The sequence below is a fragment of the Vibrio sp. 10N.261.52.C11 genome (assembly GCF_041471405.1).
Lineage (GTDB): Bacteria > Pseudomonadota > Gammaproteobacteria > Enterobacterales > Vibrionaceae > Vibrio > Vibrio crassostreae_C.
In genome coordinates this window covers 1-81161 of sequence record NZ_JBFROI010000015.1, presented here as the reverse complement: position 1 = coordinate 81161, position 81161 = coordinate 1, and the positions used below count along the sequence as shown (strand labels likewise).

The window sequence follows — 81161 nt, the reverse complement described above, 5'->3', positions numbered from 1 at the left end:
CTTTAACTGATCGGCATTAGCGCCTAAGGCGCTTTTTTTGTGCCTGTGGTTTTAGATCTTCTTTCTTCTTTCTTCTTTGTTCTCTCTTCTATACAGGTATATACAGTACTTTTCTGCAAAAACCAGTGTATACACCTGTATAAAGCTCACATTTATTCAACTTATGATACAAAACAGCAGATTCATTCAAATTTAATTTATCGAATACTTTCAATGATTTAATCATTTACCATCCATAACCTCAGACGAAATCGTCCAATAATCCCGCAAAAAACGCTTGATCTTATAAGCAACTAAAACTACTGTATACACATACAGCATGTATATAAGGACAGCAAAATGATTCAAGCACACGTTAAAGCACAACACTCTAGCCCGCTAGTTCACTGCGCATTTACATCAGTTTCTCGTAAAAGCAAAAATTCAAACGAGGAAGCGTTGTTTGCAAGAATGGCGTTGCTGTCCAATCAACATCAGTGGTTACTGTTTACGGCTCAAACACCAAGACCATCGGCTAAGCAGCTTAAGCAACATAATGTTTGCTGCGACCGCGTTATTCATATGAAAGCCTCTCATCAAATGACTGAGGTAGAGACTGTCGAGAAAGCAATCCGCTCTAAGAATGCGAGCGCGATTGTTGCAAGTGCATCGATTGATCAGTTCAGCCAACAGTACCTAAGAACATTAGGGTTACGCTTTCAATGTGAAGTCTTCTTTATGGATGCAAATTCAGAGCGTATTCACTAAGCCACCTTGCTTAATAACATGTTGGCTTAATAACATTTTGGCTCAAAAACATGGTCCACAAACATAGCTTAATCTTTTAGCTAACAAACTTAATTTAACTTAAGAAACAATTCGCCAAAACACAGTCCAAACATACTGCCTTCCCCTGCCCTACAATTCGCCCATTTTTTAGCGGATTGTTAGGCGGGGGTTTTTATTTAAACAACAGATTTAGCAATCGTTTGCTTTTTCTCTGGAAGCAAATAGTAGATTGGGTATAATGCCCGTCTAATCATGTGCACACCGCACTTCTCTGTATGACGTTTGATAAAAGATAGGAATGTCTAAATGAGCCTTGCTGATCAAGTTCTTGCCGTAAATGATGACCTACCAATCCGTACTGATAAACCTGTCCACAGTGGCAAGGTTCGTTCGGTCTACTGGTTAACTGAAGAAGATAGCCAACGACTAATTAAAGAGAAAGGCTACGATGTAGCACCCGATGCGCCTTTAGCAATCATGGTGATCAGTGACCGTATCTCTGCATTTGATTGTATCTGGCGTGGTGAAGGGAATCTTAAAGGTGTTCCAGGTAAGGGAGCGGCTCTGAATGCTATCTCTAACCACTGGTTCAAATTGTTTAAAGACAACGGACTTGCTGACAGTCATATTCTTGATATCCCTCACCCGTTCGTATGGATTGTACAAAAAGCTCGCCCAGTCATGATCGAAGCGATTTGTCGTCAATACATCACTGGTTCAATGTGGCGTGCATACGCAAACGGCGAACGTGAATTCTGTGGTATCGAGATGCCTGAAGGCCTTGAGAAAGACAAGAAGTTGCCTGAGCTACTGATCACGCCTTCAACAAAAGGGATTCTGAAAGGTATTCCTGGCGTTCCAGAAGCTGACGATGTGAACATCACACGCAACAACATCGAAGATAACTTCGCAGCATTCAACTTTACTCAAGCAAGCGACATCGCGCATTACGAAAAACTTCTTAAAGAAGGCTTCAACGTAATCAGCCAAGCGCTAGCAAAAGTAGACCAAACCTTTGTTGATACCAAATTTGAGTTTGGCTACGTCAACGATGCTCAAGGCAAAGAAAAGCTTATCTACATGGACGAAGTCGGTACTCCAGATTCATCTCGCATTTGGGATACTCAGGAATATAACAACGGCAACATCGTTGAGAATTCAAAAGAAGGCTTCCGTCAGTTCTTGCTTAACTACTTCCCTGATGCCGACATTCTTTTGAATAAAGAGCGTATGCCAGAACGTGAAGCATTGGCTCGTGACAATGAACTTCCACTGGATTCTCTAATGTCTCTGTCTCGCACTTACCTTGATATCGCAGCGAAAATCACAGGTGCGGAGATCGTACTGAGCGAAAATCCTAAGCAAGAGATCATCGATGTACTGCGCGCTGACTATGGTCTAATCGACTAGTCGCTTAATTGCTAATTGCTAATTGCTTAATTGCTTAATTGCTTAATCGCTTAATCTCAAAATAAAAAGCTCGAAAGCTAATAAGCTCGTAGACTCAAGTTTTAGATACTAAAAGGGCCTCAATATTTGAGGCCCTTTTTACGTGTACGTTTTTACTATTCCTCGAGAGAGATTATAGGCGAGCTGAAGTTACAGCTTAATCGTGAACTCTTCTCCAGAATTACCCGCAATCACTAAATGACTGCGCGATTCAATATACTCGATCTGCTCTTCTTCAAGTGAATATGGCATCACCACTTTGAGCTCATTGATCCCTTCCAGCTTAGCGAGCTTGAGTAAGGTAACAATGTTCGACTCATCACTTTTACGCGTCGACATTGATTTCAATGCCATCTGCCATAAACGATCCTCTGGGGTGCCCAACTCTTTAATGCTATCTCGCCAGACGGTACTGAACACTGGCGCAATTGTGGTGAGTGCTTCCAGAAAAGTCCATTTTTTACTGCATGAGGCGCCAAGAAATGTTGTGTAATCGAACTCTACACGCGTCTCTTCCTGTTTATCCATGATGTCCCCCGACACTTTGGCAACACAATATACTCAATATCTATCAACTCTTTCTTTATAGCAATAGGATATAGAAGAATAGTCTTTTATGACCTTTTGATTGGTTAAAAAGGAATATAAAAATCAAACTTGTAACAAAATAAGCACTGAAAAATCATATATGCATCTATTTGATTAATATTTTAGAGATAAAACTTATCCATCTATTTGATATCAATTATTCGACTCGCTTTTTTGAACTGAATACGCCAACCAGACCATGTCGGTAGCTCCCAACGTTTTGGCGATAACTTTCGGCTACCCGACTGATAATGGACGTAAATCAGCTTTCTTGCGGGCAAGTATTCAACATCGAGTTGCAAGTCGGCAAGGCTCAATGCAAACGGGTATTTTTCCGAAAATTCTGAGTAGAGCCAAGTTGGAATGCCATCGAACGGTATGTCTGCATGATCGAACATTTCCAATTCGCTGACATCAGTAACACCTAGTACTTCAAGCTGCTCTATAAACCATAGCTCAAAGTTAATGTTCTCAATTTCTGGTGTGTATTTAGTTTGTTCATCGAGACCAAGTTTCACATACAACTGCCAGTGTTTGATTTCTTGAGTGCGAGCCTTTGCAAAACCGGGAAGCTGCTCTCCATTTAACACAAGGTCGACGATAGGTTTTAACGATAGTTGCCCTTCAGCGGCGACGAGTTTGGTTGTAATCGTGCGGCCTGCGTACACCAATGCCATCTCGGTAAAAACACCATCATCATTCACAACGGTTTCGCCTTGCTCCCACTCTCCTAGTTCAGCATCAATGAGAAGCTCAAGAGGAATGGGTGTCGTGACCGTCGCTAAGGTCAGTGTTTGCTTAACGCCTCTTCCCGGCAAGCTGTGAGTATCCAACACCAACATCGCTTGTGCATTATCAGGGAAACGGTTCTGACGACCGAGCACCACTTCTAAAACACCATTGGCAAAGGCTTCTTTCCTTTTCAGTCGGCGCACAAACACCAGTTCAGGATGCAGATTCACAATGGTCTTGAGCAATTCAATGCGTTGGAAACGTGACGCGACTTCTAGCTGAGGAAGTTCAAATACCTCCCGCATTTGCTTCGCCAATCCTTGAGCTTCATTCAGAGCCTGTTGGTCGATGTCTAAATGCGGATATTCTCGACCGCGCACAATCTGAATCAACAGGCTTAAATCACACCCTTCCTTCTCTTGTTGCGCGAGCGCTTCAAGATGTTCTGCATTGTTTGGTAACTGATACAAGCGAGCAGGAACGGACAGCGCCGCAGTGAGATCAACCATCGCCTCTTTTAATGCTTTGGTTTTGATTCGAGTAACGATATCGGCATACAAAGCATCAATCGGCAACGGATACAGCTTTTTACCATGCTCGGTAACTTGATGGTCGGCGTTAATCGCTTCCATCGTCAGCAAGGTTTGAGTTGCACTGTTGAGTGATTTCTCTGGAATAGGGTCAAGGAAGGACAAGCTCTCAAGCGGAGATCCACAACATGCTGCGGCCAACATAGGTTCAGTCAGCTCTTCACGCTGCAATTCAGGCGGTGTGACTAACTCTAACGCCGCATGCTCACCATATAGACGCACGCAAACGCCATCCATTACCCTACCCGCGCGGCCAGCTCGCTGTTTGGCACTCGCTCGTGATATGGATTTAAGCATCAGTGTGGTTCTGCCATTACGCTGAACGGTGCGTCTCTCTAATCCTGAATCTATCACCACGCCAATGTCAGGAATGGTTAATGAGGTTTCTGCAACGTTGGTCGCAAGGATGACCTTTCTCAAACCATTACCTTCAGTATTGATATTACGACCCGATAACGCTGAATCTCGCTCTTTATCACTGACCGACGCATGCAATTTAACAACTTGGATATCTGGATTTTTCGCTAAGGCTTGTTCGCATTGCACGATCTCTTTTTTACCCGGTAGAAAAACCAACATATCGCCAGAAGAAGCGATCAACTGATGATTCACTTCTTCCACGATGCGCTGCCCTAGATGTCGACTATCAGGCAGTGTTCTGGATTCATTCGCTCTGTGCTCAATCTCAACTTGATAGGTTCGCCCTTCACAGCTTATGCGATTCGCATCCAAATAATGAGCAAGGCGTTCACCCTCAATGGTTGCTGAAGTGATCACCAAACGATGACTCGCTTTTTGTTTCAGAATCGCCACCAGCAGATCAATGTCCCAGCGCCTCTCGTGAAACTCATCCACCACGATCACATCAAAACTAGCTAATCCATCTTCTGATAACCAACGCAGCGCGATACCGGGCGTCACAAAAACAACGTTAGTTTGCTCGTTGTATTCCGACTCAAGCTTAATCGCATAGCCCACTTTGCTACCCAACTTCTCGCCTGATCGCTGCGCGAGATATTTAGCCAGTGATGTACACGCGATGCGTCTTGGCTCCACCACTAACACTCGTCCATGTTGAGAGGCCCAAAGTGGCAGGCGCGTTGATTTACCTGATCCGGTTTCCGCCTCTACGACAAGGTGAGAATTAGCGATTTGTTCGTGGAATACGTTTTGATAAGCATCGATGGGAAGTAATGACATAAAATGGCGAGTAGCGAAAAAGTGTGAGCAAAGTATAACGAATTATCGTGTTGAAATTCGATAAGTGTGGGACAGAGGTAAGAATATCATTTTGTTTGCTCAGATCGCGGAGAAACTATTTACAATTGAATAACTAAACCGTTATCATTTTTTAGTTACCCTTTCTCCCATATTAGGCATCCAATGAACAACGATAAACGCCCTCTATATATCCCTTATGCTGGTCCTGCTCTACTAAGTACACCTCTTCTAAACAAAGGCAGCGCATTCTCTGCTGAAGAGCGCAGTTCTTTCAACCTTGAAGGTTTGTTACCGGAAACAACCGAAACAATCCAAGAGCAAGTAGGACGTGCATACAAACAATATTGTAACTTCGAAAGTGATATGGATAAGCATATCTACCTTCGTAACATCCAAGACACTAATGAAACGCTTTTTTATCGTTTAGTTCAAAACCACATCTCTGAAATGATGCCTATCATTTATACGCCAACAGTTGGCGCAGCATGTGAGAACTTCTCAAATATTTACCGTCGTGGCCGTGGTCTGTTTATCTCATACCCGAACCGCGATCGTATCGATGACCTACTGAATAATGCGACAAACCACAACGTTAAAGTTATCGTGGTTACGGATGGTGAGCGTATTCTTGGTTTGGGAGACCAAGGCATCGGTGGTATGGGTATTCCAATTGGTAAGCTAGCACTTTATACAGCTTGTGGCGGTATCAGCCCAGCTTACATGCTACCAATCGTGCTCGATGTGGGTACTAACAACCCTCAACGTCTTGCTGACCCAATGTACATGGGCTGGCGTCATCCTCGTATTACGGGTGCTGACTACGATGCATTCGTTGAAGAGTTCATCCAAGCGGTTCAACGCCGTTGGCCTGATGCATTAGTTCAGTTCGAAGATTTCGCACAAAAGAACGCAATGCCACTGCTTGAGCGCTACAAAGATCGCATCTGTTGTTTCAACGATGATATCCAAGGCACAGCAGCCGTAACGGTTGGTTCTCTACTTGCAGCATGTAAAGCAGCAAACAGCAAACTTTCAGATCAACGCATCACCTTCTTAGGTGCGGGTTCTGCAGGTTGTGGTATTGCTGAAGCTATCATTGCCCAAATGGTGTCTGAAGGTATCAGCGATGCACAAGCTCGCTCTCAAGTTTACATGGTTGACCGTTGGGGTCTGCTACAAGAAGGCATGCAAAACCTGCTTGATTTCCAACAGCGTCTGGTTCAAACCAACGAAAACACCAAAGACTGGGAAAGCGATGGCACTGGTTTCTCTCTACTAGACGTAGTTCGCCACGCGAAACCAACCGTATTGGTTGGTGTGTCTGGTGCTCCAGGTCTATTCAGCAAAGAAGTCATCAAAGAGATGAACCTACACAGTGAACGCCCTATCGTGTTCCCACTGTCGAACCCAACAAGCCGTGTTGAAGCGACGCCAAACGACATTATTCGTTGGACTGATGGCCAAGCACTTGTTGCGACAGGTAGCCCATTTGAGCCAGTCGTTCACAACGGCACAACTTACCCAATCGCTCAGTGTAACAACAGCTACATCTTCCCAGGTATTGGCCTTGGTGTATTGGCTGTGAATGCTTCACGCATCACTGACGAAATGCTAATGGAATCAAGCCGTGCACTTGCTACGTGTTCTCCACTAGCAATCAATGGCACAGGTGCTCTACTTCCACCATTGGAAGAGATCCACACGGTATCTAAGAAAATTGCTCTTGCGGTAGGTAAAAAGGCGATTGAACAGGGCGTTGCTCTAGAGATCACTGAAGAAGCACTGCAACAAGCGATTGACCAGCACTTCTGGCAGCCAGTTTACCGTCGCTACAAGCGCACGGCATTCTAATAAAGCGTACTGCGCTTGGAATAAAGAGCGTTAACGACTCTTATATTAGCCTCTGCAATTGCAGGGGCTTTTTTCTTTAAACTGTCTTGTCTTTTTAACTGATTTTTCTCATTTTTATTTGGTATTATCGAGCACTCAAAAATTAATGCTCAGTGAAAGGACCATACCGAGAGTGAAATTTGATTCTCACATTATCCGTAGCTACATAAAAAAAGCTTACAAAAAACTGCAAGGTTTTCTGTTTGGCGCTTTCCTCGTGTTCTTAGTAGGCAGCGCTGCGGTTATTGCGATCGATTATTGGGTTTCATGGCAAGCGGAAGATCGCATCATCTACGATATAGATGAAGTGCCCGAGCTTGAGGTCGCCGTTGTGCTTGGCACGAGCAAATATTTGGGTCGAACACTCAACGACTATTATAAGCACCGAATCGAAGCCGCGATTGAGCTGTTCGACCGTGAAAAAGTCGACCAGTTTCTGTTAAGTGGTGATAACGCTCATCGCTCTTACAATGAGCCGTGGACGATGAAACGCGACTTGCTGAAAGCGGGTGTACCCGATGAACGCATTAACCTCGATTACGCAGGCTTTAGAACCTTAGACTCGATTGTTCGCGCTAAAAAGATCTTCGACACCGACAACTTCCTGATCATTACTCAGAAATTCCACTGTGAAAGAGCACTATTTATCGCTAATTCTTACGATATTCATGCACAATGTTTAGCGGTTTCAGGCCCTACTCATCATTCAGGCACCTCTATCCGTTTGCGTGAAGTTTTTGCGCGTACCAAAGCCTTCTTAGATTTGTATATTATGGGGACAACGCCAAAGTTCCTTGGACCTAAAGAGCCCATTCAATCGAGTCCAAAACCGGAATCATTTCCGATTCCAAACCCTATGACTGACCCCTCTGTAAACCCTGTTGTAGATCCTACAACAAACCCTATTGCAGACCCAGCAGAGACAGATGTGTAGAAAACTACACATTTTGAATTTGTTGCCTCACATTTCCCCACTGTTACACAAAAACACACCAACACGCCTTTATTAACTTAAGTAACATTCTCCCAACAAAGTCTGACCCTACATCAAGCTATATACCTCGAAAATAATAAGCACGACTCAATGAAGTCGTGCACCAATAAAACGAGGATAACAAAAGGAGCGTCTTATGACGGCACTTGTTACTACACTGAAACACTGGTTGTTTACCCGCAACAGCATGATATTAATTGGTAATTTCACGCTATTTGCAGTTTTGCTCAATACCCTGCCATTCGAAGCGCAAGTGAATACAGGTTTAAGTATTCTCGTGTTCGTTGCCATTCTATGGTTAACAGAAGCTATTCACGTCAGCATCACCGCTTTGCTCGTTCCCCTATTGGCTGTCTTGTTTGGTGTATTCAACACGCCCGCAGCGCTGGCTAACTTTTCAAACCCAATCATCTTCTTATTCATGGGTGGCTTCGCATTGGCAGCCGCACTGAACAAGCAAGAGCTAGATAAAGCGATAGCTGACAAAGTACTGCTGATAGCAAAAGGCAGAATGTCGGTCGCTGTGTTCATGTTGTTCGGTGTGAGTGCAGGTCTATCAATGTGGATCTCAAACACAGCTACCACAGCAATGATGCTTCCTCTTGTTCTTGGCATCATGAACAAGGTTGACCAAAGTGAAGACCGCAACACCTACGTGTTCGTACTACTGGGTATTGCTTACTGTGCTTCAATCGGTGGTATCGCAACCTTGGTTGGTAGCCCACCAAACGCAATTGCGGCGGCAGAAGTTGGCTTGAGCTTCACAGAGTGGATGGCACTTGGCCTACCAATCTCAATGATCTTACTGCCAATCGCGATGATTATTCTTTACGTGATGACTAAGCCGAAGCTTGACCACAAATTCGAGCTAGACCATGCCCCAGTTGAATGGACAAACAGCAAGAAAATCACACTGTCTATCTTCCTTCTAACCGTAACGCTTTGGATATTCGGTAAACCAATCAACGCAATGATTGGCGGATTCTCTAAATTTGATAGCTTGGTAGCGATTGGCGCAATTGTACTGCTTGGCGCTTCTAGAGCGGTGGAATGGAAAGACGTCGAGAAGACAACGGACTGGGGTGTTCTTATCCTGTTCGGTGGCGGTATCTGTTTAAGTAACATTCTGAAAGCGACAGGAACCAGCGTATTCCTAGCACACTCACTAAGCGGATTTTTAGAAACAGCTGGCGTACTGCTTACGATTCTAGCCGTGGTAGCGTTCGTGGTATTCCTAACGGAATTTGCGAGTAACACAGCGAGTGCAGCACTTCTGGTGCCAGTATTCGCAACCATCGCTGAAGCACTTGGTATGTCGCCAGTTATCTTGTCTGCTCTGATCGCTGTCGCTGCATCTTGTGCCTTCATGCTACCAGTAGCGACACCTCCTAACGCAATCGTGTTTGGCTCGGGTCACATCAAGCAGAAAGAGATGATGCGAATCGGTATGGTGTTGAACCTAGTTTGTATCCTAGTTCTGACTCTGTTCGCTTGGATCTTCTGGTAAACACTAACGTTCTATAAGCGCATGCTTACAGGAATGCTCCCCTAAACTGGTTGAACTTCCCCCGGTTCAACCAAGACAAAAATGCCCGTTCAGCGTAAGCAAGCACTGAACGGGCATATAAAAACAAGAAACGCTTTCCCTTTTGGTGGCCCCGCGCCACCTTTTTTGTTTTGGCTTTTGGGAGAAGAACCATAAAAACGCCACACGTCACATATGCACGTGTGGCTTATAAACTCATCAAAACAATTTTCAGATTAGTGACTCAAGATCACCTGGTTTCGACCTGAATGCTTTGCTTGATATAAAGCTTCATCAGCGCGAGCAATGGTCTCTGTCACTCGCTCTTGCTTCATCTCGGCAACACCGATACTGCATGTCAGCGGATCGCCATGAACCCAAAGGTGCTGGCTAACCAATAATCGAATGCGTTCAGCTTTTATCTGCGCCTCTCCGGCTTCGGTCTCAGGGCAAAAAACAATGAACTCTTCACCACCCCATCTCACCAACTTGTCGGTAGCGCTGATCGAACTGCCCACCACCATGCTGAACTCGCGTAAAATATGGTCACCCATTTGATGTCCGTACTTGTCATTGACACTCTTGAAGTAGTCGATATCGAGATACAACATACCCAGCTTGCCATGTCCTTGCTTCACATGTTGTGACTGCATTTTCAACCAATCACGAATCGCGTGGCGGTTTAGTATTCCGGTTAACTCATCACGATGGGCCATCTCTGAAAATTCAAAATTCTGTTCTCTCAGTGCGCGATTGACGTTCTTTAAGTGGTGATGTCTTTTCTCTGCGATCACCATGCGTTTTCTTGAACGGTTTAACTCTGACAGCAAGAATACGGTGCCCGTCCCCACCCACACAAACAGTAGGATCATGAACAAGCTTTCTGCGGTGATATACGAACCTTCGAACTCAATACTGCGGATGACGATTCTGTGGTGACCGAGTTTCGCTCCAGACGCAGTAGCAAACTCAACCATATTCACATTCGAAAATTCAGGGGCCGAATGCTCTAACGCAATGTCGTTGTCAGCCAGCCACCATGTCATCACTTGCAGATTTTTGATCGGGATTTCAATCACACCACCATCGATTCCTGGAGAAAACTCCATCCCATTGTACTTGTGCGTGTACTCGTCATCAGGAACTGAATAAGCAGGGTTGTAGTTACGTAGATAGGTTCTCAAACGGCCACTAGAGTCAGCCTCCGCATGGTAATCAATGTTGACTCTAAAGGTGTGGTACTGAGAAAGGTCAAGGCCCGAGGTGATGTCAGGGTTGATACGAATCGACAGCCCACAGTAAGGCCACGGATACTCAGATTCTTTAAGTTCACAATCGAGAGTGTACTGTCCATTTTCATAGGATAACTGGGACGTACTGACTCCCCTATCAACTTGATCACTGGTCGCGATAAATTCATATTTATCAGGGGTAATTGCCGTTATCACACGATTTCCGCTCACACGGTAATACTGCACAATGGCAAGCGTTGCGATAACTAGAAAGATAACAATCTTATGGATCCACTTCACGTCTAAGCTTCCTGCTTAATATCCCTATAGTTGGGATTTCACGATAAAAAACAAGTTAGATAAATTAGTGATCTTAATACCAATAAATCACTAAAAAACGTTATATCACGCCCGAACAAAATGTCATACTATATTTTTATGCATGTATTTGCCGTTAATTATTCACGGCGAGAATCAAGTAATATTGCGTATAAAAACAGGCTCTATTTGTTATACTCATCGCATAATCATCGTTAACCGTACTGCCTGCTCACAGCGCAATCGAGTCGACGAAATAATAATCAAAATACAACGAGTAATGTCATGTCTTTATTAGCAAAAGGAACACTCAAAAAGATGAGTGCTTCCCTTGATGGCGCGGTTACCTACCGTTTGCCTGTAGGCGAAGAGTTTGTAGAGCTAAACCCTCTGATTGGTAAAACCATCAACCTCACTCACACTGGCAACATTTTTTGCTGCTCATGTGGGAAGAAAACCAAAAAGAGCTACTCTCAAGGCCACTGTTTTGTGTGCATGAAAAAGCTAGCAAGCTGCGATATGTGCATCATGAAACCAGAGACTTGTCACTACGATGAAGGCACGTGTCGCGAGCCTCAATGGGGTGAAGAGAACTGCATGGTTGATCACTTCGTTTACCTATCGAACACATCTAGCCTTAAGGTTGGTATCACGCGTCATACTCAAATCCCTACCCGTTGGATTGATCAAGGTGCGACTCAAGGCCTACCTATCTTGAAGGTAAAAACTCGTCAGATTTCTGGCCTGATTGAAGTTGAATTGGCAAAACACATCGCCGACAAAACCAACTGGCGCACGCTGCTAAAAGGCGATGGCGACGATATGGAATTGGTCGAGAAAGCCAAAGAACTGTTGCCATTGGTTGAGGATAAAATCCAAGAGATCCGAGCTAAATTTGGTGACGATGCGATCGAAATTCTGAGTGAGAACATCACTTCATTGAGCTACCCAGTTGAACAGCACCCAGTGAAGATTGTGTCGCACAACTTCGATAAGAACCCTGAAGTATCTGGTGTGCTGCAAGGTATTAAAGGCCAATACCTAATCTTAGATACGGGCGTGATTAACATCCGTAAATTTGGCTCTTACGAAGTGGAAGTGTCTGCATAACTTGTAGAACTTAAACGTTTCTTATAGTTAGAAGCGCTTAGTGAATAGCCAAAAAATAAAATGCCCTCAAGTGATGACTTGAGGGCATTTTTCGTTGTCGATCCTATTCGCTTTCGATGACGATTTTAGGCGTTAGAGCGCAACCACATCTCCGTCTACACAATTCTTGCCGTTGGCTTTCGCGCGATAGAGAGATTGATCGGTTAAATTCACGAGTGCATCAATCGTGACACCGTCTTCACAGGCTTGGCTATCACTGATTCCGATACTGACACTCGAATTAAATCGTAACTGTTCATCGATTCTGAATTCAACTTGATTGAACTGTTGGCGAATCTCTTCTGACACTTCGTGTGCTGTTTCAAGAGACGTGTTTGGGATAAATATAATGAACTCTTCGCCACCCCAACGGCCTGCGACTCCGCCGGCTTTCTCGGCACTGCGCTTGGTAATATTAGCCAAAGCACAAATGACCTCATCACCGACCATATGACCGTAAGTGTCATTAATCGACTTAAAATCATCGATATCTAGCAGCATACAAACAAGGTAGTTTTTAGAGGACATGTGCTCTCTCAACCACTCATAAATCGCTCTGCGGTTAAGTAAGTCGGTCATTTCATCGAAGTTCGCTTGGTGTACCAACTGCTTTTCCAGCATCACCTTTTGAGTCACATCTTCGAGCACAACCTGAACGGCTGGCTGACCTTTCCAAGTAATCGCATTGTCGTAAATATTGAAGAACCGATGAACGCCGTCAAAGCCAATGTTTTCAACCACGGTACTAGTACCTGACAACTCCCCTGATACGATCGCGTGATAGTGCTTGCTGATACCATCGGCATTCTGTTTTGGTACCAGTTCAAGGATAGAGTCCAGCTCTAATACTTGCTCGATGGAAGCCGCGCCTTGCATGTTGACCCAAGATTGATTAACCATCAGCGGCTTGAAATCTCGGTGAACCAAGATGCCCTGCCCGGATTGCATGATCATGTCGTGATACATCTTATCTTGCTCAAGCACCGCATTTTGCAGCTGAATCGCTGGGGAAAGATCGATAACCGTGACTTGCAGTGCAGGTCTTCCCTGCCACTCCGTCACATGGTCGATAGAAAACACGGTGAACTCTCTGCCATTACGATCAACATTGGTATAGGTGTGAACCTGAGGGTCGCGTTGACCACTGACCGTTTCAAGGTAATTTTGATAAGCTAAAACATGGTAATCTTCTGAGATTAAATCTAGAAAGCTATCGATATTAGAAACTAGTTCTTCGGGCGATTGGTATCCATAGATGCGAGCATAGTTAGCGTCAACACTCACTACATTCATATCTTGAATAGTTATTACACCGTACGTGGATTCGAAATTTATTGAAGACATTGCCAACTCCGCACTCTAGCTACACTTCATGAACTGGAGCATAACAACAAATCCTGCCAACGCTTCCACAGAATCTATCACGCGTTAGGGACATTAATATGGTATCTAGTATATCGTACTGTTGCGAGCTTCTCTACAATTCAATCGCTAACACCAGTTATCAAAAGTAGACAAGTCTCTCATTCCTATTACTCGCGTCAAAAAACAAAAAAAGATAACGTATATCTATGTAAGAATTAGCTTTTCTGTTTTCGACCTTAAAGTAGGTAGCTAGCGCTAATCACGACTCTTTTCAATTCCGTTCATTATTCACTTCTAGCATTTTGGCTGTTTGCTTAAAACCTCGTCGGTTATTCATTCCAATCGGAAAAATAAGACACTAAGAAGTCGATAGCCAGCCTTGCTCTCTGTGGAACAAAGCGACGGTTTTGATATACGATCCAACTGCTTGTACCTGCTCCCCAATATTCTTCTAGCACTGGAACGAGCTTTCCATTAGTCAGGCCGCCATTGAAACTGCTTTTGGGAAGGTAGACAACACCAAGCCCCTCTTCACAAGCTTTCAGTACTGCACTCGAATTGTTACTGCGCCAGCGCCCATGCACTCGCACTGCATTTAACGGTTTGCCCTCTTTCTCAAATAGCCACTGATCACTGTTGGCGATAATGCAGCTGTGCATTTTCAACTGCTCAGGGTGATTGGGCGTACCAAATTGCTCTATATAGTCTTTACTGGCTGCGGCCGCCATTGGGCGATCGACGAGCTTTCTTGCCACCAAACCTGAATCGTCCAATCGGCCGTAACGAATAGCGAAGTCGATACCATCTTCGATGAAGTTAACCATCTTGGTATTGAAATTCATTTCTATGGTGAGCTCAGGATGCTCTTTAGCAAACTCCATCAGCGCCGCCGCGACATGATTTTCTGCAAACGCGCCTGCCGCACTCACACGCAAAGTACCGCTAAGCTGAGTCTGCTGAGAAGTCACTTGCTCGTTCGCTTGCTGAAGCCCAATGACCAAATCTCTACACTGCTGATAATAGGTGTGACCCGATTCAGTCAGGCTAACCATCCGTGTTGAACGCGCAAGCAGGGCCACTCCCACTCTCTCTTCCAACCTTGAAACCTGCCGACTCACATGGCTGGTACTGCAACCTAGCTGTTTAGCGGCTGCTGAAAAGCCGTGGCATTCGGCGACCGCAACAAATTCATTAATCCCTTCAAAGCTATCCATACTTAATCTACTCGCATTCTATCTTTGCTATATAGCAACAATGTTTTGCCTGTTTCGTATATTATCACCTAATCAGTTTAGAACTAGTATTAGATACAACAAGGCGGCGATAGCTAAGTAACAACGCGATACCTAGCGCCTAACGAAAAGCTTCAGTGCTTAACGAAAAGCGTCAGCACCTAAATAAAAAAAACAGCAGCTCAAAGGGACGAATCATGAAAAAAATACTAATACCTGTAACTAACCACGCAACACTAGGCGATACAGATCAAGCGAATGGTACTTATGCGCCTGAACTGACTCATGCTCTCAAAGAGATCATTGCTGCGGGTTTTGAGTACGACATCGCTTCTATCAAGGGTGGTAAAGGCCCATTGTACGGAACCGATATTGAAGGGGATTCAGTAAACGCTGAGATCTTGGCTGATGATGACTTCCAAAACCGCATCAACAATACGATTCCTGTAAACCAAATTAATGCAGAAAGCTACGATGCTATCTTCTACCCAGGTGGTTTCGGTTTGCTTTCAGACCTAGCAACCAACGAGCAATTCGCTGCTATTGCGGCTAAGCATTACGAAGATGGTGGTGTGATTGCGTCAGTATGTCACGGCCCTGCGGCGCTGCTTCCGATTGTTTTAAGCAACGGCGAGAAGCTACTAAGCTCTAAATCGGTGACTGGCTTTACACGTGAAGAAGAGATCGACTTTGGCACCATCAACGACATTCCGTTCCTACTGGAAGAGTCTCTTGCTCGCAGCGCAGCGCGTTTCAACAAGGTTCAACCTTGGCAAGAGCTTGTGATTGTTGATGAGCGAGTGATTACTGGCCAAAACCCAACCAGCGCGCACGCTGTAGGTGCAACTCTGGTTAAGCACCTGTCTTAGTTAAATCAAGGGCTTATTCGAATAACTGGCGTTGATCAAATAAGCTCAATCAAATAAAAAGAGCATGCTTCCTACTCAATACTCTTGAGAGAAGCATGCTCTTTTTTCGATCTAAAGGCACAAACAGCAAAGGCAAGTGACTTCTTATTAATTACTTCTTGCTAATGGCTTCTCGCTAATTACTTCGCAAGATCCCTTCAAGCACATTGAACAGCAAGTCGATCTCTTCAATCGAGTTGTAATGCATACAACCAATACGCACCACGCCCTGCTCTTCAATACCCAACTGTTTCACCAAACCTAATGCGTAGAAATGTCCGTTCCACACACAGATATTATGTTCACCCAGCTTCTTGGCGATGAACTCTGGAGAATGGTTTTCAAAGGTAACCGCAAAGGTTGGCGTTCTTAGGTTCGAATCAAACTCTGTTTTCCCGTAAAGCTTTGCCCCTTCAAGATCAGACAAGCGTTTAAGGAAGTACTCACTGAGCTGGCTTTCATGCTTATTATAAAGCGCGTAGCTTTGCTCTAAACGAGAACGCAATGAGTCGGTTGGCTCACCGAATTGCGCCAAGTAATCTACCGCCGCAATCACACCTGCAAGGCCTTCAAAGCTTTGCGTACCTGTTTCAAAACGGCCTGGGCCAATATTGGTTGCAGGCTCAACCTTGTAAGGCTTTAACGTGTGTAGCCATTGAGGTGCAACATAAGCAATGCCCACATGCGGGCCGAAGAATTTATACGCTGAACACGCTAAGAAATCACAATTCAGCTGCTGAACATCGATCAAGTGATGTGGCGCGTAATGAACGGCATCGACATAAACCTGCGCACCATGCTGATGTGCAAGCTCAATAACTTTTGCCATGTCGACAATAGAGCCAGTCGTGTTCGAAGCAAACGTCACCGCGACAAGCTTGGTTTTCTCGTTAAGCAGCGATTCAAAATGCGCCATATCCAAACTGCAATCCGACTCGTCTACACGAACTTGGCGAACAATCGCGCCTTTGTCGTCTGCCGCTTGCTGCCAGCTCGATACATTTGAGTAATGGTCTAACGCCGTGACGATAACTTCATCGCCCTCTTTCCAATCGCGGCTGATCGCTCGGCTAAGTTGGAAGGTCAGAGATGTCATGTTCGCGCCGAACACAACGTTGCCAGAAGACTCCGCATTAAGCAGTGCTTGCGCCGCTTCTCGCGCTTGCTGCATTAAGCTTGTGGTCTTTTGGCTAGAAAAATAGTGGCCGCCTAGGTTTGAATTAAAATGCCCTAGGTATTCGGTCATTGAAGCTAAAACATTCTCAGGTACCTGAGAGCCACCCGGCCCATCAAAAAAGGTCACCGGCTTACCGTTATGGTATTGGCCTAGCGCGCTAAACTGCTGGCGCACATCATTAAGAGTGAAGGACATTGCGCGCATCCTTAGCCGTTAGAACAAACACATCCATGTAGCCCATCTCGCCGTGGTCTATGGTACGAATCGGTTGTGCATTGTGCCAAAGCTTACTATCAGCAAGCATTGCCACTTCACCATCGCCTAACACTTTTCTGAAGAACGGTGCTTCGTGGCTATCTTGATAAAGCATCACTTCACCACCCACAATGTTGTGGCGAGTAACACCAATGATCGCGATATGGTCAAAACCGTCCTGGTGAACACCTTCTGGTGCAACTTGAGTTTCTTCAAAAATAGCGGCAATGCGGATTTGATGGATTTCGATTTCTTGTCCGTCTTCAAGCCCGTTGGTTTCAATAAACAATTCACACATCTCTTGCATGCCTTCGCTGCTTAGAATTTGTGCTTCAATCGGCTCGAATTGACGAACAACGTCACCTTGAAAGTGATTAATGTCTTCAGACTGAACAAAGTTATGTTTGTCTAGCTCAACGACTTGTCCATTACTGAATTCAACCACTGAGTACCTTCTCAATCGGAACTGTCCATCCGCATGCTCTGTGCTTGGTAGCTTAGAGAATGAAGGTGACAACTCCTTAACCGCGTGGTTACTGAGGTGGGTAATATGTAGGGTATTTTCGTGAGCATGTAACATCATCGACTCCTTAATGATTGTTAATTAACTTTCGATATTTAACGTTTTATTTACATAAAGGATACTTGAAGATATTGCCAAATCAACATTAAACAATCATTTATCCCGTCAAATTTAATAATTCAGACGCTAAACCCAATCGAGAAATAAAAAGCAGTGTATAACACCAGAATAAAAGATGACCAACTCTTAAAACTAGCACACTCTACTAGCTAGTTATAAATCCCTGAAAATTTAAATTTAACGATATTATTAACTAGCAGGCCAGGTTTCATATTGTATAAGCCCTTACCCTTTAATACGCCAGCCTTCTTGCCTGAGTTCAGGCATCACACTCGCCATCATTCATTTCTATGCTTTTGCACCGCGAAATACGACCTACCTATCAATTGCCAAACTATTGATTATTTACACAACAAACTGAAATTGGTTAATTTATGAGTACGCCAGAAACCAAACGCCTTTGCTTGCGCGTCTGGAACAGGTCGAGTTCGGGGGGAACTCGGCCGCCCTCAAATAGAGTGCTTTCTAATAAAACCTACAATTATAAATGATGCGTTTATTTGGAATATGATGGTCTGCCTTTATGTCCTAACTTAGAATTCGTTAAAAATAGGCGACTATAAAGATTGGGAATGTTCTACACAAAACAGATGAGAGGGTAAGCAAGCTTGAAAGGTTGGTTGCTAAAAGAGCCACCGTTGGTGACATTTACACCAAAAGTCAAAACGAAAATAAGTTAACTAGACTTAAAACGATTCACTTAGAAAATAGGGAATTTAGCTAACACTCAATTTCACTGGACTGATTTTTAAAACCGTTCTTCGAGCGCTTCTGCTGGTACATTCGCTGGTCAGCTAAGCTCAAACACTCAGAAAAATTGACACTTTCAAAACTAGATGCGCTTCCAAAACTGAGGCCAGACTGAGGCCAATCAGCACTGCGAATTTGCTCTTCCACCTGAGTCACTCTAAGCTCAATCTGAGAATAGAGAGCCTCAACTTGTTTCTCTTTATCCACTTTCAACAACCAGATAAATTCGTCGCCACCAGCTCGATAAACCATTCCAAGGTCTGTAAATTTTTCTCGCATCATGCGGCTGGTGTATTCTAAAAAGCGATCCCCTTCATCATGACCATAAGTATCATTAATCGATTTAAGGCCATCACAATCGATGAAGACGATACAATAGGAATGATGTACTAATTGTTTACTCGCATCATTAAAATCCAGCCGGTTTCCAAGCCCCGTTAAACTATCCACCCTCGACTGGATATAGGTTTTCTGATGTTGATGTTGTTGAATCCGCAACCATTCAGTCAGTGACAATAAAATGCAGGTACAATCTATTGCTAATGCAACAACAACGATGACTTCTGTCGATCTCTGAGTCGGCAATGGTGCAAAATGCGCAAAAATGTAATATACCAAAGCCGTGCCATAACAAAGACCACCGATCAAATAATATTTAGCGACAAAGTTTCGTTGATAAACCATCAATACGCCAGTCACTATCATTGTCGGCACCCAGATTGCCGCAATTAAATGGGACATAACAAAAGTCAACGAAAACGGGGCAAAGACATTAATAAACCCGATAATGACACACAGCCAACTAAAGGCCTGAAAGGTAAGATTAATACGAATAAAATGCTGCGGAAATCCAAACAATAATCTTGTGTAATAGCAAGAAAAAGCAACCGCAAACGGAAACAATACCATTCCAAAATAAACTGGGTTCCAGCTTTGGCTTGATAATAAGTACCCCCAAGCGCCTGAAGCGGCGAACCATCCCAGGCCATGTAGCCCAACATAACCAGCACAAGCCAGTGTGACTGGATGTTTAGTTTGAAAGTAACAAAAAAGAGCGAAAACTCCCAACGTTAGCATGACAGTAATAGAAGCTAATGTGAGCGTATTGTTGCGGAAAACGTGAATATAAAATGGATATTCAGGTTGAAGAGTGAAGTTAACTGCCTTTGGAAATTTCTTTGCTTCCAAGTAGAGCCAAAGTGTTCCAGATTCCTCCGCATTCAATATTAACGGGAAGCTTTGCCTATGCAGATGCAAGATACTCTTGTTACTTAATTGGCCAAAATCAAGTATTCGCCTTACTTGACCATTTGTTGATTGCCAGTACCCCCAACCTTGATCCAAATAGTTTGCACGGAGTGTAACTATTTGTTGTGACGACTTGATATCGGAGTTGGCCAAATCAACTCTCAACCCAAACGCCCCTTCACCACCAAATATCGTTTCAATCCTTGGAGAGGATTCAATGTGTTTTTTTAATATGGGAAAATCGACTGGATCAGATAACAAAGGCATTTCATACCATCTTACAGCTTCATTAGCTAACACAGATTGTTCCCCGCTGACCTGCAGCGGAGAAGCAAAAACCGAATTCAGGCACACAATAAACACATTGATAAAAAGGATTAGAATCTGCATAGAGTTCAAATGATTCCGCGCAATATATAAATATCAATAATAACACATACAAAAAAATAACAACTGAGAAACACTCAACAGTTCAAGTATTAACCAACATTACACCTGTTTGTAATCATGCCGTTCATACTAAAAGTGCGTCTTGTGGTCGCTTATCTGCACGCTAATTTTGATGAATTCTTGCAGCGTCTTTTAACGCAAACTTTTTAAAATAAAACATAGGATTCAGGTTCTCTTGTTTTTCTACTCATCAATGTATACGCAAAAAAGTAAATACTGCTATAGAAACACCATGATCAAGAAGGCCCTAAAAGTGAGCAATATGCATAGCTGTTTGCAAGAGCACTTTCCTTGACTTATCGCTATTGATCTAAGACACAGGATTACAAGACCATCATTTAGTTCGGTTATGTTCTAACGTATAACGATTAATTACACTTCTGCCCTTGTTTAACCTTTTATTGCCTCCATATTTTCCATACAATCCTAAGCGATTATAAATTAAAACAAATTCAATTTCGGAGTCCTCATGAGCGACGTAAAGCACTGTAATTTATTGATTCTTGGTTCTGGCCCTGCTGGCTATACAGCTGCAGTTTACGCTGCTCGTGCAAACCTAAACCCAGTACTTGTTACCGGTATGCAGCAAGGTGGTCAGCTTACAACCACAACAGAAGTGGAAAATTGGCCGGGTGATCCTGAAGGTTTAACGGGTCCAGCTTTAATGGATCGCATGAAAGAGCACGCAGAGCGCTTTGAAACAGAGATCCTGTTCGACCACATTAACGAAGTCGACCTTTCAAACCGCCCTTTCCGTCTTAAAGGCGATTCTGGCGAGTACACGTGTGATGCGTTGATCATCTCAACGGGTGCATCAGCTAAGTACCTAGGTTTAGATTCTGAAGAAGCATTCAAAGGCCGTGGCGTTTCTGCTTGTGCAACGTGTGATGGTTTCTTCTACCGCAACCAGAAAGTGGCGGTTGTGGGTGGTGGTAACACCGCTGTTGAAGAAGCACTTTACCTATCTAACATCGCATCTGAAGTTCACCTAGTTCACCGCCGTGACACGTTCCGCGCTGAAAAAATCCTAGTGAAACGTTTAATGGACAAAGTAGAGAACGGCAACATTGTTCTTCACACTGATCGCACGCTAGACGAAGTTCTAGGCGACGACATGGGTGTAACGGGCGTTCGTATTAAAGATACTCAGTCTGACAAAACGGAAGACATCGAAGTAATGGGCGCATTCATTGCTATCGGTCACCAACCAAACACTGAAATCTTCAAAGGCCAAGTAGACATGAAAGATGACTACATCATCGTTCAGTCTGGTCTTGAAGGTAACGCAACACAAACCAGCATCCCAGGCGTGTTCGCTGCAGGTGATGTAATGGACCACAACTACCGCCAAGCAATCACTTCTGCTGGTACAGGTTGTATGGCTGCACTGGATGCTGAACGCTTCCTAGATGGCCTTAACGATAAGTAAATCTGAGATTGCAGATTTGATTATCGGTGCTCTCGCCTCAGTAGATGCAGGGCGTCATCACATTTTGTTGTAAATCCCTAGAGCCCAGTGGTATATCCACTGGGCTTTCTTTTGTATACTAGCCGCCCTCAACAAATAATAATTATCATTAAGCCTTCATAATGGATAAGAAAAAACAACGCAGCTTGAATAAGTGGCTTAAGCAACAGAGTAAGTTAGCGAAACGCTGGCTTATGATTGCGATTAGCCTTGGCGTACTTTCAAGCGTGTTCTTAATTGCTCAAGCAGCTCTTCTCGCCTCTATTCTTCACCAGCTGATCATCGAGAATGTCGATAAATCTGAACTGGTTGGTCATTTTGCAGGCTTGGCATTATCGGTCGTTGGCCGTGCTGGCTGTACATGGGGACGTGAAATCGCAGGTTATCGCTGCGGTGAACAAATCCGTGTCTACATCAGGCAACTCATCCTAGATAAATTACGTGAGTTAGGCCCTGCTTACATTAAAGGTAAACCTGCCGGTACGTGGGCAACGCTGTTGCTAGAACAAGTAGAAGACATGCAAGACTTCTTCTCTCGTTACTTACCTCAGATGTCTTTATCGGTAATGATTCCATTCATTATTTTGGTTGTGGTGTTCCCAGTAAACTGGGCAGCAGGACTGATCTTCTTGATTACTGCTCCACTGGTACCGATGTTCATGGCACTTGTTGGTATGAAAGCGGCCGATGCAAACCGTAAAAACTTCAAAGCGCTGCAGCGTCTTTCAGGTCACTTTTACGACCGTTTGCAGTCAATGACAACCATTCGTCTATTTGATCGCACCAACGCTGAAACAGAGGTACTTAAAGGTGCATCTGAAGTGTTCAGAACGCGTACCATGGATGTGTTGAAAATCGCTTTCTTGTCTTCTGCGGTACTTGAGTTCTTCACGTCGATCTCTATCGCGATGACGGCGGTTTACTTTGGTTTCACCTACATTGGTGAGCTTAACTTCGGCCACTACGGCGCGGGCATTACGCTATTCGCAGGTTTGTTTATCCTTATCTTGGCGCCAGAGTTTTACCAACCTCTGCGTGATTTAGGTACTTTCTACCACGCGAAGCAACAAGCGGTTGGCGCAGCCGAAAGTATTGTCGAGTTCTTAGAAACCGACATCACTAAGGTTAAATCAGGCGACGCTCAGCTCGATTCGGCTCAAGGCATCAATATTGAAGCTAACGACCTAAAAGTGTTAAGCCCTGAAGGTGTTCAATTGGTTGGTCCTATCTCGTTCGCACTTAACACTCGCCAATCGACTGCGTTAGTTGGCCCAAGTGGTGCGGGTAAAACAAGTTTGATCAATGCCATCCTTGGTTTCATGCCTTATGAAGGAAGCTTGAAAATCAATGGTATTGAATTGCGTGACCTCGACTTAGCCTCTTGGCGTAAAACCATTAGCTGGGTGGGTCAAAACCCATTGTTGTTGCACGGTAGTATTCGTGACAACGTCACTCTAGGTAAGCACGATATCGCTGACCAAGTTGTCGAGAATGCACTTGAGCAATCATTTGCTAGCGAATTTGTAAACGAGCACGGCTTGGATTACATGATTTCTGATCGCTCTGGCGGCCTTTCTGTTGGTCAATCTCAGCGTTTGGCTCTGGCTCGCGCAATGATTCAAGACGGTCAGTTCTGGTTGCTCGATGAACCAACTGCCAGCCTAGATACTCGTAGCGAACAGTTAGTGATGAAAGGCATCAATAGCAACATTGAAAGCCGCACTGCCCTACTTGTGACGCACCAACTCGCTCCTCTTAAATCAGTCGATAATATTCTGGTGATGCGCGATGGTGGTCTGGTTGAACAAGGTCATTACTCTCAGCTTTCGACTGCGGGTGGTTTGTTTGAAGAGATGCTGAACGCGAACTTAGCTCAACAAGATAATAAGGGTAATTTAGATGCGTGATTTACTGCCTTACCTGAAACTCTATAAAAAGCATTGGTTTGGCCTATCGCTAGGCATGCTATTGGCTTTCGCTACTCTGTCGGCTTCTATCGGCTTGTTAACGCTATCGGGTTGGTTCATTTCAGCTTCTGCGGTTGCAGGCCTTACGATTGCGCGTGAAACCTTCAACTATATGCTACCGGGTGGTGGTGTGCGTGGTTTGGCAATGAGCCGTACTGCCGGTCGTTGGGGTGAACGTGTTGTCAGCCATAATGCAACATTCAAACTGTTAACTGATCTGCGTATCTTCTTCTTCAAGAAGCTGGCTCCGCTGATCCCAGGTCGTATTTCAAACCTTCGTGATGCTGATCTTCTCAACCGCTTGGTTGCTGATGTAGACGCCATGGATCACGTGTACTTACGTTTAGTAAGCCCAGTGACGGTGGGTGTGTTCGGGATCTTCTTCCTGACTCTGTTCTTAATGTGGTTCGATAGCTCACTAGGTTTAATCTTGGGTTCTATCCTTCTGATCATGCTGTTGGTTTGGCCAATCTTGTTCTACAAATTGGGTAAACGTAACGGTGGTGAACTGACGCAAAACAAAGCAGATCTTCGTGTGACAACGCTAGATTGGATTGAAGGCTACAGCGAACTGACTCTGTTCGGTGCAGAAGAACGTTACCGTAATGCAATTCTAGAGACTCAACGCAAGCTGATGGCGAATCAGTTTGTGAATGCTAACCTAACCGGTATGGCTTCAGCTGCGCTAATGCTGTTCAACGGTTTAACGTTGGTTCTTATGCTTTGGCTTGCGGCTGACGGTGTGGGTGGTAATGCACCAGACCCGTTCATCGCGCTAATGGCATTCGCAACCATGGCAAGTTTTGAACTGCTGATGCCTATCGCAGGCGCGTTCCAGCATTTAGGTCAAACTCTGTCTTCTGCTCGTCGCTTGAATGAAGTTATTCTGTCAGAGCCTGAAGTTCAGTTTGCTGAAGAGAAACTCGACATCAACAAGCCGCTTGATATTACGTTCTCAAACGTGACGTTCAACTACCCTGACTCTGAGCGCAGTGTTCTGAACGCTGTTGACCTAACGATCCCTGCCACGCACAAGGTTGCGATTGTTGGTCAAACGGGTTCTGGTAAATCGACACTGATTCAGCTTCTGACTCGCTACTGGGATCCTAAAAAGGGTTACATCTCAATCGCGGGCATTGAACTGACTCAGTGGAACGAATCACAGCTTCGTGAATCAATCAGTGTGGTAAGCCAACGTGTCGACATTCTAAATGGTACTTTGCGTGACAACTTGTTGATTGCAAGACCAGAAGCGACCGATGATCACTTAGCGAATATCCTAAAAGATGTTGGTCTAGAAAAGCTGCTGGAGAATAACGCGCTTGATAGCTGGTTGGGTGACGGTGGTCGTCAACTGTCTGGTGGTGAGAAGCGCCGTATTGGTATTGCACGTGCAATCCTTCATGATGCCCCTATCCTGCTTCTTGATGAGCCAACAGAAGGCTTAGATAAGCAAACAGAGCAAAGCATCATGACGCTGTTCGAGAAGCACTTCGAAGGCAAGACGGTTATTTTCATTACGCACCGTTTGATTGGTCTAGAGTCGATGGATTCTATCGTTCTGATTGAACAAGGCGAGATTGTTGAAAACGGCTCTCACGAGAAGCTGTTAAACGAAGAAGGACGTTATTTCCAACTTCGTCAGGCAATCTAGCTTCCCCTTAAGCTATAAAGAAAACTATTCAAGGCCCGAGTTTATGCTCGGGCTTTTTGTTGTCTGCGATTCTAGTCTCGAGCAACCATTCCCCCCTAAACGGTTGTTCATGCGCTGATTAGTTTTGCCCTTTCCTACAAAAACTTACCATTTACAAAGCAACGAGTTGCACACAATTCAAGTCGTAGCACATTACTATGATCATCTTTCTAGGATAATACGTATCAATCAACCTCATGGAATAACCTCCCCCTAAAATAATGGAGAACAGTGTATGTCTTTACGATTAATCGCAACAACGATAGCGCTTGTAGGTGCTAGCTTTACCGCTCAAGCGAGCTCGGAATGTGAAGTATCGATTGATGCTAGTGATCAAATGAAATTTTCAACTGACACATTAAGCGTTCCAGCGAGCTGTAAAGAAGTGAAGCTGACGCTAAACCATACTGGTTCTATGCCAGCCCAATCAATGGGTCACAACGTCGTTATAACAGACACTGCGTCGCTACAAGCAGTAGGTATCGATGGTATGTCGGCAGGTATCGACAATAACTACGTAAAACCTGACGACAGCCGCGTTTACGCCTTCACTCGTGTTATCGGTGGTGGCGAGTCAACCTCAATCACTTTCAGCACAGAGAAAATGACAGCCGGTGGCGACTACTCTTTCCTATGTTCATTCCCGGGCCACTGGGCAATCATGAAGGGCAAGTTTGAGTTTAAATAACTCGTTAGTCTAGATGGTACAGATACATCAAAGCCCCAACCTAAGTCGGGGCTTTGTTATATTGGCTTCGATTACAGCTTGAAGCGGCTGATTTCGCTTTCTAGCTCGTGAGACAGTTCAGAAAGCTGCGCAGCTTGCTCTGCAGCTTGGTGTGCTTCGTCTGCTAGCTCGTTAGATACGTCACGGATTCCTTCAGTGTTACGAGTAATCTCAGACGTTACTGACGCTTGCTCTTCTGCAGCAGAAGCAATCTGTGTTGCCATGTCACTGATGCGTTCAACAGCAGCATGGATTTGCGTTAGGCTTGCAGCCGCTGAGTTCGCGTCATCAACACTGGTTTCAGCAAGTGTACGGCTATCGTTCATGATGTTAACCGCTTTGCCTGTTGTACCTTGCAGCAACTCAATCGTTTGTTGAATTTCTTGCGTTGAACCGTGTGTACGTTGGCTCAGAACTCGAACTTCATCCGCTACTACTGCGAAACCACGACCTTGCTCACCGGCACGTGCTGCTTCAATAGCGGCGTTAAGTGCAAGTAGGTTCGTTTGTTCTGCAATACCTTGAATGTTAGACAAGATAGCGTTGATGCTGTTGCCGTGCTCTTCAAGCTCGAGAATCACGTTAGTTGCGATTTGAACTTCTTGAGCAAGGTTTTGGATAGAGCTTTGAGTCTGTGTCACTTGACCAGTACCGTGCTCACACGCGCCAACCGCTTCAGATGAGTTCTGTGCAGTGTGGTCTGCATTACCTGCGATCTCTTGTGTTGCTGCAGCCATTTCGTTAACGGCTGTTGCTACCATGTTGATCTCGTCTTGTTGCATTTGGATACGAGCACTACGTTCTTCAGCTTGAGAAGCCGTTTGACGTGCTTGGTTGCCTAGCGCAGCAGATACTTCGCTTAGCTTGATCACCATGGTGTGCATGTTACCCACAAAGCGGTTGAAGTTTGCTGCAAGCTGACCAATTTCGTCGTCGCTCTTAGGCTCAAGGCGTTGAGTAAGATCGCCCTCACCTGAAGCAATTTCTTCAAGTGCTGCTGAAACGCGGTTTAGGTCGCGGAATAGGAAGCTTACTAACCAAGACACGAGTACGATTACGATGAGCGTAATAACGACAGCAGTGATGATCAGCTGAGTAAGTAGCGTTGAGTGGTTCGCTTCTTCTGTTGCTTTGTCCATCTGAACCGCGAAGATCCAGTTAGTGTTAGGCACCTTCGTGAAGTAAAGCAGCTTGTCTGCGCCGCGCTCTTTGATGATCTCGATGCTACCCGTACGCACTGCGTTTTCGATGATAGGCATAGAGATATCGTTTGAAAGCTGGCTTACCGGCTTCAAGCTTAGTGCTGAATCTGGGTGTGCTAGGAATGTGCCGTCAGAGGCATCAATTAGCATTGCGTAAGCGTTGTCACCAACATCAAGGCTGATTACATCGTTAACCAACTGGTCGATCAGTACGTCTGCACCAACAACACCAACAAGTTGGCCATTGTGGCGAACAGGTTCTGCGATCGTTACTAGAAGTGCTTTGGTGATTGCATCTTGGTAAGCCGTAGTAATGATTTGCTTACCTGCAGCGTTTGCTTCTTGGTACCAAGGACGTTGACGAGGATCGTAATCTGCACGATTACGTTCAGGATGTGAACGGTACATTCCACCTTCTGGAGTACCTAAAAAGATATCGTCAAAGCCACCCGCTACACGAGCTTGTCTAAGGAAAGGAACAACATCATCCTCTCGTGAAAAGTCATTAAATGCTGATGCGATATCAGTACGGATATCAATCCAGTTTTTAATACCTTCAGATGCTGCTTCAGATACGCTTTCAGCTCGTAGGTATACGCCATTACGAGTCTGTTCAAATAATTGGTTTGCTGACAACCAAGTCAACGCTGTAGCCATAACGACAACAGCAGATAGGCTAGCGCCTATCAACTTCTGCTTTAGTGTTAGTTTCATGTCAAAGTTTCACGAGTGGTGGGAAATCTCGCGCATACTACCCAATATTAGTATTAAATTCGAGCGATTTCACAATTTAATATTGGAATATAATTTTAAGCAAACCATAAGCTTAAGTAATGTCAAATCCTTGGCTTATCGCCAAATTTAAGGCGGTGTTGTCTCTACGGTTATTAACATTTTTATCGCACTTCACATGCTTAAAAGAGACAAGAAAACACGGTAAAGAGGAAACAAAAAAGGCAGAAGAGTTTCCTCTTCTGCCTTCATATTGTTTACCGTTCTACTGCGTATAAATTGCAGTAGATTTCAGCTTAAAAAGCCTAGCGTTTTTCTGTACGCATACCCATTAGCAAGCTCACACACATCAGTAATAGAATGATGGTAAATGGTAATGCCGTCGAGATTGCACCCGCTTGTAGAGCTTGTACTGCTTCAGTACCACCAACCCACAATAGAGCCACAGCAATCGCACCTTCAAGGAACGCCCAGAACACACGTTGAGGCACAGGCGTATCAACTTTACCACCCGCGGTGATGCTGTCGATTACTAGAGAGCCTGAGTCAGACGATGTAATGAAGAATACTAGAACCAATACAACCGCAATGATTGAAAGCAGAGTCCCGAACGGCAGTGCATCAAACATTTGGAACATTGCTAGTGATACATCTGTTAGGCCGTCTTGACCAAGAATACCAACGTTATTCACGATTTGGTCAATCGCCATGCCACCGAATACTGACATCCAAATGATAGTCACTGTAGTCGGTACAATCAGTACTGCTGTGATGAACTCACGAACGGTACGACCTTTAGAAACACGTGCGATAAACATACCTACGAATGGAGACCATGAGATCCACCAAGCCCAGTAGAATACAGTCCAACCGTGCATCCACGTTTCATCTTCACGACCGTGAGGGTTACTCAACGGAATGATGTTTTCAATGTATGCCATCAATGTCGTTGGGATAGAACCTAAAGTCACCGCGTAGCCGATTAGAGCCACTAAGATAAGCAGTAGGAAAGCCACCAACATGTTGATGTTACTGATAACTTTAACGCCACCATCAATACCACGAAGTACTGATACTACCGCCAATAAAGTCACCGCTGTAATCACAATAACTTGCAGACCTAAGCCCGCTTCAATGCCGAATACATGCTGAATACCACTTGCCGCTTGTTGTGCACCAAGACCTAACGATGTCGCCAGACCAAATAGCGTTGCAAGTACAGCAAGAATATCAACAATGTGACCTGCCCAGCCCCAAGCTCTATCACCTAAAATTGGGTAAAAGATAGAACGGATAGAAAGAGGCAATCCCTTGTTGTAAGAGAAAAACGCAAGTGACAGTGCTACTACGCCATAAATCGCCCAAGGGTGTAGACCCCAGTGATACATGGTTGCGCCCAATGCCAGTTTTGCAGCTTCTGGTGTGTTTGGTTCAACACCTAACGGAGTTTCAAACCAACCCGTGAAGTAAGCCGCTGGCTCTGCCACACTCCAGAACATCAAGCCGATACCCATACCTGCGGCAAACAGCATCGATAGCCAAGAGAAGAATGAGTAATCTGCCGTCGCATCAACACCACCAAGGCGGATTTTGCCGTACGGAGAAACAATCAAACCTAAGCAGAAAATTACGAAAATATTACCCGACCAGATGAAAAGCCAATCAAACGAATTGATAATCTGGCCTTTAACGCCATCTAGCGCAGCCTTTGCTGAAGCGGTATCTGTAATAAGAACACCGATCAGGAACAAAGCGATAAGTCCCGCACTAATACCAAATACTGGGTTATGAACATCAAAACCCCATTTTTGGACGTTATCTTGACCGACAGTGTAATCCGTACTGTCGATACTGTATTTATCTATACCTTTAGTCATCATCCCTCTCTACGGAATTCTATTAGGGTCTATTGACCTCGTATTCCTTACTTACCTGCGACTTAATTACAAACTCGAACCTACGATCCAAGTAGTACAAGCTGTTGTCACAATAATTCAAATACTTGGATGTCTGAAGTTTAGCAGGTTAACTTGTTGTTTTCAGTAAACTAGAATCGGTTCGATGGAATTTCAAACAATATTCACGTAATTACTCAAGTTTATGACGAAAAAAAGGTCGACCCTGTCGACCTTTTTATCAAAAATACTTTTAACTCAAAGCATTTTGGTGCTTAACCAATTGATTTTCAGTTCGTAAACCTAGCAATAAGCTTAGGCACATAAGCAATAATATGAAGGCAAATGGTAGCGCCATCGATACCGTTCCAGCTTGCAGTGCTTGAATAGATTCCGTACCACCAACCCATAGTAGAACCGCTGCAATCGCGCCGCCCATCAACGCCCAAAATACACGTTGTGGAACCGGTGCATCCACTTTACCGCCAGAGGTAATGCTATCGATAACCAATGAGCCTGAATCAGAAGAGGTGATAAAGAACACCATAATCAAACCAATCGATACCACTGAAAGCACAGAGCTCATTGGCAGAGCATCGTAAGTATGGAAAAGAGAAAGTGTAATATCTTGCAGACCATTCACACCAATCTCGCCCACCTTGTTCGCCACTTGATCAATCGCGATGCCACCGAAAATAGCCATCCAGATGATGATTACTGTCGTTGGGATGAACAATACAGCAACGATGAATTCACGAATCGTTCGACCTTTAGAGATACGAGCGATGAACATGCCTACGAATGGTGACCAAGACATCCACCACGCCCAGTAGAATACCGTCCAACCTTGCATCCACGTTTCGTCATCACGACCGTGAGGATTGCTTAAGGGAATGAAGTTTTCAATGTAGCCCATTAGCGCGGTTGGGATTGCTTTAATACCCGCCATGCCACCAGCGATGGTAACGAAGATAAGTAAGCCCAAAGCAACCAGCATGTTCACATTACTCAGAAGCTTTACACCACCGTTGATGCCACGAACCACGGACATTGTCGCTAAGAAAGTAACCACTGCGATAACAATCAGCTGCATGCCAATACCGCCATCGGTACCAAATACATGGTTAATACCACTGGTCGCTTGTTGAGCACCTAAGCCCAATGAAGTTGCAAGGCCAAATAGCGTTGCAAGCACAGCGACGATATCAACAATATGACCAAACCAACCCCAAGTTCTATCACCCAAGATAGGGTAGAAAATAGAGCGGATTGATAGAGGTAAACCTTTATTGAAGGTGAAGAAGGCAAGCGCTAGAGCAACAACCGCGTAAATCGCCCAACCGTGCAGACCCCAGTTGTAGATGGTTGCACCAAGAGCCAACTTCGCCGCTTCAGGAGAGTAAGCTTCAACACCTAGTGGTGTTTCATACCAGCCAGTGAAATAAGCTACTGGCTCAGCAACACCCCAGAACATTAAGCCAATACCCATTCCTGCGGCGAATAACATCGACATCCAAGATAGGTTTGAGTGCTCTGCTTTGGCATCATTGCCACCAATACGTATCTTGCCATACGGGGAGACAATGAGGGCAAAACAGAAAATTACGAAGATGTTTGCTGCCCACATGAAGAAACCATCGAAGTTACCAATGACTTTCCATTTGATTCCATCAAGCGCCGCTTTTGCGGTTTCAGGGTCTGCGACTAGAAGTGCCAACAGGAAGATAATGATCGCCCCTGCACTGATTCCAAATACTGGGTTATGAACATCAAAACCCCATTTCTGAACGTTATCTTGTCCTACTGTATAATCGGTATTTTCAATACTATACCTATCTTTTACAGGCTCCATGCTTCCTCTCTAATTTGCAGCGCACAGTTTGCAACATTGCATTCGGCGCTTAAATTTCGAAAAGAAGAATATCAACCTGTCGCAAAAATACTAAAAAAACCTCCATAAAGGAGGCGTAAATTACACATTTAGTAATTAAATTACACATTTAACGTTATTTAGCGTAAGATCAGTCCACAAGCCCGGAGCTGACCGCATATTTAGCAAGCTCTGCCGTAGAGTGAATATCGAGCTTATGCTTAATATTTTGCCTATGGGTTTCTACCGTTCGATAGCTGATATTCAGCGCCTTTGCGACCTCTTTACTGCTCTCCCCTTTTGCGACTAATTTCAGCACAGCCTCTTCACGTCTGCTCAATGGATTCTTGACAGATGGCGTGGGAGTAATCGGCTGAGTAAACAAATTCTGCGTGACTTTTTCACAGAAATAGGTCGATCCTTGATTGACCGTTTTGATTGCCTGTACCATTTTTTCAGCCGAAATCTCTTTCAACATGTAACCGACAGCACCCGACTGCATCACCTTCATGATGTATTCACGGTTGTTATGCATGGTCAGCATCAGGACCTTGGCTTCTGGGTCTTCTTCTTTAATCAGATGGGTGGCATCAATGCCATTCATGATAGGCATGCTGATATCCATCAACACCACATCAGGGCGCAGAGACTTAACGACCTCTACCGCTTCTAGTCCATTGCTGGCCGTACCTATCACGCTAATATCTGGCTCGAGTTCCAATCTCGCCATAAAGCCATCCAGTACCACTTGGTGATCATCAGCAATCACAACTCGAATAACTTCACTCATTCATTAATCCCTCTAGTGTCAGTAACACTGTAATTTCCGTTCCGAGGCCAATCTCACTCATCAATTCAAAGTCACCACCGATGAACTCCACTCGCTCTCTCATGTTACGCAGCCCGATCCCTCGTTTTTCCATCGCTTTATAGGTGTTGAAACCGACACCGTTATCTTGAATCAGTAGTTGCAACACATTACCAATTTGCTGAGCGATAACCGTTACTTTGGTCGCTTGTGCATGTTTTTCTATATTATTCAGCGACTCTTGCACGACTCGATATAGGGTCGTCGCCGCCTCTGATTTTAACTTACCAGGTTGAGTAGCAAACATGGTCTCGACTTCTATGCCCGAGTGCGCCTGAAAATCTAACAGTAATGAAGACAATGCCGCTTCTAAGCCTATGTCATCCAATGAACTTGGACGAAGTTGATGCGAGATGTGCCTCACTTCTTCGATCGCTCGCATCAGTGAATGCTGCGACTTATTCAAATGTGCTTTAAGGTCTTCATTTTGTAGCTTATTACCGAGCAGTTCCAAATGGCAACGACTCGACACTAATAATTGGTTAATACCATCATGCAACTCACGCGCTAGATGCTTCTTCTCGTCTTCTTGGAACATCACCGTCTTATGCGCCAGCTCCTTTAAGTTGTTATCAGCAATCCGATGTTCATGCATGTTAATAGCCAAGGTCAGCACGATGATGACCGCGACCGTTACGCTCAAAATCACCACAATCGAAAAGAACGTGGTTTCAATATTCTTATTTATCGCAGCCTGCATCGAAGCCACTTCTTGGTGTACGTCTTCAATATACAAGCCGGTGCCAATCATCCAGTCCCAACGCTCTAACCAAGCGGCGTAGCTCAGCTTAGACACCACCTCACCCGTCGACGGTTTTTGCCACAAATACTGGTGAAACCCGCCTCCGGTTTGCGCTTCTCTTAACAGAGCCTCTATCAGAAAATCGCCATCTTCATCTTGCAGTTGGAGTAGGTTTTGGCCTATCAATTCTGGCTGAATTGGATGAACCAAGTTGGTCCCGAGGCGATCGTATGCGAAGAAGTACCCATCAGAGCCATATCTAAGTTTAGACAATATGGTTCGAACTTTTTTTTTGGCTTGGGCTTCTTGGATATTTGGATCGTTATAGACGTGTTCTATGGCGTCGAACGCGAGATCAACCGTGTCTTTGAGGGCGTTTTCACGCGACTTGATTAGGCTGTCTCTAAAGATCTCGACTTCTTTAGCGCCTAACGTCTTAGTCTGGTGCAGCGAGATCCAACTAATACTCGCCGTTACCAGCAGCAACGGGAGCAACGTCAGCAAAATCAGCTTGGCTTTTAGAGGCATTCCTTTCCCTCACAAAAAACGGCTTACTGAACATCAATAAGCCGTTTTACTTTAGCAATTTATAGATAGCCGTCGAAACATATCATTCACATTCTTGGCTTCGCTCACATTCCATAGAAAGATGGGAAAGCGAGAAGTGATCCAAGTACGAGGATTTGAATCAGAATGAACGGCATCACACCTCGGTAGATGTCCTTAGTCGTCACGCCTTTCGGTGCTACGCCTTTTAAATAGAACAAACTAAAACCAAATGGCGGCGTTAAGAAGGAAGTTTGTAGGTTCATCGCAATAAGGATAGCGAACCATGTCATGTTGATGCCCATCAGTTCAGCAACTGGCGCAATGATCGGCACGATGATGAAACAGATCTCTACGAAGTCGATGAAGAAACCCAGAATCAGAATCACCAGCATGGTAATGATCAGGAAGCCCCATTTTTCACCTGGCAGTTGTAGCATCCACTCTTCAACCAGATAGTCGCCACCAGTGTAGGTAAACGCCATTGAGAATGCCGTTGCACCCAACAAGATAGCAAATACCATCGCCGTTACTTTCACCGTCTCTTTCGACGCCTCGTACACCATCGACCAACTAAATTGACCGTAAAGCAGTGCAAGTATCATCGCACCCGCGCCACCTAATGCGGCTGACTCTGTTGGCGTAGCAACACCTGCGAAGATAGAGCCCAGTACAACAATGATTAACGCTAGAGGCGGAAGAATCGCTTTCAGTGCATTAAACACTTCCTGCTTACGGCTGATGGAGTCATCACGTTCAATAGGTTGAGCCGCTTCAGGGTGTAGCTTTGCGTATATCAAGATATAAACGATGTACGCGCCGACCAGCATCACGCCCGGCCAAATCGCCGCTTGGAACAAGTCGCCTACAGGAACACCTAGAACATCACCCAATAGAATCAATACGATGGAGGGTGGAATGATCTGCCCTAGCGTACCAGACGCACAAATAGTGCCGCAGGCTAAGCCTTTGTCGTAATTGTACTTGAGCATTACAGGTAGGGAGATAAGTCCCATAGCAACAACAGAAGCACCAACCACGCCAGTAGAAGCCGCAAGTAGTGAACCTACTAATACGGTTGAAATCGCGATACCACCACGAACGCCGCCAAACAGTCGCCCCATAGACTCAAGCAACTGCTCAGCAAGCTTGGTCTTTTGTAGAACGAGCCCCATAAAAACAAACAATGGAACGGCCATCAGAACCGTGTTTTCCATAATGGATTGAATTCGATATGGCATGAAGGCAAACATTTCAATGCCCTCAGCCCAAACACCAAAGATTAACGCGATACCACCAAAGGTAAATGCCACTGGGAAGCCAAGTAAAAGCGCAAACAAGGCTACGAAAAACATTACTATTCCAATCATGTTCAGCCTCTACTTGTTTTTTGTATGAATATTGTTTGCATGGATAAGATGCGGATTAAAAATCTTATTCAGTGAATGCAGGATCAAACCTACGCCACTGAGTGCCATCAAAAAGAATGACAGCGGGATCATAGCTTTGATGATCCAGCGATACGGCAGGCCACCGGGATCGCCTGAGGTTTCACCCAGTTCATAACTCTCTTTGGCAACATCGATACCAAACCAAGCCACCAGCAGGCAAAACGGAAGTAGAAAGATAAGCGTGCCAAGCAGGTCAATAATCGCTTGTGCTTTAAAGCTCAATTGCTCATAGAACACGTCAACTCGAACATGGCCACCAGCCTTGATGGCATAAGGAACACCGAGTAGGAAAACGGCGGAGAAAAGGTGCCATTCCATCTCTTGGAAGGCGATAGAGACATCGTTGAAGGCATATCTCATGACAACGTCATACACGACGTTGGCGATAAGTAAAATAAACAACATACTGGAAAGCCATCCCAGTGCGTCACCGATACGATTAAACAGGCGTTCAATATAAATTAGACTTCGCATTCCCGACTCCATGGAATTTGAAAAGACATCGCGCAGCTGAGGTAACGAGCTGTAGGACGTAGAAAAGGTTCTTGAGCGTAATACAGGATTTATCCTGCTTAGTTATTATGTTTTAAATGAACCCTCGGCTTATTCACTCTTAAATACTCAATAAGAAAAGCTTCGGGTTCATTTAGATTCAGTTCAACAACTGTCGATTATTTCGCTTGGCTATTTAGATAAGCTCTATGTGAAATATCCGTCCATGAACGTACTTGCTCTAGGTAGCTTGCTTGTGAAGCTTGAATCTCTTTTGCTAGCTCATCTTTCTCAGCATGTGCAGCCAGTAGGCGATCGTTCGCTTCTTTCAGAGCAGACATAACCTCTGGTGGGAAATCTTTCACTTGTACATCTGGGTATTCTGTCTTCATTGAAACCCAGTTCTTACCACTTTCGTGCGTTGCTTGTGTGTACATGTCGTAAGCCGCAGTACGCATTGCAACACGTAAGATTTCTTGTAGGTCTTCAGGCAGCTTGTTCCATGTACGCTTGTTCACTAGGAATTGAAGCTCTGAACCCGGCTCGTGCCAACCTGTGTAGTAGTAAGGCGCGATTTTGTGGAAGCCCATTCGTAAATCCAGCGATGGACCTACCCACTCTAGTGCATCAATCGTGCGACGCTCTAGAGACGTGTAAAGTTCACCTGGGGCAATGTTCGTCGGTTTAGCACCTAGCTCAGCAAGAATCTCGCCTGCAAAGCCCGGGATTCGCATTTTCAGACCTTGTAGATCTTCAACGCTGTTGATCTCTTTTTGAAACCAACCCCCCATCTGGATATCCGTGTTACCACCAGGGAACGACATTAGGTTGTGTGGAGAGTAAACCTGCTCCATCAACTCCATACCGCCACCGTGATAGAACCACGCATATTGTTCAGCTGGCGTCATACCGAAAGGCATAGAAGTGAAGTAAAGAGTGTTTGGAACTTTACCTTTCCAGTAGTAAGAGCCTGAGTGACCCATGTCGTATTGACCAGACTTAACCATGTCAAAAACGCCAAGAGGTGCTTTGTGTTTGTTTGCTGAATCGATTCTGATTTGCAGTCGACCATTCGACATCTTCTCAGCCATCGCCGCCATGTTTTTGGTTGCATCACCGAAAACTGGGAAGTTTGGTCCCCAAGTTTCCGCAAGTTTTAAACGGTAAACCTTATCAGCGGCTGTAGCACCAGTAGCGACCAAAGCTAAACAAGCCGCAGCAGTTACTGCAACGTTTTTAAAAACTCGTGTGAGGGAGTTAGAAATGAGACTCATGTTCACGTCCTTTGTTGGGTTAACACTCTTTCTATGAGCATTTTTTATGATTCAACATAAGAGTGCACCGTGATGAGGCAACAAGATATCAGGGAGAGCACGCACGCATGGCGTTAACAAAGTTACGTATTAGACCAAAGGATTAAGTAGAACTACGTAGGAGATGATTGAATAGTGTCGATTTCAAAGGAGTTTGGATATTCACCAAGGCAATGCGTATTGATAAATACCTAAGTATTAATAATTAAATACTCTTAACAATTGATTGCCATTTCGTGATGAAGCTCTATTCATTGCTGTATTTTAGGGAAAAAAATCAAGGCTTTGCTCTCTTGATCTACCTAGCTAACGCCCTAATTTAGTGCTTGCTGATTCGAAGCTCTGACACGAGACAACACTAATCAGTTAAGCCGTATATCGAATTGGAATTGAGATTATAGAGCCTAGGTTTAGGCTTGGATTTGGGCTCGGACTTGGCATAATGTGCCAGATACAAAAAAGCCTCGAAAATCGAGGCTTAAAAACTTAACGAAGCGAATGTAATCCCACAGGATTAGATAGCTTTGTAGATAACCTTGTTACCTGCTAGCTGCTCTTTCGCTACTAGGTTTTCTTCAAGAAGTTTTTTCAATGCGCCTGTTGCCCATGAAGCTGCTTTCGCGTCTTCTTGACCAGCTTCTAGGCCGATACCTTTAGGGTTAATGCCTTCAGCATTGCTAACAACGATGTCTAGAACTTGTTGTTGCTTAGGAGTCAGTGCTACTGCAACTTCTTTAGTTGCTGCTACTGCTTTCTCTACCGCTGGTTTTGCTGCTACAGTTTTTTCTGCTACAACTTTCTCTGCGACAGGCTTCGCTTTTTTCGGCGTTGCCACTGCTTTAACTACAGCCGCTTTAGTGCGTTTCTGCAGTTTAGCCTGCACCTTACGCTTATGAGCAAGTCTCATTGAATATTTCTCCAGTTCACTGCTCTTTTCGCAGTGGTGAAAATTTGAAGCGCGATTTATACCAAAAAACAGGAGCTATTTGTAGAGTGAAGCGTCGAAAGTCGACGAAAAATACCGATATTGTCTACTAGCGTCTATTATTTAAACATCGACTTATCAATTCAGGGTCATATACACTGGTTATCCATCCAGACAAAAATATGAAAACTTGGTGTTACCTATGGACACTCGTCACCTTAGTAATTTCTCTTTGCCTTCATTCACTCGCTCGTACCGTATCCTCGCCATTATTTTAGGCTTCATTTGCTTGATCGTTTCGCTCTACAGTGACAATCCAAAGTTACTGATCGTGGGTGCTTTTTGCAGTATTGCGCTTCTGGGAACTGGCTACTATTTGATGCTGCGCAGCCGAGTGATGTTCACACTTACCCCGACTCATTTTCAGCAGCACTTTTACAAAGGGGGGTGGGTTTTAAAATGGAGTAACATCCAAAAAATTGGTCTTTGCACTTATGAACAAGATGGTTGGCATCAACCTCTGCCCTGGGTCGGAATTAAAGTAAAAGATTACTCGCCCTACCTCGATTCGATTTGCCCTAAAATAACTTGTGAATTATTGCTCAGCCAACGAGCACTTTTGTACTTAGGAGCCAAACAAGCAGGCAAAGAGTCCAACTTTGAGGATATGGTTCTCGACTCATCGCATTACCATGCGCGTTGTACTGAAAGTGGCTGTGTCGAACTAAGCCAATACAAAGAGTCGCAGAATACCGACAACGTAAATTTCAACGATAACCAATCACAGGACAACCTTGATTCACCGAATGAGACAAACAGTCCAAACGCGGTGATTAAAAACTATTCTGGATTGCAGGCGATGCTTGCCAACAGAATGAAATATCAAAGGGGCTTCCACGGTTATGACATTTTCATATCAACCCATGATTTGAATATGAGTGGAGAAGAGTTTGTGGGGCTGGCTCGACGCTACTTGGCTGCCGCTGAACGTCTTTCTGATTAAGGTTTACCAGTAAGTTCACACACAATAAAAAAGCTTAGCTTTCAGGACAAAAGCTAAGCTTCATTTTCAATCAATCGACACAAATAATCGGTTGGAAAATCAAAGATTTAATTAGTACAGAGGCATTTCATCTGCGACGAACGGGTTTGATGCACGCTCGCGACCGAATGTCGATTCAGGACCATGGCCCGGAACGAATGTTACGTCACTGCCTAGTGGCCAAAGCTTAGTCTTGATTGAAGCGATAAGCGTATTGAAGTCACCTTGTGGGAAATCCGTACGACCAATAGCACCGTTAAATAAAACATCACCAACAAACGCCATGCGCGCTTGCTCGCTGAACAGTACAACGTGACCAGGTGTGTGGCCCGGAGTATGAATCACATCAATCACTTGGTTACCAAAAGTAACTTTGTCGCCCTCTTCCAACCATGTGTTTGGTTCAAAAGCTTTGCACAGTGGGAAACCAAACATCTGGCTTTGATTTTCTAGACCTTGAAGCCAAAAGTTATCGGCTTTATGCGGGCCAACAATGTTCACGTTCAAGATCTCAGCAAGCGGTACAGTGCCACCCACATGGTCTAAGTGACCGTGCGTCAGGACCAAGTTCACCACTTTAACACCTAGCTCTTCAATGATCGCAGCCAGCTGTTGAACGTCACCGCCCGGATCGACAACGATGCCTTCCATTGTCTCATCACACCACACAATTGAGCAGTTTTGAGAGAAAGAGGTAACAGGGACAACTTGATACTTGAGAGACATATACAAACCTTAAAGGGCAAACTGAAATTTGGGCAAACTATGACATTGGATGTCTACTTTGACAAGTCCCTACCGTTTCGCTCGCAATCTAAGCCTTGCGCTACCAGCTGCGAACTGGGCCAGTATCGATATGGATAAAGTTGCTACGTGCATAATAACCTACACCACCCGCGTTCAGGCTTTTGGCTACGTCTCTTAATTCTTTTAGGTTGACGCCATCAATACGGAAATCAATCGCTTTACCCAACATGTGGTAGCTCTTCTTAGCTACGCCACTCGACTTAGAGCGCAATGCTTCATTGGTCGCAGGAGAACGGTAACCAGAGATGATTTGAACTTCTTTTTGAATACCTAAGACATTTTGAATCTGAGTGATCTGATCAAACAGGTTCTTATCCATTGGGTGAATTTCATTACGGCGGAAATCGCGACATAGTTTGCTGAGGCGTGCCATCTCGTCACCAACATAGTTAGTGCCATCGAAATAACAGGTCTCTAATCGTTCACCAGTGTGAAGATTGTTCATGTTAATCGTTCTTGGTTGATCAGGGTATGAAGCAAAAGCGATAGAAGGAGTAATTGAGGCGACAACAGCGGTACCACCAGCGTAAGTCAGAAACTGACGGCGTGAAAATAAACTTTGAGACATACAGCAAAAAACCAATTAGATCGAACGAAAAATGCACGATACATAATGGTAATTGCTGCGTCAACGTACAAAAACCGCCCAAAAGGTTAGTATTTGTAACCTTTGCACGGTTAGTTACTGATCCACATTATAATTTTATCAATAGAAGCTTAGTTGTCATTTTTTGGTCAAGATCACCCTTATTGGCTTCGCTGATAATTAACCACCCTCTTTATCATATTGATAGATGTCACCACGATACTGTATGCCCCCTTCTTCAAACAATACGGTTTGATAAATGATATGTACGGGGATTCGCTTCTTGAGTCGCACCTTAGTATTAGGAGCAAGGTCATCACTTTGGTTAGGCACTTTCCTTACCTTAGTAGCAAACAACAACTCAGCCAATTCCTCTGCATGTTCAACACGTATGCAGCCGGAGCTATAAGCACGGAAGTCGTCATTAAACAGACCTTTACTTGGCGTATCGTGCAGATAGATCGCTCGCTTGTTAGGTGTGTTGAACTTGTACAAACCTAATGCATTACGCGAGCCGGCCTGCTGACGCATTCGATATGGGAAAGAATTGAAATTGATGGTCTGCCAATCGATCTCAGTGGCGTCGACCGTCTCCATAGTGCGCCAACCGTCAATCACTTGGAAGTTGTGCGTATCTAGATAGCTTTCGTCCGCTTTCACCTTAGGCAAGATGTCTTTGACCATGATTTTCCATGGCACATTCCAAGTCGGGTTTAGGATGACCGAATCGAGATTTATCTCTAAAAGCGGTGTTTTTCGCGACTTTCTGCCCACGACAACTTTGGACTCAAAGACCTCTTCGCCGCCTTCCCAATACTTCATATCAAAACTAGGGACATTGACGACGATGAGAGAGTCTCTGTCTCTAGGCCACAAACGAACACGTTCGGCATTCAGAGCCAATGAAGTCAATCGATCATCAAAGCTCATGTTGATCCATTTGATCGTATCTGGCCCGACGATCCCATCGTCTGTAAGGCCGTGCATGCGCTGGAAAGATTTAATCGCCGTTTGCAGATCTCGATCTAACTCAGGAAAATCGACTGCGATCATCGAGGTATCAACACCGACCAAAGCAATACGCTCAACAAGAACCGTTTTGTCTGAAAGCTCGTCACCCAAGCGCTTCAAACCTTTCTGTCTATATCGTTCAATATTGAGTTCAGAGGCGGTTTCTAACACCGAATAGGTTGCTTTGAATTGGTCAAAATCCCCAACAGGCGGCGCGTAAGACAACACCATCTCCAATAAGTAATCATTGGCGACGCTGCTTTTTAATCTCATCAGGATATGCGGAGAAGGCGCTGGTAATTTGGAATGCAGCTTGCCCGAGAAGTACCACTCTTTACCGGCAAGCGGCGCATTTTCAACGTAGCTCAGGTAGTAGATAAAAGTATCGGTGAGTAATATGTCCAACTCTTGCCATTGAGCATGGGATTGATAGTGACGAATTTGCTTGAGTTGTCGATCGAAGAGTGGTGCCATTTGAGCTTGTTCGAGAAGCGACAATTGAAATTCAAACGCCTTAACAAGTTCAGGTGAATCCCAAAGAATAGGCAGAGATGAGTCTTGATAAATACTCTGGGTAAGCTCTGGATAAATCAGCATAAAAGAGAGCTCCGAATCAGCCGGAAGAAATCGGCTCTCGTCAGAACTCATATAGCTCCATGCGTGCACAGAAACTAGAACTAATAATCCACAGAAGTATTTTGCGAACATGCTTAACTCCATCACCAACCATCTCATAAGTATGGCAAAGAAATCGGAGTAAGCATGTTATTTTTAAGAGGCTTTATAAATCAGATTGAACTCCAATGGTTATCCCACTGGACCGATGATTGCTGAGTTGATTTCTCATAAGGCTTGCTCTGGCTTACCACACTTCCCGCCCCAGAGCTTAATCGAAACTCACCATCAAGCAGCACAGCACCAGAAGCGTCAGATAATGCAGACAGTTCTACTAATTCTTTGGTTTCTTTAGACCAAATACCGTAGCAGTTGCCTCTTGGCGAAGTCGCAATAATCCAATCGTCTGACGCCGCAATACTGGCGATATAGTGATTGAACCTTGCCCATTGCTCTGGCTCTGCGTTAAGTGATTCAAACTGGCCTCCTTTAGTATGCATCGCCAATAGCGAAGGATACTCATCTGGTTCACCACGATATTGCTGGCCACAAAGCACGGTTTCAGCACCATCATGGGCTAAGTGTCGAATGCTCAGCTTCTTATCCAACAATTCAACCTGATCAAGTAACACACCTTCAGGAGAAACATAACTCAAGCTCGGCTGCATCGAATCGAGGTTTTTCGGTGTTCTGCCATCAGTATGAACGCCACCAACGCCGATCGCGAGATTACCATCCGGCATAATGATCACTTCATGAGGCCCAATACCAAAACCGCTGAACTCTTCGACCTTACGATAGCCTTGCGCGACATCGTAAACGCCAATCACACCTTGGCTGCTGTCCGTTTTCCCTTCAGTGGCATACAGTAACTTGCCATCTAATGAGTAAACGCCATGACCATAGAAGTGACGGTTGTTACCTTTCACGACCATTTTGATCTGCTGACCGTTTTTATAGTCAAACACCATAAAATAGTCACCAGGACGACGAGCAAACACCACCGCATGTGATGAGGTTGGGCAAATCGCGACGCCATGGCCACGATTGGGGATGGGAAGTTGGCTCAGTGGCATGCCAAATTCGTCAGCCACAACTGCAGAATATTGACCACGACCATTAAGCGCACAGCCAATCAGTTGGGGATCGTTCGACGCACTCACCCCATCCTTTCGAGTCGCACACCCAAACGGAAGCAATGGAACAGCTGCACAACCCAGTGCAGCCTTGAGTAACGATCTTCGCGTATTATCAGTCACCATCGGTAGCATTAAATCCTATTACCACGCCAAGCTCTATCGCTACTTCTTCATGAATCAGGTACTTCAAACGTTCTAGTTTGTTGTATTGAGTCAGCACCTCTCGGTAGCCCTCTTTGCTCTGTAATAGAGTAAACAAGCTAGAGTCTGTAGGCCAAGTATCTAAGGTTAGCGTGAACTGGGCAGCTACACGATCGGCAAGGTCATTTAAGCCCTTTTCTCTCAATAAACCATCAAGACCATTACCATCTGCTAAGTACAATTTCTCTAGCGCCGCTACGTTCGATTTCAGCTGAGTCATTGAGGTTTGAGCGCGCCATGATTCCGAGAAGTAAGGGCGTGGATGACCAATTTTAGCCATCGGACGACTCAGTTTTTTCATGCTGTAATCAAGTTGATTGGTCAACAAAGCGATGTACTCCGATTCCCAACGCATCTCGTCCAGTGCTAACCACGGGTTAACCTGCCAAGCTTCAGCAATAGAGGCCGATTTCATCGCCAGGTTTTGTGCGATAGCTTGTGAAGATAGACAACCTGAAGCTTTGTCTTGAAGCAATGGAGATTGCTCGTCGTACAGAGACCACTCCAAGGCGCCAAGCCCTTGAACAGTCACACTCTGCTGTGCGATTTCATCTTGTGACCAAGCTTTATCTTGCTGAGTCAGTTGACGCATTTTTAGACCTGTGGTGTTCTTTTTGTCTGGCCAAAACTGAACATTCCAGCTCTGTTCCAATGCCGCTGTTGGGCCTCTTTCTTGTCCTTGCAGTGCCATCCAGCTGTTCATGGGGAGCTGCCATTGATCTTTCAAAGCGTCTAACTCAACGTTATCCGTTTCACAGTAACCTTGCATCAGAGCTTCTAATTCGCTCGATTGCTTCGCGAATAGCACCGCTGAATCAAACTCTTGTTGATAGACACTGCGACTGATGTGGTCGGTCGTGTCTGCTTGATAAGACACACCGTTAACCTCAGATGAAGCGGCTTGCTCACCCGATGATTGGCAGCCTGCCATAATTAATGCCGACAAAGGCATTAACAAAAATTTATGTGTCATGCTGTTACCTTACTTCCTAATTTTTCTTTTAATTATATGAGTTCAATAAATATGAAACGACCGCTGGCCTCGTATTCCTACAAGTTCAGCGGTAGTCAGTCTTTTGTTAGCGGTTTTCTTAAGTAACTAAGCCGTTGGCTTAACTGAATTCAAGACAGCCTATAATGAGTCCAAAAACGCTAGTAGTGCTTCGCGTTCACTGCTACTCAAAGCTAATACTTTTTGTTTTGCCATTTCTGCTTCACCACCATGCCAAAGTACCGCTTCCATAACGTTTCTTGCGCGACCGTCATGAAGTAAGAACGTATGACCGTTCACTTCTTTGGTATAACCTAATCCCCAAAGTGGTGTGGTACGCCACTCTTGACCATTGGCAAGATACTCAGGGCGATTGTCCGCTAAGCCTTCACCCATGTCGTGTAGCAACATGTCGGTATATGGGCTAATTAACTGATTAGATAATGCAGACAGACCTTCTCGCTCTGCCGTGCGGAATTCGGCCTGGTGACAGCTTTGACAACCAACGTCTTTGAACAGTTTTTTACCTTGTACGACAGCTGGGCTATCGACATTACGACGAATAGGTACTGCGAGATGCTGCGAATAGAACTCAACAAAATCTAAGATATTGTCACTGACTTCTGGCTCGCCACCATTTGGAAAATCATCACAGGTTGATTGCGCTGATGTGCAGTTTTCATTCGGAAATAAGCGGCTTGTCAGGCCTAAGTCACCGTTAAATGCCGCCGCGTTTTGCTGCATTAAGTTTGGCTGCCCGGCTTTCCAACCAAAACGACCTAGCGCCATTTCATTGGTTTGAACATCAAGAACATAGTTAGCTTTACCCGACACACCTTGCTTGTCAGCAAATTGCTGCTCTGCAAATCCTAGAATCGTTTCTTGTGGGATACTTTCAAGCAGACCAAGACCAATCATTGGCGGCGCCACTCGAGCTGAAAACTCGGTCTTAGGATGCATCTCGCCGAAAGCAAGTTCAGTAATATTTAAAGTGGGTTTACGCAGAGTAACGACGGTGCCGTCTTTGAATTCAACAGGAACATCCGTGTAGCTAATGTTCACTTTGCCCTCTGGTTTTACACCTTGAAGCGCAAAATCTTGTAGCTGACCGCCGTACGTCGGCTCTGGAATTCCACCATCTCGAATAAAGGCTTGTCGCTGCTCAGGCGTTTCAGCCGGAATGCTTAAACGAACCAACATGGATACTGCGTTCTCATCTCCTTCTTCTGGCGCGTGACCACGACCATCTTTGATGTGGCAGTTTTGACAGCCGTTAGTATTAAATAGTGGTCCTAACCCATCACGAGCATCGGTTGATGACGGTGCAGGAACCCAAGGGTTTCTAAAGAAGCTATTACCTACGCTGAAATCCAAGCGCTTACTCATTGGTAGATTGGCTGCGGGAAGGGAAAAAGCGTTCGCTCCTTCTTTCTTCACGGTCGTTTTGCCACCAGAGTAGGTTTCATGAGCGTGTAATGGAGATACGAAAAACAGTGCGGTTAATAGTGAGGCTGAGAGATACGACTTCATACATTGCCTTGCTGTGTTTTTGATTTTAGTTTTTATGTGGGTGTGGCTTTCTTGAGGATCAAACAATTAAGGGCTCAATCAGAGCCCTTACATTTGTGTCGGCTCGGGTTCTTAGAACTCGTGATCCGCTGTGTCTGGGTTTAGGCTATCAATGCCAATCACACCCGCAGCACGCTCAATAGCCGCTGTTTGAGACACTAGCGCAACAATTGTTTTGTTTACTAGTGCATTACCCGCAGCGTTGTCAGCAGCGATTAGCTGATCGAAGTGCTGGTTGTTTTTCTCTGCAGACGTTACTAATTCGCCTACTTGTGCACGTGCTAGGTCAAACTGCTTTTGAATCTCTTTCGCAGCTTGCTCATCTTTTTGCTCTACTAGGTCGAACAGGCTTGGGCCGGAAAGCAGAGTACCGTCTTCACGCTTGTATAGACCCGTGTAAACGTTGTAGATGCCTTGCTCGTTGTAGTAGTGAGAGTTGTGCGTGTTATCAGAGAAACAATCGTGCTCGTCTTCAGTAGAGTTTGCTTCTAGTGCAACCTTCATACGCTCACCCGCTAGCTCACCTAGAGACAGTGAACCCATGCCAAACAGCATTTTACGAAGACCATTCTCGCTAGATTCTGAAAGAAGCTCTTGACGGTAGTTGCCTTTCTCGCCTTCAGCCCACTGCTTTTCCATCCATTCTAGGTCTTGGATAAGTAGCTCAGCAGATGCTTTTAGGTATGCGCCACGACGGTCACAGTTGCCGTTAGTACACTCAGCGCCAACAACGAAATCAGTGTAAGCACGCTCACCTGCACCGCTGTTTGTACCGTTTAAATCTTGGCCCCAAAGTAGGAATTCAATTGCGTGGTAGCCAGACGCTACGTTCGCTTCAGAACCACCGATCTCGTTCAAGTCTGCGATTAGCTCAGGGGTGATGTTGGTTGCATCAACGGTAGTCTGACCAATTTGGAAAGTCTTGTTAGCCACGATGTTTGCGCTAGCGCCTTCGTTACCAAGTTCATATTGGTAATCAGTCGAAACATAATCAATCAGGCCTTCATCTAGTGGCCATGCGTTCAGTTGGCCTTCCCAATCATCAACAACAGCGTTGCCGAAGCGGAAAACTTCTGACTGTTGGTATGGTACGCGAGACTCAAGCCAAGCTTGTTTTACTTGTTCGAAGTTGCCAGCAGAAGGAGAAGCTAAGAAGGTATCAATAGAAGAGTTCAACGCTTTTGCTGTAATTACTGAATCTGCAAACACTGCATGCGCAATATCTGCGTAATGTTCTACAACTTGATCTTGAGTTACTGCTGCGAAAGAAGAAGCAGAGGCAAAAATGAGTGACGAAGTTACGGCTTTTGTCACTAAAGATTTAATGGTCATGAAGCATCCTTGTTGAGCTTTAAATTATTATTCGTAGTAATAGTGCAAACCATTATCATTTGCACTACGGATTGAAATAATACAAACTTACAATTTTATTGCAAGATAAATACAAAAAAACCTCACATATGTGAGGTCTTTAAACATTTTTATGTTAAGCGTAACAAAGAGGCTAATCAGATATCCAGATTATGCTTACCGTGTGAGACTTTTGCCTTCAGGTAGCTTTCATTACCCGATTTGATATGAGCAGAGGTATTCACCACTTCTTCAATCTCAATACCAAAAGATTTTAGCTCATTGATCTTCTTAGGGTTGTTGGTGACTAAGCGGATTTTTGTAGTACCTAAGGCGCGTAGCATTTCAGCAGCTTCAGTAAAATCGCGTAGATCATCGCCAAAACCTAGGTGGTTGTTGGCTTCATAGGTGTTCATGCCTTCGCTTTGCAGACGGTACGCATCGATTTTGTTGTACAAGCCAATACCACGACCTTCTTGGCGAAGATAAAGGATCACCCCACCCGTCTCACCCATAATTCTAATGGTTTCGTCTAACTGCTCGCCACAGTCACAGCGAGAAGAATGGAAAACATCACCAGTCAGGCACTCAGAGTGCATACGAACAAGAGGTATGTCTTGTGTCTTGTCTGCTGATTTAAATATCACAGCAACATGCTCTTTATCTGTTTTCAATCCATGAAAAGACAGAAGTTCAGCATCTATACTGCTTGTTACCCCTACTTTGAAATCTATTCTGGCACGCACTTCCGCCATAGCTATACTCACTTGAAAATTCGATGTATTTAACAACACTACATTATATGTCTAGGCAATATTTTGTAGCTAACTATCTAATGATAGACACTATGAGGCTGTTAACAATTTTTTTCAAGGTCGACCTTGTACAAATTGTTATAATATAACAATTATTTTTCAAGTAAGAAAAAACCCCACATTGGGATGACCAACATGGGGTTATAAATTAAACAGTTGCGGCTAAAACTACACTTTTTTACAGAACGCTCAACTTACTTGAGTTTGCTTCCAGATGACAAGTTGCACCCAAGCATTCTCTAATTCGGTTAGCTCTTCTTGCGTAAGCGTAGAAATGCTCGACTTAGCACTGTATCTCTCTGCCCATTTATCTGACTGGACATGAGTATGGAACTCTTTCTTTAAATTTGAGATTACGTTATCCACAGATACATCCTTATATAGCAGTGCTTAGCCTTTATAATCGGTTAATGTTACAAAATACAGGTCAGTTGGTAAACAGTAATACACAATTTTTATGAGCTCTTCCTAACACTTTTTACTGATAAATATATAAATAAGAGAAGTAATAGGCTCGGTAGCAACCAAAGTAATAGATTTGAAGCCGTCATTGCCGGTTTATAAAGTACAAACTCACCAAATCTTTCCGTCATATATTGAGTAATTTCACTATTACTCTTCCCTGCTTTCACCATATTGAACACAACAAGACGTAAGTCTTTTGCTATTGGTGAGTTGGATTCAATCAGATTTTGGTTTTGACATTGTGGGCAGCGTAACGTTTTCGCCAAGCTGATAGCACGTTGCTGTTGTTCTGGATTATCAAACTCAAACAGTTCAACTTGAATACTCGTATCTTTATTACTGGCAGTAAAAAGATCTTCAGCCATGGTTGAAAGGCTAATCACTAAAAGAGCTGACAGCATAAACAAGGTTTGTATTAGAGACTTCATCATCCATTCACACCATCAAAATACATCGCAAGCTCATCTTTCCATACCATTTCATTAATCACGCCCAATAGCTTTTTAATGATCTGGCCATTGGCATCAACCAAATACGTTTCAGGTGTGCCGATTACGCCCAACTCTAACGCTAACTTGCCTTGAGGGTCACTGATCACGGTTAAGTACGGGTTGCCATCGTTCGATAACACGTTAATCGCAGCCCCAGAGTTATCTCGATAATTGAGCCCAACGATGGGAATGCCTTTATCGTGAAGTTGAAGCAAAAATGAATGTTCGGTTTTACATATCCCGCACCAAGATGCCCATACATTAACCAGTTGATAAGGGTGCTGCGTGACATCAGTAAGCGTAACTTTCTGCTGACCACTGACGCCTTCACTATTCACTAACGCACTCGATGTAAATTCTGGAAATGCCCTTTGTTGTTCAGACACCATGGTCGATTGCTGCTTATTATCAAGCGCAAAGACAAATCCCAGCACCACAATCAATGCTAAGGCAATTAGAGTAATTAGCTTGTTACGAACGCTGTTATGCATACTGTGACGCCTTAACGGTTTTCTTTTTACGATGAGTCAATGAGAGCAAAGCGCCGATAATGGAGAACAGCCCACCAAACCAGATCCAGCGCGCATACGCCTTATACTGAACACGAAATGCGTAAGCGGTGGAATCGACTTTCTCGCCCATGGTGATATAAACATCACCATGCCAGAACCATTTCATTGCGGGCTCACTCATGTTCATAACTCGAACTTGGTAGTGTCTTCTTTCCGGCGAAATAGGAAAGCACTCCTCGCCAGACTCTAGGCTGAGTATCGCTTTTTCTGCAGTAAAGTTTGAAGCGACATACAACTCCGTATCACGATGAGAAAGCGTCCAATCCATGAATTCGACTTCTACACCCGGGCTTAACTTATAGCTGCGCTCAAACGAGTGGTAGCTAATCATCGCGGCACCTACCGCTAACACTGAAACCCCAACATGGGCAAAGGTCGTCACCCAGACTTTGCGTTGGAACTTGGAACTGCGTGTTACCACCAAGCCATACACATGAGTGAGTAAAACCCAAAATGCGAGTGACCATGTCATCAGAGCCATCACTTGAATCTTCTCTACTTGCAAAACGTAACAGGCGAACCCGAGACCAATAGATGCTAGAGCGATCAACGTAATAACGCCTTTCGATGCTTGAGGCTTAATACTCAGCAATGGGGCAAGGCCGACGACAGCCAACGCAAGCAAAGCCAAAGGTGCAATCAAGAGGTTAAAGTAAGGCGCGCCCACAGAGATATTTCCAAGGCCAAGTAATTCAAAAACCATTGGGTAGAAGGTACCAAACACCACCACCGCCGTACCCAGTACAAATATAAGTACCGCCACTAAACTCAAAAAACTTTTACTCGCAAAGCTAGTGATTGGATTCGACTCGAAAGATTCACCACGAACAATAAGAAGAGAAAACGAACTCACTAACACCAAAACCAGTATCAGCAACAGCGCGATACCTTTGGTTGGGTCAACAGCAAAAGCATGAACGGAAGTGAGGACGCCAGATCGAACAATAAAAGTACCGAGGATACTTAAACAAAACGTAATGAAAGCAAGGCTAAGTGACCACTTCAGCAACTGTTGCTTGCCTTTAGCAACACCCAAACTGTGCAATAGAGCGGTTGATGTTAGCCAAGGTAATAGGCTGGCATTTTCTACCGGGTCCCAGAACCACCAACCACCCCACCCTAACTCGTAGTATGCCCACCAAGAACCAAGAATGATCCCTGCGGTTAAAAAGATCCAAGCGACCAAACAACAACTGCCACAATGAGCGACCCAATCGAACTCAATCGGATCCACCAGCAAAGCGGCCACAGCAAATGCCAAGACCACAGAGAAACCAACATAACCCAAATACAACAGAGGCGGATGGAATATCAAACCAACGTCTTGCAGCATTGGGTTAAGGTCACGCCCTTCAAGTGGCAAGGTCGAATTCAGTTCAAATGGATTCGAAGCAAATAAGGTAAACCATGCAAATATCGCGAGTAACACATTCATCACCCACAATACGCGGCTCTGATACTCAGAAGAATATTGCTTTTGTAGGGCAATCACACCCGACCAACAGCTAATGGTTAAGACCCAAAATAGCAATGAGCCTTCATGTCCAGCCCACACAGCGGCCATTTTGAAGAAGGTGGGTAATTGAGTATTGGAGTGTTCTGCAACATAGAGGATGGAAAAGTCGTCACCTACAAAGGCATAGCCAAGTAAAACGATAGCGCCAATGGAAAACAAAGCGCTAGAAAGGGAGAAACTGCGAATTAAAGCCACATTTTGTGCTTGTTTAGTTAGCATTTGATACATCGAATACACAGCGATAATGCTGCTGAGAACAGCGACCAAAATTAAACTAAACAGCCCCAAAGAACCGACCATATCACCTCAATCAGGCTCTACCTAAGCAGAACCAAGTTAAACCATTATTGGCATTGATTGCTCAACTAGCTGATGTAACTCAACTAGCTATTGCTACTCAGCGAAAAGAAATTTAGTGAGCAGATGTTTAGTATCCAACATCCACTCACTTATAACCTTGAGCGAAATTAAGCTAACGTTAATTGTCCTGCATAAAGGACAAACGTTCTTAGCATTAATACGCCCATCAGACTCAATGAAGTAACAGAGAAAATATACACCGAGCTATGGCGAATTGAAGTTGGTGTAACGGCATTCAGCAGCAAGGGTAAAACCATACCGACACCGATGACACCATACCAGAACCAACTCGCCCAGAAACCACTACCAATTGCATTCCATACTGCTTGTTCACTTTGACCACCAGCGAAGATCAGCCCAGTAAAGAAAGTAATTAGAACAAACAACTCAAACATCACGACTGGACGTTCGAATCCGTGAATCCATGAAATAGTCGGGCTATGAGGTGATTCTTTAAAGACCAGCACACCAAATAAAATACACGCCGCCGCTCCCGAAGATAAGCTCGAGAATAAGAACAAAATCGGCAGCACTGGGTTATTCAATAGTGGGAAAGTATTTAAAGCTGAAAGCAAGAATCCGGTATAAGCGGCAAGCATCAGAGCAAGAACAGCTAAGAATATTTCCAGAGCATTCTCAAACACTTCTAATTTGCCAATCCAATTACCGACAAAATCAAGTCGCCCTTTTAGCCATGCTTGATCATTCAAGAACACGACTATTTGATCTCTAAATATAATGCCGATCCAAAGGAATAAGATCACCATATATACTTGGAATAAGATCACACCCATCGACATCACAGACGTTGGATTATAGAAGATCATGATCTTCCAAAAGGATAACGGTTTTGTCAGGTGGAAAACCAAGATAAGCAGACCTGAAATGATCCCAAATGGCGCAAGAAAAGCCGTGGCCTTTAACACACCATTATGAGCAGGATCGCCTTCAATAACCTTACGCTTTAGGTAAATGGAGATCATTACGGCACCCGCCGACATCCCCGCGAGAAATAGATAGATTGCTATAATCCAGTCCCATACCACGGTACCAGACTGAAAAGCTGCGTCCCATGCACTCATAATCAAATCTCCCCTTTTTGGTGTGGCACTTTATAGAGTTTTGGCTGAGTACCTAGATAAGCTTTATCTCTGTAAACCACCTCAGATTGAAGCACCTGATTTATCTCACTCTTAGGGTCATTTAGATCGCCAAATACTAACGCATTGGTCGGGCAAGATTCGACACAAGCCGGTAACTTCCCTTGTGCAAGATTGGTATCACGGCAGAAGTTACATTTATCTGCGGATTTGTTCTCTGGATGGAAAAAGCGCACTTGATACGGACAAGCTAATAAGCAATAACCACAACCAACACACTTCTCTTGATGAACATCGACAATGCCGGTTTTTTCATCTTTGTAGGCCGCCCCTGTTGGGCAAACCATCACGCAGGGCGCGTTATCACAATGTTGGCAAGAGTTACGAGTAAAACGGTAATCAACATTGGGATATTCGCCTTGGGGTTCGCTCTTAATAATCTCTAAGCGCGATACGCCTTCAGGCACTTTGTTCACTTCACGACAAGCTTCTGTACAAGCTGTGCAACCAATACACGCGGTTTCGTCATGAATCATTCCATAACGTTTAGCCCCATCCCCTTGAACATTGGCCAACGTTTTACGACTTGTCACCGCTGCGGTTCCCGCAACACCTGTAGTAAAAATAACGGCACCCGCGCCAGCTAAAAAGTTTCTTCTTGAGCAGCTCATAGATTACTCCCCTTCTTTCTTCTGGTTGAAGTCTGAATGGCAATCCACACACAGCTTGATGGTTTGCTTCTTATCTAAGCCCAACACCTTTGCTTCTGTCGCATGAACATCATGGCAGTTTGAACACGTTAAGTTTTGCGCATGAACGTCGTGGGTCCAGCTCGCTTCGCGCAGATCATCAGGCTTGTGACAATCGATACACTGGCTATTGGCATCCAAAATTAAGCTAGGATCTAGGTAAACCTTGTCGGTACCTGGTTGTGATTGAGCCTCACGATACTTCACCACTTTAGGCGCGCCTTCGCGGTGGTCGGGGCTAATAGAACTATGACAGTCGGTACAATTTACTTCACGGCCAAGCAAAGCGTGTGCACTTTCACCATGTGAACCCAATACCGTTTCTTTTGAATCTTTATGGCACTGAACACACTTGTAGTCTTTGTCACGGATTAATTCGACTTCATGTCTTGTTGATTCCCCTACTGGCGTAACAGCAGGCTCAGCAACAGCATGAATGGAATAACCATAGAGGCAGAATGCTAGAAGGGATTTAAGCATTATGACTATGGCCAATTTAATATTGCCCATTTTATCCTTTCCTTATACCGGCATTATTTAACTCTCAACTAAATAATATTCCGGTTAAACAAAAGTACCCTTAAACGATATTATTACCGTTTAAATGATATCAATTCTTATTTTGGATAAGCCACAACGCTTTCTATAGTTAGAATATACCTCTAATTGGGTAATACGAAATTTCGATAGGTTAATCTGTGAACGCAATCACCCTATTTATATCATGGTCAATTTAGGTAATTGATTGTTATATATGATAATAATTCTCAGTTAAATTCTAATTAAACTAACCACCAATACCACTTTAGGGTTATATAAACTTCAACGTGACTAAGGTCACTGCCATTAATTGATCTGGGACAATCTATATCCAACACGTAACAAAATGTGTTTGTTTATGAATTAATATAAACAGGAATTCTCCAGTTCTTAATTTGAATAGCAAACTCACAACGCTTGGTATAAAAATCAGTATATTGGAGATATCACTGTGAAAAAGCATTGGATACGTAATTCGGTCACAGCACTATTAATGGTTAGCGCGTCATTAGCAAGCGCGACCAGTTTTGCTGCGTCTGAACAAAAAGAAATTGGCGATCCTCGTAACGATCAGTTCGAGCAAAACCACCCAGATCAATATCATTCATGGAGACAAACTTCAGAAAGCGAAACCATTGAAGACGCACTAAAAGAAGATCCCAACATGGTTATCATGTGGGCTGGCTACGGCTTCGCAAAAGATTACAACAAGGCACGTGGTCACTTTTATGCGATTGACGATGTGCGACAAACACTTCGTACTGGCGGCCCAACGGACGAAAGTTCAGGCCCTATGCCAATGGCGTGTTGGAGCTGTAAAAGCCCAGACGTAGCACGTGTTATCGAAGAGCGTGGCGAAGACGGTTACTTTGAAGGTAAATGGGCACGTCTTGGCAACGAGATTGTGAATCCTATTGGCTGTGCAGACTGTCACGATACCCAAAGCGAAGGCTTTAAAAATGGTGAGCCAGCACTGAAGGTGACGCGTCCTTATGTTGAACGTGCGTTCGATGCGATTGGTAAGAAGTTTGAAGACCAAGGTCGCTTAGATCAACAAGCTTCCGTTTGTGCTCAATGTCATGTGGAATACTACTTCACAGGGCCAACAAAAGGCGTGAAATTCCCTTGGGACAAAGGGACTCGTGTTGAGCAAATGGAAGAGTATTACGATGGAATCGGCTTTAAAGATTGGACGCACAAAGTATCTAAAGCACCAATGCTAAAGGCTCAGCACCCAGGTTACGAAACTTGGCGTGAAGGCATCCACGGTAAGAACAAAGTCGTTTGTGCTGACTGTCATATGCCGAAAGTGACCAAAGAAGATGGCACCGTTTATACCGACCATAAAGTGGGTAACCCATTCGACCGCTTCGAAGATACCTGTGCAAACTGTCACACTCAATCTAAAGAGACCATGCTTAACATCGTTTCAAGCCGTAAAGCGCAAGTGCTGAACATGAAGCTGACTGCTGAGAAACAAATCGTAGCCGCTCACTTTGAAGCTGGCGCAGCATGGGAAGCAGGCGCAACAGAACAAGAGATGGAGCCCATCCTACAAGATATCCGTCACGCTCAATGGCGCTGGGATTACGCGATCGCATCTCACGGTGTTCACATGCACGCACCTGAAGTAGCCCTAGAGGTTCTTGGAACGGCGGTTGACCGCGCAGCAGACGCGCGAACTAAGATTGTTCGTCTACTTGCGAAGAAAGGCATTACCGATCCAATCGAGATTCCAGATATCTCAACCAAAGAAGCCGCTCAGAAAGCGCTAGGAATGGACATGGATAAGATGAATGCTGAGAAGCAACACTTCTTAGACACCGTGGTTCCTAAGTGGGAAGAGCAAGCTGAAAAGCGTGAAGCCAACTACGAATACTAGTTTCTTCAAATAGACCAATAAGATAAAACCAGTCACACTGTAAAGGTGTGGCTGGTTTTTTAGATTTGGGCGCACTCAACCGTCCCAATTTCACATTACCTTTTAGCTAATTCAAGGAACAAAGAATGAAGCACTTACTTTCGCTTTCGGCATTATGCATCGCATTAACAAGTTCAGGACTTCACGCCTCAGAACGAGCAGAAACAGGGTGGGAAATGATTGAGGAAGGTGCGCTGGTCGTTGATGTCAGGACACCAGGAGAGTTCAAGCAAGGTCATCTGGACAATGCGATTAACTACCCTCTTTCTGAGGTCGCAACACACTTTGCCAACATAAATAAAGACCAGCCAATCGTGTTGTATTGCCGCAGTGGTAATCGCTCAGGACAAGCCTATCAATTCTTACAAGCTCAAGGGTTTACTCAAATCCACAACGCAGGTGGCCTGATTGAAATGCAGGAAAGTAAATAGCCAAAGGCTAACGATTAACGACTAGCGATTGGGCCAAGCTTAACGGATCATCTGTTTGGCTTGGTTGATCGAGTGGATAATAGAAACACGATCAATCCCCTTCTGATTAGAGTCGAGAATTTGAGTCCAAGCATCGATCGCTTGTTGATAGCGCATACTGATGAAGTGATCGGTCGCGATTAACATCAAGGCCGTTCGATCGTTCGGATCAAGATCCATAGATTGCTCTAGCAGTTTGTTGACGTCATCACTCATCGCTTGTGAACTGAGATAATAAAGTGAGGTAGCTTTAGCGGCATACAAGCCTGAAGGCGCTTGAGGGTCTAAGCGAATCGCGTAGTCGTAACAGGTAAACGCCGCATCAAACTCCCCTTTCTGCATATAAACACCACCAAGCTTAAACCAAAGATCTGATTGATTAGGGTCTTGCTCCAAGCTCTGCTGAAGTTCATTTTGGAAATCTGTTGTTGTATAGCTGCTGTCGTCACTTGAAGTAAGTTGAGGGGCTTCTTGTTTCATCTGAGACCAAACCAGAATGCTGACTAATATCGCCACACATGAAATAAGGAGGTTGCTTTTCAGATGACTGGTCTTTCTGTTTGATGCGATCACGATTGCCACTAGAAATAGGCTCATTAGCAGCAAAGCAATCAGTAACCAGATATCCATTCCACTCTCCTTTCATTGACGCTTTACTGTACCTTTTTCTCACTAAAACAATATTGATCGAGGTTTAGCTATTGGCTTTTACACAAGTCACAGCCAAATTTTAGGTAATAAAAAACCGAGCACAATGGCTCGGCTTTTTGTCTCAACTTCTATTTATAGAAGTGAAAGATTACTCAGTGTCTTGCTCGCTATCAGAAGCGTCTGATGCTTGCTCTTCACTTGATTCAGAAACGACTGCTGCTTCAGCGTTTGCTACTTCAGCTTCGCCTTCAACAACCTCAGCTTCTTCTACTTCGTCGATACGTTGTAGACCTACAACATTCTCGTCGTCAGAAGTACGAATCAGTGTTACACCTTGAGTGTTACGACCAACTTGGCTTACTTCCGCAACGCGAGTACGTACTAGCGTACCTGCGTCGGTGATCATCATCATTTCGTCGCCTTCTTCAACTTGAACAGCGCCAACAACTGGGCCATTACGTTCAGAGACTTTGATAGATACCACACCTTGCGTTGCACGGCCTTTCGTTGGGTATTCAGCTAGTTCAGTACGCTTACCGTAACCGTTTTGAGTCACAGTTAGGATATCGCCTTCGTTAGAAGGAACAATCAACGATACTACTTGATCGTCTTCTGGAAGCTTCATACCACGAACACCAGAGGCAGTACGGCCCATTGCACGTACTTTGTCCTCGTTAAAACGAACAACTTTGCCCGATTTAGAGAACAGCATGATGTCGCTATCACCGTTAGTGATGTCAACGCCAATCAGTGAATCATCGTCACGTAGGTTAACTGCAATTAGGCCGTTAGCACGTACGTTTGCGAACTGATCCAGTGATGTCTTCTTAACAGTACCGTCACCCGTTGCCATGAAGATGAATTTCTCGTTAGAGAACTCAGAAACAGGCAGGATAGCCGTGATACGCTCACCTTCTTCTAGAGGAAGAATGTTAACGATAGGCTTACCACGAGCAGTACGACTTGCTAATGGCAGTTGGTAAACTTTCAGACGGTATGTCTTACCACGAGTAGAGAAACATAGGATGTTATCGTGAGTATTAGCAACAAGCAGACGCTCAATGTAATCCTCATCTTTCATCTTAGTTGCACTCTTACCTTTACCACCACGACGCTGAGCTTCGTAGTCGCTTAGGATTTGGTACTTAACGTAACCTGCGTTAGAAAGCGTTACTACAACGTCTTCTTGAGCAATCAGCTCTTCCATGTCGATGTCATGAACTGCCGCTGTGATTTCTGTACGACGCTCGTCGCCATAGATTTCACGTACTGCTTCAAGTTCTTCACGGATAACTTCCATCAAACGCTCAGTGCTTGCAAGAATGTGCATTAGCTCAGCGATTTCTTCTAGAAGGGCTTTGTACTCGTCTAGAATCTTCTCGTGCTCAAGGCCTGTTAGGCGGTGAAGACGAAGTTCTAGAATTGCTTGTGCTTGTGTTTCCGTTAGGAAGTATTGACCATCGCGGATGCCGTATTGGTCTTCTAACCAATCAGGACGAGCTGCGTCAGTACCTGCACGCTCAAGCATTGAAGCAACGTTACCAAGATCCCAACCACGAGACACTAAACCAACTTTAGCTTCTGCTGGTGTTGGCGCGCTCTTGATCAGTTCAATGATTTCATCAATGTTAGCAAGTGCTAGAGACAATGCTTCAAGGATGTGTGCACGGTCGCGTGCTTTCTTCAATTCGAAGATAGTACGACGAGTCACAACTTCGCGACGGTGGTCTACGAAGCACTTAAGCATGTCTTTGATGTTGAACAACTGTGGTTGACCGTTATTCAACGCAACCATGTTGATACCGAAAGTCGTTTGCAGTTGAGTTTGAGCGTATAGGTTGTTAAGAACCACTTCGCCTACTGCATCACGCTTACATTCAATAACAATACGCATACCGTCTTTATCAGACTCGTCACGCAGTGCACTGATGCCTTCTACTTTCTTATCTTTAACCAGTTCAGCAATCTTCTCGATCAAACGAGCTTTGTTTACTTGGTAAGGGATCTCAGTAACGATAATGGTTTCTTTACCATTCTTCTCTACTTCGATATCCGCTTTTGAACGCATGTAAACCTTACCGCGGCCAGTCTTGTAAGCATCTACGATGCCTTTACGACCACTGATAAGTGCTGCTGTTGGGAAGTCAGGACCAGGGATATAGTCCATTAGCTCATCAATAGTGATATCTTCATTATTGATAAATGCTAAACAGCCATCAACAACTTCACCAAGGTTATGTGGTGGGATGTTGGTAGCCATACCTACTGCGATACCAGAAGCACCGTTTACCAATAGGTTAGGAATTTTTGTAGGAAGTACTGCTGGAATTTGTTCTGTACCATCGTAGTTCGGTACGTAATCCACAGTTTCCTTATCAAGGTCAGCCAGGAGCTCGTGAGCAATTTTCGCCATACGAACTTCGGTATAACGCATTGCAGCCGCGGAGTCGCCATCGATAGAACCAAAGTTACCTTGGCCATCAACTAGCATGTAACGCAGTGAGAACGGTTGCGCCATACGAACAATAGTATCGTATACAGCACTATCACCATGTGGGTGGTATTTACCGATTACATCACCTACTACACGAGCAGACTTTTTATATGGTTTGTTCCAATCATTACCTAGTACATTCATCGCGAACAAAACGCGGCGGTGTACAGGTTTTAGGCCATCACGCACATCTGGAAGGGCACGACCAACGATGACGGACATCGCGTAGTCTAGGTATGAACCTCTAAGCTCATCTTCAATATTTACGGGCGTGATCTCTTTCGCTAGATCGCTCATAGAGCCATTTTCCCTCTATAGTCAGATCGTATTTTTGAATACGTATAAGACCGAAAAATATAACACAAATTTACCTACGGAGGCATCACTTTCCCTCTCCTTTTACCATCTTGTGACCCTTGTAGCCAATCAATTGATGAGAAATTGCACCTCCGCATCATATCTTGCTGAAACATGGTCACTTTACATCCAATAAACTAGCAAAATTGTAGATCTTCTGGTCAGAGCGAAAAGGCAAGTTATAATGCCTGCAATTTCATGGATGCATTATTTAACTTGGAAATGCCGATTATGACTAAATCACAGAACGTAGACCCAGCAGAAATCAAAAAATTCGAAGACATGGCGTCGCGCTGGTGGGATCTGGAAGGCGAGTTTAAGCCTCTACATCAAATCAACCCACTGCGCCTAAATTACGTGCTAGAAAAGACCGAAGGTTTATTTGGTAAGAAAGTCCTCGATGTTGGCTGCGGTGGCGGCATTTTGGCTGAAAGCATGGCTGTTGAGGGCGCAGTAGTCACTGGCCTAGATATGGGTAAAGAACCGCTAGAAGTGGCACGTCTTCACGCATTGGAAACTGGCACCAAGCTCGATTATATCCAGAGCACCATCGAAGACCATGCAGAACAGAATCCACAAACTTACGATGTGGTGACATGTATGGAAATGCTAGAGCACGTTCCTGATCCACAATCTGTGATTAGTGCATGTTCAAAATTAGTGAAACCGGGTGGTCACGTGTTCTTCTCTACCTTGAACCGTAACTTCAAATCTTACCTGTTCGCTATTGTTGGTGCAGAAAAGCTACTTAAGATTGTTCCTGAGGGCACTCATGAGCACGAGAAGTTCATTCGCCCTGCAGAACTTATCAAGATGGTCGATAACACTCCGCTGCAAGAACTAGGGATTACAGGGCTGCACTACAATCCTCTTACGGACACTTATCGTTTAGGCACAAATGTAGACGTAAACTACATCGTCCACACGCAAAACTTTGGCTAAAAAATATCGGTAGCCCTACCGTAAAACCTTTTGTAAAAAAGACGAATGAAAAGAGTTGCAATTACCATAACTTTGCGACTTTTTTCAGTCTGAATTTCGTGCGCTAGCTTCCATTTTGACCACCTCGATTTAAATTTAATCGCCTAAAATCAATCGCCCATTTTGGCCAAAGATCAAGGAATTTTTTTTTATGGGCGTGCAAAAATAAAGCATCATTAAAAGCCGACTTTTATACAATCAAGTCACATATAACCTCATCAGTTAGTGGTCACTTACAGTTTTTTTTCAATCCACCACTTATCCACAAGCAACCCCATTTCTTTACCTTGAAAAATATCAGTTGTAGCACTATCTTGTAACCCAACAAACAAATGACCCCTATATGTTGTGTTTGAACTACAATGTATGGGTAGACCAAGATCACAAAGCCGAAACGTAATTTACAAAAATTACACAGAAATACACAAAAACACGGCCTTGTTCAGTTTTGTTAGGGAAATTAAGCAGAATGAACCAACAACTTACTGTTACCAAGCGTAACGGGCGCAAAGAAACGATCGATCTAGAGAAGATCCATCGCGTGATTACATGGGCAGCTGAAGGCTTGCACAATGTTTCTGTATCACAAGTAGAATTGAAAGCTCACATTCAGTTTTACGATGGCATCACCACTACTGACATTCATGAAACTATCATCAAGTCAGCAGCGGATTTAATCTCTGAAGAGACTCCTGATTACCAATATCTAGCAGCACGTCTGTCTGTATTCCACCTACGTAAAAAAGCGTACGGCGAATACGAGCCGCCTGCACTGTATGACCACGTTGCAAAACTGGTTGATATGGGTAAATACGATAGCCACCTTATGGAAGATTACACGAAAGCTGAATTCGAAGAGCTTGACGAGTACATCGACCACAAACGTGACTTAGACTTCTCTTACGCAGCGGTTAAGCAGCTCGAAGGTAAATACTTCGTGCAAAACCGTGTAACGAAAGAAATCTACGAGAGTGCTCAGTTCCTTTACATTTTAGTTGCTGCGTGTCTATTCGCTAAATACCCGAAATCGACTCGTCTTGACTACATCAAACGTTTTTACGACGCATCGTCTACGTTTAAGATTTCTCTACCTACACCGATCATGTCTGGTGTACGTACGCCTACTCGTCAATTCAGTTCTTGTGTACTGATCGAGTGTGGTGACAGCCTTGATTCAATCAACGCGACAGCAAGCTCAATTGTTCGTTACGTATCTCAACGTGCTGGTATTGGTATCAACGCAGGTCGTATCCGTGCGCTTGGTTCTGAAATCCGTAATGGTGAAGCGTTCCACACAGGCTGTATCCCTTTCTACAAATACTTCCAAACAGCAGTAAAATGTTGTTCTCAAGGTGGTGTTCGTGGCGGTGCAGCAACGGTATTCTACCCACTATGGCACGGTGAAGTTCAGTCTCTATTAGTACTGAAAAACAACCGCGGCGTTGAAGAGAACCGAGTTCGTCACATGGATTACGGCGTACAGCTGAACAAGCTTATGTACTCTCGCCTAGTTCAGGGTGGCAACATCAGCCTGTTCTCACCTTCAGACGTACCTGGCCTTTACGATGCGTTCTTCGAAAACCAAGACCGTTTTGAAGAGCTATACGTTAAGTACGAAAACGATCCTTCAGTGAAGCGTGAAACGGTTAAAGCCGTTGAGCTTTTCTCTCTGCTAATGCAAGAGCGTGCTTCTACTGGTCGTATCTACATTCAGAACGTTGACCACTGTAATACACACAGCCCGTTTGATTCTGAAGTAGCACCTGTTCGTCAATCGAACCTATGTCTAGAAATCGCGCTTCCTACTAAGCCACTTTCTAACGTAGAAGATGACGAAGGCGAAATTGCACTATGTACGCTTTCAGCATTCAACCTTGGCGCAATCAATGAACTGGACGACCTAGCAGAGCTTTCTGAACTGGTTGTTCGTGCACTTGATGCATTGCTTGATTACCAAGACTACCCACTTCCAGCAGCACGCAAGTCGACAATGAACCGTCGTACTCTAGGTGTGGGTGTCATCAACTACGCATACTACCTAGCGAAAAACGGCGTGAAGTACTCTGATGGCAGCGCAAACAGTCTGACTCACCGTACTTTTGAAGCAATTCAATACCACTTGTTAAAAGCGTCTGTTGAACTGGCGAAAGAACAAGGCCGTTGCCCATCTTTCCACGAGACCAACTACGCGAAAGGCCTACTGCCAATCGATACTTACAAGAAAGATATCGACTTAGTATGTGAAGAGCCACTGCACTACGATTGGGACACGCTACGCGAAGAGATCATGGAGCACGGTCTGCGTAACTCTACGCTAACAGCGCTTATGCCTTCTGAGACATCGTCTCAAATCTCGAACGCGACTAACGGTATCGAGCCACCACGTGGTTACGTATCAGTGAAAGCATCGAAAGACGGCATCCTTAAGCAAGTGGTTCCAGATTTCCTAAATCTTAAAGAGAACTACGAGCTACTTTGGAACATTGGTTCTAACGACGGTTACCTACACCTAGTGGGTATCATGCAAAAATTCGTTGACCAAGCTATCTCTGCAAACACTAACTATGACCCAAGTGTTTACGACAGCGGTAAAGTACCAATGAAGAAGCTGCTTCAAGACCTACTAACAGCGTACAAGTACGGTGTTAAGACGCTTTACTACCATAACACTCGTGATGGTGCTAAAGACGACCAAGGCGATGCAGTTCAAGTGCCGGAAGAAGATTGTGAAGGCGGCGGTTGTAAGATCTAAACCGCAATAAACATTAAGACCCCAGAGAAGAGTTATCTTCTCTGGGTTTAAAGCATTAACAGGGCCCGTTTTATTACGGGTCTTTAAAGGATTTGAGGCATTTATGGCTTACAGTACTTTTTCTCAGCAAAAAAATGACCAACTAAAAGAACCAATGTTCTTGGGTCAGTCGGTAAACGTTGCACGTTACGACCAACAAAAATTCGAAATCTTCGAAAAGTTGATCGAGAAGCAGCTTTCTTTCTTCTGGCGTCCAGAAGAAGTAGACGTATCTAGCGACCGTATCGACTACAACAAGCTTCCTGAGCATGAAAAGCACATTTTCATCTCTAACTTGAAGTACCAAACGCTTCTAGATTCTATCCAAGGCCGCAGCCCTAACGTTGCCCTACTTCCACTGGTATCTCTACCAGAAGTTGAAACTTGGATTGAGACTTGGTCTTTCTCTGAAACGATTCACTCTCGTTCTTACACACATATCATCCGTAACATCGTCAATGATCCAGGTGTAGTATTCGACGACATCGTTGAAAACGAAGAGATCCTGAAGCGTGCGAAAGACATCGCGTTTTACTACGATGATTTAATCAAGCTGACGGCTGACTACCACCGCTACGGTGAAGGCAACCACAACATCAACGGCGAAGACGTTAAGATTTCACTTCACGACCTGAAGAAGAAGCTTTACGTATGTCTAATGTCTGTAAACGCACTGGAAGCGATTCGTTTCTACGTGAGTTTTGCATGTTCATTCGCATTCGCTGAGCGTGAGCTAATGGAAGGTAACGCGAAGATCATCAAGCTAATCGCTCGTGATGAAGCCCTTCACCTTACTGGTACACAGCACATGATCAACTTGCTACGCAATGGTCAAGATGATTTTGAATTCATGCAGATCGCTGAAGAGTGTAAGCAAGAGTGTTTCGACCTATTCAAAGAAGCGGCTGAGCAAGAGAAAGAGTGGGCAGAATACCTATTCAAAGATGGCTCTATGATTGGTCTGAACAAAGACATTCTTTGCCAATACGTTGAGTACATTACCAACATCCGTATGCAGGCTGTTGGCCTAGGTACGGCTTACCCAGCAGCAACGTCGAACCCAATTCCATGGATCAACGCTTGGTTGTCTTCAGATAACGTTCAAGTTGCTCCACAAGAAGCAGAAATCAGTTCTTACCTAGTTGGCCAAATCGACAACGAAGTAAAAGCTGACGACTTTGAAGGATTTGAGCTGTAATGCCAACAATCACAATCAACAAACTGACTTCAATTGAATCTAACCCTTCAAACACTCTGTTGGAAACAATGGAACAAGCTGGGTTAGAGCCAGAATACAACTGCCGAGATGGTCACTGTGGCGCTTGCCGCTGCACGTTGGATTCTGGTGAGGTCGAGTACGTTGGTTTTGCTATGGCTTACACGCAAGGTAATGAGATATTGCCTTGTATCTGTAAAGCAAAGACTGAGCTATCGCTGAGTAACGTTATTCATAGAAACAAGCAAAAACGCGCATAAGCCAGCTGGCTTTAGGTCACTTTGTTCGAATATCGTCAATAAGAATCAAAAAAGGGTCCGCTTCCTTTAGGAATGCGGACCCTTTTCTATTTATGTCTTTAGGTATCTAAAGCGACTCGTCTATCACTCAACCAAATCTTCCTGTTGGCTTGTGTCATACAAAGCCAAACGTTTATTGCTGAGTCAGGTTAAGAGTCACAGAGCCAATATAACAAGCGCTTCGGCACTCTCCACAGCCGTTACACTTATCTTTGTCCACTGTAGGCAACTCTCCTACTTCGATGTGTATTGCACCAGCTGAACACGCCGTTTGGCATGCTGAACAGTCCATTTGCATGTAATTATTGCAGCTATCCGCAAAGCTCGGCTTGAGGTCGATATAAGGCGTGACCGTTGGATGAAGTGCGCCGGTCGGACACACTTCAGTGCATTTGTTACACATAGAACAACTGTTGTAATCCAAATTCAGCAGCGCACTGCCCTCTAGCACCTCAATAACGCTATTTGGACACGATTGTTCACACAATCCACAACCGTCGCAAAGACGCTCAAACAGCACCTCATCGACCGCTCTTGGCGGTCTTGCATGCAAGCGCTGTGATATCTCTTCATAATTCGCGGCTGCTTTAACCGGTTTAGAAAGTCGAGTTAAGAAACCGCGTCTATTTGAATTTATTTGTTCAGACATTAGTCGATATATAACTTTTTAGTAGCAACGTTTAAATTATATTCAGATATTAAGTACTTAAACCAATCTATTACATCAACCGATAGCTTTTTATAAAAAGATAACTCTGATGCTTTATTTAGTTTTTCTAAATAAACAGAAGACCAAGTTAATAAGTGACCCTCAAGTAATTCACCAGCTGAATTAATATTATTTTCTAACAAATACGCATGAGCGAATAACATTAAACCAAATTGATCTTCCGGCTCTCTTAACCCAGTGTCTAATTCAATCTGATTCAATTCTAAAAACTGGCGATACTCAACCGTAGAAGCACCAAACACAACGCGGTCTTTATCTAGGTACACAGAACCCCAAGGCGGAGCTGGCATATCTCCAACGCCTTCAAACAGGCGGCTGAACTCTGCTGCGAGCGCATCTTCGTCTTCGCTTCTTAATGCCTGCAAGCATTCTTCAGAGAGTACTTCGCTCTCAACCAAAGCTTCGACAATGGTGATTAACTGTTCTTTACTTGTCGCTTGATAAAATAGCGAACCCAACAATTTATGCGTATCGATAATCATTATTATTTATACCGTTATAGGTTTAAAGATAATTATATTAATTAACTCATTTCATTCTTTGATCTATTTTATACATTCAATTCATAAACTTTAAATTCCACACTTATTTGATGCCAATCAATCAATAATTCGAAATAAATACATAAAGAACAAACTACCTATAAAGTGCTAGCTATCAATAGTAAAAGGCATCTTAGAATGACGAATAAGAAAGAATCTGGGGTAATGAATCTTACTCGAAGAGGCTTCATGAAAGCTTCCTCTGCAGTAGGTAGTGCAGCTGCACTTGCGGGCGGTATCGCTTTACCTTTCAAATCCAAACCAGTAGCGGCTGCGGTTGCTGAGAATGTGGATGAGAAAATCGTGTGGAGTGCATGTACAGTAAACTGTGGCTCTCGCTGCCCACTGCGTATGCATGTACAAAACGGTGAAATCAAATACGTAGAAACAGACAACACAGGCACTGACGAATACGGTCATCACCAAGTTCGTGCGTGTCTACGTGGTCGCTCGATGCGCCGCCGTGTTTATAACCCAGATCGCCTAAAGTACCCAATGAAACGTGTGGGTAAACGTGGTGAAGGTAAGTTTAAGCGTATTAGCTGGGAAGAGGCTTATGATGAAGTCGCTGGCACCATGCAACGCCTTATCAAAGACTACGGTAACGACACCATCTACCTAAACTACGGTACTGGTACGCTGGGCGGTACAGTAACTAAGTCTTGGCCACCAGCTCAAACGCTGATTGCTCGTCTAATGAACTTAAGTGGTGGTTACCTAAACCATTACGGTGACTACTCAACAGCGCAAATCACGAAAGGCTTGAGCTACACCTACGGCGGTTGGGCAAACAACAACTCTTTCTCTGATTTAGAGAACACTAAACTTAACATTCAGTTTGGTAACAACCCTGCTGAGACACGTATGTCTGGTGGCGGTCTGATCCACCACTACGTAGAGAGCAAAAACAAATCGAACGCAAGAACGATCATCATCGACCCTCGCTACACCGATACTGCCGGTGGTCGTGAAGATCAATGGATCCCAATTCGTCCTTCTACCGATGCTGCGTTGGTTGCCGGCCTTGCACACGTGATGATCACGGAAGACCTTGTCGACCAACCGTTCCTAGACAAATACTGCGTAGGTTACGACGAGAAAACTCTGCCTGCATCAGCGCCTAAAAACAGCGACTACAAATCTTACATCCTAGGTTTAGGTGAAGATGGCGTAGAGAAAACACCAGAGTGGGCTTCTAAGATCACGGGTATTCCAGTTGATACTATCGTGAAGCTTGGTCGTGAGATGGGCACAGCAAAACCGTGTGCTATCCACCAAGGTTGGGGGTTACAACGTACTGCGAACGGTGAGCTAGCTTGTCGTGCAATCGCAATGCTGTCGCTACTCACCGGTTCTGTGGGTGTATCAGGCGGTTCAACAGGTGCTCGTGAAAGTGACATCAACATTCCGTTTGTGCGCTTCCCTACTGTGCCAAACCCAGTTGAAACGTCTATTTCAATGTTCATGTGGACAGACGCGATTTACCGTCACCATGAAATGACCGACATCACTGATGGTGTTCGCGGTGCAGAGCGCCTTAAGAACCCAATCAAAATGATCTGGAACTACGCAGGTAACTGCATCATCAACCAACACTCAGACATCAACAAGACTCACGCGATTCTTCAAGATGAAAGTGCGTGTGAAATGATTGTCGTGGTTGATAACCATATGACTTCTTCAGCGAAATACGCCGATATCATCCTTCCAGACTTAACAACGTCTGAGCAAGACGACTGGTGTATGGACGGTAAAGCGGCGAACATGCCTTACTTCATCTACGCGCAGAAAGCGATTGAGCCTCAGTTTGAAGCGAAATCTATCTACGAGATGTGTACTCAGCTTGCAAAACGCATGGGCGTAGAAAAAGAGTTCACCGAAGGCCGTACTCAAGAGCAATGGATTGAGCACCTTTACGCAGAAACTCGTAAGAACGATCCAACACTGCCAACCTTCGAAGAGATGAAAGAGCTGGGTATCTACAAACGTAGCTACGACCACCACTACATCGCTTACGAAGACTTCCGCAAAGATCCTGAAGCGAACCCACTGACTACACCAAGTGGCAAGATTGAGATCTACTCAGAGCAACTGGCTGATATCGCGAAGACTTGGAAGCTGAAAGAAGACGAAGTGATTCACCCACTTCCGATTTACGCGGACTCTTTCGAAGGTCATAACGACCCACTAGCAGAGAAGTACCCACTTCAGCTAACCGGTTTCCACTACAAGGCTCGTACTCACTCGACTTACGGCAACGTTGCAGAAATCAAAGCAGCAGCACCGCAAGAGTTGTGGATCAACCCAATCGATGCAAAAGAACGTGGTATTGATAGCGGCGACATGGTGAGTATTTTCAACGACCGTGGCGAAGTACATATTCCAGCGAAAGTGACACCTAGGATTCTTCCTCGAGTTGTCGCACTAGGCGAAGGTGCATGGTACGCACCAGATGGTCAGAAGATCGACCATGCAGGCTCTATCAACGTGCTGACGACTCAGCGCCCGAGCCCACTTGCTAAGGGTAACCCTCAGCATACAAACCTAGTTCAAATCAAAGCGCTAAAGAAAGCATAAGGTAGGTTGGAATGAAACAATACGGCTTTTACATTGATTCAAGTAAATGCACGGGTTGTAAAACCTGTCAGCTTGCTTGTAAAGATTATAACGATCTAGACATCAAAACGAACTACCGTCGCGTATACGAATATGCCGGTGGTGGCTTCACTCAAGATGGTGATACCTGGGTTCAGAAAGATGTCTTTTCTTACTACCTATCTATCGCTTGTAACCACTGTACTAACCCAGCGTGTGTGAAAGTGTGTCCTTCGGGCGCAATGCACAAACGTGATGAAGACGGTTTGGTTGTGGTTGATGAGAGCGTATGTATTGGTTGTCAGCACTGTAGCAATGCGTGTCCTTACGGCGCACCACAATACAATGCTAAGAAAGGTCATATGACGAAATGCGATGGTTGTTACCAACGTGTTTCTGAAGGCAAACAGCCTATCTGTGTTGAGTCTTGCCCACTTCGTGCATTGGAGTTTGGTGAAATCAATACACTTCGCGAGAAGTACGGCTCTGGTGCGGATGTGGCTCCACTGCCATCTTCAACAGAAACGCTACCAAACATCGTGATTAAGCTGAACAAAAACGCGAAGCCGACTGGCGATACCAGCGGTCACCTAGCAAACCCGAAGGAGGTGTAAGATGATTTTTCATGAGTGGTCTTTAATCTTCTTTACGGTGCTGGCGCAAACTGCGGTTGGTGGTTACTTACTGATTGGCGCACGTGCACTGGTACTTGGTCATGACGAAGAGAAGCTGAACAGCTACAAGGTTCCAATGTTTATCCTATGGGTACTGATGGGTCTTGGCTTCATGTTCTCGACAACGCACCTTGGCTCTCCACTGCGCGCGTTTAACGCTTTTAATCAGCTAGGTTCGGCTTGGTTGTCTAACGAAGTGTTCTTCGGTGCGGCATTCTTCGCTGTCGGTGGCCTGCAATGGTTACTGTCGGTAGTCAAGAAAGGTGGCGTTGCTATCCAGAAAGCACTGATGGTTGGCGCGATGGTACTGGGTGTTATCTTCATGTACGCGATGATCAACGTATACATGATCAACACAGTACCGACGTGGGACAACATCTACACACCACTGAGCTTCATCATGACGATGGTTGTGGGTGGCTTGCTGTTATCTCAGTTCGTGATTGTATTCGCAAACGACAGCCGCTTTACGGTTGACCGTAACATCACCATGTTGGCTGTTATCGCTGTTGCTATCAGCTTGCTTGTGACAGTAGGAAAACTGAACCTAATCGGAGACATCCAAACTTCAGCGGCAAAAGCGTCTGAGTTAGTCGATGGTTTAGGTAGCTATGTGATTCTTCAAGTGGCACTGCTAATGGCAAGCTTGTTGATTTGGATTCTACCTATGCTGAACAAAGCAAAAGTGAACCCAGTTAACCTTGGCTTAGCACTAGTATTGTTCTTGGCTTCAGAGTTAATCGGCCGTGGTTTGTTCTACAGCCTACATATGACAAGCGGTTTGTAATCGAGTTCTTACAGACATGAGTTGCGTGTAAACATCGCTGCTTGTTTGGTTATCTAGAAGGCTAGATAAACAAAAGGCCCAACACCTATTTAGATGTTGGGCCTTTTTATTTCGTTTTTTCTAGCGTTTTTAATACAGACTTAGCGAGTTCGCTTACATCGTTAGCTTACATCGTTAGCTTACATAGCTACTTAATGATAGCCGCTGGAATAAACATGTCTTTTAATCGCTTAACCGAAGAATAAGTACCAAACATCGGTTTGTTATCTAAATGCCTTCTCAGCATATCGGCGGCAACGGTCTTAATCACGTTGCGTTGGTCTTCACGCGAGTACTGACGATAAAACTCAAGTACCTGCCCCCACTCGCCTGCTTCAGTCGACAATGCAACGCTGAATGTGTTGCCTTCCAGCTTACCAGTCACCAAAGCCAATTCAGTTCCGCACTTATCTCTTGTTGCTCCAGCCAGCGCAAAGGTCGCGGCTAATGGATCGCTCTTTTCAAGTTCGCTCTCTTTTGGCTCAGCCATCACCCATGAGTGTCCGAAGCAATCTTCTATCTGCTCATTCAATTGCAGCCACGCTGACAGTGAACCTTTGGTCGACACTTCAGACACAGATAACGTCTTCTTTTTTTCCGCCATGATGTGTCCAATATGGTCAATCATCGGCTCATCAACACTAACGACATTACTCTCTAGCAGCTTGTAAACCATCTGCAGAAGCTTAACGCGAGTTTCTAAGTCTGCCTTAGGACCAAACAGTTTGACCTCAATGAACGGCAGATAAGAGCGATAACCAAGTTCATAACCTTCTGGCAGCTTTAGTTGATCCAAAACATCAGAGATACCGGACTCAGACAAACCAAACGTAAACAGTCGACTGCATTCAGAGGCAACCACTTGAGGGTAGGTACACGACAAGTCAGGAAGAATCTCAAACGTCACCATGCGCTTGAATTCACTTGGTACACCCGGCGTGAAATAGAAAGTCGCATCGTTAATTTTCAGTTTGAAGCCACAAGCCGTCCCCACAGGGTTATCGACAATCTCTGAACTCGCAGGTAACAAAGCTTGTTTAAGGTTGCTGTCTGGCATTGGCATGCCACGTCCAGAGAACATCTCTTCCATACGAGCAAGCCATTCAGGGAACATGACGAGTTTCTGCTCGGAAGCAGCTGCAGCGGCGGCAGCACTCATATCATCGGTTGTCGGGCCTAAACCACCATTAACGATAACCACATCATAGTTAAAGCTCAGCATCAGCAGTTCTTCAACAAGAGCATTCATTTGATCACCCACAGTTGAGCGCTTAGCAAGCGCAAAACCATGCTGATAAAACTCAGCAGACATCCAAGCTGCGTTTGTATCTACAATGTCTCCATGAAGAACTTCTTCACCTGTGCTTAACATTGCGATTTTCGTCATATTTCTATCCCTTGTTGTCATAAAAAGACACTGCATTATTTACAAACTGGTCTATGGTTGAATTTGGAGCAATTCGCCTTTTCACTAATATTAATAATGTTAAACCTAAGGTTTTCTTAGGAAAAGCTATAAAAATTATTAGTTCCCTAAATCAGGCATTTAATAGATAATTGTGACCCTGATCAATTCCAAACTTTCTCATGGAGACCCTTGTGGCCAAATCACCGTTACTAGCAAAGGTTACTGCCGCATTTTCAATGCTAATGTCAGTTAACTCGGTTGCAAGCCAATACGACTTCGACCAGCCAATCAACCTTTCTTACTCGGATGAATGTGCTCAAGATTACTGTTTTAATGACAACTTGTACACCTACAAGCCTAGTACCAATTACGCACTGAGCGAATCGAGTGATGAGTACGACTTCTCAATCCAACAACCAAAACACATGTTGGTGAGTCAGGAGAAAGATTGGGATTACCTAATGGGTCAAACCTACACCATTCTTGGCTTGAGTGTCGCGACAGTGGGTCTAATGACTCTGCTCCCTGAAAGTATTACTAAGTGGGATGATGACCAACGTGATATCAGCTCATTAGGTAAAAAGTGGAAAGATAACGTTTCTGCTGGTCCAACATGGGACCGTGACGAACACTTCCTAAACTACGTAATGCACCCATATTTCGGTGGTGTTTACTACACCGCAGCTCGACACGCAGGTTACGACGAGTTTGAGTCATTCTTATACTCTTGGACTATGTCGACGTTCTTCTGGGAATACGGCGTAGAAGCGTTTGCAGAAGTACCTTCATGGCAAGATCTCTTCATCACACCTTTCTTCGGTGCGGTTGTCGGTGAAATGATGCTAGAAGCAGAGCAGGATATCATTGCTTCAGGTGGCGAAGTGATGGGCTCTCAAACCATGGGTGATGTGTCGCTATTCTTCCTTAACCCTGTTGGACACATTCACTACTGGGTAAGTGACGCATGGGGCGGTGATGCAGAAGTTAACCTGAATACTAACCCTTGGTGGGATAACCAAGACGCTGCACGTTTTGCTTACGATGCTGGCGCACCATACGACTCTCAGTTTGTTGGTATGAACTTCAAAGTAACGTTCTAATTCGTCTCTAGTACTACTCAATATAAGTTATTGAGTATAAGTTGCTGAATCATCAATCACAGTGACAACTCTTCTAAAAAGCGGCTCTCTAGCCGCTTTTTTTGTGCCCTACTCTTCATTCTCTTTTTTTGCATCGAAGCTTAGTTTCAAAAATTGACCTAGGTCAAACATTGTTCGATGTAACCTTCTACACTGAAATTAAAGAACTTTATCGCGTGATATCAAACATTTAATTAGCAAAGAATAATTGAAACCTTGGGGGCTGATATGAACAGTACATTTATCGTAAACTTTATCGGAAAAGCATCACCAGCAACAATCAAACAGCTTGCTGCGGTTACTCACGAAAACGACGGCAAATGGCTCATCAGTAAAGTGAACTTTATTGAAGACCAAGTCGCAGGCGTACTAAAGGTTCAACTTCCAGCCATCAACGAATCGATTGTAAAAGAAGCGTTCAGCGCCAATCCAGATCTCATCGTGCAGTTTGTCGATTCCGATCATACACACAATGTTCAAGACACGGTCCATCACTTGAGACTCGACTCTAACGACCGAGCAGGTATCGTCAACGAAGTGACTCATGTATTGGATAGACAAGGAATCAGTATTCTCGATATGGATTGTCACCGCGTCTTTATCGCTGGTGGCGGCGGTGTTAGCTCAAGTCTATTCACATCAAAAATCGCCGTTAAGCTGCCAATCGAAGTACAGATCGACGACGTAGTTAATGAACTCGAAACGCTCAGTGAAGATACTCGTGTGATGATTGAAAGCTAAATAAACAAAATTAAAGAACAAAAAAGAGCAGCTCATTAGCTGCTCTTTGTATTGCTCTGAACTTGTGATTCAGTTACTTAACTGACCATTGTGATAATGAGCGTTTGAAGTCTTCATAGCCGAATTCATTTAGCTTCTGAACATCACCACTGCTACGTTCACAGTAGATTGAAGGCATTTTAAGGCCATTGAACCAGTTCAATTTCACCATTGTGTAACCCGCGCTGTCTAACAGATGCAGCTTTTGACCAATCTTAAGTGGCTCATCAAAGCTCGCTTCGCAGAACTGATCGCCCGCAAGACATGAACACGAACCAATCACGTAGTCATGGCTGCCTGTTTCTGATGCTTCCAATACTGATGCGGGCTCATTGTAGATAAGCGTGTCAAGGCGGTGCGCCTCAGTCGCTGAATCCACAATCGCTGTTTTCTTCACGTTCTCAACAATATCGACCACTGTCACAACTAGGTCGGTTGTTTTAGTGATGATCGCTTCACCCGGCTCAAGATACATCTGCACACCGTGCTTTTCAGAGAAGGCTTTCAGCGCAAGACCGAGTTTTTCGATGTCATAGCCAGGCCATGTGAAGAACACACCTCCGCCCATGCTCACCCAGTCCAACTTATCTAAGTGCTCACCAAACTGTTCTGAGATTGAATCAAGCAGGCCGATAAACGCATCGACGTCTTTGTTCTCACAGTTCATGTGGAACATCACACCATTAATCTCATCGAAAATTTCTGGTTTGATGTGGTCAGCTTGCACGCCCAAACGCGAGAATTGACGTGCTGGATTCGCCAAGTCTTGCCCTGCGTAGCTCACGCCCGGATTTAAACGTAAACCCAGTGAAGCTTTACCTTCAACAATATGACGGTAAGCAGCAAGTTGGCTTTGAGAGTTGAAGATCATCTTGTCGCAGATGTCAGCAACCTCTCTCACGTCATCTTCACTGTAGCCCACACTGTAAGCATGAGTTTCACCGCCAAAAGTTTCGTGACCTAATTTCACTTCATAAGGGCCAGAACTAGTAGTACCGTCTAGGTACGGTTTGATGATGTCAAACACGCCCCAAGTCGAGAAGCACTTAAGCGCAAGTACCAATTTCACACCTGAAATCTCTTTCAGTTGCTTGGCTTTTTCTAAGTTCGCAATCAACTTGTCTTCGTTGATCATGAAATATGGGGTTTTTAGTTCTTCTTTCTTAAACGTCATTTTTGTAAACACTCAAGCAGCATCTATAGATGGAAAGGTAAATTAACAATTTTGGTGTGATTTATTTTGATTTTGTCCTGTCCGAGCGCAGTGAGTTACAAAATAAAAATAAATGATACCAAAGCTTCAAGGCTATCATCATCGAAAAGGGAACAATCCATGTCCCCTTTAATTAGCAATCAAAACAAGAAATCAGTTCTTATTTTTTCAGCTCATGAATCACTGGAAGACCTTCGCCTGCTTCAAGCTCTTGAACATGCCAATCTAGACCAATTTCCGGCATAGTTGCTAGGAACGGATCTGGATTTAGCTGTTCCATGTTGAACACGCCTTTATCAGCCCATTCGCCACGGAAGAACTGAAGTGCAGCGGTAATCGCTGGAACACCAGTTGTGTAAGAGATCGCTTGGTGCTCTACGTCTTCGTAAGCCACTTCGTGGTCTGCGTTATTGTAGATGAATACGCTACGCTCTTTACCATCTTTCTTACCTTGAACCCAAGTACCGATACACGTTAAACCAGTGTAACCCGGAGCTAGAGATGTTGGATCCGGTAGTAGTGCTTTAAGAACATGCAGAGGCTGAACCACAGTACCATCGTGCAGTGTTAGCGGATCTGGGCTAAGAAGACCGATATCACGCATGCAGTTGAAGTAGTTCAAGTATGCATCACCAAAGCCCATCCAAAATTCGATACGCTTAGCTGGGATGAACTCTTTCATTGAACGAACTTCATCGTGCGCCATTGAGTAAACTTTGTGAGAACCACAGTTCGGGAATTCAAACTCAAGCATACGAGAGTGACAAGGTACTTGTTTCCACTCTTCATTTTCCCAGTAGAAAGAATCGCCTTGGATCTCAAGCATGTTGGTTTCTGGGTCAAAGTTTGTCGCAAACTTCTTGCCGTGGTCACCAGCATTCACATCCATTACATCAATTGAGTCAATCTCATCGAACAAGTGCTTAACCGCGTATGCAGCAAAGATTGATACCACACCTGGATCGAAACCAGCACCAAGAATACCTGTGATGCCTGCTTCAGCGAACTTCTCACGGTAGCCCCACTGCCAATCGTAAGCTTGTGGTACTTGTTGGCCTTCAGAACATAGGTCAACTGCTACCGATGTATCTAAATAAGAAACTTTAGATTGGTAACATGCTTCCATGATTGCCATGTTTACCCAAGGAGGACCAGCGTTGATCACTAGATCCGGCTGAACTTCTTTAATCAAAGCAACAAGCGCATCAACATCATCAGCGTCTACTGAACGTGCTTCTAGTTTCTTAGTTGAATCTTTAAGGTTGTTTTTGCCCTTGATAGATTCGATGATTTTTTCACACTTCGCGATTGTGCGAGAAGCGATTGTGATATCACCCAGTACTTCGTTATTTTGTGCTGCTTTGTGTGCAACAACCCAACCAACGCCGCCTGCACCAATTTGTAGAATAGCCATAGTATTAATTACCCTTGTTGTTCTGCTAGCTCAGTGGCTAGAGTTTGAATTTTGTTAATTAGAGATTTGAAATCTGATGTCTTTAGGCACGGATTCAAGATAGTGAATTTAAGCGCACTCTTACCATCCACGACCGTTTCACCGAGTACTGCAACACCACGAGTCAGCGCTTCCAGTCTTAGCGTTTGATTCAATTTGTCTAAATCTAGCTCGCCGTTTGCTGACGGCTTAGATCGGAACAGCACTGTTGATAGTGACGGCTCAGCAAGCAGTTCAAAATCGTCATGCTTCTGAATCAGGTCTGCAACTTGAAGCGTCTGCTCTAGGAGATGATCGTACATATCACCCAACTGCTTTGGCCCAACGCTTTGCATCGTCATGAAGACTTTCAATGCATCAAAACGCTTGGTGGTCGCAATAGACTTATCGACAAGATTTGGCAGCTCATCGTGCTCGCGATTCAAGTAGTCTGCGTGATGCAGTAGGAACTTAAAGTTCGCTTTGTCTTTCAGCAACACAGCACCACAGCTGATTGTTTGGAAGAACAACTTGTGGAAATCAACGCTCACTGAATCCGCTTTCTCGATGCCTTTCAGGCGAGCTTTATGGCTACTTAAGATAAGCGCGCCACCGTAAGCACTATCGACATGGAACCAAAGATCTTGTTGGTTGGCGATGTCAGCAATCGCTTCAAGGTCATCAATAGCACCGTGATCGGTCGTACCCGCAGTACCGACAACAGCAAAAGGAATCAACCCTTGTGCTTTAAGCGCTTTCACTTCTGTGTCTAGCAAGTCAGGTTTGATAGTGCCGTTTGCATTGGTGTCAACACAGCACACTGCCGCTTCGCCTAGCCCTAGTAGAGAGGCAGACTTTTGAACCGTGAAGTGCGATTTCTTTGAACATAAGATACGCAGCTTACTCGCGTATTCTGGTAAGCCAAGCTTTTGGATAGAATGACCATTGTGCTTATCCGCAACCCAGTCTCTCGCAAGCAATAAACCCATTAGGTTACTTTGCGTGCCGCCGCTGGTGAAAACACCGTCAGCTTGTGCGCCAAGTTGGTATTTTTCGCACATCCAATCCACCACACGCTGCTCAACATAAGTCGCAGCCGATGCTTGGTCCCATGAATCCATTGATTGATTCAACGCCGCGATAATCGATTCAGCTGCTACCGAAGCCATAAGAGGCGGAGTGTGAAGGTGTGCAATACAATCTGGGTGTTGCACGAAGATGGAGTTTGCAGCGACAAGGTCTGCAGTGCTATCTACAACATCAACCAAAGCGTGTTGATTGTTGTCAAGGTCGACAGCATTGATGGCTGCTTCTAGCACTTTTGGTTCTAAACCCGAATAAGGGGTTTCAACCTGTTCAAAAACCGCTTTCATCGCTTGAGTGGTTTGGTTCATCACGCTAGCAAATTCGTCGCTACCGCCTAAACCCGTCTGGATAAAATGCTTGTTCCATTCTTGGTTTGCTTGCTCGCTTGAAGCTGGGTCTTGTTGTAGACCACCACCTGCTGCGATGATCGCTTCTTCCATGACGCGCAATGCAAAGTCAATCTGCTCAAAAGAGATAATCATTGGCGGAAGGAAACGAATGACCGAACCATCACGACCACCCTTTTCAACCATCAAGCCGCGTTCTAACGCCGCACGTTGAATCGCAAGAGTCAGTTCGCCGTCTGATTGTGGTTCGCCAAACTTGTTAAGCTCACCATTTGATTGCTTGATCTCAGCGCCAAGCATCAAGCCTTTACCGCGAACTTCAGCAATACAGCTAACGCGTGATTGAATTTTCTCAAGCCCATGACGTAAGTATTGGCCTGCGATGTTCGCGTGCTCAACCAAACCATCTCGTTCAATGATTTCCAACGCCTTAGCGCCAGACACCATTGCTAATTGGTTACCACGGAATGTACCGGTGTGCTCACCCGCTTTCCATGTATCGATGCTCTTATCGAATACAAGCAGCGACATAGGCAGTCCGCCACCAATCGCTTTAGACAAACATAAGATATCTGGGTTAACGCCAGACTCTTCAAACGCAAATCGATGACCCGTCTTACCTACACCACACTGAATTTCATCAAAGATCAGTAGGATGCCGTGTTCATCACAGATGCGACGCAAGCCTTGTAGCCAAGATGCAGGAGCTGGAATCACACCGCCCTCACCTTGTACAGGTTCAACGATCATCGCGGCTGGTTTCATGATGCCAGACTCGTCATCGTTCAACATACGCTCGATATAACGAATGCTCGCGTTGGCACCCGCTTCACCACCAATGCCAAACGGGCAGCGTAGGTTGTATGGGAAAGGCATGAAATGTACGTCAGACATCAAGCCGCTACGACGCTCTTTAGTACCGAGGTTACCCATCATGCCCATGGTGCCGTTGGTCATGCCATGGTAAGCACCACGGAAAGCAAACATGGTGTTGCGACCTGTGGTTTGCTTAGCAAGCTTGATCGCCGCTTCCACAGCGTCAGCACCCGATGGGCCACAGAATTGAAGAACCGAGTTATTTGAAAAGTCTTGAGGAAGAAAGGCTTTAACTCGCTTGATAAACGTCTCTTTTGCTTGAGTCGTGATATCAAGTGTTTGGTATGGCAAACCAGAATCGAGCTGGTCTTTCAGTGCTTGGTTAATCTCAGGGTGATTGTAACCCAGAGAAAGTGTACCTGCACCGGCTAAGCAATCGAGAAAGAGTTGGCCACGAGTATCTTCAACTAAAGCGCCACATGCTCGTTTAATAGCAATAGGCAGGCGTCTTGGGTAAGAGCGAACATCCGACTCATGCTGTTCTTGCTCTAGCAAAATAGCGTCAGGTGTTAGGTCGTACGTTCCCTCTAAGATAGGAACCATAGTTGAAAATGAATTTGCGATAGTATTAATATCGACTTCAAAGGCGGTAGTCATAAAAGTCCCCTTGAATGTGTTCATACTCACCTCCATCAGACGCAATTACCCACCAACTCTCGTTAAATTTGGAGAGAGTTCATAGTGAAATACACGTATTGTCTAGAAATGAGATATAGCTGTACGCTCGCATAAGTCAAATGACGAATACGAAATTAAGCCGTCTTAAGACAGCGATAAATTGTTAGCGTGTGCTCAAGGTTCAGTAATGCTACTGTTTTGAAGAATTGGACATTTTTGCAGGATCGGGCAGCTATGAGGAGCTGGTCCCTTTGGAAATGCAGAGCTGATTAGCAATGTTGTAATTAGTGTGTTCAATGTTGGGTTTCCCATTAACATGACGAACTGCGCCATAAGTATCCCGTCTATCAGCTAAAGGACTAGCCAATACCTACCCTACGTAATGTCCCAATCAGCAAGAATGGTTACTACGCGTATCCCCCAGAAGCAATCGTTGCTCTTCTTGAACATTTTCATTCCGAGATTGCGCGGGAAAGTAACATAAAGTGAAATGAACGATCAATAGTTTTTAGTAATAGCTTGATAAATAGCAGCGGTGGCTAAGCAATTGCTGTAAATATCGTCACACTATCGTTTGGGAAAGAGATCCCCGGTTCATTCGTTCCTCATACCCGAGGATGACGACGTGGGGTTATAAACGTTGCTAGAGAAGCTTTTAGGTCATGGCGTCACTCCCTAGAGCGAGGTATGAATTCATAGAGAACCCCTTACAACATGTCATTGTATTGCTTTATTCAAGAAACTATCTGATGCAATAGATTAAACTGAAGTTAATCAGCAAGCGGCAAGAGATCCCCGGTTCATTCGTTCCTCACACCCGAGGATGACGACGTGGGTGTACAGGCGGTGTTAGTGATGGCTTTGAGGTCATACCGTCTTTCCGTCATTCCCTAGCACGAGGAACGAGTTCATAGGGAATCTCGCTTTTAAAAACTAACTTGATTGCAAAATTTGAAACAGAGATAGAAATGAATGTTGAGTGCGGATTCGAACAAGAAGAGTTCTTAAACGTAAAAGCTAAACGTCAGAAACCAAAAAGCCCGAACATTTCTGTTCGGGCTTCTTAATTTGGAGCGATACATCGGGTTCGAACCGATGACCTCAACCTTGGCAAGGTTGCGCTCTACCAACTGAGCTAGTATCGCATTTGCTTTATCGAGATAAAGACTTTAATAGATGGTGCCCCGGGCCGGACTTGAACCGGCACAGCGCGAACGCCGAGGGATTTTAAATCCCTTGTGTCTACCAATTCCACCACCAGGGCACGCAATTCTTTATTGCGATGCCGATTACTGAAAAGTAAAACACCATCTTAATGCTGACGCCAATCAACATTACAAAATTTGGAGCGATACATCGGGTTCGAACCGATGACCTCAACCTTGGCAAGGTTGCGCTCTACCAACTGAGCTAGTATCGCA

Annotated in this window: 63 protein-coding genes and 3 tRNA genes; 23 read left to right on the top strand and 43 right to left on the bottom strand. The window is 44.6% G+C overall.

Annotated features, from left to right (window positions below):
• The first annotated feature begins 339 nt into the window (after positions 1-339).
• On the top strand, positions 340-747 hold the full coding sequence (locus AB4323_RS06555; protein WP_017055178.1) for a SulA-like leucine-rich domain-containing protein: 408 nt from the start codon (positions 340-342) through the stop codon (positions 745-747).
• A gap of 327 nt (positions 748-1074) precedes the next feature.
• Positions 1075-2178 carry a phosphoribosylaminoimidazolesuccinocarboxamide synthase gene (locus tag AB4323_RS06550; protein WP_017055177.1) on the top strand — a complete coding sequence of 368 codons (1104 nt, stop codon included), beginning with the start codon at positions 1075-1077 and terminating at the stop codon, positions 2176-2178.
• Between the two features lie 189 nt (positions 2179-2367).
• Here the strand turns inward: AB4323_RS06550 and AB4323_RS06545 are convergent, their stop codons facing one another.
• Together AB4323_RS06545 and AB4323_RS06540 are read right to left on the bottom strand one after the other, a co-directional pair.
• Complete coding sequence (locus AB4323_RS06545; protein WP_017059766.1) at positions 2368-2745, bottom strand: hypothetical protein; 378 nt, start codon at positions 2743-2745, stop codon at positions 2368-2370.
• A 203-nt stretch (positions 2746-2948) separates the two neighbouring features.
• Positions 2949-5327 (bottom strand): helicase-related protein, encoded by a 2379-nt coding sequence (locus AB4323_RS06540; protein ID WP_372073738.1) that lies wholly within the window; start codon positions 5325-5327, stop codon positions 2949-2951.
• Positions 5328-5510: 183 nt separating this feature from the next.
• Here AB4323_RS06540 and AB4323_RS06535 point away from each other — a divergent pair, with 183 nt between their 5' ends.
• The 3 genes from AB4323_RS06535 (at position 5511) to AB4323_RS06525 (ending at position 9739) form a co-directional block, all read left to right on the top strand.
• Positions 5511-7199 carry an NAD-dependent malic enzyme gene (locus AB4323_RS06535; RefSeq protein WP_017059764.1) on the top strand — a complete coding sequence of 563 codons (1689 nt, stop codon included), beginning with the start codon at positions 5511-5513 and terminating at the stop codon, positions 7197-7199.
• Positions 7200-7371: 172 nt separating this feature from the next.
• On the top strand, positions 7372-8172 hold the full coding sequence (locus tag AB4323_RS06530) for a vancomycin high temperature exclusion protein (RefSeq protein WP_017063589.1): 801 nt from the start codon (positions 7372-7374) through the stop codon (positions 8170-8172).
• Positions 8173-8368: 196 nt separating this feature from the next.
• Positions 8369-9739 carry a DASS family sodium-coupled anion symporter gene (locus AB4323_RS06525; RefSeq protein WP_048607137.1) on the top strand — a complete coding sequence of 457 codons (1371 nt, stop codon included), beginning with the start codon at positions 8369-8371 and terminating at the stop codon, positions 9737-9739.
• A 254-nt stretch (positions 9740-9993) separates the two neighbouring features.
• Here AB4323_RS06525 and AB4323_RS06520 read toward each other — a convergent pair whose 3' ends face one another.
• A complete protein-coding gene (locus tag AB4323_RS06520) occupies positions 9994-11289 on the bottom strand; it encodes a GGDEF domain-containing protein (RefSeq protein WP_065585186.1) in 1296 nt (431 codons plus the stop codon).
• A gap of 303 nt (positions 11290-11592) precedes the next feature.
• Between AB4323_RS06520 and AB4323_RS06515 the strand changes: the two genes are divergently transcribed.
• Complete coding sequence (locus AB4323_RS06515; RefSeq protein ID WP_029235797.1) at positions 11593-12417, top strand: DUF2797 domain-containing protein; 825 nt, start codon at positions 11593-11595, stop codon at positions 12415-12417.
• Between the two features lie 132 nt (positions 12418-12549).
• Here the strand turns inward: AB4323_RS06515 and AB4323_RS06510 are convergent, their stop codons facing one another.
• A complete protein-coding gene (locus AB4323_RS06510) occupies positions 12550-13800 on the bottom strand; it encodes a diguanylate cyclase (protein WP_372151965.1) in 1251 nt (416 codons plus the stop codon).
• A 350-nt stretch (positions 13801-14150) separates the two neighbouring features.
• Positions 14151-15035, bottom strand: a complete 885-nt coding sequence (locus AB4323_RS06505) for a LysR family transcriptional regulator (protein WP_372151963.1) — start codon at positions 15033-15035, stop codon at positions 14151-14153.
• 215 nt (positions 15036-15250) lie between these two features.
• On the opposite strand from AB4323_RS06505, the gene AB4323_RS06500 reads away from it, so the two are divergent.
• Positions 15251-15922 carry a type 1 glutamine amidotransferase domain-containing protein gene (locus AB4323_RS06500; RefSeq protein ID WP_017063583.1) on the top strand — a complete coding sequence of 224 codons (672 nt, stop codon included), beginning with the start codon at positions 15251-15253 and terminating at the stop codon, positions 15920-15922.
• Between the two features lie 175 nt (positions 15923-16097).
• Here the strand turns inward: AB4323_RS06500 and AB4323_RS06495 are convergent, their stop codons facing one another.
• The 3 genes from AB4323_RS06495 to AB4323_RS06485 all read right to left on the bottom strand — a co-directional run bounded on the left by AB4323_RS06495 (position 16098) and on the right by AB4323_RS06485 (position 20424).
• Entirely contained in the window at positions 16098-17333 is a 1236-nt protein-coding gene (locus tag AB4323_RS06495) for a cysteine desulfurase-like protein (RefSeq protein ID WP_172379683.1), read from the bottom strand.
• The gene (locus AB4323_RS06490; RefSeq protein ID WP_048607150.1) at positions 17317-17973 is read right to left on the bottom strand and encodes a 2OG-Fe dioxygenase family protein; all 657 of its coding nucleotides are present in this window, start codon (positions 17971-17973) and stop codon (positions 17317-17319) included. Before AB4323_RS06490 ends, AB4323_RS06495 begins: the two co-directional genes overlap by 17 nt.
• A 783-nt stretch (positions 17974-18756) precedes the next feature.
• Entirely contained in the window at positions 18757-20424 is a 1668-nt protein-coding gene (locus tag AB4323_RS06485; protein WP_372151961.1) for a GGDEF domain-containing protein, read from the bottom strand.
• Positions 20425-20953: 529 nt separating this feature from the next.
• On the opposite strand from AB4323_RS06485, the gene trxB reads away from it, so the two are divergent.
• The 4 genes from trxB (at position 20954) to azu (ending at position 26300) form a co-directional block, all read left to right on the top strand.
• Entirely contained in the window at positions 20954-21913 is a 960-nt protein-coding gene (gene trxB / locus AB4323_RS06480; RefSeq protein ID WP_012603688.1) for a thioredoxin-disulfide reductase, read from the top strand.
• Between the two features lie 161 nt (positions 21914-22074).
• A complete protein-coding gene (gene cydD, locus AB4323_RS06475) occupies positions 22075-23859 on the top strand; it encodes a heme ABC transporter permease/ATP-binding protein CydD (protein ID WP_372151958.1) in 1785 nt (594 codons plus the stop codon).
• A complete protein-coding gene (cydC, locus tag AB4323_RS06470; RefSeq protein ID WP_372058016.1) occupies positions 23852-25573 on the top strand; it encodes a heme ABC transporter ATP-binding protein/permease CydC in 1722 nt (573 codons plus the stop codon). The genes cydD and cydC overlap by 8 nt, the downstream gene beginning before the upstream one ends.
• Positions 25574-25847: 274 nt before the next feature.
• Complete coding sequence (gene azu, locus AB4323_RS06465; protein WP_017063577.1) at positions 25848-26300, top strand: azurin; 453 nt, start codon at positions 25848-25850, stop codon at positions 26298-26300.
• Positions 26301-26371: 71 nt separating this feature from the next.
• Here the strand turns inward: azu and AB4323_RS06460 are convergent, their stop codons facing one another.
• From AB4323_RS06460 to AB4323_RS06420, 9 genes are all read right to left on the bottom strand, one after another.
• On the bottom strand, positions 26372-28255 hold the full coding sequence (locus AB4323_RS06460) for a methyl-accepting chemotaxis protein (RefSeq protein WP_017070254.1): 1884 nt from the start codon (positions 28253-28255) through the stop codon (positions 26372-26374).
• A 323-nt stretch (positions 28256-28578) separates the two neighbouring features.
• Positions 28579-30150: a BCCT family transporter gene (locus AB4323_RS06455; protein ID WP_017060963.1), complete on the bottom strand. Its 1572-nt coding sequence runs from the start codon at positions 30148-30150 to the stop codon at positions 28579-28581.
• A gap of 271 nt (positions 30151-30421) precedes the next feature.
• Entirely contained in the window at positions 30422-32020 is a 1599-nt protein-coding gene (locus AB4323_RS06450; RefSeq protein ID WP_017066829.1) for a BCCT family transporter, read from the bottom strand.
• 169 nt (positions 32021-32189) lie between these two features.
• Entirely contained in the window at positions 32190-32828 is a 639-nt protein-coding gene (locus AB4323_RS06445) for a response regulator transcription factor (protein WP_017060961.1), read from the bottom strand.
• Entirely contained in the window at positions 32821-34176 is a 1356-nt protein-coding gene (locus AB4323_RS06440) for a cache domain-containing protein (RefSeq protein ID WP_017063573.1), read from the bottom strand. Before AB4323_RS06440 ends, AB4323_RS06445 begins: the two co-directional genes overlap by 8 nt.
• A 104-nt stretch (positions 34177-34280) precedes the next feature.
• Positions 34281-35564 carry a TRAP transporter large permease subunit gene (locus AB4323_RS06435; RefSeq protein WP_029235146.1) on the bottom strand — a complete coding sequence of 428 codons (1284 nt, stop codon included), beginning with the start codon at positions 35562-35564 and terminating at the stop codon, positions 34281-34283.
• Positions 35565-35573: 9 nt separating this feature from the next.
• Positions 35574-36119, bottom strand: a complete 546-nt coding sequence (locus AB4323_RS06430) for a TRAP transporter small permease subunit (protein WP_017060958.1) — start codon at positions 36117-36119, stop codon at positions 35574-35576.
• A 197-nt stretch (positions 36120-36316) separates the two neighbouring features.
• On the bottom strand, positions 36317-37411 hold the full coding sequence (locus tag AB4323_RS06425; RefSeq protein ID WP_017060957.1) for a TRAP transporter substrate-binding protein: 1095 nt from the start codon (positions 37409-37411) through the stop codon (positions 36317-36319).
• 553 nt (positions 37412-37964) lie between these two features.
• Complete coding sequence (locus AB4323_RS06420; RefSeq protein ID WP_017060956.1) at positions 37965-38357, bottom strand: hypothetical protein; 393 nt, start codon at positions 38355-38357, stop codon at positions 37965-37967.
• Positions 38358-38577: 220 nt separating this feature from the next.
• Between AB4323_RS06420 and AB4323_RS06415 the strand changes: the two genes are divergently transcribed.
• Positions 38578-39378 carry a DUF2982 domain-containing protein gene (locus tag AB4323_RS06415; protein ID WP_017060955.1) on the top strand — a complete coding sequence of 267 codons (801 nt, stop codon included), beginning with the start codon at positions 38578-38580 and terminating at the stop codon, positions 39376-39378.
• 111 nt (positions 39379-39489) lie between these two features.
• Here AB4323_RS06415 and AB4323_RS06410 read toward each other — a convergent pair whose 3' ends face one another.
• The 15 genes from AB4323_RS06410 to nrfB all read right to left on the bottom strand — a co-directional run bounded on the left by AB4323_RS06410 (position 39490) and on the right by nrfB (position 54264).
• Positions 39490-40143, bottom strand: a complete 654-nt coding sequence (locus AB4323_RS06410; protein WP_004733386.1) for an MBL fold metallo-hydrolase — start codon at positions 40141-40143, stop codon at positions 39490-39492.
• Positions 40144-40243: 100 nt separating this feature from the next.
• Complete coding sequence (locus AB4323_RS06405) at positions 40244-40792, bottom strand: DUF882 domain-containing protein (protein ID WP_372151957.1); 549 nt, start codon at positions 40790-40792, stop codon at positions 40244-40246.
• Between the two features lie 198 nt (positions 40793-40990).
• Positions 40991-42529 (bottom strand): murein L,D-transpeptidase, encoded by a 1539-nt coding sequence (locus AB4323_RS06400; protein ID WP_372151955.1) that lies wholly within the window; start codon positions 42527-42529, stop codon positions 40991-40993.
• Positions 42530-42609: 80 nt separating this feature from the next.
• On the bottom strand, positions 42610-43698 hold the full coding sequence (locus tag AB4323_RS06395; RefSeq protein WP_372114418.1) for a DUF1513 domain-containing protein: 1089 nt from the start codon (positions 43696-43698) through the stop codon (positions 42610-42612).
• Positions 43688-44749: an imelysin family protein gene (locus AB4323_RS06390; RefSeq protein ID WP_372151954.1), complete on the bottom strand. Its 1062-nt coding sequence runs from the start codon at positions 44747-44749 to the stop codon at positions 43688-43690. Before AB4323_RS06390 ends, AB4323_RS06395 begins: the two co-directional genes overlap by 11 nt.
• Before the next feature lie 159 nt (positions 44750-44908).
• Positions 44909-46297: a di-heme oxidoredictase family protein gene (locus AB4323_RS06385; protein WP_372151953.1), complete on the bottom strand. Its 1389-nt coding sequence runs from the start codon at positions 46295-46297 to the stop codon at positions 44909-44911.
• Positions 46298-46408: 111 nt separating this feature from the next.
• A complete protein-coding gene (locus AB4323_RS06380; RefSeq protein WP_017063566.1) occupies positions 46409-47668 on the bottom strand; it encodes an imelysin family protein in 1260 nt (419 codons plus the stop codon).
• A gap of 176 nt (positions 47669-47844) precedes the next feature.
• A complete protein-coding gene (gene ribA, locus AB4323_RS06375) occupies positions 47845-48441 on the bottom strand; it encodes a GTP cyclohydrolase II (protein ID WP_009848836.1) in 597 nt (198 codons plus the stop codon).
• A 249-nt stretch (positions 48442-48690) separates the two neighbouring features.
• Positions 48691-48867, bottom strand: a complete 177-nt coding sequence (locus AB4323_RS06370; protein ID WP_017060980.1) for a hypothetical protein — start codon at positions 48865-48867, stop codon at positions 48691-48693.
• Positions 48868-48956: 89 nt separating this feature from the next.
• On the bottom strand, positions 48957-49397 hold the full coding sequence (nrfF, locus tag AB4323_RS06365) for a heme lyase NrfEFG subunit NrfF (RefSeq protein ID WP_372151951.1): 441 nt from the start codon (positions 49395-49397) through the stop codon (positions 48957-48959).
• A complete protein-coding gene (locus tag AB4323_RS06360) occupies positions 49394-49948 on the bottom strand; it encodes a DsbE family thiol:disulfide interchange protein (protein ID WP_102332079.1) in 555 nt (184 codons plus the stop codon). Before AB4323_RS06360 ends, nrfF begins: the two co-directional genes overlap by 4 nt.
• Positions 49941-51845, bottom strand: a complete 1905-nt coding sequence (locus AB4323_RS06355) for a heme lyase CcmF/NrfE family subunit (protein ID WP_372151949.1) — start codon at positions 51843-51845, stop codon at positions 49941-49943. The genes AB4323_RS06360 and AB4323_RS06355 overlap by 8 nt, the downstream gene beginning before the upstream one ends.
• A gap of 167 nt (positions 51846-52012) precedes the next feature.
• Entirely contained in the window at positions 52013-52987 is a 975-nt protein-coding gene (gene nrfD, locus AB4323_RS06350) for a cytochrome c nitrite reductase subunit NrfD (RefSeq protein ID WP_372151947.1), read from the bottom strand.
• A 2-nt stretch (positions 52988-52989) separates the two neighbouring features.
• Positions 52990-53676, bottom strand: a complete 687-nt coding sequence (gene nrfC, locus AB4323_RS06345) for a cytochrome c nitrite reductase Fe-S protein (protein WP_372151945.1) — start codon at positions 53674-53676, stop codon at positions 52990-52992.
• Between the two features lie 3 nt (positions 53677-53679).
• Complete coding sequence (nrfB, locus tag AB4323_RS06340) at positions 53680-54264, bottom strand: cytochrome c nitrite reductase pentaheme subunit (protein ID WP_019822323.1); 585 nt, start codon at positions 54262-54264, stop codon at positions 53680-53682.
• A gap of 481 nt (positions 54265-54745) precedes the next feature.
• On the opposite strand from nrfB, the gene nrfA reads away from it, so the two are divergent.
• Positions 54746-56176 carry an ammonia-forming nitrite reductase cytochrome c552 subunit gene (gene nrfA, locus AB4323_RS06335; protein WP_372151943.1) on the top strand — a complete coding sequence of 477 codons (1431 nt, stop codon included), beginning with the start codon at positions 54746-54748 and terminating at the stop codon, positions 56174-56176.
• A 125-nt stretch (positions 56177-56301) separates the two neighbouring features.
• Positions 56302-56646 (top strand): rhodanese-like domain-containing protein, encoded by a 345-nt coding sequence (locus tag AB4323_RS06330; RefSeq protein ID WP_372151941.1) that lies wholly within the window; start codon positions 56302-56304, stop codon positions 56644-56646.
• A 39-nt stretch (positions 56647-56685) separates the two neighbouring features.
• On the opposite strand, the gene AB4323_RS06325 is transcribed toward AB4323_RS06330, so the two are convergent.
• Positions 56686-57315 carry a tetratricopeptide repeat protein gene (locus tag AB4323_RS06325; RefSeq protein WP_372151940.1) on the bottom strand — a complete coding sequence of 210 codons (630 nt, stop codon included), beginning with the start codon at positions 57313-57315 and terminating at the stop codon, positions 56686-56688.
• A gap of 169 nt (positions 57316-57484) precedes the next feature.
• Entirely contained in the window at positions 57485-60127 is a 2643-nt protein-coding gene (gyrA, locus tag AB4323_RS06320; protein WP_017072500.1) for a DNA topoisomerase (ATP-hydrolyzing) subunit A, read from the bottom strand.
• Positions 60128-60385: 258 nt separating this feature from the next.
• Between gyrA and ubiG the strand changes: the two genes are divergently transcribed.
• The 4 genes from ubiG to yfaE all read left to right on the top strand — a co-directional run bounded on the left by ubiG (position 60386) and on the right by yfaE (position 65435).
• Positions 60386-61129, top strand: a complete 744-nt coding sequence (gene ubiG, locus AB4323_RS06315; protein WP_017063556.1) for a bifunctional 2-polyprenyl-6-hydroxyphenol methylase/3-demethylubiquinol 3-O-methyltransferase UbiG — start codon at positions 60386-60388, stop codon at positions 61127-61129.
• 508 nt (positions 61130-61637) lie between these two features.
• Positions 61638-63920, top strand: coding sequence for a class 1a ribonucleoside-diphosphate reductase subunit alpha (gene nrdA, locus AB4323_RS06310; RefSeq protein WP_102333640.1), 2283 nt, complete (start codon positions 61638-61640; stop codon positions 63918-63920).
• A gap of 103 nt (positions 63921-64023) precedes the next feature.
• On the top strand, positions 64024-65157 hold the full coding sequence (gene nrdB, locus AB4323_RS06305; RefSeq protein WP_372104694.1) for a class Ia ribonucleoside-diphosphate reductase subunit beta: 1134 nt from the start codon (positions 64024-64026) through the stop codon (positions 65155-65157).
• Positions 65157-65435: a class I ribonucleotide reductase maintenance protein YfaE gene (yfaE, locus tag AB4323_RS06300; protein ID WP_372104691.1), complete on the top strand. Its 279-nt coding sequence runs from the start codon at positions 65157-65159 to the stop codon at positions 65433-65435. The genes nrdB and yfaE overlap by 1 nt, the downstream gene beginning before the upstream one ends.
• A gap of 172 nt (positions 65436-65607) precedes the next feature.
• Here yfaE and napF read toward each other — a convergent pair whose 3' ends face one another.
• Both napF and AB4323_RS06290 read right to left on the bottom strand, forming a co-directional pair.
• Entirely contained in the window at positions 65608-66123 is a 516-nt protein-coding gene (gene napF / locus AB4323_RS06295; RefSeq protein ID WP_372104689.1) for a ferredoxin-type protein NapF, read from the bottom strand.
• Positions 66123-66686 (bottom strand): molecular chaperone TorD family protein, encoded by a 564-nt coding sequence (locus AB4323_RS06290; protein ID WP_372104686.1) that lies wholly within the window; start codon positions 66684-66686, stop codon positions 66123-66125. Before AB4323_RS06290 ends, napF begins: the two co-directional genes overlap by 1 nt.
• 198 nt (positions 66687-66884) lie before the next feature.
• Between AB4323_RS06290 and AB4323_RS06285 the strand changes: the two genes are divergently transcribed.
• Genes AB4323_RS06285 through AB4323_RS06275 form a run of 3 tightly spaced genes read left to right on the top strand, consistent with a single transcriptional unit; the run spans position 66885 to position 70802 of the window.
• Complete coding sequence (locus tag AB4323_RS06285; RefSeq protein ID WP_017063553.1) at positions 66885-69323, top strand: DmsA/YnfE/YnfF family dimethyl sulfoxide reductase; 2439 nt, start codon at positions 66885-66887, stop codon at positions 69321-69323.
• 11 nt (positions 69324-69334) lie between these two features.
• The gene (locus tag AB4323_RS06280; protein WP_004733360.1) at positions 69335-69955 is read left to right on the top strand and encodes a DMSO/selenate family reductase complex B subunit; all 621 of its coding nucleotides are present in this window, start codon (positions 69335-69337) and stop codon (positions 69953-69955) included.
• A 1-nt stretch (position 69956) separates the two neighbouring features.
• On the top strand, positions 69957-70802 hold the full coding sequence (locus AB4323_RS06275) for a DmsC/YnfH family molybdoenzyme membrane anchor subunit (protein WP_017060997.1): 846 nt from the start codon (positions 69957-69959) through the stop codon (positions 70800-70802).
• A gap of 187 nt (positions 70803-70989) precedes the next feature.
• On the opposite strand, the gene AB4323_RS06270 is transcribed toward AB4323_RS06275, so the two are convergent.
• The gene (locus AB4323_RS06270) at positions 70990-72228 is read right to left on the bottom strand and encodes a CinA family nicotinamide mononucleotide deamidase-related protein (RefSeq protein WP_017069172.1); all 1239 of its coding nucleotides are present in this window, start codon (positions 72226-72228) and stop codon (positions 70990-70992) included.
• Between the two features lie 212 nt (positions 72229-72440).
• Between AB4323_RS06270 and AB4323_RS06265 the strand changes: the two genes are divergently transcribed.
• Together AB4323_RS06265 and AB4323_RS06260 are read left to right on the top strand one after the other, a co-directional pair.
• On the top strand, positions 72441-73349 hold the full coding sequence (locus tag AB4323_RS06265; RefSeq protein WP_017069173.1) for a DUF3943 domain-containing protein: 909 nt from the start codon (positions 72441-72443) through the stop codon (positions 73347-73349).
• Between the two features lie 267 nt (positions 73350-73616).
• Positions 73617-74129 (top strand): glycine cleavage system protein R, encoded by a 513-nt coding sequence (locus AB4323_RS06260; protein ID WP_017061000.1) that lies wholly within the window; start codon positions 73617-73619, stop codon positions 74127-74129.
• A gap of 73 nt (positions 74130-74202) precedes the next feature.
• On the opposite strand, the gene nspC is transcribed toward AB4323_RS06260, so the two are convergent.
• The 6 genes from nspC to AB4323_RS06230 all read right to left on the bottom strand — a co-directional run bounded on the left by nspC (position 74203) and on the right by AB4323_RS06230 (position 81160).
• Positions 74203-75342 (bottom strand): carboxynorspermidine decarboxylase, encoded by a 1140-nt coding sequence (gene nspC / locus AB4323_RS06255; RefSeq protein ID WP_102333645.1) that lies wholly within the window; start codon positions 75340-75342, stop codon positions 74203-74205.
• 199 nt (positions 75343-75541) lie between these two features.
• Positions 75542-76795: a carboxynorspermidine synthase gene (locus AB4323_RS06250; RefSeq protein WP_372151938.1), complete on the bottom strand. Its 1254-nt coding sequence runs from the start codon at positions 76793-76795 to the stop codon at positions 75542-75544.
• Positions 76796-76803: 8 nt separating this feature from the next.
• Positions 76804-79743, bottom strand: a complete 2940-nt coding sequence (locus AB4323_RS06245) for a pyridoxal phosphate-dependent class III aminotransferase (protein WP_372151936.1) — start codon at positions 79741-79743, stop codon at positions 76804-76806.
• A 1066-nt stretch (positions 79744-80809) separates the two neighbouring features.
• Positions 80810-80885: transfer RNA gene (locus AB4323_RS06240), tRNA-Gly, on the bottom strand.
• Positions 80886-80917: 32 nt separating this feature from the next.
• Positions 80918-81004: transfer RNA gene (locus AB4323_RS06235), tRNA-Leu, on the bottom strand.
• 80 nt (positions 81005-81084) lie between these two features.
• A tRNA-Gly gene (locus AB4323_RS06230) sits at positions 81085-81160 on the bottom strand.
• Between the last annotated feature and the right edge of the window lies 1 nt (position 81161).

Bases quoted from the DNA above. Each gene is read 5' to 3' on its own strand.
- AB4323_RS06555 (WP_017055178.1), top strand. From the start codon at position 340: ATGATTCAAGCACACGTTAAAGCACAACACTCTAGCCCGCTAGTTCAC.
- AB4323_RS06550 (WP_017055177.1), top strand. From the start codon at position 1,075: ATGAGCCTTGCTGATCAAGTTCTTGCCGTAAATGATGACCTACCAATC.
- AB4323_RS06545 (WP_017059766.1), bottom strand. From the start codon at position 2,745: ATGGATAAACAGGAAGAGACGCGTGTAGAGTTCGATTACACAACATTT.
- AB4323_RS06540 (WP_372073738.1), bottom strand. From the start codon at position 5,327: ATGTCATTACTTCCCATCGATGCTTATCAAAACGTATTCCACGAACAA.
- AB4323_RS06535 (WP_017059764.1), top strand. From the start codon at position 5,511: ATGAACAACGATAAACGCCCTCTATATATCCCTTATGCTGGTCCTGCT.
- AB4323_RS06525 (WP_048607137.1), top strand. From the start codon at position 8,369: ATGACGGCACTTGTTACTACACTGAAACACTGGTTGTTTACCCGCAAC.
- AB4323_RS06515 (WP_029235797.1), top strand. From the start codon at position 11,593: ATGTCTTTATTAGCAAAAGGAACACTCAAAAAGATGAGTGCTTCCCTT.
- AB4323_RS06510 (WP_372151965.1), bottom strand. From the start codon at position 13,800: ATGTCTTCAATAAATTTCGAATCCACGTACGGTGTAATAACTATTCAA.
- AB4323_RS06505 (WP_372151963.1), bottom strand. From the start codon at position 15,035: ATGGATAGCTTTGAAGGGATTAATGAATTTGTTGCGGTCGCCGAATGC.
- AB4323_RS06500 (WP_017063583.1), top strand. From the start codon at position 15,251: ATGAAAAAAATACTAATACCTGTAACTAACCACGCAACACTAGGCGAT.
- AB4323_RS06495 (WP_172379683.1), bottom strand. From the start codon at position 17,333: ATGTCCTTCACTCTTAATGATGTGCGCCAGCAGTTTAGCGCGCTAGGC.
- AB4323_RS06490 (WP_048607150.1), bottom strand. From the start codon at position 17,973: ATGTTACATGCTCACGAAAATACCCTACATATTACCCACCTCAGTAAC.
- AB4323_RS06485 (WP_372151961.1), bottom strand. From the start codon at position 20,424: ATGCAGATTCTAATCCTTTTTATCAATGTGTTTATTGTGTGCCTGAAT.
- trxB (WP_012603688.1), top strand. From the start codon at position 20,954: ATGAGCGACGTAAAGCACTGTAATTTATTGATTCTTGGTTCTGGCCCT.
- cydD (WP_372151958.1), top strand. From the start codon at position 22,075: ATGGATAAGAAAAAACAACGCAGCTTGAATAAGTGGCTTAAGCAACAG.
- cydC (WP_372058016.1), top strand. From the start codon at position 23,852: ATGCGTGATTTACTGCCTTACCTGAAACTCTATAAAAAGCATTGGTTT.
- azu (WP_017063577.1), top strand. From the start codon at position 25,848: ATGTCTTTACGATTAATCGCAACAACGATAGCGCTTGTAGGTGCTAGC.
- AB4323_RS06460 (WP_017070254.1), bottom strand. From the start codon at position 28,255: ATGAAACTAACACTAAAGCAGAAGTTGATAGGCGCTAGCCTATCTGCT.
- AB4323_RS06455 (WP_017060963.1), bottom strand. From the start codon at position 30,150: ATGACTAAAGGTATAGATAAATACAGTATCGACAGTACGGATTACACT.
- AB4323_RS06450 (WP_017066829.1), bottom strand. From the start codon at position 32,020: ATGGAGCCTGTAAAAGATAGGTATAGTATTGAAAATACCGATTATACA.
- AB4323_RS06445 (WP_017060961.1), bottom strand. From the start codon at position 32,828: ATGAGTGAAGTTATTCGAGTTGTGATTGCTGATGATCACCAAGTGGTA.
- AB4323_RS06440 (WP_017063573.1), bottom strand. From the start codon at position 34,176: ATGCCTCTAAAAGCCAAGCTGATTTTGCTGACGTTGCTCCCGTTGCTG.
- AB4323_RS06435 (WP_029235146.1), bottom strand. From the start codon at position 35,564: ATGATTGGAATAGTAATGTTTTTCGTAGCCTTGTTTGCGCTTTTACTT.
- AB4323_RS06430 (WP_017060958.1), bottom strand. From the start codon at position 36,119: ATGCGAAGTCTAATTTATATTGAACGCCTGTTTAATCGTATCGGTGAC.
- AB4323_RS06425 (WP_017060957.1), bottom strand. From the start codon at position 37,411: ATGAGTCTCATTTCTAACTCCCTCACACGAGTTTTTAAAAACGTTGCA.
- AB4323_RS06420 (WP_017060956.1), bottom strand. From the start codon at position 38,357: ATGAGACTTGCTCATAAGCGTAAGGTGCAGGCTAAACTGCAGAAACGC.
- AB4323_RS06415 (WP_017060955.1), top strand. From the start codon at position 38,578: ATGGACACTCGTCACCTTAGTAATTTCTCTTTGCCTTCATTCACTCGC.
- AB4323_RS06410 (WP_004733386.1), bottom strand. From the start codon at position 40,143: ATGTCTCTCAAGTATCAAGTTGTCCCTGTTACCTCTTTCTCTCAAAAC.
- AB4323_RS06405 (WP_372151957.1), bottom strand. From the start codon at position 40,792: ATGTCTCAAAGTTTATTTTCACGCCGTCAGTTTCTGACTTACGCTGGT.
- AB4323_RS06400 (WP_372151955.1), bottom strand. From the start codon at position 42,529: ATGTTCGCAAAATACTTCTGTGGATTATTAGTTCTAGTTTCTGTGCAC.
- AB4323_RS06395 (WP_372114418.1), bottom strand. From the start codon at position 43,698: ATGGTGACTGATAATACGCGAAGATCGTTACTCAAGGCTGCACTGGGT.
- AB4323_RS06390 (WP_372151954.1), bottom strand. From the start codon at position 44,749: ATGACACATAAATTTTTGTTAATGCCTTTGTCGGCATTAATTATGGCA.
- AB4323_RS06385 (WP_372151953.1), bottom strand. From the start codon at position 46,297: ATGAAGTCGTATCTCTCAGCCTCACTATTAACCGCACTGTTTTTCGTA.
- AB4323_RS06380 (WP_017063566.1), bottom strand. From the start codon at position 47,668: ATGACCATTAAATCTTTAGTGACAAAAGCCGTAACTTCGTCACTCATT.
- ribA (WP_009848836.1), bottom strand. From the start codon at position 48,441: ATGGCGGAAGTGCGTGCCAGAATAGATTTCAAAGTAGGGGTAACAAGC.
- nrfF (WP_372151951.1), bottom strand. From the start codon at position 49,397: ATGATGAAGTCTCTAATACAAACCTTGTTTATGCTGTCAGCTCTTTTA.
- AB4323_RS06360 (WP_102332079.1), bottom strand. From the start codon at position 49,948: ATGCATAACAGCGTTCGTAACAAGCTAATTACTCTAATTGCCTTAGCA.
- AB4323_RS06355 (WP_372151949.1), bottom strand. From the start codon at position 51,845: ATGGTCGGTTCTTTGGGGCTGTTTAGTTTAATTTTGGTCGCTGTTCTC.
- nrfD (WP_372151947.1), bottom strand. From the start codon at position 52,987: ATGAGTGCATGGGACGCAGCTTTTCAGTCTGGTACCGTGGTATGGGAC.
- nrfC (WP_372151945.1), bottom strand. From the start codon at position 53,676: ATGAGCTGCTCAAGAAGAAACTTTTTAGCTGGCGCGGGTGCCGTTATT.
- nrfB (WP_019822323.1), bottom strand. From the start codon at position 54,264: ATGGGCAATATTAAATTGGCCATAGTCATAATGCTTAAATCCCTTCTA.
- AB4323_RS06330 (WP_372151941.1), top strand. From the start codon at position 56,302: ATGAAGCACTTACTTTCGCTTTCGGCATTATGCATCGCATTAACAAGT.
- AB4323_RS06325 (WP_372151940.1), bottom strand. From the start codon at position 57,315: ATGGATATCTGGTTACTGATTGCTTTGCTGCTAATGAGCCTATTTCTA.
- gyrA (WP_017072500.1), bottom strand. From the start codon at position 60,127: ATGAGCGATCTAGCGAAAGAGATCACGCCCGTAAATATTGAAGATGAG.
- ubiG (WP_017063556.1), top strand. From the start codon at position 60,386: ATGGATGCATTATTTAACTTGGAAATGCCGATTATGACTAAATCACAG.
- nrdA (WP_102333640.1), top strand. From the start codon at position 61,638: ATGAACCAACAACTTACTGTTACCAAGCGTAACGGGCGCAAAGAAACG.
- nrdB (WP_372104694.1), top strand. From the start codon at position 64,024: ATGGCTTACAGTACTTTTTCTCAGCAAAAAAATGACCAACTAAAAGAA.
- yfaE (WP_372104691.1), top strand. From the start codon at position 65,157: ATGCCAACAATCACAATCAACAAACTGACTTCAATTGAATCTAACCCT.
- napF (WP_372104689.1), bottom strand. From the start codon at position 66,123: ATGTCTGAACAAATAAATTCAAATAGACGCGGTTTCTTAACTCGACTT.
- AB4323_RS06290 (WP_372104686.1), bottom strand. From the start codon at position 66,686: ATGATTATCGATACGCATAAATTGTTGGGTTCGCTATTTTATCAAGCG.
- AB4323_RS06285 (WP_017063553.1), top strand. From the start codon at position 66,885: ATGACGAATAAGAAAGAATCTGGGGTAATGAATCTTACTCGAAGAGGC.
- AB4323_RS06280 (WP_004733360.1), top strand. From the start codon at position 69,335: ATGAAACAATACGGCTTTTACATTGATTCAAGTAAATGCACGGGTTGT.
- AB4323_RS06275 (WP_017060997.1), top strand. From the start codon at position 69,957: ATGATTTTTCATGAGTGGTCTTTAATCTTCTTTACGGTGCTGGCGCAA.
- AB4323_RS06270 (WP_017069172.1), bottom strand. From the start codon at position 72,228: ATGACGAAAATCGCAATGTTAAGCACAGGTGAAGAAGTTCTTCATGGA.
- AB4323_RS06260 (WP_017061000.1), top strand. From the start codon at position 73,617: ATGAACAGTACATTTATCGTAAACTTTATCGGAAAAGCATCACCAGCA.
- nspC (WP_102333645.1), bottom strand. From the start codon at position 75,342: ATGACGTTTAAGAAAGAAGAACTAAAAACCCCATATTTCATGATCAAC.
- AB4323_RS06250 (WP_372151938.1), bottom strand. From the start codon at position 76,795: ATGGCTATTCTACAAATTGGTGCAGGCGGCGTTGGTTGGGTTGTTGCA.
- AB4323_RS06245 (WP_372151936.1), bottom strand. From the start codon at position 79,743: ATGAACACATTCAAGGGGACTTTTATGACTACCGCCTTTGAAGTCGAT.